Origin of the sequence: Lacrimispora sanguinis (assembly GCF_044987295.1) — a bacterium.
Classification (GTDB): domain Bacteria; phylum Bacillota; class Clostridia; order Lachnospirales; family Lachnospiraceae; genus Lacrimispora; species Lacrimispora celerecrescens_B.
The window spans coordinates 1,268,774-1,384,116 of sequence record NZ_CP173277.1; the positions used below are offsets into that span (position 1 = coordinate 1,268,774).

Consider the following 115,343-nt stretch of genomic DNA (forward strand, 5'->3'; position numbering starts at 1 on the left):
ATTTGGGAAGTGCTTGAATATATTACCGATTGTATCACTCATAGTAATGCACAGCGCTGGCAAAAGATCCATACCTCTCATAATCATGTATCTGAAAAAGCACTTCAGCCTGCCGGTCTTGTGGATACAATGAATGATGCGATCTGCTGCATAACTGGTGCCGTTCTTTCCATCCTTGTCTGGTGGTTTATTATTTAGCTTTATGCTTCTGAATATTATTTCTAAAAGTTCTCATAATAGTTATAAAACGAATTGAGGTGATTCTATATGCCAAACAGAAATATCATTCCGGAAGCAAGGGAGGCTCTTGACCGTTTTAAGTATGAAATCGCCGAAGAAACCGGCTTCCCTATAAAAAGTAATGATTATAGTAACATGACATCTTATCAATATGGTTATATGGTTAAAAAGATGATAGAGGAACAGGAAAAACAGATCATGGAAAGATCTTAATATCTAAGAGGTTTAAAGATGGGAAATTATACAAGCGGTGCGGAATTGCCGGTAGGGTTAGGTCTGGCACTTGAAGAATATAAAGCAATGGACTATTTTTTCTCCTTACCTACCCAAGCTCAGCAGCAGATTATCGATCATACGCAAACAGTACAATCCAAAGAAGAAATGCTTTCGTATGTGCAGTCTATCGTAGCAGCGAAATAAAAGAAACAAATCTCCAATAAAAAGCAGCAGCCACTCTTTAAAAAGGGCAAATACCCGATAAAAGAGTGACTGCTTTTTCTCTGACAGGAGGAGTATGTTATCGGAGTTCATCTCTCCAAAACGCGATTCTCTTCTCATTTATTTCCTTTATCTTATCAGACTCCACCTTAAAGTTTCTCCTGATATCCATTAGTCCATTGACTTCCTGCTGCACATCCGTGACCTGGGTGTAGCAATAGCCGCATACATAGGGGATCTCCTTAATGGCTGTCGTAATACTGTCAAACCTCTTTAAAAAGTCCTCTTTTGTATTGACCTTGTTCCCATACCCCCAGCCTTCTTTGTCACTGTCAAACGCGATTCCGCCAAATTCACTGATTATCACCGGCTGCCCCTTGTATGAAAATCCGTTGGCAAAGGCTGATTTAGAGGTGGAGTGATAAACCTCCGTCGTTAGTATCTCATTCTTGTATTCTGTATAACGTTTCTTTAGCACTTCCCCCTTCTCTTCATAATCGTGAAGGGTGATAATATCTGAAACCGTATGCTCCCAGCCGTCATTTACAATCACCGGCCGGTACTTGTCAATGCTTTTCGTCAGGTGATAAATCCCTTCCGTAAAATGCTGTTGGCTTCTGTTGGTCTCAACCTGAGGAACGCCCCAGGATTCATTGATCGGCGTCCATGTAATAATGGAAGGATGATTATAATTCTGCTTTACAATATCCAGCCATTCCCTTGTAAACAACTCCACCGCACGGTCGGAATAAACATAAGCAGCAGGTGCCTCACTCCATACCAGCATCCCCTTAACGTCACACCAGTAAAGGAATCTTTCATCCTCTGTCTTCTGGTGCTTCCTCAAACCGTTGTACCCAAGTGCATGAATTTTATCAATATCTTCGATCAATGCCTCCTCATCCGGCGGCGTCAAATGGGTTTCTTCCCAATATCCCTGGTCAAGGATCAACCTCTGATATAACGGTGCCCCATTCAAAAGAATGTTGGGACCATCGATCCGGATCTCCCGCATACCAAAGTATGAACCAACCTCATCACATACTTCTCCATCGTACCGGGTATGGAAGCTGATATCATATAGTTGGGGTTCCGCCGGGGTCCATGTACGGATCCCCCACGGATTTTCTGCCTCGGCTGCTTCCAGATCAATGAAAGCCTTTGTGGGATTTTTCCCTATGCCGTCCAGAGTCCTTGCCACAAGCCTGCCTTCAAAGCTTACAACCGCCTCTACCTCTAACCTTCTCCCATCCAGGGGTTTGGGACAGTCTACGGTATACTCCAGTTCAAGCCTGCCTTCCGGTAAATTGGGAGTCATTTTCACCGATTTTAAGCTGACCTCCGGTACATACTCCATCCATACGGTCTTCCAGATTCCTGTCGTCTGCACATACCAGCAACCAAAATTTTCAGAAACCCACCGCTGTTTCCCCCTTGGCTGCTGGGGATCCAAATGATCTTCTGCTTTTACAACTACAAGGTTCTCCCCATCCGTTACAAGGTTCGTGATATCAAAGGAAAAACGGGAATATCCGCCTTCATGCATACCGGCAAATTGCCCATTGATCCATACCTTTGTCAGGAAGTCACTTCCCTCGAAATGCAGAAACAGCTTATTTCCCGATAATTTCTCTTTTTCCGCCTGAAACCTGCGGCCATACCACACAAAATGGTGCACCCCTTCGTCATGGATATTACTTTTCTTTGTTTCGTAAGTAAAGGGCACACATATCTCTTTCTCCGTATGGAACCCCTCATACCAGCTTTGAACTTCACCCTGATTGTCATCATCAAAACTGAAGTCCCAAATACCGTTTAAATTGATCCATTCCCTACGGACAAACTGTGGTCTTGGATAGTCCTTTTGATAGCATAGCATGTAATAATTCTCCTTTCCTCTTTCCTGCCTGCCTTTTGGTACAAAGATATACCTGCTTTTGGCATTTAGGCATTCCTGTAAGGTATATATATTTATTATAATCATCCCTTAACGCCGGACATCGTGATTCCCTGCACGATCTGTTTTTCAAAGATAAGATAAATGATAATGGCAGGAATGGATGCGATCATATTAGCCGTCATCGGTTTCACATAATCCACGGTATAGGTTCCGGCAAAAATGGGAATGCCCACAGGCAATGTAAATTTACTGCTGTCCATGGCGCAGAGCAGAGGCCATAGATAATTATTCCAGCTTCCAATAAATGCGAAAATACTGATGGTAGAGATTACTGCCTTTGATAAGGGCATGATGATCCGGGCAAAAATCGTAATCTCTCCGGCTCCGTCGATTCTGGCAGCTTCTATAAGAGAATCCGGAAGCCCTTTAAAAAATGTCACCATGATTATTAGATTCATGGATACTGCCACGGACGGAAAAAGCAATCCTGCATATGTATCAATCAGCTTTAATCCATTGGCAGTAATAAACAGCGGCACAATGGTTGCTTCCCCCGGTACCATGAGTCCCAGCAAAAAGTAAAGATACAGCTTATTTCTCCCTAAAAATTTAATTTTTGCCAGAGCATAGGCCGCCATAGCGGAAAATAAGACTGTTAAAACTGTAACAAGAACTGCAACGATCACGGAATTCATCAGCCACTTGGCAACATCGGAACCGATGATCAGATCCAGATAATTCCGAAACGTGTAGGGGGGTGAAAACCAGCTGCCCACGCTTATGATCTGCTTCCCCTCATACTGCAGGGATACGAAAAAGGCCCAGATCACAGGTGCCAGAAAAATGAGGGCCAGCCCTGCGGACAAAAGAGTCAGCACAACGCTCCCTGCCTTTACTTTCTTACGCTTCATCTTCCCTTTCCCCCTTCCTCTGAACCGCCTTCTGAATAAACGTACATACCACCAGAATGGCAAACAGCACATAGGACATGGCCGCAGCATAGCCCATATTGTTCTTCGTAAATCCTGTCTCATAGATATACTGGATCAAAGGCTTTGTACTACCTGCCGGCCCTCCTGCCGTGATTAACTGGATCTGGCCGAACACCTTGAAGCTGGCGATAATCTGCAGCATGACGATTAAGTAGGTGGTGGGCTTTAATAAAGGCAGAACAATGGAAAACAGCTGCTGCCATTTCGCCGCTCCGTCAATTTCCGCTGCCTCGTATATCTCCGGAGAGATGTCCTGCAGCGCCGATAAATATAAAAGCATGGAAAATCCCACGGTCCACCATACGGTCATCATAGTAACGACCGCCCATGCATGATTTGTGTCAATCAGCCACTGGATTTCCGATCCTGGACCTAAAATCCCGATCAGATGGAGCATTCCGTTTACAAATCCCATATAGGGTGCAAACATGTATTTTGCAATAAAGGACGCAACAGAAACAGATATAATACTGGGAAGATAATATGCGATCCTTAACCCCCGCCTGATCTTCACCGGCCTATTGGCAAACAGCGCCAGTATCAAAGCCATGATCACCAGGAACGGTACGGAAAGGATGACAAAGATGATCGTATGTTTCAGTGCGTCAACAAACTTCTGATCCGACAAAAATTTAATATAATTATCCAGTCCTACAAATTTTACCTTACCCATTAAGGACCACTTATGCAGGCTCACATACAGCCCCTGAATCACCGGCCATATGGTAAAAACCGTATATAAGGCCAAAAAAGGAAGGCATAATCCCAGGCCTGTAGCCATATCTCTTACTTTTCTGCTTCTGCTCAAATTACTGTCCTCCCTAACCATGCAATCCTATTTACAAAGAGGGGAGAAAGATTCCCCCCTCTAGTTTCACTAAATGTTACGGAAGGTTTGACTCAAGCTCATCATATAAGGCATCAATTCCTGAAGCAGCATCTCCCTTTCCTGTCCAGATAGTATCCAGGCTGTCGATCATCCCTTTCTTCATTCCATTAAAGGTAGAAACCTTTGCCGGAAGGACTGCTTTCTCCACCTCAGACATGTAGCTGCTTCTATATGGAAGTGCCTTATAGGCGTCACTTGCAAGAACCTCCTTGCATGCTGGAATCTGGCCGGAGCCTGCCCAGGTCACGCCGCCATTCATGGATGCTGCTACCATGAATTCCACCGCTGCTTTGCTGTCGGCTTCATTCCTTGAATTCTTTGTAGGAAGAATGAAGGTATGGGAATCAGCCCAGCAGTTTTCGGTATCAAAAAGTTTTGGGAATGCCATAGGTACGAATTTTAAGTTATCCGTCTGCTCAAAAGCACCTACCGCCCAGGTTCCGCCGATGCAGATTCCTGCTTTTCCGGTCTGGAAGAACTTCTGGTGATCATCAATGCCTTCGGCAACGTAACCCTTGTCATACAGTCCCTTTACAAACTCCGCTGCTTTAACTGCCTTTTCCTTATCAAGGGTGACCTCCTTGCCGTCATCACTGACGATAGGGGTTCCTCCCATCTGGAAATAGGTTGCCCACCACAGACGGTATGGATCGTCTCCATTGTTGGTAATGGCGATGGTTGTGCCGTCTTCCGGGATCACGGCCTTGATCTTATCACAAACGGCATAGAAGTCATCCACGCTCTTAATATCAACTGCTCCGGCCGCATTTAAGGTCACTCCGGCCTTTTCCAATAACTCTTTGTTGAAATACATGATCTCTGCATGTGTGTCCAAAGGTATGGCATAGACTTCTCCGTCAAAAGTCACAGCATCAATGGAGGCCTGTGAATAATGCTGGCTCAAATCGACACCCAGCTCGTCAAGATATGTAGTGATCGGCTGTACCACACCGTCTTCCACCAGCTGAGGAAGAGAAGATGCATGGGAAATGCCGATATCAGGCCCTTTTCCGGCAGCAACAGCCGTCTGCAGCTTTGTATAATAATCCGCCCATACAAGCATGATAGACTGTACCTGTTTCGTCGGGTTCGTACTATTGTAGTCCTCGATCATCTTGGTCATGAAACCGCCGTCACCGCCGCTGAATAAGGACCACATGACCAGTTTGTTGGCATCCACTGCCACCTGCTCTGGATTGTTTACCGTTCCGTCGTCATTGACATTCTTTGTTTCTTCTGTAGCTGCTGCTGACGTTTCTCCTTTAGAAGTTTCCTTGTTCTCCTGGGTTCCCTGTGCTGCCTGGGTCCCCGCAGTTGTCTGCGTTGTTGCGCTGCTTCCGCATCCTGACAATGCCGCCATAACCAGTGCCGCTGCACCTAATGCAGCCATCCATTTTTTGCCTCTTCTCATAATTACCTCCTTGTTTTGTTTTGTTAACCTCGCAAACCATAAAACAGCCTGTCGTTTTTTGTCCAATAGAAGCTTGACTAACAACAGTATTACTGTTTCAATAAATCAACCATACACCTTTTTATTGTGTAAGTCAATATATTATTCTCTATTTTATATAATAATTTGTATAATATTCCCCTTTACAACAGTATTACTGTTTTATTATTTATTTCTATTATACAAAAAAATAGAATCCCTGTTATAATACAACGTTTCCACTTTCAAGCGCAAGGCAACGAAAAAACAACCGCCCGGAAAATATGCATATTCTCCAAATGGTTGTTTCCTCTTTCACCATATATCATCAATATTCGATTTCCATAATAATATCCTGGGCGTAATCGCCGAAGGTTTTGCCAAAAAGATTAAAGCCGCCCTCATATTCTGTATCCTTTTTATTTCCGATAGTCATGCTGATAAAGGCATTTTCTGATAACGCGAGGTCATTGATCCTGATTTTGGAGGCTCGCTCTCCGTTTATATAGCTTCCGTCTCCTTTGATCTCCCATTTTACCAAAAGACCGTATTGGGTAGAACCATTGGGCCATATGGAAGGAGTAAGTCTCCCTCTTCTGGACCCGAAGTCCCCCGGACAGCACCAGGTGGCACATTCCACACCGTTTATCCACATGGTAATGTCAGACTTCCAGTCCTCCGCATATCCGGGCGCTTCCGAGCATATCTCCATGGAAAAGGATAGCCTCACCGGCCGTTTCCCATTAGGAAGCAGATTGGGAAACCGGTATTCCACACGGCCTTTGGAGGTCCACAAGAGACCGGCATCCATCCGTTCCGGCAGATAAAAGCTGTATACCTTATCTTCCATTCCCACCACTCCTGAAGTGGTATATAACCCGCAGGTAGGAAAAATGCTGCAGTCCACAAATGCACCCACCGGCATTTCAATGCTTAATACCTCATTGATCTGGCTGCTTCTCGGCAAAAAGCAGAGATTGGCATAATCCTGTTTCCGGCTGCAGACCTTCATAGTTCCGTGACTCCCAGGCTGTTCCTCCATACGGATCAAATCCGCGGCTTCAAGAAGCTTCAAATGAAAAGCGGCGCTGGACTGTGGAAGATCAAGAGCTTCCGCGATCTGGCTTATTGAAAAATTGTCCTGGTATAACAGCTTGATGATCTCAAGCCGGACAGGTGATGAGATCGCCTTGCCAAACTCACAGATCTCTTTGATATTTTCCAGAGTATACTCCTTTATTTTTGCCATGAGCCTCTCTCCTTTTATTCTTTTTAGAACCTTAAGCGTTTAAAGACGTACCCATATTTGATACTAATCATACATTAATTCCGGCAATGCTGTCAATCCCGGCTTCGGGTCTTTATTACCGTCATTTTCCTCTTTTGGAAAATAATTATTTTAACGAAAAATAAACCTTAAATAAGAAAATTCTAGCTGTATTCTATTAAACTTTATGATAAAATAAAAAAAGTTTCCTCATCCATAAATAGGGCCATAATATTATCAAATCTGGTTGTATGGCATTTATTTTCTTTGATGATGAAAGAATAATATAAAGGAATCCTATGGATCATAGGACTGGTAAACTATGGAACCGAAATTAGAAAAGAAATATGGTCTTTTTACAGCCATTGCAATGGTTGTAGGTATCGTCATCGGAAGCGGTGTGTTTTTTAAGGCGGAAAAGATCCTTACGGCAACCGGAGGCAATTTAAAAGAGGGCATACTGGCGTGGGTGATCGGGGGTATCATAATGATTTCCTGCGCTTACACGTTTTCTGTCATGGCCACCAAATATCAGTATATCAATGGTGTGGTAGATTACGCAGAAGCAACAATGGGGAAAAAATATGCCTATTATGTCGGCTGGTTTATGGCAGCGATTTATTATCCCACAATAACCTCGGTACTTGCATGGGTCTCCGCCCGGTATACTTGCGTAATCTTTGGTTTTTCTATTACAGGCGGAGAATGTATGACCATCGCCTGCCTTTATCTGATTTCCAGCTTTACAATGAATGCTTTATCTCCTGTTTTGGCTGGAAAATTCCAGGTAAGCACTACGATTATTAAACTGATTCCCCTCTTCTTAATGGCAGTTGTCGGAACATTTGCAGGGCTTCGCAGCGGTATGACGATGTATAACTTCACCCACTACGTGTCCCAAAGCACTACCAACGGGTTGTTTAAGGCTGTTGTTGCAGCAAGCTTTGCCTATGAAGGCTGGATCATTGCAACCTGTATTAATGCAGAGTTAAAAAATGCAAAGAAAAATCTTCCTTTGGCTTTGATTGCTGGTACTTTTATTACCATGTCCATTTACATCCTGTATTATATTGGTTTGGCCGGAACGATTAAAAATGAGGTGATGATGGCTGGTGGTGAAGCCGGTGCCAAGCTGGCATTCCAAACAGTATTCACCTCAGCAGGCGGTTCCCTTTTGTTTGTATTCGTCATCATTTCATGCCTGGGTACCTTAAACGGGCTGATGCTTGGCTGTACACGGGGAATTTATTCAATCGCTGCAAGGGGTCTTGGCCCTAAGCCCAAGGTTTTCAGCCAGGTAGATCCGGCGACCAATATGCCTGTTAATTCCGCAATTATGGGGTTGTTTCTTTGCAGCCTCTGGTTATTTTATTTTTATGGAGCAAACCTAACTTCCAACTGGTTTGGATTCTTCAGCTTTGATTCTTCGGAATTGCCAATTATCACAATTTATGCCCTGTACATCCCTATTTTCATAATGTTCATGATAAAAGGGAAGGAGCTTAACTTTTTCAACCGGATCCTAATGCCTTGCATATCCCTTGCAGGCTGTATCTTTATGATTGCTGCCGCATGGTTTGCCCATGGAATTGCTGCGATCGCCTATCTGGTTGTGTTTTTTGTTATCATGGCTTTTGGCGCTGTGCTTTTGCATAAGACAAAACAACCAGTCAACGAGATTTAACATAAAAAGAAAATTAGTATAGAGATTCTGGCAGCCGCTTTTTGTAACAAAAGCGGCTTGCTATTTATCTAAATCATATAAGTATTTGGAAGGAGAAAATCTTAATGGATAATAAAAATCTTACCGTCAAAACCGTTACATTAGCATACTTCTCCGGAACAGGAGGCACAAAAGCCATTGTATCCTGCTTTGAAACCAAGTTTATAAAATCTGGAATCCATGTAAATGTGATTGATATATCTTGTCGCAATACATATCATGAGGAAAAAGCACCGGATCTTCTAATCATCTTCTCTCCTGTATACGCCTTTAGACTAGCCACTATCATGGAACAATGGGTAAAGAATCTGCCCAAAGCACAGAATATACCAGCCGCAGTTATCTCTGTTTCCGGCGGCGGAGAAGTCTCACCCAATACCGCATGCCGCGTTCACTGTAAGCGCTTGTTGGTTAAAAAGGGGTATCATCCGATCTATGAAAAAATGTTTGTGATGCCCTCTAATTATGGCTCTCAGGCAGAATTCCAATTAAATCTCCAATTGCTTAATGTCATTCCACTAAAAGTGACCCAGGCCATCACAGAGATTTTATCAGGTAAGATATCCCTTACAAAGCCTAGGGCTCTTGATCATTTTTTTGCATTCATAGGCAAATCAGAGCACTTTGGTGCAAAAATCTTCGGCTTATCTATCCATGCCTCAAAAGAATGTACCCAATGTGGTCTATGTGCTAGAAAATGTCCATCTAATAACATTAAGATCCAAAACGGCCTCCCAAAGTTTGGATCTAATTGTATGTGGTGTTTGAAATGCATCTATGATTGCCCACATCATGCCCTTTCTCCGGGAGTTTTTAAGTTTTCCGTTTTAAAAGACGGCTATAACTTAACAGAAATGAGTGAGAAGGCAAAGACCCAGTGCGACGCAGAATATCAGCCCTCTGGAAGTATGCTCTGGCAGGGAGCTATCGATTACTTAAAAAAATAAGTTTCTGAAAATGCCATAATAAGCGGGGTGCCGCTTCATAGCTGATCCACAGCTGCGAAGCGGCACCCTCTTTATTAAATATCGTCATGCTTATTTCCCGTTTTGTAATCGTCTCTAGCCCAGTTTGGAGCATTGATCGGACCGGCTTTGTCATTTCCATTTTTCGCAGCCCCCTGAATTTCTGGCACATGGGCCTGCTCATTTTTTGGTCGATGCATTTTCTCACGATTCTCCGTTCCATGATTGTTTGAATCATAAGGACTCGGTCTTCTCATACCTGCTTTTGCCATAATGATACCTCCTATCTGTCGATAGTTTTTGTATTTCCACGGAAACTATGCAGAGAATATCATTCTTTATCGCTTTAGATTATCCTATATCTTCGATCAATCGGTATCCCACTCCAATTTCCGTTAAAATGTATTGAGGATTCGCTGTATCTTTTTCGATTTTTCTCCTTAAGTTTGCTACATTTACCCGAAGGGCTTTGCTTTTGTTCACATAAGGCCCCCAAAGTTCACGGCATAGAAATTCATGAGTCAATACAGTACCTGCATTTAGAGAGAGAAGGACGATAATCCGATATTCAATTGGGGTTAAATGTACCGTTTCTCCGTCTACTGTAACGATTCTTTTATCATAATCTATATATAAATCCGCCGAGTTGAATGGCTGGTTCAATATGCTATTCTTTATTTTCGATATATGCCCTCTTCGCAAGGCCGTTCCGATTCTTGCCACTAGAATCGCATTGTTGAAAGGTTTTGTAATATAGTCATCTGCACCGCTGTCGAGAGCCGATACAATGCACTTATCCTCATTCCTTGCCGATATAATAATCACAGGAACCATACTCCAGCTTCTAATAGACTTAAGTACTTCCATACCATCCATATCCGGCAGTCCCAAATCCAACAAGATTAAATCCGGGCAATGGGATGAGGCAAAGGAAATGGCTTCTTGCCCATTGACGGCTTTCAACACCCGATATCCTTGTAATTCCAATTTAACAGAAATGAATTCGATGATTGCTTTTTCATCCTCTACGATCATAATAACATGTTTATTTTCCATATCAAAACCTTTCTATCATCTGCAGCCGCCATGCCACTGGCAATCTTTAAAGCTCATTATTGTCAAGCGGTAATGTGAACACAAATTGTGCTCCGCCTTCCGGCCGATTATTTGCATATATTTCTCCTCCATGCGCTCTGATTATGGTTTTACAAATGGAGAGCCCGATTCCTAAATTTCGCGTTGAATCTTTATATGGGTTCTCCGGTGTAACCGTAAAGTTAAATAGCATCGGAAGAATCTTTGGATCTATTCCAGGGCCTGTATCTGTTATGATAAAACTCACAAAATCATCCTCTTCTTTTACTTCGATTGTCACATCCGACCTCTGTCCCAAAGCATGTCTTTGTGAATTTTCCAAAATATTAGTAAGAACTTGAGTGATCAACATAATATCTATGGGAAGTAAAATCACATTGTCAGGCTGAATCACCGTGATCTTGGTATTCGGAAAGCGTTTGCGAAACGTTGTGACCGCTCCCTCAATCACCTCTTCCACAATTTCTTCTGATTTATCAATCACCATATCATTATTCTGGATCTTTGTAATGGACAATATGTTTTCAATCATATTTAAAAGCCATTGGGAATCATTTTGAATCCCCTCCACCAGTTTGGCCCGCATTTCAGAAGGAACCTTATCCCCCTCTTCCAGCAAAGTAGAACTGGCACCTATAATCCCGGTAAGCGGAGTTCTTAAGTCGTGAGATATACTTCTTAAAAAGCTGTTCTTTACTTTTTCCGTTTCCATCATCACCTTAGTTTCCTGCTTCTCTGCCATAAGATGATACATTCTAAGAGCCTGAGCCGTTTGATCCGCTATTAATTCCAAAAACATCTTTTGTTTATTGTCCAAATCCTTCTCTTTGAAAGAAAAAGTAAAGACTCCATAAGTGATGTTTTGAGTCGTTATGGGCAAAAAGTAGCCATAGTCTTTATCTTCCAGAGCTTCCTGCCTATCCGCAGAAAGCCTTACTAAGCTAAATACTTCCTCCTGCGTAAAAAATTCAAAACCCACATCATCATTTGCCTGCATAAAATAAGGGTTTAGCTTTCCGCTTGGTTTGATATCTTCAAAAAAGGCTACGGAATGCATTAACTCATCCTTTAAGTAATCCATAGAGTATCTAATAATCGTATGCAGATCCCTTGTGGAAAGAAGCTTTCTGTTAATGCTGTACAGCAATTCCGCATGCTGACACTTCTGCCTTGCTTGCTTTGCCTGCGTCTTAATGCTGGTAGTAATAATGCTGCTGGTGAAAACTACAAACAACAGTATAATAAGAGTTACCGGAAAGTTCACAGTAAAACTAAAACCAAATCTTGGAGAAGTTATCAAATAATCATAAGTAAATACGCCTATCACTGCTGATGTTACTCCATAGATATATCCTTCTGTAACAGCTGTAATAATAAATATTGCCATGGACATTACAATATTTATATTTTGATATCCCAAATTATTACGGTAAAGAACTTCGCAGATAAGTAATGTACCGCAAAGAATGCAGGAAGAGAAAATAATATTTTTAACCCTTTTCTTGTCCAAATCAACCACCCTACACTTTTTCATATGTTATTTAAGTAAATGCATGGAATCATTTTCATGCATGATGAAGCATTGTCTATCATGAATAGTATATCATTGTTTTAGCTGTCATAGCTATCATAAATTTATTATCCGAACAAGGAAATAAAAATTCCCGCTATAATTGCGGAACCTATGGTACTTGCAACAATCGGTCCCATTGCATGCATTAAAAGATGGTTTGTAGGATCGTATTCGTGACCTAATCTTTGTGATATTCTGGCAGCCATTGGCATCGCGGATACACCTGCATTTCCTATGAGGGGATTTACCTTTCCTCCTGTTAATTTGCATAATAGCTTTGCTACCAATACTCCCCCGGCGGTTCCCATGACAAATGCAAAAAGACCTAAGATAATAATAAAAAGTGTTTTAATATTCAATACCCTCTCAGCGGTTGCACTTCCTCCAATGGATAAGCCAATTAATAAGGTAAGAAGATTCAGCAAATCCCCCTCAAGCATTCTGACTAACCGTTCTGCCACGCCGCTCTCCCGGATAAGATTACCAAGCATCAGCATTGATATCAATGTTGCAGCGGAAGGAACGAAGATTAATACCAACAAAGTCATTGCAATAGGAAAAAGAATTCTCTTTCTCCTGGACACCTCTTTCGGAATAGGCATAATTACCATTCTTTCTTTTTGAGTGGTAAGTGCTCTCATGATCGGCGGCTGAATAAGAGGAACTAAAGCCATATAAGAATACGCTGCAATCGTAATGGTCGGAAGCAGATGACTTGCCAGCTGCTTTGTGATATAAATAGAAGTCGGACCATCTGAACTTCCTATTACTCCGATGGCTGCCGCTTCCTGCATGGTAAAGTTTACAAAGCCGGGGACAAAATAGGAAATTATATGTCCTAAACCTAATGCCCCAAACATGGCCGCAAAAATACCAACCTGACCTCCAAGACCAATTAGCGCTGTCTTAGGGGATGAAATTAAGGGACTGAAATCCGTCATTGCGCCAATGCAGATAAAAATCATGGGAGGATAAATCCCAAGCTCAATGCCCTTATACAGATAATAAATCAGTCCTCCTTCATCATAAGAGGACAGACCCGCATTTGATATATTAGCAATAAGCATTCCAAATGCCAATGGAAGAAGAAGCAAGGGCTCATATCTTTTTTCCACTGCCATATATGCAAGGGCAAGTGCCAAAAATATCATGATTATTTCTGATAGTGTTAAATTGCTTATTATGTTTGTAATAAAATTAATAACGATCATCTCCTAATTGTTTGTATTGTTACTCGATTATGCGGCCATTATTGATGAACAATTATACCTGGAATTTGGTTTTCTTTTCATATTTTATATCCAATGGTTTTGATCGATAAGAAATGATCATCTTTCTTTGTGAATTGATTGTAAAAGCGTAACTTTCTAACATACTTTTCTCCTTTTTTATCATAAATTTATTCATTTGTATTAATTATAAAAGAAATATGTATAAAGAAGATGTTAAGAAAATAACCCATTCACCATCATTTTGGCAAAAGAAAAAAGTCAGTACAATGCCATAGGCAAAATACTGACTTTTAAAATTAGAAGTTTAAACAAACCGGACAATTTCTTCCAGTGGTTTGCGGGTTTTCTTCCGCACCGTCTGATTTGCAGGGTATCCGGCTGCAATTAACCCACATATATGCTTTTCCAGCGGAATATCCAGCAGCTTAGCTACTTTTTCTCTATCAAACATTCCCAATATGCAAGTACCGATTCCCTGTGATTCGGCTTCCAGACAAAGATAAGCCGTTGCCGCTCCAATATCGCCTGGAGCAAAATACTGACTGTCTACAAGGCATTTAACATGAGGCATTAAATTTGCATGTTCTTCAACCACAACAAAAAATGCCCGTGCTTTAGAAGCAAATGCATTGGAACCACCTAACTGCTGTGCAGATTCCGCTATCTGTTCCATAAGTTCAGGATTTTCGACTACAACAAAGCTCCAGGGCTGACCATTACATCCGGAAGGCGCCAGGTGGGCCGCCTCAACACATTTAACCAGCTTTTCATGTTCTATCGGTTGATCGTTAAAATTTCTACAACTTTGCCTGCGAAGGCATAAATCCATAAAATCTTCCATTTTAATTGCTCCTTTCTATTAAAGCCTTATAAATAAAGGCTGAATAAATAATTTAATATTGCTTTAAAGGAATCACCATATTCCAGGTATTTTCCGCATCAAAAAAACTTTCCGTCCCATCGCTCGTTGCAAAGAACATATGAGTCGCCTTACCGTTTTCAAATAAGATAAAGGGACGATCTAGATTTCCCATCTGGCGTACCTTTCCATCATCCCATAACACATGACGGGAATAGGTCAGTTCTCCCATGTTAAGAGTCCACTCAAGACCATTCTCAGAATAGCCATGAACACCTCCATATTTTTCACCGCATATGTTTCCATGCATGTCTTTTGCAATCATCTGATAGTAAGGACCTTCTTTCCAAATAAACGGATCCTCAATCTCTATGGATTCATCTACAAACAACGGGGTTTCCTGCATCACATGATATGGCCCAAGAGCATCTTTAGCCATTGCTGCTCCGATTGTCATCCGTCCATATGTATCTCCTGTATATGGCATCGGTTTATATGATCTCGCTTTAAACAGCAGAACAACCGAACCATCTTCTCCTATGCATGGTGCCGGATTCGAGGTCAGGAAATTGTCAAAATGTCCTGGTCTGGTTGGAAGTATGGGACGATCAGAGCGTGTCCATGGTCCAAAAACACTTTTAGCGGTTGCGATTCCGACTCTTTTATTCGCACGGGCTACAATCGAACGATAGTCGTTGTGGACCAGCTGCTCTCCCTCCTTTAAATCCGGAAATGGATGGGTAGAACCTATATAATACAATACGTATGTGTCTCCCCATTTTGTAATTTGAGGATTATGTGTCATTCTCCCATCCCAATATTCCGCGCCTCTAGCTGGGAGCACTACCTCTTCAAACTGATATGGCCCCTCCGGCGTATCGGAACTGGCGCGAACAATTTCTGAAAGGGAAAGCCAGCCCGGATGCATCGGCTGTGATTTCGGCCAGCGCGATGCGAACATATGATACCGGTTATCTTCCCCTTTAATTACAGATCCGCACCAAACCCAATATCCTTCCATCCTAAATCCTCCGCCAACTGGAGCCGGAAGCATTCTTTCTTTTAAATCCATTAGATTTTCCATCTGCATTTTCCTCTGTTTCTAACAAATCATCCTTAGAGAAAAACTGTACTACGAGAAAATGAGTACAGTTTTTTCTAGTTGATCTATTTTATTATATCATCCTATGCTGCATTTATTAAGTAAAATTTCTATTATTTTACAACACCTTTTTGCAGCATGATATTGGCATACAAGGCCTGTTCTCCCGTAGCAATTACCGCATAGGCTTTCTTCGCCTCCCGGTAAAAATCAAAACGTTCCAGATACCCGGTTGCTTCCTCACCAAGTCCTTCTTTTTGCATTATAATCTTATTATAATCTTCCCAGATCAGAACTTCTACCTGATCACCTTCCACTACTTTCATTAAATGCACTGGTTTTTCTACATAGCGGTCAAGAGGAAATACTGACAGCACGGCTTCCAGAATATCCGGGACAGAATGCCCATCCATACGGATCACATTCCCATCTTTTCCAACAGACTCAGCGGGAAAATTGCCATCAGCGATCACAAGCACGTCCCCATGCCCCATCTCACATAAGACCTTCAGCAGTTCCGGCGACAAAACCGGAGGAATTCCTTTCAGCATACCTGCCTCCCCATTTATTTATTATATTTTTTGTAACCCGGATGTCTTCCTGTCACTCCGTAGCTTTCTCTCATAGAAATCAGTCGATCGATATTTTCTTCGGATATTTCCTTTGCCCCGCCTAACAAATGGGCATTCAGGCTGATTTTTGCAAACAGTTCCAGAGTTTCCATCCGGTAGTAAGCAGTGAGTAAGTCAGCTCCTACCACAAGGGCACCGTGATTTTGCAGCAACACGGCATCATGATGTTCCAGATACGGCGCAATCGCATCCGGGACTTCATATGTGGATGGTGTTCCGTAAGGGGTGACCGGTACGGAACCCAATGCAATTACGGTCTCAATCATGGAGTATTCGTCCAGGGATTTGCCGGCCACTGCATATCCTGTTGCAACTGGTGGGTGGGCATGTAAAACAGCCCCTACATCCTCCCTCTCTTTATAACAGCGCAGATGCATTTTTATCTCAGAAGACGGGCGGCTTCCATCAAGTCCTTCCAAAACATTTCCATTCTCATCAATTCGGAGCAGTTTTTCCGGCGTAATGAAGCTTTTGCTGATGCCGGTAGGCGTCACGAAAAAGCTCCCATCCTCCAGTTTTACTGACACATTTCCATCATTGGCTGCCACCCAGCCTAACTGCCACATCTTGTGGCAGATCTCACACATTTGTTCTTTTAATTCTTTATATTGGCTATCTATCATCGTTCTTCCTTTCTTAGAAATTTTCACGGTACCACTGATACGCCTCTTCCCACCGATCTGCATGCTTTGGTTCATATCGAATCGGCTCCACAGATTCCGCCAGAACCTTTCTTGCCTGCTGCAAATTCGAAAACTCATGATCCGCCATATACTGGACCATCACATTACCAAATGCAGTTGCTTCTATTGGACCGGCAACCACCGTACAGTTACAGGCGTCAGCAGTCATCTGGCAAAGCAGCCTGCTTTGAGCGCCTCCTCCCACAAGATAGATTGTGGAATACGTTTTTCCTGTACACTCTGCAATTTCATCCAGCGCTTTTCGATAGGCCATAGCCAGACTTTGGTTTATGCAGCAAATGATTTCTCCTTCTGTCTCTGGTACCGTTTGACCGGTTTTTCTGCAAAAGCTGCGGATCCGTTCCGGCACATCACCTGGCGGAACAAATTCTGGAGCATCCGGCATAATAAAACTTTTTAACAGTTCAGCCTCGGAAGCCAACTCCTCCAGCCTTGCAAAATCATAGTTCTTTCCTTCCCTGATCCACTGTCTCCGGCTTTCCTGTACCAGCCAAAGTCCAATGATATTTTTAAGAAAAGAATACTTTCCTTCTACACCAAGCTCATTTGTTATGTTATATTTCTGTGACTTTTCGTTGATTATCGGTGTATCCAGTTCTGTTCCCAGAATGGACCAAGTCCCACAGCTTAGGATGATATAGTCTTTCTCCTGGGTCGGAATAGCTGCCATAGCGCTCTGGGTATCATGGCCGGCGACTGCGATGACGTTTGCCGGCAATATTCCAAGTTCTTCACAGATCGAGTGACTTACTTTTCCGGTTGCGGTTCCCCAAGTGACCAGAGGTGTGAATAATTTTTCCGGCAGATTGAGCCGCTTTATCACTTCCCATGACCATTGCTTTTCCCTCATATCAAAAAGCTGAGTTGTTGATGCAATGGAGCATTCACTTTTTTTCTCTCCAGAAAGAAAATAGCGGAATAAATCGGGCATAAGTAAAAGGGAATCTGCCTGTTCCAGGAGTCCGGATGAATCCGCATGGAGAGCCAGAAGCTGAAACGCTGTGTTGATTTCCATGAACTGATTACCCGTGATTTCATAAAATCTATTTTTATCAATCATCTGTTCACTTTTTTTTAAGAAACCTGCTGTGCGGTTATCCCGGTAATGGACCGGATTGCCAAACAGCCTTCCATTGGAATCAAGCAGGCCAAAATCCACGCCCCATGTATCAATTCCGATACTGCCAAATCCGCCATAGCTTTTGGCCTTTAAAAGTCCCTGTTTTATCTCATAAAACAATCGGGGGAAATCCCAGTACATCGTATCTCCCATGGTAACCGGATCATTAGAAAAACGATGGATCGTTTCTAAAGAAATTCGTTTGCCATCATATTTCCCTGCCATGATCCGTCCGCTGGATGCGCCAATGTCCGTTGCTAATACTTGTTTTTGCATCATAATAGTTCCACCTATTTATAAAGGGGACCGTATGTCTGACACGCCCGGTAATCCTGCCCCTCTTTATCCATACCAAAAGCATTCCATGCGGCCGGCCTAAAGATCTTTTCTTCGGGAACATTATGCAGACTGACAGGGATTCTGAGTATGGAGCACAAGGTAATTAAGTCGGCCCCCACATGTCCATAACTGATTGCCCCGTGATTAGCGCCCCAGTTGTTCATCAGATCATAGGCACTTGCAAATGCACCCTGTCCTGTGATAATAGGGGTAAACCAGGTACAAGGCCATGTATAATCGGTTCTCTTCCAAAGAACATCCGACACTTCCTCCGGCAGATGAACGGTGTACCCTTCTGCAATCTGCAGGGATGGTCCAAGGCCTTTGACCAGGTTCAGACGGATCATAGTCACTGGCATCTCACAATCAGTGAGGAAACGGGAAGAAAATCCGCCGCCCCTAAAATATCCGAAATCAGCCTGATTCCATGTGGTGGCTTCCATGATCTGTTTCTGGTCTTCTTCCGTCACCTCAAACCAAGGCTTTATCATGCGGTTTCCGCTTTTATCCACAGCCTTTCCACTGGCATCCAAACAAGCGGCACCGGAATTTATTAAGTGCAGGAATCCGCCGGCTTCTTTTGACCGTCCCTCCAGGTTATAGTCTGTGACACGTTTTACGGCGGCTTCACTCCAGTAGGTACGAACATCTGCAAAAATCTGTGCCCGATTTGTAAGAAGTTTTAAGAATAGCATACCGATCCCGTTTAACACATCATTCTCCGTTGCCAATATGTATGGTTCCCTTGCGCCATTCCAATCAAAGGAACTATTAAGCATGGCCTCGGCAAAGTCGCCATTGGGATAGAAATCCGTCCACTGACGCTGTCCCTGGAAGCCTGCGGCAATTGCATTATGCCCTAAGGATTCTTCTTCAAAGCCTTTATCCAGATTCGGATTGCCATTCATCAGATCCTTGATAATGCACATCATTTTTACAACAAATTCCCAATCCTTCTCTGTTTCTTCCTGGCTCTTTTGCACTGCTTCCGGATTTTTGTCAAAGCCTATGACACAATTATTCTTTGTCCATGCCAGTGCCTTATCAAATTCTTCTTTATCGTAAATGCCTTCTGTCATCCTACGGATGATTTCCACTTCATCCACAGATTCAACTCTCATACCTAAGTATTCTTCTATGAAAGATGGATCAATGATGGATCCGCCGATTCCCATACAAATAGAACCAATCTGGAGATAGGATTTTCCTCTCATGGTAGCTACAGCTACGGCAGCACGACCGAAACGGAGCAGTTTTTCTTTCACATCTTCAGGTATCCCGGTCTCATCGGCATCCTGCACATCCTGACCATAAATCCCAAAAGCAGGAAGGCCTTTCTGAGCATGAGTTGCTAACACGGAAGCCAAATATACAGCTCCCGGACGTTCTGTTCCATTCAGTCCCCAAACTCCTTTGATGGTTTTTGTATCCATATCCATTGTCTCTGCCCCATAACACCAGCAGGGGGTTACCGTCAAGGTGATATCCACACCTGCCCTGCGGAATTTATCCGCACAAGCGGCTGCTTCGCCGACACCCCCAATGGTGGTATCTGCAATTACCACGTTTACAGGGTCACCGTTAGAATAACAAATGTTACTTTGGAACAATTCCGCCGCTGCCTTCGCCATATTCATGGTCTGGTCTTCCAGCGATTCCCTTACTTTCAAGTATCCTCTTCTTCCGTCAATCACGGGACGAATCCCTATCACCGGGTAACTTCCAATTAATCTGCTCACTGCCATATTCCTTCCTCCTTTTATTTGAATAGGAAAACGATTGCTTCTACCTGTAGTGTATCATATTGGATCCGATGATTCTTGTCTGATATTTGCAAAAAGTATAATAATATTCATATGTTTATCTGGAATATCATTGATTTTTTTATTCTGTTGGTATTATAATGTCAATAGATACTACTTCCGTTGCTTAATTGTAAAACCAAAGAGGTGAAAGCCATGCAATATCTTAAATATAAAGAAAACAAAAGCCACGGTACATCTGAATTTCCTGTTGGCTATTACTATGTGAATCATCTTCATCCGCAATATACCATGCCCTATCACTGGCATGAAGAGCTGGAATTTATTCATATTATAGAAGGGGAATTTGAGGTGACGATTGATGAAAACAGCCGGCTCGCCCGGCCTGGAGATATTCTCATTGTCAACAGCGGCTGCCTGCACGGAGGCGTCCCCCATGACTGCACTTACGAATGCATCGTTATCCCATGCAGCATCCTGTTGGGCAAATCCTTTGCTTCTCCTTTTTTGGACAAATTAAATAGATGTGAGCTGAGATTGGATGAATACTATCCATACGATCCAAACAAGATCTATTCCTTAATGGAAGAGTTCTTTCGGATTATAAGAGGTATAACGGTCAAGCAAGAGCTAATTGCCATCGGACTATTAAATCAGATCATAGGGTATATGTATTCTGAAAACCGCTATGTCATCCCTGACCAGGCGGAACGATCTAAGCATAAGAACATTTACCTTTTAAAAAATGTACTGGATTATATTGATCATAATTACTCTAACAAAATAGAACTGAATGATCTGGCAAGAATTACCGGAATGTCCCCCAAATATTTCTGCCGCTTTTTCTTCGAAATGACTTCCCGGACGCCCATCGATTATGTGAATTATTACCGCATTGAACGGGCCTGCTATCAGCTGATAACCACCAATGACTCCATAACAGAAATCTCACTTTCCTGTGGATTTAATGATATCAGTTATTTTATTAAGACTTTCAAAAAATACAAAGGGAAATCTCCCAGACAGTATATCAAGGAACTTATTCCATAACTGCAAAATGCGAACGGAATCTAAAAACGGTCATTATGCATTGGTTATATACCATACATAATGACCCTCAAACTCAAAAGTCAACACGCCATAGCGTTCGATTCTCTCTCGGTTTCTAATTTCTTTAATACACGCTTAAACTGGGTAGCAAACATGATGCCGGTTATTGTAACGGCAATCATATCAGCGATTGGCTCTGCTAAAAATACTGCATTTACCTTATTTTCTAGAAATAAAGGTAATATATAAATAAGTGGAATTAAAAGAATTATTTTGCGCAGAACAGCTAAGAATACAGATACTTTTGCTTTTCCTAATGCTATAAAAGTCTGCTGGCAACTGACTTGAATTCCAAATAGTAAAGAAGCTGCCATATAAATTCTCATTGCCTTAATAGTAATATCAATCAACTCTGCTTCTTTTGAAAAAATTCCAGCAAATACTTGGGGAAAGAACATTGCAATTGCCCATAATACGATTGAATAACTTAGTGATGCCTTTAGTAGTAATAAAAATGCTTCTTTCACTCTGGTGCCATTACCCGATCCGTAATTAAAGCTAATAATTGGTGTAGCTCCTTGAGTCAGCCCAACTAATGGAAGCATAGAAAACTGCATAACACTGGAAAGGATGGTCATGGCTCCAACGGATAGATCTCCACCATGTTTGAGTAAGGAGGTATTAAATGATACGGCTAAAATGCTTTCTGTTGATTGCATAATAAATGGTGCTAATCCAAGGGCAATACATGGTAATAATACTTTAAAATCTATTTTTAAATATTTTCTCTTGATTTTTAAGAAGGTTTTATCCCCATTAAGAAATTTAATAACCCATAAAGCAGAAACTCCCTGTGATATTATAGTTGCTAAAGCGGCACCTTTTACCCCCATATTAAACCCAAAGATAAAGATCGGATCTAAAATAATATTTAATATTGCTCCGACTAGTACTGTAAGCATGCTTGTTTTGGCAAAACCTTGTGCAGTAATAAATGCATTTAGACCTAAGGCCAGTTGGACAAACAAGGTTCCATAAGCATAGATCTTTAAATAATCCAATGCATACTTAAACGTATTCTGGCTGGCCCCAAATGCCATTAACATATTTTCTCCAAATAAAAGAACTACAACTGTTAATATTATTGAAATAAGCACCAATGCCGTTGTGCAGTTTCCCAGTATTTTTTCAGCAGTATCTTTATCACCTTTTCCCATCATAATCGAAGAGCGTGGTGCACCACCCATGCTAACTAATGCAGCAAATGCTGATATGACCATAATGATTGGCATTGTAACACCTACTCCAGTTAACGCTGTAGCACCTACATCAGGAATATGTCCAATATACATTCTATCCACCATATTGTACAGAAGGTTGATAATCTGCGCTGTAATTGCAGGAACAGCCATACTAAAAAGTAACTTTTTTATACTTTTAGTTCCTAATTCACTTTGTTGCTTATTTTTCATTTCTTCTATCTCCCCTTTATTCTTCAAGCTGATCAATGATGTTTTGATACATTTTATTTAATACTGTCTCCATTGCTTCATATTCTTTCCCAGTAATATTACATGTAAGAATAGAAAAAAACTCTTTTTGAGCCTCAAGTAATTTTTCCACAATTGGAATAGCCACTGGTTCGATTTTTAGATGAGTACATCTTTTGTCTATTTCATCTGTCTCATAGGATAAATAGCCTCTTCTATATAAGGAATCTACGGATTTTGATATCATAGACTTTGACATAGCACGATATCTGGCTATATCACGTGCGGTATTAAACGGAGCGTTGTTATACAAATACAAAAGTACATCGATTTCATTCTGGGTCAATTGCAATTCCTCAGTTAGTTGATAAAATACCTTTTCATACACCTTTTTTAACTTCCAGTTAAAGATTAAAAAAAGACTGTTTTTATTATTAACCGGTTCATTCTTCATTTATATTCACCTCGCTTTAATATAGTTCAACATTGAACTATATTATCATATATATTCCAAGTTTTCAATACACATCCCACTAGTAAAATATTATCATTAGCTGAAAACCCTTTGTTTTAGGCATAAAAAAGAGGCTAAGTCTTTAGTCTATCGTTGACCGAAACCTCACCTCTTTATTAACCACATTAATTTGATATCCCGTTGACGTCAGGGGGCATCTTCGAAAAGTATGCTCTTAATACTTTCATTGCAATCCCAAGATCGTCATCACCTCTTAGAAATCTCCCCATATAAATGGCAACAATATAATTGATGATCTCTGTTCTTGAGCACTTCGCTTCTACTTCTTTCAGTTCATCCGTATGAAGATCTACCAACACTTCAACCCAAGATTCTAGTTTTTCATTAATATGTTTCACAGGAAAATTAGCTTGCATATCACATTTGTTTACAGTACTTGAAGAATTATTACTGACAGCACCATGTATCTTTTGAAAACTCTTAAAAAACAGGCTGTAAGACTGTTCCACATGGTCGATAAAATCTATATTATCGCAATTAAGGATGCCTTCTTGATACATTGCTTTTTCCCAAAAATATCCTAACACTTCTCTTTGAAGCTGTTCTTTGTCTCCAAAATAATTATATAACGTTCCTACTGAAACTCCTGTTCGGCTGGCTAAGTCTCTCAAAGTCAAAGTCCTGACAGTTCCTGAAGTTAGCAGTTCCAACCCTATTTTTAAGATATCTTCTCTGCTCACATCAACTTTCTTCATTTCGTTACCTACTTCTTTCTTATTAAATAAACTTTATTTAACTAGCCTCTCATTCCCATAAACATACCAACAAAATATGGGATTAACCAAAATCCCCAAACAATCACACTAAACCTATGGAAATTCTCTTTCGCTTTTTCTGATCCTTTTATTAGTACATAAATTGCCCATAGGAAATGAACTAGCATAAGCATGATTGCTAAACCACCAGTAAATCTATGGATATAAAATGTGGTTAAATTAGAGATATCTTTCTTTCCAGCAATGATCGACATTAAAGTAGTCCCTGTCGTATCGAAGATCAGACCTAAACCAAAGTATACTGCGTGTATTTTCTTTAAAACTTTTTCTTTATGTTCACTCCAAACACCAATTGTATAAAATACCAAAGCCAGGGATATTGTAACAATTGCACTCACTAATAATCCGTTCATAAAATCACGCCCTTTCAAATTTAATATATCTAGCTACAAACCTAGTTCCACAGGAAAAAAGTGCAAATCCCAATCCTGAATAAAAAAATGCAATAAACCAATTAGGAACTAGATGATAATATCTAATTAAAATGCCTCCGCTCATCATGATAGCGATAATGACATACTGCTTTCTATCAAAAAACTTCCAAAAAGCCACTTTATCTTCCTCGTAACCTCTAATTCTTATCTCATGCCTTCGTACTAATTTTGAAAAAATCTTTAAATAAAAAAATAAAAATATGATAGAAGCACCTAAAAGAATAAGTCCTAATGAAGTAGACTTTTGTAAAAACGGATAGCCCGTTTTCATGACCATAAATCCTGCAAACATCCATACACAGCCTGCAATCAATAATAAACATTGTTTTTTTACTATAAATGGTTTCATATCCGACACCTCCTTTGAACGTCATTTAATTGAACATTGTTCAAATGAACTAAGTTCAATATACTCCTATGAGAAGGCTGTGTCAATATTTTTTTTCGAATCGCTCCCTGCAAAATACCATCCTTTGTCCGTAGCTGTTTATCTCACTGGAATATACAAATCCACCTCAGAGTCCGGATGATCGTATCCAAGGAAGCGTTCATCATAAAGCTCGAAGTCCTCCCGCCAGTCTAATTCTTCTTTCGTAGTGAGAAACCATGTTCCCCAGATGTAGTCAAAGGTCTGAGGCAGCATCCGCAAAGTACCTCGGTGTGTAAAAACCGCGTAGCGCCCCTCAGGGATTACCTTCTGCACAAAGGGCTCGGTTAGCCCCTCAAAAGACGATACTTCCGTTCCCGCCACTTCGGTAAAAAGGATATCCTCATTCATGGTGTACAGCGTGTTTTCTGCACATGCCTCGCAGATACCAAAGGATCTCCCGCCTGGGATTCGGTTGGGAATTTGACTATATAGGGAATTAGTCCTATCCCACAGTTCCCGCAGGCGGTTGTCCCGCAAGGTCGTTTCTCCCCGAATCCCCGCGACCCTGATCTCCGGCAGTTCAACGATCCGCGGATGGACCGTCACATTGCGGACCAGATGATCCAACAATCCTGTATCCAGGCGTTCTTTCCCGCCAATGAAGATGTCCAGGCGGTTTTGACGATAGCTTTGAGGACTGACCTTATAGATAGCTTTGAATGCACGGCTAAAAGCTTCCGGAGAATCAAAGCCGTATTCAATGGCTATATCTATTATTTTAAGGTCTGAATACAGAAGCTTCTTGGATGCGTCAGCTAGACGTCGCTTCTTGATGTAGCTGCCTATGCTTTCACCCAGGATCGCTGTGAATTGTCGATTTAGATGATAATAAGAATATCCGGCTGCCTTTGCCACATCCTCGACCTTAATATTGTATCCCAGATGGTTTTCAATATATATAACCGCCTGCTCCAATGATTTTCTATAATTCACAGCAATCCTCCTTCTGCTTTTAAGTTAACGGCTGCCAATCATAAGTGCCTGGTGCCGCTTTCTCTAAATTAATCTCCACCGTCTGCATACCATCTTCCAACGGTTGGGTAATATCATAGGTATGCCAGCCATTTTCGGACCGGCCGCCCCAGCAAAGGTCAATGATACCGTCTGATGGCGAAATTACCATGCTCTTGGTGGTTCCGAAATACTCCTCGAAGTAATGACAGCATAGGCCATCCGGATACTTAGCCAGCAGCATTTCCTTAAGCTGTGCCTGAGTTACTTCGTTTTGATTTGCAATCTGTTTTTTGATATATTCGAACCGTCTTGCGGAATGCGCCATTACCTTGGGTTCCATCGACTGAAGATCTGGAAAAAGCGCATGGTTCGTAGCATACAACTCCTGCTCTTTGGAATCCGGACCAATCTGCTTGACAGCGGTACGGCCATCCAACGTTTCTACCAGAGCGGCATTTCCAGCCTTATCCAGCAGAATCATATTTAAGTTATAAGCGATGGGCATCCCTTCCAGATATTTGAGCGATTCGGTTACGTCCTTGCAGTTTTCCAGAAGAGCACGGGTAACCGCCCAAAACTGGAGACCTTTGAGTTTCGGTGATCGCATATAGGGAAGAGCCCCTACCGGAAAGCCACAGGAACTCATCGTGACGGCAAGGCCGTGTTCGTTAAATCCATCATCCCGTCCGAAGTGGAGTACACTGGTCCCCATATGCGAGTATTTTCCTGTGACACTGGTTTTAATCAGACAGAAATCCTCAGCTTCGTGACTGAACTCATAGTTACGGGCAAGCAGGGGTTTCCTATCGGCAGTGCGGCTTGGCAGCAGTGCAATATGACTGCACCGGGGAAGCAGATAAGTCATTCCGTAAAAAAATACCTGCTCAGGTTTTACCTTCAGCGCATCGGCAAAACCGCAAAGTTCTTCTGTGAGACCGGGACACCAGCGGTCAAAAAGTTTTGCCGCTTCCTCAACCTGCTTTAGGCCAAAGCCCTCTATTTCGGCAGTATGGGTTGCTTGCAGCTGCGGGATTGCAGCGGTCATTTTTCCGAACTGATATCCAATTTCATAGCTTGTTCCGGCAAGCTCTGCGGTGTAGGTTTGTATTTTTAGCATAGTGTTGATTCCTCCTTGTATTCGTTTTCTTTAGTTTACCGAAACAATGGAGGGGCTGCATGATATTTTCTGCTAAACCATTATACCATAGTGGAGTTTGAAAACAAATAAAGGTACATCTTCATAATAGAAAATGTACCTTTATTATTTAACCTTTCTTTTTAACAGGAGAATTACCTGCGGGGCAGCGCATGAATCGCTCCGCCAATACAATCCTCAAGCGCTTCCCCTACTGATTCATTATAAGTAGGATGAGCCCGCATTGCTTTTAAAAGCTGCTCTGCAGTAAGTTTGTTGGTAATGGCAGTTCCCATCTCTCCAATCATATCCGTAGCTCTGGCGCACATCATTTGTGCTCCCAGCAATGCGCCTGTTTCCTTATCTGTTACAACTTTAACAAAGCCTCTCTCTTCCTTTGTTATAAATGATTTGCAGTTAGCGTGGGTTAAGGTTTTCCCGGTAATGGTCTCGATCCCTTTCCCTTTTGCTTCCTCTTCTGTTATTCCGACACATGCAATCTCTGGATCCGTATAAACACATGACGGAATTACCGACAGATCGATGGAGGGCCCTACCCCGTTCATAAGTTCCACCGCACAGATGCCCTGGGAGCTTGCAGCGTGGGCCAGCTGAATGCCTCCGATCACATCTCCGATCGCAAACACACCCGGCATACTTGTTTCAAAGTTCTCCTTCACCATAATCCTTCCCCGGTTCATTTCCAGTGAAGTCCCTTCTTCCAGCAGTCCATCCGTATTGGGAATACGTCCGGTGGCAGAAAGCAGGTACGGCGTCTTTATGACCTCGATCTTTTCTTTGTCTTTTGCCATCTCCCCATAGGTACAGGTGAAATCTTTGCCCTCTTTTTCAATTTTTCGGACAAATGCCTTGGTATGGATGTCAACGCCTCTCTTTTTCAATATCAGCTTTAAATTCTGTGAGATTTCTTTATCCAGACCAGGCAGAAGTCTCTCTTCCGCCTCCAGTAAGGTGACCTTGGAGCCAAAGGAAGCGAATACGGTGGCAAACTCCACACCGATAACTCCGCCGCCTATAATAATCAGGCTTTCCGGTACATGATCAAGCTGAAACAACTCATCGCTGGTCATGACTCCGGGAAGACGGATTCCTTCTATCGGCAAAATAGCTGGCTTTGATCCTGTTGCCAGCAGGATATGCTTCGCCTGAAGGAGTTCTTCCCCTTCCTCTGTCTTGACCCTGACCATTCCATCCTTGGTCAGCGTTCCCGTTCCGTGTATCCGATCAATTTTATTTCCCTTAAGAAGCTGTTCCACACCCAGTCTGAGACTTTCGGAAGTTTCATTTTTATAGGACATCACTTTTCCATAATCACAGCTCACCTCTTTTGAGATGATTCCGAATCTCTCTCCTGACAGAACCTCCTGATATAATTTAGCAGCGTGCAGCATGGCCTTGGCAGGAACGCAGCCTCGGTTTAAACAGGTACCGCCTACTTCCCGGTTTTCTATCACAGCCGTCTTCATTCCCAGCTTTGCAGCCTTTATGGCCGCTACATATCCTCCGGGACCTGCACCAATAACAAGCAGATCGTATCGTTCTTCCATCCTATCCCTCCCTGGTCTTTATAATTCTGCAGCAGCAAAAAACTCTTTTAAGTCTTTTATCATGGCCGACTGGGCCTGGGTTTCTGCAGGCACTTGATCCAGCTTATTGCAGATATCTTCATTCTCATATCTGCTACCCTTTATATACCTGGGGATCCGGTCCATAAGATCCGGTTCCATGGAATCTGAAAATAATTGCAGATCCTGTATGATCCCGCTGTTTACCTGAAATTGCCAGATCACATTTCCCCAAACAAAGCGTTTTGACAGTTCGTATTGAAAATCCATGTTACGTCCGTACAGCCAATCCCAGGAAGAAAACTTCTTTCTTCCCTCTGACAATGCTTCCTGGTCTAAATCCTCCTGCCTGCAGAAAACCGCCTTACATCCATAAGTTTCCTCAAATGCCTCCAGAAGCTTTTCCTTTAGCATATCAATGGTTAAGTCAGCCCGGTATTCAGAAAGATTGGTTACCCTTGATTTAACGGAGTCCACTCCTTTTAATGCCAGCTTATCCTTTGAAACCTGTAAGTATTTGGAAAGCTTCTCCATATCTGCATGAACCAGCAGGGTTCCATGATGATAACATTTTTCCCCTCTGGTATAAAAGGCATTGCCGGAAAATTTCCTGTCTGATACGGTAATATCATTTCGTCCTGATTTTTCTGCATGGATTCCCAGTTTTTTGACTCCGCTCAAAATAACCTCAAGCTGTTTATCCAGATCATAATGATTCTTGTTAACAAGAAACGTAAAGTTCAGGTTACCAAGATCATGGAATACGGCGCCGCCTCCTGAAAGCCTTCTCACCAGGTGACCGCCATCCTGCTCCAATTCCCGGATCCTGCATTCCTTCCATGGATTCTGGTTTTTACCGATTACAACAGTATTTTCATTCTGCCAAAGGTATAAGATACAGGTATCCCGACCTGCATTTTCTAATAAATACTCCTCAATAGCAAGATTCAGATACGGATCATAACTGCTTCCGTCTATATATTTAATTTCCTGTATCATCTTTTATCCGTTTCCTTATCTAAAATTCGTGCTTTAACTTTGGATTTCTGGCAGCCCTAACTTCATCAAGTCTGGTGACCGGTGTGTGGATGGGGGCCTGATGAAGAGTTTCCGGATTCGTCATTGCTGTTTCATGAAGACTGCGTAATACAGCAATCACTTTATCCAATGTTTCTTTTGATTCCGTTTCCGTAGGCTCCGCCATTAACGCTTCTGGCACGATCAGTGGAAAATACATGGTCGGTGGATGGATTCCATAGTCCAAAAGTCCTTTTGCTATGTCCATGGCTGATACACCGGTTTCTTTTTTAAGCCTTGCAAGGCTCATGACAAATTCATGCATGCAAGTTCCCTGGTAAGCCATATCATATACATCCTTTAATTGCGCCATCATGTAATTGGCGTTTAATACGGCATGCTTTGAGGCTTCCGGAACCCCTTCCTTTCCAAGCATAAATAAATACGTCATAGCTCTGACCACAATTAAAAAGTTACCGTAAAAGCTTTTCACCTGTCCGATGGTATGTGCCGGATGTTTAAATACGTATCCTTCCTCTTCCTCTACCATGCTGCCGGGTAAAAACTCAGCCAGGAGATCCTTGCAGCCAACTGGTCCGCTGCCCGGGCCACCGCCTCCGTGAGGGGTAGAAAACGTCTTATGAAGATTTAAATGGACCACATCAAATCCCATGTCACCTGGTCTGATCATGCCCATAACGGCGTTTAAATTTGCTCCGTCATAGTAATTCAGTCCTCCGGCTTCATGAACGATTTTTGTAATCTCCAGTATATTTCTATCAAAAAGACCTAATGTATTGGGATTGGTTAACATCAGTCCTGCTGTATCTTCCCCGACTGCTTTTTTTAATTCCTCCAAATCCACTCCGCCGTCTTCCGCAGATGGGATACTGATTACCGAATAGCCCACCATTGTCGCACTGGCAGGATTGGTTCCATGGGCGGAATCTGGTACGATGATCTTTGTTCTTTTATTGTCACCGCGGCTTTCGTGATATGCTTTTATCAGCAAAAGTCCGGTAAATTCACCGTGGGCTCCTGCTGCCGGCTGGAAAGTCATACGGTTCATTCCAGTGATCTCACATAAGTATTGCTCTGCTGTTTTTAATACTTCCATACAACCCTGCACCGTATGCTCCGGCTGCAGCGGATGAATCTGTTTAAAGCCAGGAAGAGCTGCTGTGTCTTCATTGATCTTGGGATTGTATTTCATGGTACAAGAGCCCAAAGGATAAAAGCCGTCATTGACACCATATGCCTTTTTCGCTATTTCTGTATAATGTCTGCTTATATCATTTTCAGACACTTGGGGAAGGTGCATGCTCTTTTTTCTCAAGCTGCCTTCTTCCGGCAGGCTTACCGGCACATCACATTCCGGCAGAATGGTCATCGTTCTTCCTTCCTGTCCCTTTTCAAATATCAGCATAACCTTACACCTCCTTTAGAATGCCAATGACACGGTCAATGTCATCCTTAGCATTCATTTCCGTGCAGCACCATAAGATCTGTCCGGCTCTTTCTCCGGTTAAGGGATAGCCGCCAAGAATTCCATGTTCTTCCAGTTTCCCCATCACCTGTTCAGCCGGGATTTTTGAAGTGGTCACAAATTCGTGGAAGAATTCCCCTTGGTTTACAACCGAATATCCGATTGCTTCCAATTGCTCCGCCATATAATGAGCTTTTGACATACATTGAATGGCTGTCTGCTTCAGTCCTTCTGCCCCCATCGCAGATAAATAGACGGACACTGCCAATGCACAAAGCGCCTGGTTTGAGCAGACGTTACTTAATGCTTTTTCTCTTCGGATATGCTGTTCCCTCGCCTGAAGGGTTAAGACGTAGCCTGTTTTTCCATTGGAATCAACGGTTTCCCCAACGATCCTTCCCGGAAGCTTTCTGATCAATTCTTTCGTACATGCCATAAAGCCGATATAAGGTCCTCCGAATGATAGCGGCAATCCAAGGGGCTGCCCCTCTCCCACTGCAATATCAGCACCATATTCTATAGGCGTCTTAATGATTCCCAAAGAAATAGGATTCACTCCCATGATATAGCGGGCATTGGCTTCCTTTGCTATGCTTCCGATCTCTTCTGCCGGTTCCAGAATGCCGTAATAATTTGGATTCTGAATGTAGACACATGCGGCCTGACTATCCAGATGTTCTTTTAGAAAATCCAGATCTGTTATACCGTCTTTTTCCGGAATAACCGTAAGTTCCATCCCGTTTCCAAAACAATAGGTCTTTATGGTTTCTATTACCTGAGGATGAACCGCTGCGGAAACAAATGCCCTGTTTTTCTTTCTGTCCCTGCACATAGCTACCGCTTCAGCCGCCGCAGACGCGCCGTCATATACGGAGGCATTGGCCACATCCATCCCTGTAATCTCACAGATCATTGTCTGGTATTCATATATGGATTGTAAGATTCCCTGGCTCATTTCCGCCTGATACGGGGTATAGGCGGTGTACAGGGTTTCTTTGGATATCACGCTTTTTACAATGGAAGGAATGTAATGCTTGTAAGCACCTGCTCCTCTGAATATAACTGGAAACACCGTATTTTTTGCTGCAATGCCTTCCATCTTTTTATTTACTTCCATTTCAGACATTCCGTTAGGAAGATTCAATCCATCCTTTAATAAAACCTCCTGAGGAAGCTGCCCAAAAAGGTCTTCTATGCTCTCAATTCCGATCGCTGACAGCATTTCTTTTCTGTCATGGTCGGTTGCCGGTACAAATGAACCCATATGCAGATCTCCTTTATTCCATTTCTTTTTTAACAAGTTCTTCGTATTCCTCAGGACTTAAGAATTCTTCTTTATCCGTTATATCGGTGATTTTCACAAACCAGGCTTCATAAGGAGCCTCATTGATCTTTTCCGGTGAGTCTAAAAGTTCTTCATTGATTTCTGATACAACTCCGGTTACCGGACAATATACATCGGAAACGGCCTTAACAGATTCCACATCAGCAAATACTTCACCGGCTGTCGTATCGTCACCTTCTTCCGGAAGATTAACAAAAACAAGTTCTCCCAATGACTGCTGCGCATGATCTGTAAGTCCGACCAAAGCCGTTGTTTCATCTTCAAATCTCACCCATTCATGTGTTTTGGTATAAACCAGATCCCCTAATACCTTCATAATTAATTCTCCTTTTCCTTGTAGGTTATTTTGATTTTCTATAAAATGGAAGGGTTACCACTTCCGCTTCTACTTCTCTTCCCCGGACGATTACCGTTACTTTCGTACCTGCTGCTGTATATTCTTTATCTAAAATAGCCATGGCTGCCGGATAGCCCAGATATGGGCAATGGGTTCCCGATGTTGTAAAGCCTGCCTTTTTCCCGTCTGCAAGTACCTCTTCGTGTTCCCTTATGATTCCACGCCCGGTTACCCTTAGGCCAACTCGTTTTCTTGTGAGGGAATCTTTATTTGGTAAATGGCTTTTTCCGATAAAATCATCCTTTTGCATCTTCACTGCAAACCCGAGACCGATTTCCACAGGATTAATCTCATCATTCATTTCATGCCCGTATAATGGCATGCCTGCCTCCAGCCTCAGAGTATCCCTGGCTCCCAGACCGCATGGGATCAGTCCATATTCACTGCCAGCCTCCATAAGTGTTTCCCACATGGTCTCAGCATATTGATTTTCTAAATACAGTTCAAAACCATCTTCCCCTGTATAACCGGTTCTGGATACCATACAAGGAATTCCGGCCACTTTTCCATCAAACACTGCATGATAGTATTTTTCAGGTATATCTGAGGTGAGTTTCATAAGTATTTCCTGTGATTTGGGACCTTGCAGGGCGATTTGAGCGATTTTATCAGAAATATCTTCAAACTCCACTTCTCCTAACTTATGTTCCAGCATCCACTGGTAATCCTTTTCTTTATTGGAAGCATTTACGACAATGAAGTACTCCTCTTCCTTTTTCTTATATACAATCAGATCATCCACCGTTCCACCGTGCTCATTGCACATGGGGCTGTATCTTGCCTGTCCGATCTCCATATCGGTAAAATCATTGGTCAGCAGACGATTAAGATTCTCAAGTGCATCTTTCCCCTTACAGATGATTTCTCCCATATGGGAAACATCAAAAAGCCCTGCCCTCGTTCTTACTGCCATATGCTCCTTTATGATGCCCTCTTCATATTGGATAGGCAGAAGATATCCGGCAAAAGGGACCATTTTACCATGATACTTCAGATGAATTTCATAAAGCGGTGTTTTAAGTTCCATGTTTAATCCTCCTTAAATAATTTATATGATAATATAGGAACATCATCCGTTATATGCACAAAAAAAGGCAGAAAGAAGTATCCGTATTGGATATTCCTGTCTGCCTCTGTCCTTTTACCTGAAAGATTAACTTCGTCGGTACATAAATGTTCTCCAGAGTTACGTCCGAATCCGATCCTTTTGCCTGAGAGTTTCTGCCTTCCCCTTCGGCGGCACAGATTTGTGCTCTCTCTCTGATTCATCATCCGTTATTTATTATTGATATTATCAGAGTATTTTGGCACTGTCAATCATTTTTTACACAACCTTTTAGAATAATTCTGACAACTTTTTAACTATCTTTTAAGGCGGCTCCTTACAGCCTGGCTGCGAGCAGTTCATCGTATGTCTTTAATCCGGGAAGGTTTGGAATTCTTATTATAGTACATAAAACTGTCAGCAGCGGCGATTGCAGCATCCACACTATCAAACATAGTAAAATCGACGATTCCATAACTAAAGGATAATGCAGAGCCAGTTCCCTCTAGAACCTTTGCTTTTAAGTCTTCTTGTATATTACATATTATAGCATCAGCATCCATAACACCGCATCCTAGCAGAACAAGGAATTCATCGCCACCCCACCGGCAAACCATATCATCCTTACGAATTCGCTTGGAAATGGCTCGGGCTACACTGTTAATTGCCTCATCGCCAGCAGCATGTCCGAAAATGTCATTAATGGACTTTAATCCATCTAAATCAATAAAGCATAAAGATACAGCAGGTTTCGTCATTTGAAGCGAACCATGCGTTTTTTGCAGGATCTTGATGCCCCATTCACGGTTAGATACGCCAGTCAGCGCATCCGTCGAAGCAAAATAGTGCAATTGTTCCTCGCACTTTTTCCGCAAGGTTATATCAATCGCCACCTCAAAATGAGCCAGAGTACCATCTACCCAGCGAATGACTGAATCTTTGACCCAGTACCAGTTGCCGTTTATTGTATTCTGATGCTCATATTCCAGAACCCCCTTATTAGGAGCAAAACCACTGCATTTCAGCTTGGGAATTGAACAAAAAGGACAAGGACCATCCATTCCCTTTTGCAGCACCTCCCAGCATTTTCTTCCCAACACTCCATCCGATTCAATTCCCAGTTGATCCGTAAGTGTCCGGTTTACAAATTTAAGTTCGAAGGTTTCCAAATCATTAACAAAGATGATAGAGTCAATGTTGTCGCTGATCGTTTGCAGTACCTCGTAGCTGCGGATAATCTCCGTTTCCTCGTTGCGCCTGATAATCAATGAGGATATGACACTGCCCACACCTTTTAAAAACATCAACTCTCTGTAGCTCCAACGCCGTGTTTTCATACAGTCGTCATAGCCAATAAATCCTATTAGCGTATCATGTTGGAATAACGGCAGGATAGCAAGTGCTTTAATTCCCTGTGGCTCCAGTATGGCCCGGTCCTTTTCCGTCAGCGTACTTACATCATCGGAAACATACAGGCCAGAGGGGTTCACAATGATATCGTAACTATAGTCATCTTTGCAGAGGTTTTGTAAATCCTGTATTGCAGGTTCCACGCCCGGTGCACACCACTCATATGTATTGCGCGTGTAACTATTAAAAAGATCCTCAAAGATATACACACGGCTGACATCGATGTATTCACCCACTCGGGACAGAATCATCTGCACAGCCTGGTTTATATCCGTAGAGTGGTAGGATGTATTTAAAACGTAGGCTAAAATATCATTATATTTATTCGATGAATCGCAGTCTGAGTCGTCATAAAAAACGTATATAATGATATATTTTGACTCGCCAAGGCATGCAATGTTTGCGGCAATTTTAACAGAAATAACTCTTTCTTCAGGTGATATCAGTTTTAATGGGTACTGGCTAAGAGAGCCGGCATGTTCCAGTGTCTGACGAATATGATCCTGTTCCCTTTCATTCTGAAAACGCATTAATTGGCGGAGAGGAACCTTCAGGGAGGAATCTGCATCGGGTTTCTCCAAAATGATTGACGGGTTAAGAAGCAGGTATGCTTCCCTGTTGGCAAAGGATACTATCATTTCATCTCCAGCCTCACATACTATAACGGGGATATTGGTATCTTTAAACATACTGTTAAAAATAAACTCGTTCAAATTGAACTCCATTCCGCCGCTATGCATGCGGCACCATTAATCTGGATTTAACTTGATGTGGAAACATATCCATATAGTATAAAATAATGAACGCCGACTTTGTATTGCCGTGTACTCAATTTGATTTTTTACGTGTTGAATTTGGAGGTGAGAAAATAGCTCTACCTTTTGTTCCTATCATCTGTTTCTACGATTTCTGCGTTTTATTATAAATTAATCGAAAAAAAGAATTTTAATACCCAGCGTCTAAAACCACTACGTGATACACCATACTTTTCTGCAATGGTATACTCTGAACCATTCCCGGATAAAAATTCTTTCACAGCCTTAATTTTTTCTTGTGGTGATATATTCCTATTTCCAGGCATGAAAATATGCTCCTCCTTGTATAAACAGTTTTATATTTAAACTGTCTACTACAAGGAGGAGCATATCATGTTGATAGTTAGTAGTTTTTTATACTTCAATAACTTAAACCTTGCCAATTTACCTTAATGCTTATTTTCTCTGTTGTCTTACAATGCAAACATTAAATATAAGATGAGCCAAGACTTTTTAATATCTCTGTTTGTCAATAAATACGCTGCTCCAAACATAAATCCTAATATTGCGCCAAGCACACCGTTTTCAATATCAAAAATACCCCTGCTAACTAAATGCACTATCCCCCAAGTCAATCCACAAATGATACCGCCCCAAGGCACATTCCGGTTTTTTGTCCATATTTCCATTGCCTTTTGCCCAAAGACAATAATCAACAAAAACATTGCGGTTTCAACCATGTAGTAGATGTATTGGAAAAAAAATTTTACCAAGCCTAAATTAGTAAATTCTTTTATAACCTTGAATCCATCCCAAGAAAAATAACTAATTGTCGCAGATAATATAATACCAAACAATACGGCAAGGAGTTGCCACAGTCTCATTTTTTCTCCTTTTGCCCATATGTCAAATTCCAATCTGTATTTTGCAGTGCGTATAAGCAAATAACCCGCAACAGCCCAGGTAAAATAGGTAATGACCCAATGTAAAACGGCTTGCCACGTTGCATATTCCTGAAAGGTTATTCCTCCATAAAGAATGGGTTCCCAACCAAAAGCATGTACAGCTTCTAATGAAATCCCCAAAAACGCTCCTATCGAAAGCAATAAATACTTCCAGCCTGCCTCTTTTTTAACGCTGCTATTCGTCAAAACTCTCTCCTCTTTTCACCACATTGCTGCATAAAATATTATAATCTACAGTTATAATTGTTAAATTGATATTTCCCCAATTGGCAAACTAGAATTTGACGTGGAGATAAAATCTCATGGATACTTTTGATAGAGTATCCTATTTACTTATTGACTTTCTATTTGATTATACCTACAATCTTTGCGTTCCCGCCATCTTTGAATACACCGGAACAATTATACTGCCAAACTCCTTTTTTCAAAGCTATCTCTTTAGTTATGTTAGCGGAGCCGATTGTAATGCGCTGTTCTTTACCATTCGGGTCAAATAAGAATAGATCTACCGACCCACCCTTAATATCCGAGGTAACATTTAAGGTTAATGTTTGATTATTTTCCGCTTCGAATGAGCCAGATTCAGCTATATTCATTTGGTTGGTATTATTGGTTAAATTCATAACGACATTCCCTTCGGATATGATGTCGCCATTAACTTCATGCGAACTGTTGTTACCGGGAATTAAATCAACCGTATTTTTTACGTCGTTATAATTAACTGTATATCCGAGCTTTTCAAGCAATTCATTTGCCGGGACATACAAAATTGCGATTTGCTCATTATCCATTGTAACCGAAATTAAGGATTTACTAAGTGGTAAAGAATCTCCGTTAAGCGTAACTTTCGTATTGCTCAAAATCACGGACTTAATACCCGTTGCCGCAAATACGGTCGTTATCCCCAGCGTTCCTATGATGACCCCCGCTACTAAACTTTTTACATCAAAATTTTTCATTTATATATCCCTCCAGTTTTAGGATTTAAAATGTTACGGGCCGACTACAACCGCCACAACCCAGCGGCGTGATTTTGCTCTTTGCCCCGGTAAAGCCCAGTAAATTCTGATTTTCTGGATTTACTACAATAAAAAACTACCAGCTTAATAACTGATAGTTAGTTTGCTTATTGTTCTATTTTTGGAGGAAAACACCTAAAAATTATCAAGTTATTATCGGGGTCTAAAAAGCTCATATTCTTTGCACCCCTCGGTCTTACGGTTGGGGGTTCTATAATCTGGATACCAAGTGCTTTTAATCTCTTAAACTCTACATCTACATCATCGACTGTAAAAGCAATACAGATGTTATGTAGGTTCGCTTCTCGCTCTATCCCGTCATTATAAACAGTCAGTGTTGTATCCTCCGATATGATAAATTGATGATTATTATCATCACTGCCATTATCGATATCAAATAATATTTTATAAAAATTTGATAATCGGATAACATCATTTGTCAATAAACATACTTCTCCCACTTTCATTTCGACTCCCCCAATATTTTTGAAATAAATATTTATGAGTAGAATAACACCAAAATTACTAACTATCAATATTAAATTTCCAATGTACATTAATACGTTAAATGCTAATTTAGCGTAGCAAGGGTTATGCTCATAACCAGCATCTACGCAAGTTGCTTATTTTTGCACTTTCGGCTTTGTAATGTACCTATCCTTTTGACTAAAAAAAGTGATATCAGCATAGCCAGCAAATATTTTTCCGGAGTGCTTCACATCTTTTTCAATAAAGTACCTATCGCCTTTAGTATAAATGTTTTTAACACCATTTATCGTTAGTTCAATCTTGCCTTCAAGCACAATACCCCATTGACTTTCATGCGAGTGTTCTGGAAAATCAACATCCTCATTAAATTGCATAAAAATAATTTGGTGTTCCTCTCCTTGAGAAAGATATGCTTGATAATTGGAAAAAGGCATTTCTGCTTCTGGAAGGCTGTTAATCGGCTCTGGAAATAAATTTGAATGTGTTATCTTCCTTATGTTTCGCATTATATAAATAATCGACACTTCAGCGCAAACTCATTATAGGGTAACAGGGCATATATCCATCCATCATTCTGCTGAATAATTACACACTTTCGCCCAATTACCTAATATAAATATAACTGTATCCAATAAGGAGCGGACATTGATGCTATGAATTGGACTTTTTCTGTTCCCAATATGTTCGGGTTCATGTCGAAGCAGTCCTTAAGGAATTGACCATGGCGCACAAAATCTGTCTTTTTTGCTAAAATGGACAACAACATCACAGGGTTGTCGCCAGAACGCATAATAGGACCCTGCACAATTTGATCCAGAACAGAATAACGGCGGTTCTGATTTTTTTAATTTCAGAACCGCCGACTTTTATGCGTCTACCTTATGCTTTTTATTTATCTCTGTTTTGTAATAAATGATTTTGTTCTGAAGATTATCAAGGTGTTCTTGCATAGCGGCGATTTCCTCTTTCAGAACAGTCCGGTGCTGTATCAGCATTTCCATCCGTTCTTCCAACGTACCGTCACCCTGTGCCCGGAGTTGGGCGTATTTTCGGATTTCCTTGATTGGCATACCCGTGTCTTTCAGTCGTTTTATAAACTGTATCCACGCAATATCACTGTCGGAATAATACCGCCTGCCGTTCTCCTTGCGTTCGGGTATGATCAGGTTTTCCTTCTCATAATACCGTAAGGTATAGATACTAATTCCTGTGATTGATGAAAATTCGCCTATAGCATAGCTCATAAAAAAAACCTCCCGAAACACTTGACCTGGAGTTAACTCTACATTATATACTTCATTGTATCAGAATAAAGGAGTGATCGAAATGGCAAACGAACGATATTTGGCAGGTACAAAGAAATTGCAGGAGGTGGACGGCCAGGCTGGCGATAACGTAATAAAGTCCCTTGATGGTTTAGCGCCGGATCTCGGAAGGTATATCATAGAATTTGCTTTTGGTGATATTTACTGCCGAGAGGGACTGACCTTACAGGAGAGAGAAATGATAACCATAACCAGCCTCCTGACAGCAGGCGGCTGTGAACCGCAGCTATCCGTGCATATAAACGGTGCTTTGAATGTTGGAATAGCCCCCGCTAAGATTATCGAAGTCTTTATCCAGTGCATTCCCTACATTGGCTTTCCAAGGGTATTAAACGCAGTGAATGTGGCAAAGAGCATTTTCTCGGAACGAAATATCAAGGTTGACTAAAAGGTCATTAAGTGCTCGCAATTTTTACTTGTATTCCTCACCCCACTGCCACATGGCATCGATGACAGACTTCAAGCTTAGCCCCACTTCAACGCAGTTCAAAACCGCCCGATAAATTGAAATTGACTTACTCCCAAGAAGTGCCCTTAATTTGCATTGGTGTCCCCTCTGTCATAAAGTCAAAGCCATGTTTTAAATAGAAATCAACATTTTTCTTTTCATCTGGAACTACATCAACATAACAAAATTCTTTGTAATCATCTAACAATCTTTTTAATAGTGTTGAAGCAATTCCAATGCCTTGATGCTCTGGATTGACTAATAAGCAATCAATCGTAGCTTGCCATATGCCATCATCTAATCCTCTAATAAGCCCAATCAGTTTTTCTCCATCCCATGCGGAAATCACTTTACTTGAATTATGCAACGCCATTTTCAATTTATTCGGGAATTTGCCGGAGGACCAACTGACAGATAGAAAGAGTTCTTCAATTTGCTTTTCATCAAAATCCTTTGTATATCGATATTCAATCATAATATTTCTCCCATTCTAATTCCGTTTTTCCAAAAACGGTAATTTGGGATAGATCACTCCACCAATGCAGCCACAATCGTCGATTTTTTCATTTCTTTTTCCACACGTGATCTAATGTAACTTTCTGGTATACTAATACCCTTGTGAATAAATATTATTTTTCTTTTTTAACTCCTCAATTTCCATTTTGACAAAGCGTGAAATCATTTCCCGGTATATCGCTTCTACCATGTCAGGGTTTGTGCCATACTCCTCTGCCTTTGCTCTAACCTTGGATATGACAGTCTCCACTCTAGCTGGAGCCTTTACGCCTTCTTCACTTTGTTTGAAAGAGGAAGCCTGTACAACATAAAAGCCTCGTTCTGCTATCAGCTTAATGATTTCATTATCAATTCTATCAATATGCTTTCGGACTTCTTCTAAATCGTTACATTTCATCTTTATTTCTCCCTATATCAAAACTATGTGTCTATTCTATTTAGCTCTTTTAGCGCCTTATTTTTATAATTCAAATCCCCTCTTGTGCAGAACCCTTTCTGTTCCCAAAATGTATTCCCAATCTCATTCCTTTCAAAAACCACAAGTGCAACTTTGTGAATACCTTTGTCTTTCAAGGCTTTTAAAGCGGCATCAACCAGCGCAGACCCAATCCCTCTATTCCGACTAGCAATTGAAACTGCCGTATGATAAATATAACCGCGACGGCCATCATGACCGGACAATATAACTCCCACGATTTTACCGTACATTACTGCAACAAAACAGGTATCAGGATTTTGTTTCAAATACTTTTCAATCCCTGCCTTCGAATCGTCTATATCATTCAGCCCCATTCCAGGAGTTGACATCCATAAATCATATATTTCCTCGTAATCATTAATGGTCAATTTTCTTATCTCCATATACTTCTCCTTGATAGATCGTCTTTTTTCTTTTTTCTCAAAACTTTCTAATATTTTCCATGCCCCCTCTCCTCCTAAGCATAGTTTTGCTTGCCACATATTCAAATTCACCTGTTTATTCGATTGTTAAATCAATAGTTTTCGTTTGAATCACAAAGGATTGATGTTCCAAAATAAACCCCATTTGAATTGTCATCATTGGTTTTAATAAAGGGTATTTCTAATGTTCGCCCATAAAACTCAATAAGTTCTTTAGCTTGCTCAGAAAAAATGTTTGTACAGTAGTATCCCGTTATCATCTTCTCACCTCCCTATAATCATTTTTCATCCAATCACAAAATATAAATAACCTAATCTTGGTTTCTTCTAACAGTATGAAACAAACGCGAAACTCAAAATACATGGTCTGTGCTCTTATAATCCTCGACAAATCGAAATTTAGCGTAGCAAGGGTTATGCTCATAACCAGCATCTACGCAAGTTGCTCATTTTTGCTCTTTCGGCTTTGTATTGTACCTATCTTTTTGATTAAAAAAAGTGATATCAGCATAGCCTGCAAATATTTTTCCGGAGTGCTTCACATCTTTTCCAATAAAGTACCTATCGCCTTTAGTATAAATGTTTTTAACGCCATTTATCGTTAATTCAATCTTGCCTTCAAGCACAATACCCCATTGACTTTCATGCGAGTGTTCTGGCAAATCAACATCCTCATTAAATTACATAAAAATAATTTGGTGTTTCTCTCCTTGAGAAAGATATGCTTGATAATTGGAAAAAGGCATTTCTGCTTCTGGAAGGCTGCTAACCGGCTCTGGAAATAAATTTGACATGTGTTATCCTCCTTGTGTTTCGCATTATATAAATATAACTGTATCCAATAAGGAACGGGGCATTGATGTTGTGAATTGAACTTTTTCTGCCCCCAATATGTTCGGTCTCATGCCGATCTCATGCCGAAGGTCTGCCCCTGCCCATAAAAGACCATAATCTGTCTTTTCAGCCGGTTTGATCGTCTAGCGCATGGAAAAAATGCTGCTTCTTATACGTATGTACAAGAAAACAGCATTTAAAATTTTCTTTTAGATTTTAATCTGCATATCTGTTCAACAAGTTTTTTTCAGTACAATAACCATTTATATGGTCAGAGTAGAGTTATATGATTCATAGTCCTGCCGCACAGACATCCGGCAACAAGAATTGAGATTATTTCATAGCTAGCGCCTTATCAATTGCGTCCTGAATTATTTGATGACAGCACTTCCCCAGTGGATTATTCTTCTGGCACTGTGCAACGTTCATCGCTCCAGTGAGTCTTAAAACCTCATCCATACTTTCAGCTCCATCTGTGAGAACAGCATTTATGATTTGATCTTCTGTAACTTCACTGCAGTAACATGCATATTTCGGATCAGCATCTTTCTTAAACCATATTGGTACCTTTACATGCTGTTTATTGAATACGATGTTTGATTCTTTGTTGTAATAAGTAATATCGCATTCCTCACTCATGCATAAAAAATAATCCTTATCACCGATTTGTTCCGTTAATTCGTCAAGTACCAAATGTTTTACTGTGATGTTTTTAACAAGGACGCCTTCTTTTTGGCATACCGGACACAAATTATTTGTTTCCAACTTACAAGCAGACTTTTCCGAGTGACAGCAGCTACAATTAATCAAATTTTTCTCTTCCATTATCTATGTTTCTCTCCTAATTCATTTTCTCATTCTCTATAATCTCACAAACGCAAATACGATTGTACTTTCTGGTCAATCCATTATATCAGGACATACCGGTTTTTACAATTAAGCATTCTAATAATACAAAAACTTGCCGTTGGTTAGAGCCGCAGCAGCATGGAGGTAAATCTATGCTGCTGCGGCTCGTTCTTTTATTAGATTCACATCTTTCTATATTGGTATTGAAACAATTGCAATTTTATATTACAATTTAATTTGAATATTGTACAATTTTGAAATCTCAGGGAGGTAAAGCCATGGATTCACCGATTAACTTGTGTGACGAATATTTCTGTTCAGAAGACCGTATCGTCCTGACACACCAGGAATTGAACATACCAGGTATACGGCTGTTTGCCACGCATAATATCCACAACGCGACCTTTCCTCTTTTACCCCACTATCATGAAAATGTGATTGAATTTACTTTTATATCCAAAGGAAGCATCTCCTTCTTTACAAAGGAATCCGAATATGAAGTCTCCGGTGGAAATGTTTTTATCTCTTTTCCTGACGAAGTTCACAGCACAAACGAAGTTCCCATTTCCTTGAGCGAGCAATACTGGCTCCAAGTCGATATCAGTGATCCGAAAAACTTATTATTTTTAAATGAGGAAACTGCAAAACAACTAATCCGTGATTTGAAAAGCATAAATAGGCATATTATATCCACGGATATCAAGGAAACCCGCCCTCTGATTGAAAAAGCCTTCGAGCTGGCCTTGTCCAATGGAAACCAACTGCTGATTGCCGGGTTTCTGATTATCTTCTTCCAGTTAATGATCGCGGCCTCCAAAGAGGACCGGTATTATCTGACCCATGATATCGAAGCAGCCGTCCGGTATATCGAGGAGCACGTCACGGAAGAATTATCACTGCATACCCTGGCTGGAATCTGTAATCTGTCCGTCTCGCAGTTTAAGCAGAAATTCAGGCGGATCGTAGGCATCTCACCGCGAAATTATATCAATAAGAAAAAAATCAACTGTTCAAAAGGAATGCTTCTCAAAAATATTCCTGTAACAGAGGTGGCCATGCAGTTGAAATTTAATACCAGCAGCTATTTCTCTACTGTTTTTAAAAAGTATACGATGCTGACTCCCAGCGAATACATTCAAGCAAAACTTATTGATAGGGAAAACCCTGATTAACCTAAGTTAATCAGGGCCGTTTTATTATCTGTTTCCATTATCTCATAGCTTACCCATCTGACTCATTACCATTTCATAATACCGACCATGCTCATTCATCAGGCTTTGGTGATTCCCGCTTTCCAATATCTGCCCGTCACCAATTACCATAATGTGGTCCGCATCGCGGATAGTTGAAAGACGGTGGGCGATCAAAAAGCTGGTCCGGTTCTGCATGAGACTGACCAAAGCCTTTTGTATCTCTTTCTCCGTCTTAGTATCAACACTGCTTGTTGCTTCATCAAGGATTAAAATCGGGCAGTCACAAAGAACTGCTCTTGCAATGGATATCAGCTGTCTCTGTCCCTGGCTTAAATTATCTGTGGCGGCGGAGACATTCGTGGCATAACCTTTGGGAAGTTTATCAATAAAGTCATGGGCATGGGCAATTCTCGCCGCTTGAATCACTTCTTCCTCCGTGGCATCGTTCTTAGAGTAACGGATATTATCCATGATCGTACCACTGAACAGGCTGGTATCCTGAAGCACAACGGAGAAGCATCTTCTTAAACTGTCCCGTTTGATATGAGTGATTGGTACCTGATCAATCATGATTTCACCGCTGTCCGCATCATAAAACCGTGTTAACAGATTGACAATTGTTGTTTTACCGGCACCGGTTTCTCCGACTAATGCAATGACCTCACCAGGATTTACATGAAAATTTACATCTTTTAGAATCGGCTTTGTTTTGTCATAAGAAAAACACACATTATGAAAGGAAACTTCTCCAACTGGATGCTGCATTTCCACTGCATCGATATGATCTTCGGTTTCTTCCTCATAATCCAATATTTCGAAAACCCGCTCGGCTCCAGCCAGTGCAGATTGTATCGTATTAAACATACCTGCCACCGAATTCAGCGGTTGTGCAAAATGCTTTGAATAACTCAAAAAGCTCACAACGGTACCTACCTTCAGGCCATAGCTTACTGATAGAATACCACCTAAGATCGCAACCACAGCAAATACAAAATTATTAATGACATTCATTAACGGCATCATATAACCTGACCAAACCTGGGCTTTGCTGCTGCTTTCACATAAGTGTTCGTTGATTTCTTTAAACTGCAAAATGACATCTTCTTGTCTGTCAAAGGCCTTTACCATTTTTAAACCAAGAATATTCTCTTCGATGACACCGTTTAGTGCTCCAAGGCTTCTCTGCTGTGCCAAAAAGTAAGCACGGCTTTTGGTTGCAATCGTTTTTGTTAATAAAGAAACCAGCGGCACGCACAGCAAAACCACAAAGGTAAGGGGCAGATTCAAACGAATCATGACAGCCAAAGAACCCACAAGCGTTAAGACGCTGGAGATCAGCTGTGTCGTTGTCTGTGCTATGGTAGAACTGATATTATCCACGTCATTTGTAATTCTGCTCATGGTATCTCCATGAGACCGTGTATCATAAAATCCAAGGGGAAGTTTCTGCATTTTCTCAAAAAATTCAGTACGAAGCGTGAAAACCAGCTTCTGGGAGACGCGCAGCATCATGACTCCGTTTAATAAATTAAGCAGCCAGTTGGACAGATAGAAGCTTAATATGATTGCAAGAAGTGAAACCAGCTTGCCGGAGTCCACACTCCGATTCGTGATATCAAAGGTATTGAATGCCTTACCCACATAATATGGAATCGATACTGATATCAAAGAAGAGATGACGGTCAAAAAGATTGCTGCAAATATGGTCTTCCCCCACCGCATATAGATTTTAACAATCCGAATCAACGTTCCTTTTGCATTTCGTGGTTTTGCAGTTGGGGCGAAACGATCTCTTCCGTGCCCAAACCGCTGCCCCATCGACGGTACTTTTGGCTGTTGCTGACTGTATTTTTCTGCCATACGTTATGCCTCCCTACCGCTTTCAATCTGCGTGTGATAGATATCCTGGTAGACTTCACAGGACTCCATTAATTCTTCATGTGTGCCAAATCCCACGTTCCTTCCATTCTCCATTACCAGAATCTTATCCGCCGACATAGCTGTTCCGCAGCGCTGTGTGATCATAATCAGAGTCTGATTAAACTCTTTATTCTTAAGACCTTCCCGTACCTTTGACTCCGTAACGGCATCAAGGGCACTGGTTGCGTCATCTAAAATCAGTATAGAAGCTTTTTTCAGTATCCCCCTGGCAATGGAAAGACGCTGCTTCTGTCCTCCGGATAAATTAACTCCATCGCTTCCAAGAATACTGTCGTAACCATCAGGCATCTGCATGATAAAATCCGCCTGTGCTTTTTCCGCTGCATGCCGCAGTTCATCAATGTCGGCGAGTTTATCACCCCATTTAAGATTATCTGCAACTGATCCCGAAAACAGCATTGGTTTCTGAGGAACCACCGCTACATTACTTCGGACTTCATCTGCGCCCAACATCGTTATATCGTAATTGTCCAGAATTATTTTTCCTCTGTCCACATCATAAAAACGAAGAAGCAGCCAGGTGATTGTTGATTTTCCGCTCCCGGTGGGGCCGATAATCGCAAGGCTTTCCCCGCTGTTTACGGAGAAGGAAAGATCTTTGATTGCCGGAACCCCACTGCCGTTTGAATAGGCAAAGGTAACATTTTCAAAGGTGATTTTCCCGCTTAGTTTTCTATTTTCATTGCTTCTTAAACAATCTTCTTCACAGTCAAACACTTCACCGATCCGAGCCGTAGAAGCTTTGGTGCGGACAAACATGGTAAACACATTGGTTATCATAATCAGAGAGGTAAGTATCTGTGCCATATAGATCGTAAATGCCGTAATATCTCCGGTATTCGCTAAGTTCATCGTAAACAGGCTGCTTCCAATATAAATCACAACAGCGGTTCCGATGCCCACAGCCAGTGTTAAAAGAGGTGAAATAACTGTTATAACCATCTGGGAAGCGATTCCCTTCTGCATTAAATTCTGATTGGCCTCATCAAATTTATCTGTTTCCTTCCCAAACGTACCGAACGCTTTAACGAGCCGGACACCGATCAAATATTCCTGTACCTTTGAATTCACCTGATCCATAGCCTTTTGCAGCTGATAGAATCGTGGATAGCTGATTTTCATACTAAAATAAATTAATATGGTAACGACAGCTACTACTCCATATATAATGAGACTGAGCCGGAGATTGAGCAGGCTTGCCAGTACCATGCTGCCGATACAGACAACAGGGGCTTTAAGAAAAATACGCATCATTCCATTTACAAATTGTATAATTTGAGAAGTATCATTTGTCATCCTGGTTATGAGTGAGCCGCTTTCAACCTTATCCGCACTTACTTCCGAGAAAGACATGATTTTTTCAAATAAGTCTGCTCGTAAATCCGCCCCCATTCTTTGAGAAACGTTGCTTGCCAATATATTTCGTGCAACGGCAAAGCAAGCACCGATCAGAGTTACAATGAGCATCAGTATGCCCCAGTAATAAACTTTTGTCAGAGAGCCCTTTTCAATTCCGCTGTTTACGATATGTGACATCAGCGTAGGTCCCAGCAAATCACAGACCGCTTCCAGCGTCACGCACAAAACGGCTATGAAAAACGGCTGTTTATATCTTCTGAAATATTTGCTATAAAGTTTCATCATTCTCCTCTGCTTCCAATATAATCTTATTCCTGAAATCATTGCCAAATGTGATAAAATATAGTATATCACGCAAGATGCCGAAAGTTAATAAGTTCAGAGTTTTTCTTTTGCAGTCTATTTATTTTTGAAATCCGCTCCGATATTTGATGAGGTTAAACAAAGTCTGACAACTTAATTTGCTGTCTGTCTCTGCATTTTTTATTTTCTAAATATTTCCATCATATTTTTTTAGATAATGCTCATAATAACATTGTGTTCAAAAACACATCATTATAGACGGAGGTGTCAAGCTATGGATGGCAATGCGGAAATAACAGTTTAGCTGTTAGCGATGTGTTGTTAACAGCTTAACCCTAAGTACGAAAAATGCCCCAAAATTAAATTTTGGGGCATTTTTCTTTTTATCTTATGATTCGTCTCGATAAAAACCTGTTTAATTGTATTTTTCCTATTTGCAAATGCTGTTTATATGCTCCGGAGTTATCTCACCATAATACTTCTCCATAATCTGATTATCTTTAATCCAGACGATGCAGGGAGCATTCTCAACAGCAAGCCTTTTTGCAATGCCATCTGATTTATAAATGTCGATACAGGATACACGGATGTCGCTATGATTCTGTTCAAACTCTTTGAAAATCGGAAGCAGTTCTCTTGCATGGGAATCGATAGCATTATAAATATATACCAGAGAAGATTTTCCTTCATTCATGATCTGCTTTTCGAATATTTCACTTTCCGATACATACTTTTCTGCACCGTATCCGGCAACGGCTCCGTCTCCCACAGCGGTTGCAACCTGCTTTAAGTATTTGTCACGAACATCTCCTACTGCAAATACTCCGGGGATATTTGATTCCATCCGTTCATTTGTTATCAGATAACCGCCTCGGTTCATGTCCAGAATGTCACGGAATATTTCTGTATTTGGCAGATAGCCGATAAACAGGAAGCAGCTGTCCACAGGTACAGGGATTTTTTCCTCTGTCTTCACATTTTTTAACACCACCGTGTTCAGTCTTTCGTCTCCTTCAAAACTGTCCACAACCGTATTCCAGATAAATTCCATTTTGGGATTTGACAGAGCCTGAGCCTTGGCAATCTCGTTGCAGTCCATTTTGCCTTCCTCATGCATGACAGATACCATGACTTTATCAGCAAATTTGGTTAAGAATATTCCTTCTTCAATGGCTGCATCTCCGCTTCCGATTACCATAACGGTCTTTCCGGTGTTAGCCGCTGCATCACAGGTGGCACAGAAAGAAATCCCTTTGTCGTAAAGATATAAGTCCTCATTTTTTGCACCGGTCAAACGTGGCTTGCCGCCGCTTCCGACAATTACAACCTTTGCCTGGTAAATGGTACGGAATGTTTCTACTTCCTTAATATCTCCTTCCAGAGATACGGATTTAACATCAGTTAATTTAAACTCCACGCCGAATTTTTTGGCTTGTTTATGAAATAATTCCATCAGTCCAAGGCCTGTCGCCCCTTCCGGAAAACCTGGATAGTTCTCTATTTCATTGGTATATGTGGCAAGTCCGCCTACCAGAGTCTTTTCTATGATCAATGTTTTCAGCTTGGCTCTGCCGCAATAGATTCCTGCAGTTAAGCCAGCTGCTCCGCCCCCTATAATTACAACGTCATATGATTCTGTTTTTTTAGTCATTGCAACCTGTTCCTCTCTGTATATTCTTATATTTATATAGGGGCAATCAGATTGATCGCCCCCTTATTACAATTACATAAAATATTTGGCTAATAATTTGCTACCCAGAAAAGCTCCTACAAGCAGAAATCCACCGAATACCCATCCGGATAAGGAAAAGGATGCAATTGCAGTAAATAACGCTCCAATATTACAGCCATTTGCAAGTCTTGCTCCATAACCCATTAACAAACCGCCAAGGATTGCCGCTATTACCTGACGAAAGGACTTGATCTTCTTGATCTTAAACTGTGATGCAAATAACGTTGCCGCTAAAGCTCCCAGTACAATGCCCAAGTTACGGATGGAAGCACCGTCTGCTAAAAAGCTGGTATTTAGTTCCTTCTGCATTTTTTCAGAGGCATAATATACCCAGCCGCTTGCGTCACCGCCAAGAGCCTTGTAAATCCAGGTGCCCCAGTTGGCAAATGCGCTTGTTACACCCCAGCCGCTGCCCAGAGCTGCAAAATGTGCAATTTGAAAAACTGCAAGCAAAACAGCACCGGCCACATATGTTAAGGGTTCTTTTAACAGCTTCTTGTAAATGGGATGATCACCAAGCTTAATAAAAAATTGTTTCAATTTATTCACCCGCTTTCACAGAAGTTATTTACTTCGTCTTTTCGATGACAATTTCCCATTCTCCATCATCTACTTCTTCAATTTCTACGTTATGTCCCTGTTTTCTTGCCCACTCAGGAATATTCTTCATTGCGCAGCTATGATCGATGGATACAACTAGAACATCTCCTACGGTTATCTCATTGATTTTTTTCTCAGTTTTCATAAGTGGAACTGGACAAGCCTCTCCCAGACAATCTAATGTAAATTCAGCCATTTTATTTTTCTCCTTTATTTTTAAATTATTTTAATCTGCACTACCCATTTTCTTTTCCTGCCATTTGACAGCTGCTATGTATAACAGCACAATGATCAATCCCTGTACAACGATTGCTCCAAACCAGCCAAACACGTCCGGTAAAAAGATCTTCGGCGCATTTGTATTGAATTTGCTCCAGAAGTTCATATCATGTGCACCCCAGAAGGAACCTGCAATGAAAAATACCAAGGACAGCATTTGCATGGTAAAGCCTTCTCCGACTCTCATCAAGGTTCCTGATGCGCAGCCGCCGGCAATTACCATTCCGATGCCAAATAAAACTGCACCGACTGCCAAGGGCAAACCGATCGGCGCTACGCCAACCATGTTGAGATTGGATTCCGCATTTGCCAATATACCGGCATACTTGATTGCCCAGAAACCAACGCTGGCAACTGCAACTGCAACCAGTACGGCTCTTGTTACGGATGTACTTCCTGTTATACACGGGTCACGGAATGCTGCTGTAAAGCAGAAACGTGAACGCTGCAGGATATACCCGAATGCAATACCGAATCCCCAATAAACAGGCAGCTTATTGCTTCCTCCTGCCAAATAAGATCCAAAAGCAATAATCAGGATTGTGACCAGAATTGCATATGGGATTTGACTCTTTTTGGGTTTTCTAGGCTTACGCACTCTTTCCCCACTAACTTTTGTGTTAACCTCTGACACGTAAATCCCCCTTTCTTAAAAATAGTATTTGTTAATATTATAACGAATTCACAATTCAAATTATACCACACTTATCAGAAACCAGTTAATCAAGAATCTGATATGTCATAAGATTTACTTATAACCCATTATTTTAACACACTAGCCACAGCGAATTATATTTGCTATAATAAAAGAACAAAAAAGAACTGTTAAGTTTTTAACAGTTCAATTAACTGGTTTGGGGTTAAATTCAGAAAGGCGGGGTAATATGAACATTCATAACCTGAAAATGTTTATAAAAATAGTGGAATCCGGCAGCATCTCAAAAACTGCCGAGCAGATGAATATCAGCCAGTCCGCATTAAGCCAGCAGCTGAGAGTCATGGAACAGGAATTCAGTGCGCGGCTTTTTGAGCGGAACTATCAAGGCGTGATTCCGACTCACATCGGTATGATTGTCTATAACCGTGCTCTTGAGATCTTATCGTCCTATGACAGACTGTTAGTTGATATCACCAACGCACAGAATCAAAATAAAACCGTACATATCCTTGCTTCCCCCTGTGTATATTCCTATGCCCTGCCATGTACGTTTTACCATGTAAAAAACAAGTATCCGGAATACACTCTTAATATGGAAATGATGTCCAGCCGAATCATAGAGGAGAAAATATCAAAAGGCGTTGCCGATATGGGAATCATCATTGGCAAGCCCAAAGATAAAAGTTTATCTGCCAAAAAGGTATTTACCGACCGTGTTTTTCTGGTAGCAGGAGAAAAAATGAAGGTTCCTTCCCAGTTAGACTGCCAGGATCTTTATCAGTATCCACTTCTGATGCTGGTAAAAGCTCAAAAGACAAGGCAGGTACTGGATAAAATGCTGAACAAAAACGGAGTCCGCATCAATCAGCTGCATATTCCTTATGCCCTAGAATCCACGGAATCCATTAAGCTGTCCGCAATTAATGGTTTCGGGCTTGCGTTTCTCCCTTACATGGCAATCAAGAAGGAACTATATAATAAACAGCTCCGCATTGTTGAATGTCCATGCCTGGAGTTTGACAATGAATATTACTCCATAAAAAATGGTGCCAGTGTTCCTCTCAACTATGAATCATCTAAACTCATTAAGTATATGGAGGCAATATTAAAGGAGACTATTTGTTAAGTGAAATAGTGACTTCCCATACTCCATTAATGACTTCTTCCGCTTTATATTTCAAATGATTGGCCTTACAAAAAGATTTAATATTAGTAATTGTACAGCTGTGATCCGTAACCAACATACATTCCTCACCGTTTTTTATGGAATCCATAACATTTTTTAATCTCAAAACAGGTACCGGACACATATCACCCAGGCAATCGATTTTAACCATAAGCGCTCCTTCTGCACATTCCTAAGCTTTCGCAGGCTGCTGTGCTTCATAACTGAAAAAAACAGGGTACAGACTCATTTTATCTGAAATCTTGCTGACTATCAATAAGAAACGTACAATTTACCCTACAATAAAAAAAGCTGCTGCTATATAGACTTCTCATCTATTTAGCAACAGTTTTTTTTCCTCCCCTCTCTCCCGACTCCCCAATGTTGTCAAAAAGCAGCATAACCATATGGGAATGCTACTCCATAAGTTATAATTGCCCCAAACGGTACAGCGCCAGTGCATAGATCTTTGCATTGGTCATCAGATCTTCCACACTCATCCACTCATTGGGATTGTGGCTAATCCCCTTCTGACCAGGAAAACTAGGGCCAAAGGGGACAATGCCAGGCATTGCCTTGGCATAAGTACCGCCTGTGGTGGTTACAGGAGTCCCATCCACCCCCGTGACCAGTTCATAGCTTTCCTGCATGGCCTTAACCATAGGTGTATTCTTTGGGAAAACTACCGGGTCAAAATTCTGTATAAGTTCAGCCTTAAGCGCCTCTTCCCCGGCCTTTCCGCCGATACGCTTCATGATTTCCTCTATGGTAACGCCTCCCGGATAGCTTAATGTCACATCAAATGCCGCCTGTCTCCCACCGCACAGACTGTCCGTAACTACGCTCAGCTTATATCCCCGCATCTCCATCATGCCATATTCTTCGTGGCAGAAGTCAATTCCCAACCGGTCGCCTGTATTCCTGGCTCCAATAAAATATTTGTTTACAAACTCAAAGAATGTCTCCAACTGCTCCATACTGCCTGTAATCCGCACCACGGCTCTGCCCCGCTCACTGTACACCACCGGATACTTGCAGTCCGGTGTGAATCCGTAAAGAGGCGGTCTCTCCTTGGAGAGATAATACTTCAGATCCTCAAATCCGGATTCTTCGTCGCATCCGAAGATGATGCGCACCGGATTCTTAAGAGCAAGTCCGGCCTCCTTAATGGCTGCCAAGCCATAGAGACATGCCATAATTGGTCCTTTATTGTCCAACACTCCCCTGCTGTAGATGACTCCGTTTTCCAGATAACCGCTGAAAGGCGGCTGCTTCCAGCCCTCTCCCACCGGAACCACATCCACATGACCGATGGCGCAGACATAGTCTTCTCCCATGCCATACTGGGCATATCCCATATAATGATCGAAGTTCATGGTGTCAAATCCCAGCTGCCCACTGATATCCAGGGCGCATTCCAATGCGCGCTTTACACCAGTGCCAAAGGGAGCCCCATCACAGGCCTCCCTTTCCACACTGTCAATGCGCACCAGCTCCAGAACACTGCTGATGAACCGGTCCTTTAATCGGTCCATGCAGTCCAGTATCTTCTTATCTGATTCATTTTCAATCGTTCCATATCCCATATCTTATTCCTCTATGGGCGCCATGCGCGTCTTCATATAATTTTCCATCCATTCCTCTGAGGCTTTCTCATAAGTGCAGTGACCGTTCTCCCCACGGGTTACTAAGTAAACCGTTGGCTCCAGTTCCTCCGTGACCACTGCGAAAGAAAATCCCTCGATATTTGTAGCGACACCCCACTCTCCTTTCGGATTCATGGCAATGAGGGATATGTCACCGGCTTCGCCCCGACGTTCCCGAAGTTCCTGATCCAGTCGGTTCACCGCTGTCTCACAGGCTTCTTTCGGATGCATTCCCTCCCCCATAAGCCGGACGATTTCATAAGAAATACAGCCTTTCATCAGATCCTCTCCCAGGCCGGTGGCGCAGGCGGCTCCTTTCTTGCTGTCGGCATAGAAGCCGGAACCGGATATAGGAGAGTCACCTACCCTGCCCTTTTTCTTCATAAATAGTCCGCTGGTTGAGGTGGCTGCCGTCATCTTGCCACTTCCATCCAGGCAGGCCATACCCACGGTGTCATGGCCGGAATAAGGTTTAAGCTCCTTAGCTGCTGCCTCGGCAGACATCTCCTTTACCCGCTTCCTGTAATGTGCCTTAGCTCTGTCTGTCAACATATTTTTGCGCTCAAAGCCTTCCTTGTGGGCGAATTTCTCAGCCCCCTCGGCCACCAGCATGCTATTGACTTTTTCCCGGCTTAAGCGTCTGGCAATAGACACTGGATTGGCAAAGTCCCTGATGGCGGCCACAGCCCCTATATCCAGTGTATCGCCGTCCATATAGGCAGCGTCCATTTCCACTTCCATTTCCTCATTAGGCAGTCCGCCGTAGCCCACGGATTTATAGTAAGGGAAGTCCTCCACCTGACAAATGGCAAGCTCGATGGCATCCCCTGCGTCGCCGCTTTCTTTTAACATCTCAGCTCCCTTGGTAATCCCTTCTACGGCCATACGCCAGGTTGCTATCATACCCCACATAGCAAAGGCCTCCTTTTATTTATAACAGAATTCATGAATCAACTTTGTAGTGTCTGTACTATCAGCCAGAGCCCTGGCCAGAGTACACATGTTTCTTAAGGCATCATTAAGACCCAAACCACCCTTTTTCGGTGTCTCCACAATCGCCACTTTATCCTTATAAGCTGCAATGGTATCTGCATTCTCCACAGACATGGCTGCAAATGCTTTTGCTTTGGTGGTGGCATTGATATCGCAGGCCACTTTGGCGCACATCTGTGCGTAATCTGCAAAGTTAAAGGCTGGCCCGCACATTACCACATCCGGCTGCAGCTTGTTCACCATGGCACAAAGCTTGCGGCTGACCTCCTCCGGATCGGCAAGGTATGTACCGTTGCCGCAGCACAGGCAGGCTATTACGTGTCCGTCCACCTGTTTTAAGAAAGGCTCCATCATAATTGCTGGTCCGATGGGCTCCTTTTTCCCTGTAAGGGGAACCATGGTGTCGTCCTTGGTTCCAAGTCCTGACTGAATCTGGTCGTATATCATAATAAGCTTCATACCGTACACCTCATTTTATAAATCATCATTTTATAGATCATCAAAGGAAAGATCGTTAAGATCAATATCGTCGTCATCGGGTTTCTCAGCTGCTCTAGTCTCGTCTTCCATATATTGTTTATCCATCATCTTAATGAACGGCATATAGATGAATACGCCCAAAGCAAGAAGAAACAGCTGAAGTACAGCTCCCCGCCAGCCGGTTGCCAGGAACCCGGATAGAATCACAGGCATGGTCCACGGAATGGCTACACCAGAGCAAAGAGGAACCAGGCCGACGCTCATACAGAAGTAGGAAATCACAATGTTGATGGTTGGTACCAGCATGAACGGAATAAGAATCATTGGGTTCAGTAAAATGGGAAGTCCGAACACAATGGGTTCATTGATACCGAACAAACCAGGGATAAATGCCAGTTTTCCTAACTCTTTGATACGCTTGGAGCGGCAGAAAAACAGCATTGCAATCAGCAGCGACAAGGTAGAACCGCAGCCGCCGAATGTGGCGAACAGATCCTGGAACTGCTGGGAAATAATATTGGGCAGCGGCTGGCCTGCTTGAAGTGCAGCCAGGTTCTCCGCAGACAAGGTCTGAAGGATGGGATTGAATACCGCACCCACTACGGAACCGCCGTTTACTCCGAAGAACCAGAAGAGATGGAGGAAGATATAAGCGATTACCATAGCCGGAAGGGTGTTGCCCAGTTTAAGGAGAGGAGTCTGCAGGATCGTGAATATAAAATTAAATGCGTTATCATATGGTGTCATGGCAAAAATAATATTTATGACAAAGAACACCAACACGGAAATTCCGGCAGGAATCAGTGCAGAGAAAGACTTTGCCACTGTTGGCGGAACACCGTCAGGCATCTTGATGATCCACCCTTTTTTATTAACCCACGCATAGATATGTACGGATAGGAACGCTACTATAATTCCTACGAAGATTCCCTTGGAACCTACCCAGCCCAGTGGAATGCCGGACACAGCAGTATCATTAACCATGATCTTATAAGGCATGATTAAGAACCAGCATACCAGTGATACGGCAGCGCCGAACAGCTTATCTACCTTCATCTGCTCGGAAAAGGAATAGCCGATTCCAACGACAGCCAGCATTGCCATGATTGAGAACGTAGCATCGGTTGGTTTGGCGAAATAGGCATCCCAGTTCTCCCCAAAGAACCTTGCCCAGAAATTCGTCCACCCAGGAATCGGGAAGTTGGCAATAAGCAGGAAAAAGGAACCCACGATTAACAGCGGCATGGATAGCAGGAAGCCGTCACGAATTGCAATAAGATACTTGTTCTTTCCGATTTTCTCAGCCAGAGGCATGAGTATTGACTCTAATTTACTTAACATATTGTTATTCCCCCGTTTTTCTTTGTTTTTGCTACTATGAAAGTTCTGCTTTTATCGCCTTATTTGGAAGCTTTTAAAAGTTTGATTGCCGATTTAAGAACCTTCTCTCCGTTCATCATACCGTAATCGGTCTGGTCAATGACCTGGATCGGAATTCCTTTGCTTCCAAACTTTTCCACAATCTCACCGTAACGGTATTTAACCTGTGGCCCCAAAAGAATCACATCCGGATGCTTTTCATCGATGATCTGTCCGATCTTGCCATCCGGAAATGCTTCCACTTCAATGGGAAGATTATGCTCATTGGCTACGCTCTGCATCTTGCTTGCCAACATACTGGTTGACATTCCTGCACTGCAGAATAAATACACTCGTTTCATTGTAAAATCCTCCTTGCTATATGCATTTTTTTATTTCCATCATTAACTCCCTGCCTTTGCCTCCAGCTCTGCGATCCTTTTATAGCTGGCAATCATCTCTTCTGCAATGATTTTGAATCCTTCCGCACTCATAAGCTGGTCTTCCGCATGGATCAGAATCAGGGAACTGCCCACCGACTCGCCCTGGGCCTCTTTCTGGATCAGTTCAAAGTGGGCCTCATGTCCCGCTAAGAACATTTCCTGACCGGCTTTCATACATTCCCCTGCGCCGCCGAAGTCCCCATGCTTTGCTTTCTGGATCGCCTCAATATAGCTGGACCTTGCACCGCCTACATTGGATATGATTTTAAAGCAAATCGTCTCTAATCCCTCTAACATATTGCTGCCTCCTGAATGTGTTGATGATATGAAAAATGCAGCAAAACCATTTGTTTGCTGCATCTTATCTTAAGCTGCCTTAATTAATTATAATTATAGGGCTTTTATTCACTTTTTTCCTTAAAGGCATTTCCTAGCTCTTAGGAAATTCACTCCGTAATCCGGTCGATGAATTCCTCATATCCGCAGGGAGCCGCCAATTTTGCCAGCTCCTCAGGCTGATTCACGATATTGGAGATCCAGTCAAAGAAGATCTTAATCATCCTGGCGTCCCCTATATTGATGGCAAACAGCATCACCAGCCGCACCTCAAAGACACCCCATTTCACCGGATTCTTAAGCTGGGCCACCGCAATGGTGGAATTCCTGGCAAAGGCACCGAACGCATGGGGAATTGCAAATGTATTCACAAAGGATGTCGGGGACATCTGCTCCCTCTTTAATACCACATCTGTAAATTCCGGATCCACAACCCCCTCCTGTACCAGGCCGGAACACAGCATACGGATGATTTCCTCCGGGTTTGTACAATTCACCTCTGTGTGATAGTGTTCCTTGCGGATTAAGCTGCCGATATGAGAGGAGAATTCCAGCCGGAATCCTTTCTTATCCAGCCGGTTGATGGCCTGGAGAATCCTTGACTCCGTCTCGGAATCCACGAATAAGTTAATGGAGACGGTCTCCACGTTCAACCCATGTTCCAGGGGAAATGTACTGAGCAGTAGATCAGGATCCAGAGAAGACACTACCTCCTCTTCAAAATAACCAAAGACCTTTACCACTTCCATCCTCTCACGAAACATATCGGAAATTTTCTTCACGCACATATCAGAAAAAGACTGGTTATGAGGCAGAATCATTACGGCATGATACTTTCTTTCTGTTTTCATGCGCTCACTGGCAGCTCCCAGATGAAGGGCGATGTAGCAGCTCTCTGCATCGGATACGGGAGTCTTTAGCCTTTCTTCCAGAAATTCCACCACATAAATGCCCATCTCAAAGACCAGAGGGTATTTGCGTTTGATCTCTTCCACAAATACATCCTCCATCCGGACCTGATTCCTGACGCGTTCCACCAGTCCGTGAATATGCATCTTAAGACCGGCGATAAGGTCCCCATCCTGCCGGAAATCCAGCCCAAACAACGTGTATATCTGCTCCAGGGCCTCGCCTACCAGTTTCCTGGTACTCAACCACCTTCCGCCGAAATTTACGTAATCGTCGGTATAATTGGAGGCCTTTCTGCCCATGACAACCAGGGCAAACATCCCCACTTCTCCATCGTGGATCTTTATGTGCAGGCGTTTGGAAATGCGGTCAAAGAAGTCCTTTGATATCTGGTACTCGATGGTATCCTCTAACCCCTGCATCCCCTCTTCCATGCTGATGTAGTTGGCGCAGTTCATCCTCTCAATGCTGGTACCGGCGTGCAGGATCAGCATGGGAAACATGGATTCATGGATGGAATAATCATATTCCTTTAAGACATCCACGAATATATCCTTTACCTCAATTAAGTTGAAGCTTTTATATAGATTGGCCAGCATATTTAAGTTTAGGAAATTTTCCTGCACCTCAGCCATCAGTAAATCCCTGTAAAACCGCCGTTTTCCAGCCTCATCCCCCTTTAAGGATATGCATTCCTTATTGCGGACCAGCTTTAAACCAGGATAAGGTTCCAGCATCTTTCGTATACGCTTTAAGTCATTGTCAATGGAGGCACCGCTTACATAGATCTGGCTCTGGAGAAGGGTAAGGTTCAGTTCCTTCACCTCGAATAACAGCTTTTGAATCATGTATGCGCAGCGGGCACCTGGAGTCTGTGGAATATCCGTCCCCCTGGATTCTTTTGGCGGCAAAGGCGATAGACTGGCCTTTTCACAAATGCGGTAGCCCCGCCTCACATTAGACTCTATGGGAGGCGGGGTCATGTGTCTGTTGATGAATTCTACATCGGAGCGTATGGTACGATCCGACACCTGCAGAAGAACAGCCAGGCGACGGCTGGTTATCCAGTCTCCCAGTTCTGATAATATGGCAAGCAGCTGTTCCTGTCTTTGATTCTGCATGTCTAAATACTCCCTTTCTTGCTGTCTTCTTCCGTAAAATCCTCTGTTTAGAGGATGCAGAATGCGAACACCGTCCATGGTTCTGCGTAATCCAGCAGAACGTGTTCATGCTCAGGAATATGACCGATCACATTCTTGCGGCCATCATTTGGCATGTCTTTGGTGACGATTTGAAGTTCTCCCTTATATTTGGGATAACCGTCATTTAAGATGACCACATCACCTGGCTTTAAATCTCTGGTATTGGCAGCCGGGATAGACCGGTCCGCAAACGTGACTCTGGGGCCGGAGGAACGGATCATATAGTCGTTTAAATCACCCCTTACTACATGACGGAGTTCATAATCCAGGATCTGGCTCTCGGTCTGAGTCAGTTCTTTCTCCAGATGGATACCAAAGGTCAGGATGCTGGTATTGATGGCGGCGCAAGCCTCCAGTTCCTCATCAGTCGCATAAGCATTGGCGATAAGCACATCATCAACCATACCGGTGGCAAGCAGATGGCGCACCTGGAAATCAATGGGAAGACCACGGTGCATCTCCAGAGTACACAGCCCCTCGTTTACAGGCCATGGACCGTATGCTCCGGGCGCGTTGCTGGACACAAAAGCCGCAACCTTAAGCCCAAGTGATTTCATCTTATCATTACAGGTATGAAATTGTTTCAGGCTTAATCCCGTATACTTCTGCGGATAAAAATTGTGGCAGGTAATCAGCTTGTCACGATCCGGGTGGTGGTCTATGACATTCTCCACATACGCCAGCCTGGTGCTGGCATTGAGCTCTATCTTAAGCCCCTGAGGATTGTAAGTCATAAGGCTTTCTTTCATGCCGTCAAAGCCTTCGTCCAGACGGATGCCATCCACATGCATTTCCTGAAATACGGATAAGTCCTCGTAGGAGATTCCCATCCGGGAAAATACGGCAGGGCTCACATCCGGTATGATTTCCATACCGCAAGCGTGGGCTTCATCCGCCAGCCTCCGAAAACGGCAGATTACCTCTTCCCTGCTCTCCTCCACACTTAAGAGACAGGTAAAGATTCTCTTATACCCCAAGCTCCCTGCCTTTCTGATATACTCTATGTCCCTTTCTTCCGTAGAATGTTCCGGATAAACGGAAATACCCAATTTTGCCATATGATTAACCCCTCTCTTATATTTAACCATCCGGTACTTACGTACCGGATGGTCCTTTGACATTAACTATAGTCCGTCAAGAAAGAGTTTGGAGGTAAATCGGTTTCCTAATTGCTAGGAAATATCTTGTTTCTGCTATAAATTGGCCGGAAGAAACTCCTTAAGGAATTCGATTGCACTGTTTTCATCCTGCCCATCTACAAGAAACTCCAGACATTCACCATAACGTGCTCCCAGACCTATGAGTGAAAGTACATTCTTACAGTCCGCTGTGCCTTTTCTGCTTTTTAAGGTTATACGGCTCTCATATTTCGATGCCGCCTTGCTCAGCCTCAAGGAATTGATGGCGTGAAGCCCCTGTTTGTCCGATACTATGTATTCATAACTAATCATCTCATCATCACCCTTTACGATTCATGCGAAAACGACAAGCCAATGTTAGTATGGCATAACACTGGCAGTTGCAGTGGGTTGGCTCCCGCTATTTATAGCAGGAGGAATTCCTCTCCATATTTTATCATAGAATCCATAATTATCCACGGTGAAATTATACAGATTTTTTCACCGTGGCTTCATTATACGAAGTGAGTAATTGCGGAGCCGTATAATAACAAAAAGCGTATAGCCCATTCTTAGACTTTACGCTTTATATATGATACAATTCAATTGTTTATGATTTTTATAACCATTACTAATGCGTAATCACTATGCTTGTTTTGGTAAAATGTTTTTTATTTCCAAAACTGTAATTAACGTTTCTATTTGATCGTTAATCTTTGCAAACTCTTTTTTGCCATGATACTCTAAACTAGTGACACGATACGTAAGATCTTCTATTTTGTGAGATGTAATATCTTGCTTGATTTCCAGTACTTCTATTTTATCTGACAACTTATTTATATCAGACTTTATGCCATTGATATCAGACTTTATATTATTGATTTCTGACCTCATACCATTGATATCAGACTTTATATCATTGATTTCTGACCTCATACCATTGATATCAGACTTTATATCTCGTATATCAGTCGTTAGCGGATTAATTTTTTCGTCCATTAATGCTGCTATGGCTTGTAAATCTTCATTGGTCAATGCCATGATATCACGCTCCTTATAATGTGCTAATTATATCTCTTCCAGTAATAATGCTATCTTTATTATATCATATTTGGTTTCATAAAGTCTATTTAATTATCAATAAATCATAAAGGAATCATGGTCGTCTATCTCTTAAGGAAAGCAGTCGCACTTACATGTTACCTTTGTCGTATATCTCCCTTAATAACCACGAACGCCTTTATGTTTATATTCGCGGAGCAGTAGTCCGAGAGACCTCTCTGTCGGCTCGTAGTGATACTCGTAAATTTCTTTATACACGCAGATTAGCTTCTTCAGGCGGAAATTCATATCGTCTATGTCAAAAGCAGTAAGGTCAAGCGTAATTGTACCAAGCATTGCACAGAAATCGTTATATTTTTTGCCTTTGCCCTTTTTATTCCATAAGTTTTGCGTAGAAGCGATAAACATAGTGTTTTGCCATAACGTTGCCCTCCTTGCTTTTTCTCAATTCTATTAAACGTTGTACTTATCCAATATGCAGCCTTCTCAGTCTTGCACAAGAAAGTTATAATAGCTTTCTCAAATTTTCCTTTTCTTTTCGTTTCTACTCCCTCAAAAACAATTCTCTTATCTTGGTGATGACTCACTTTTCAATAGTCAATAAGACCCCTGCATCAATTTCAGTTATCTGCTCCATACTATCCGGATCATACACCATGAACACAGCAGTTGCGGTATGCTCCCCGACTTCTGGTACTTGTTCCAGATCCACATAAGCATTTCGCTCACCCGGCTTCAGTATTTCTGAACAAAACAATTCTTCTCCCGTGTCATTAAGAGTTAATTTCACCTTTACATACTGTTCATTCTCTGCCGGATTTCCAATCATCAGATTGCAGCGTTTTCCCCCCCTTGATACCGTTGGACTAGCATTCACCTGGATCATAAAATAAGAAGGCTCCTTTTGATCACCATTCTGCCCTGGAACATGGGTTGGGAGTACATATTCTCCATCCTTTGCCTCCTCTGCGAACTGATAAGCCCTCTCCTTGCCGCCACTCTGTGAGCAGCCGCCGGAAAGCAATAAAACAAGTGCTATCAACGTTCCAGCTATTATGACTTTCATATTTTTACTCACTGATTTTATCAACAATTTCAACGCTCTCAATCACCACGTCTTTCTTCGGCTTTCGTTCTTCGGCCGATACCTTTACCTGGGTAATTGCTTCTGCTACATTCAGTCCCTTAACAATCTGACCAAATACCGTATGACTATAATCCAGTCCCCATGCACCTCCGACCTGGCTGTATCGCACTCCGACAGGTTCATACTTTGCCTCATATTCACTCGGTACGCCATCGGTTGCTATGGCCTGAATTTCTTTATTTAAATCATCTTCAAATTTTTGAATTTCCTCTTGACTCAGTTCTTTTTCCTTACCAAGCTCTTCTAAATCTTTCAGGCGCAGGTTCATCAGATCGTTCATATAGCAGTTATCCGGGATAATCCTGTCATCATCCGGAACTTCCGCTCTTACGAGAAGATAAAACTGACTCAAATTACTGTCGCGGGTATTGCCTCCGTCTCCGGCCATTGCGACTGCACCCTTAAAATGATACAGTCCATTATCCACCTCATCTTCAAACGGGTCTCCCCAAAGACTTCTCTCCTCTGCTTCCGGATCTCCAGGTTTCCCGCCCTGGGTCAGTTCCTCACGCTTTGCGTAATAGAACAGACTGCCGTTATAGTAACCTTCTTTTGCTAAACCGATAAAATTCTCCACTGCTTTAGGAGCTTGTTCCGGATACAGCAGAATGGTAACATCTCCAGCCGTCGTATGGAGAATTGCGTAAGGTCCATCAGACTCCACTAATTGCGGATTCGCTGCCGGTTCTGCCTGAATAGGAAAGCTGTCCGCAATATCCGGAGACACCGCTACATAGGTCTGTTTCTTTGCGCAGCCAGCAGTCAGCATAGCAGTCAGACCCGCCAAACATACAAGCCGAATTATCTTATTCTTATTTTTCATTCTGTACTTCCTCCATATCCCTTAAAACTCCATATACTGCATATCTGGCATTGTTATATTCATAGGAACAGGTACAAAGTGCCAGTATTCGTTCATGTTCCTCTACCACGACTGAGCTTTTAAATGTTGAAGAAACCAAAAGCTTTTTTAACCATTTCTCCCGCGCATCTGTACTTTCAAACATGAATGGAAAGGTTCCATTCTGGCCATCCAGTATCTCTCCTGCAAATATCTCTACCCGGTAATTCTTTTCCGGAGTATACAAATACATGATGGGATGCTCTTCATAATAATTTTGATTCTTATAACCAGAAAGAGAGGAGAACATCCGCCCTCCCCTGATGTGATGACCATACAGAACAGTCACATCATCCTGAAACTTTTTCCGGTTTTGACTCTCCATGAAAATGGAGCCTATGATGCTTCTTGCGCCATCAGCAGTATGATTCAGATAATAATCATTATCCGTTCCCTGTACAACCGGATAATCAATATCGGTTCCCGGCGACCAGAACCAGCCTGCAATATCCGGATTCCATTGAGACAATGTATTAAAATCCGGCTCTTTCCATGTATCTGTAACCACGGCGGCATGATCCTCAACCGTCACGTCAGCCGACTCCCGGAATGTCCGCTCTCTAAGCTGGGCATAGACCCGCTCTGCCTGTACCCTGGGTTTCATCTCCTGATAAAAATTCCAGCCGCAGATAACGGCTCCTGCCATGCATAAAAAAGACAGCCCCAAAAGTAATAATCGTTTCCTCTTCATCCTGATATCCTAATTAAGTACACTAACCTGAATCTTTACCTGAACCTGACCGATATCATCCAAAGACTCCGGATCGGTAGCAATGACCTGGGCGGTACAAGCGTAGTCTCCAGCCGGAAGATTTTTCTTTAACTTTATCTTATCAATATACTGTCCCGGCTTTAACCCCTGGCTCTCATACAACACTTCATTCGTATCATCTCTGCGAATCACTACTCGGCAGTAATAACGGTTCTGGGGAATATTCTCCAATCCAATGGAACCTTCACTTTTTGCATCATTGAAAACGGCTTTGGCATTCATGGATACATTAAACATTCCTTCTTCCACAACAGAATTAATAATCTCCTGTACTTCGGCAGGTGTTTTTCCCTGTAAAGAACCATCTTTAGCCAGCTTGTCAAACCAATATTTGGTTGTGGCATCCATCACCTGATTATGTGTATACCACCAGTATCCGCTACCTGCACCGGCAACAATAAATAATAACAGGAGTAGAAGAAGGGCTTTCTTTCTGCCCTTCTCCTTTTCCTTTCTACTGTTTTTTTTACCGGCTCCCAGTGGTCTATTCGTTGTTTTCTCTTGAATAAATTGTGTTTCATTAAATCCTTCCAACGCTTAAACCTCTCTTTCAACTGTGTTAAGGAGTCCTTCTGGACGGATCAATCTCTACCTTATATTTTAACAGATATTTTGCTTTGGCCTTAATTGGGCCACCATTACTTCCGTCCATGTATTCTTGTACTTGGGTCTTAGTAGATCCTTCAACCACTAAGTCAGGATCTATATACTTCTCCACAAACCCACTGCCTACCGCTCCGATAAAGGTAAATTTACCGGACATTTCCTTCTTCAAGGTTCCCAAAGCAACCGGCGCTGCAGCAACCGGTGATTCTGCGTAAGGTTGTAACGAGGTCTCAGCGATACCGAAGCCTGAGCCGCTTGTGACATCATCTAAGCCTTTTACTGCCAGATATAAATCATTAGCAGTCGCTGCTGCGGCCGCACTGGCTGTCAGGTTCATCGGATCAGCTGTAATACCAGCCTCTGTCGTCTTATTCTCAAACCCGGAAATTAAAACCTTCGCATCATAGCTGCCCTTGTTTTTAATCGTATACTCCGGTGCTGTAAACAGATCCGTACCTGCTGATGGATCGCTGATAACACCCATTAACTTATTCGTAATGTCATAAGAACCATTCCGGCATACGACAAGATAAATATCGGCCGGTACTTCCACTTTCAGAACTTCCCAATCCTGTAATTCAAGAACATCCGGGTCGTTCTCAGCTTCTACCAGGAACAACTCCTCCGGTACCGTGTGTCCTAAATGGAAATGATCCTGTTCTGCATCTGCATTGGGATTATAAGCTAAATTATTGGTAAAGCGAACCACATCTCTGCCTGCTACCGCCCTTTCCGGATACATATCAATATCAAAGCTATACCATCCGGTATTGCTACCGCCGTCTGAATCACATGGTCATCTCCCCAGACCGGCTGTTCTGGCGTTCCGGTATTCTCAGTGGTCAAATAAAATGCCTTAGGATTGTCAGCCAGATTTTCCGGAGCACTCTTAATCGCAAAGGTTCCGTCCTGATATGCCACAGACCCTTTCGCTGCCACGTTATTCTTAAATAAAGCACCGTCAACAATCGTTGTGCCACTGTTGGAGATCGCGCCGCCATGCTGGCCACTGGAATCACCATCCGCATAGGTATTGTTATTATCAAAAAGCGCAACATCTGACAGAAGATTCAAAGTTCCGCCTTTTTCAACTGTGATCAGCGGTGCCTTTGCTTTATTATCCTCTCCAGTTACAATTGCCTCAACCGGAAGATCGACACCATCCTTCGATTCACTGTGCCCGTCAAAGTATACATTCGTACTGAACTGTGCAGCTGCATTCTCCTTTACATTCAGCAATACGCCGGTAAAGTCGGGTACATCATATTCCGCGTCAGCTCCAGCACTCGGATCAGCAGTTGCAAAATCCGGCTGTATATATCGGACAATATTAATCTTATTGGTGCTTCCCAGCATGATGGTTCCGTCTGTTCCAACATAGGACTGTCCCGTCACCTGGATATTACGGTCTACCTGAATGGTACCGACTACATAAATCGTATTTCCGCCCCTGGTCTTTAATAACTCAAAAGCTCTTCTCAACGTTCTTACAGGATGCTTCGGAGTCGAACCGGCAACCCGGTCCCCCTGGTCATCAACACCGTTTGTTCCGCTCACATAGACGGCGGTCGGCACCTGCAGCTCCAGAATATTCTTTGCTATGCTGCGGTTTGACAGGCGGAAGAAATCTTTAACCCGCTCTTCTAACAGGAAATAAGCGGCATCTGCATCACTTGGCTCAATTGAAGCCGGATAATGAACCACACCTCTGCCCATATACGGATCTCTCATCATTAATTGAAATTTATCCATTAGCGGAACTCCAGCTGATGTTACGGTCAAATAGCGGCTGGTATCATGACTTGCAGCGTTGTCTTTGGTTCCAAAGCCCTCCAGGAACACGCTTCCTCCAAAGTTCGTCATATAGCGGAAAGATAAGAATCCATTGCTATATACAGCCGTACCGCCGGAAACCACATGATCGCCTAATGCAAGATTGACAAATTCCGTATATTCAAGATAACAGGTCCCTCCATCTAACAACTCTATACCAGCGCCGCTGCCTTCCATAATATCAGAACCATTCAGCTGCCCAACCACTTTGTTCTTACTGTTTTCATTGATATTATTGACAAACATCGTTTTGGTTGAAATCCCACCAGGCATATCTTCCCCTCCTGCCTGAGAACATTTCAGAATACCTGTATTTTTTACAGAAACCAGCGGGGACTGAGCTGCTACGCCCGGCGCCGTTAATGTTGGCTGAATGCTGTCACTGCTGACAGAATGACCATCCAGATAAATACCGCTTAAAATCAACTGGCCGCTATCACCGACACGGAACAGGCTGTCAAGTAATGTTTCCTTGCCATATCCATCATAAACGGGATTTTCTGCATCATAATCTTTTGGCTGGGAATACCGTTTGAAATATACCTGTCCCCGGATATTCACCCTGTTTGCCGTATCATCATCATAGTATCCTTCATAGTGGTAGGCACCTCCAGTGGAAACCTTAGTATTCATCAACTGAATCTTAGATGGTCCACCGGTTCCCTCAGCGATATCCAAGGTATCTACAACATAGACAAGGACACCCTTCGTATCTTCCTCCTCTCCTATCGCCTCAAAGGTCTTTTTTAATGACTTAAATGCCTTCTCAGGAGTCGTTCCATCATGACTGGGATCATCGGATCCATTCTGACCATCCAGATAAATTACCTTTCTCTGCTTCAATTCCAGCATGGAAGGCTCGGAATTTCTATTCACAATATCATACAATGCATTGATTGCATCATCAAACGAATAATATTTCAGTTCTGTCTCACCCGGCGTTATGCCATTCGGGTATTTAATCAATGGCCGGCCACTATAGTCATTATGGACAGATACCTGCAAAGCCGATAAAGGTACATAGCTGGCATCTGGCTGTATATAGGCCGCTGTTACATTGGAGAAACCATTTAGATATACGTTACCGGATATAACCGGTGATCCGGTCAGATACATCTGTCCGAACAATGATGGATCCGTTTCACTTGCATGAAGATAAACTGCACTTCCATAAGTTGCACTATTGCCTTTAATCTCACCTCCATTAACCGCCAGGCTTCCGCCTTCGGCTACCTGGAAAGCACCGCCTTTTGAACTTAAGTTATCCCTAAGTCCATCTTCGTGATTAATATAGTTGCCATTGTTGTAGTTGTTCGAAAAGACTGCGCCGCTTTCTACTGTTACCTTGACCCCAGAAGGAATATTCACCAGACTGTCACCATTGCTTCCCGTACCGTCTATGTTTCTTCGTCCCTGTATAGAGATATCTTTAAATGTCAGGTCTCCATCCGGCTCAATCAGATAACCGTAATATGCCCGATTAAGCTCCTGTGTTTCAATACCAGTGCTTTCATAAACTGGGAATCCGGTATAACGGCACATATAGGCAGTTTCCGGTAATGTCCACACACTTTCGTTTGTATTAATTGCCTTACCGCATACATAAATCACATAATGTTCAGAGGTTCCGTGAGTCGTTAATACTCCCACACTCTTGGCTTTGGTAAAGCTTTTTACAGCCTGGCTCGGCTTTAATCCGGAGTTCGTATCTTTCCCGTTGACCGAATCGAGATAAACTGCCTTCATCAGAATTAAGCACTGTTCTTCCTTTACACCCGCCATATTACCAGCAAGGTTACTGGTTCTTCCCTGATCCAGAACATACGGGTTTGACCGCACATCGAAATATGGAAGATAGGAAGTAACGGTTGTTACTTTATTGCCATCCGGCTCTACGACTACACTGCCCTTTATAAAGGAGCCGCTTCCCTGATTTAAGTAAATGCGGTAGGAACGTCCGGTCTGGTATATTTGATCACTAACTTTAACAGCACTTAAGGGTTTGGATAAATAAATGCTGTCCCTGATGTCCGCACCACCGCCGCGCAGCTCAAAGCCCTTCTCCATAACATAAATCGGCGAATATCCATTCGTCGGCTCTGCTCCTGTGCTTGGCTTATTTTCGATGATCTGCCCGCCGGAGAAAATCAGTTTGGAAAAAGCGCTAACACCCCGATAGAAAATGGCACTTCCATAGCCGCCTTCATTTCCACGGATAATTCCACCACTGATTGTTACGCTGCCGTCATTGTTTACTATCGCACCTGCCCCTGCCAGAGACGCAGACCTTGAAATAACCTTGTTATTTTCAATCAGGCCGCCGCTCATCTCAATGTTGCCACCGCCGGTTACATAAACCGTTCCGATACGGGAATTGGTAGTACCTATCTGAGGGGCATTTAGTTTATTATTTATTATCTGCCCCGATTTCATGACCAGCTTAGCCTCATAATTACCGGCCCCCGCAACATACACTGCCGAAGCAAATCCATAACTAGAAGAATTAGAACTTGTTTCTCTTACTATATTCTGAATAGTCCCGCCATTTATCTCAAGGGTACCGCCAGTAACGTTTACACCCAATACGGAGTTTGAGTTAGCACTGCTTGATACTGCCTTATTGTTCTGCAATACAGCGCCTTCACCAAGAATAGCGGTTCTATCTTTGCCGACTGTCATCAGCTGATCATTCTGGTACGATGTCAAAGTTATGTCATCCTCTGAGCCGCCGTCAATTGTGATATTTTTAAACGCGACAGTAGAGGCATAATTTACTGTGTTGCTGATGCCATCATATAGCGTAATAAGAACACCGCCATACCCTTTATAACGGGCTACCAGAGGCTGCCAGCTTTGTCCGGTCAGTGAATTAGTTACGAATCCGCCAGGATCAAATGACCAGTCCTCATCCCCTCCCAATACACTAACGGTTGCCCCGCAGATCATGATGTTCGCCCCTGTGGTATAGTAACCGCCGACCTGCAGCAGTTCTCTGGCACGTTTAAAGGTTCTGACCGGTGTAGACGGACTGTTGCCGGTGTTGGCATCATTCCCGTCACCTGACAGATAAACATTATTTCCTCCTTGCAGCACGAGGTTTGGTGATATCTCGACGATTATCTTGTCGGCTGCCATTCCGTCGGCGCTGACCTTGTTAAAATATGCCAGCTGACTTCCTTCACTGCCTGAGCTTGTAAGATCCGTAATACCTGCCAGATCTGGCCGAACTACTGTTTTACCGGCAAAACCTTCAATCAGATGCAAATCATACCTTGTTACCGGATCGGTTACAGCATGAGTCATTGTAATCGGCCTGGTACTATCATTCATATAGATTAGTCCATCAACTGTACTTCTTCCATCTAACTCAATGTATCCGTAATTATTAATTACTCTGGCCTTATAAGCACTTGATTCATAAGGGCTGTCACTGATCTTAACCAGTGCCTCCCCCTTAAGCTTTAAGGTTGTGTCAATCCCTAAGAAGACCGCATCTGTATTTCCCTGAATAGACGGTGTACAGACACTTCCATCATTTTTAATTCCATTTAATTCAATGATGGCTTCATTGTGATAGCTTGTTGTGGAACTGCCAACCGTTGCTGCATAAACACCGCCGCCTCTGTTATCACAAATGGAAGCAGAATCATTCAAGATAATTCTTGATGTTCCGGTCCGATAATAGGCGGTAGTTGTTGAACGTGTCAGGAAAATTCCCGAGCTTGTTATATTGCCATTACCATTATTCACATTAGTGCCATTTCCGGATATTTTTGAATTGTCATTCATTGTCACCTGAATTGGACCATTGGCATATATTCCAGCTCCTTGATTTCCGGAATCAGCTTCTGTGCTGCTGTAATAATTATTGCTTCCAATCATTGCATTGTCATTTAATATGATTTTTTGGTATTTCCCCTCTTCTGACCAGCCGGGAAACGAAGAAGTTAATTGAATTCCAGAATTGGAGTTACCGGATATCCTGGTGTTATCGGACATCTCTATATTCAGCCGCCACGGCCCGCCGCCACTAGCAGATCCGGTCCCATTCAAATCGGAGATTCCCCGAATATTTTGTTCAATCGCTGCATGATCTTTCAGTATGATGTTAATTGGTCCACTGACACTACTATGTAGATAAATACCATACTCTGTATTGTATATCTTGCTATAATCTTTCAATAAAATATTAGTTTCTGAGGTCAGACTGCTGAGGCCCGTCATATATATTCCGGTACCACGGTTGTCACCACTGGTCAGAGCTCCTCTAATCAGAGCCTTCTTTCCCATTGAAACAGATGTGTTTGTTGACGATTCTAATGAAATACCATAAGTCATATCTAAAATTGAGACTGAGTCTTCATCCGACCCATCATTTTCCATATTTAGTAATATACTTGCATTTTGGGAACTGTTTACGTAAATACCAGTGTTATAATTCTGAATATTCCTACTTCCAGTAATCTTCGCGTTGTTTAACAATTCAACCTTCGGTGATGACCCACTGGCTACACATATTCCATAAAACTGGCCGTATCCGAACGTGGCTGCTGTATCCGTAAGAATAATCGCTGAATCTCCCTGCATTTTTACCGATGACGTTGTCGTACTTGTAAGGTTCAGATATACACCGTAGGTTGTGGTATTGAATGCCCCTCCATAAGTAATACTAGCTTGGTCTGACATCACTAGAGTATTATTGGCGCCCATATTAATGCCCTTTTCCCAATATGCACTCTCCAACGCTTCAATACTGGCATTCTTTGACATATTAATCTTTGATCCGTTACCAGAACTATACACAGCGCCGGCCGCAGCACTACCAATTTCTAATCTGGCACTATCCTTCATTTCAACGGTGGTATTTGCATAAGTGGAATTAATCAGATAACCATTCAACAGCGCGGAACCTGGCCCCTGCATAATAGCACTGTTATCTTGCATAGATACTGAGACATTCGTTCCCCAAATCTGTATACCATAGCTGAGAAAGCTAGCAACCTTCTCAACTGTATTATCTGTTATAATTTTAGCATCGTCTAACATTGACATTTTGGCTGATCCATACAACTGGACCGTATACTGTGACTGGTTATTATATATCTGCTTATTCTCGTTACCATTCTCACTGTTAAGTATCAGTTCACCGAAAATGTCTAATGCACTGTAGTAATTATTTGTGATCATTGAATCTCCGGTCAGAGTCACACGAGTACCTGCAGAACCGTAAATAACAGGGCTGCTTCCAACCTGATCAGCAAGAACAACCGAATTTGCCATACCATCAATAATCAGTCTTCCAGTAGTAAATGACACTGTATTGCTGCCATTCCCAACTTTAATCATTGGCTGTTTCACAAAAGATGCAAAACGGCGTACCTGGGCTTCATATACCAGGTCCCCATTCCGTTCTTCCGCAATTGCATAATACTTATTATTAACTTTATACAATAACTCTTTATAATTAAGCTCCCAGTAATCATTGGTGTTAATATTAACCTGGCCACAAATATAGATAAACGGCGCAAATCCTTCCCTCTCATCCTCCGGCTGGCTGCTCTCACTATTAGCAGTTGTGTTAATCTTCTGTTCTAAAATACTTTTTGCTTTATCAAAAGTTTTAACCGCAGTCTCAGGGGAAGAACCATCCTTGCTGTTATCTCCATTGGTTCCATCTAAATACACTCCCTGGCCAACAAGAATGACATTCGTTCTGGTGGGATTACTTGCATCTTTATATCCACCCAATTCAGTTCTTCTTGGCAGCTTACCGCTGCGAAAGCAATCTAGATTTTTCGTCGCATCCAGAACATTACTGTATGACTTGTCATTTGTTACAGAAGCGGATAGATTCGCATTTGGGTACGGTGCTGGCAGTGAAACAGTTCCCGCTGCTTTCAGTACTACACTTCCAGATTTAAACACCTTTTTATTTAAATCAATCGGAAAAGCGCCAGAAGCAGTACCATCCGGCGGCACACCAACCACCGTCAGAAAAGAACTTCCTGAATTCAAAAAGATAACATCAGGATTAGCCCCTGCTTTCTTCTCAGCGGTCACCTTACTGAAATCAAAATATTTATTATAGTTAGTAGTTGATGTATCGTCAATATAAATACTGTACACACCTTCCACCTGTTTCGATAACTCCGGCTGCATAAAATGACCATTTAAAAATTCCAATTGTCCATATCCATTTAAATAAAAGTTGCTCCCCTGTTCAGCCGCGCTGTTCTGAATTGGACCAGCAATATCCATCGCAAATATGCTGACCAACCCCACCGCAATCCCGCCGCCATATCTGGCATGATTACCCATTATTTTAAATTTTCCGGACTGCGTTTCTGACAGATACAAGCTAGGATTGGCAATCAGATAAATGCCACCGCCTCTATTAGTTGCGGTATTATTTATAATGGAAGAGTCTTGTACATAATAAAGTCCGCTGCTAATTGCCATTGCAGCTCCATCCGCTGCCCGATTGTCAGAGATCATCATGTTCCTGAAATAAGAGTAAGAGGATGAGTTGGCGGAATAGATTCCTCCGCCCTGTGTAACCGCTTCATTGTTACTGATCCGTACATTCTCAGCATGCCAGCTGCCACCGTTATGAGTGACACCGCCGCCATAAGTACCGTAGCTTCCCGTATTGGTGATTTTATTGCCGCTGATTTCAATTGCTCCCAGTGTGGTTGCCATCATATAAACATGGGCAGACGTAGTGGAAGCACCACCTATGTAAAGTCCGCCGGTACTCACTGTTGCAGAGTTATTGATAATCTTGGTTCCATCTTCCAGAGTAAGAGTTCCATATCCATAGAAGTAAATACCTCCGGAATCACCATAGCTGCTAGTATTATATGATATCGCTTTATTTTCCTTTATAATGGTTTCTTTTAAGGTTAAAGCAATATTCTTTCCGGAGCTTCCGGATGCATAGATTCCTCCACCGCGTCCGGCTCTGTTATTAGAAACTGTTGTATCTGTTATCGTAAGGGTATTGCCGCCGGCAAGAAATATACCGCCGCCCTGGTTATAATTGTACACATCAGAGTTAGTATAGTACTCAAATCCCGTTTGATTCGCAGTTACTGTACTTCCGGTGATTGTATGGCTGTTTGTGCCGGCATCAATATAGATACCTACACCTCTAACGTAGCCATATGTCGTAAACGCACCATGGTTCCCATTCACTAACCCGGCATTCATCGCAAGCTTACCGTCAGCCCCTACATAAATTCCGACTCCTAAATTAACATTCGCATTACTTTTGTATACTCCGCCAGCTTCATTATCAGATATGGCCGCATGATCAATATTCAGGCTGCCATTCGAGTAAATACCGGTACCATAAGCAAAATATGCTTTATTGTTACTGATTACCGTATCTTCCTGTTGACCGTTCCCATCACCGATGTTTACGATTGTACCTGTATCCGCAAATATACCGACTCCTTTTGAAAACAGTACGCTGGTATTTGTGCTTGAAATTTGATAAGCCAGAGTACTGTTACCTGTGATCTTTCCCTTATTCATAATAAAGGTTGTTCCTGCACCCACAAGATAAACACCGGCGCCATATTGATAGGTCTGGTTTCCGGTAATTGCACCGCCGTTCATGGTAAACTGAGCGCCATCACTTAAAACCACACCGCCTCCGGCCTTATGAGTGGTTATTCCGGCAGTATAATAATCTGCACGGTAAGAATTATTTTTCTGAATAAAACCATTGTTCATCTCAACTGTGGTACCGCTTCCGGCAGCAACCACACCCTGCTCCCGGTTCTCAATCGAACCAGTCCAGCCCGCTTCCATAACAAAGCGGCTGCCTCCGGTAACCGTTATGTGGTTACCAAGAGTAAGATCTTTTTGATTAAAACCGGTACTCTTAAGACGTGTTCCGTTCAGAGTAGTCTCTCCCCTTAAATTCAGAGTTCCGCCTGCATCTACCTTAATCGTAACACTGTCAGTATCATCCACCATATTACGGATAAAAACGTCACGTATGCTTAAAACACCGCTTCCTGTTACTATGATCAAAGTCTTTGGAGCTTCGTGACGCGGCACATTGGGGCTTCCCACTCCCTGATTTGCAATTTTGTCAATATGAGATACGACTTCTGTCTTAACATCAGTACCTCTCGCGTAGTCATAACGGGTTTCCAGCTCCCATTCTGGTTCGCCAGCAGAGTCTACGGTCACAGTATTACAGATATAAATTACCTCCGGCATCGGATAGTCGGCTTCAATTTTATCTAGTGTCATACCAGCTGCATCTTGTCTGGCCTGCAGACTTTTGGTCATTTCATCCTGCCAGATCTCTCTTGCCCTTTTCCAGCTCTTTACCGGATATTCACACGATGATCCATAATTTCCATCATCTCCATCTACCCCATCAATATAAATAGCATCGAAGTAATAGATTGCATAAAGTTCAATATTCTGAGCGTTTACAATACTGTCATCCTCGGCTGTATCCTGTCGCAGTGACCAGTCAATATTTGATACTCCACCATTTGCCACAGACTTGTTGGAATTATGCAGCTTTACCCGGTCCAGCAGCGCCTGGCCTACGCGATCCGCCTGCTCTGCCCGTTCCTGCTCATCCGCAATATCATTTATTGAATCGGACAAAACTCCTCCTGGTATCACGACATCTGTAAAACGGTATTCTATGTTCGTATTAATCCCGCTGAAGAATATTTTTAAGTCCCCGTCATCTTCCGAATCCACACTGCGTACTTCAATCGGGTGGCCCGCCAAACCCGGGAACGCGTTTACCTGGATATATCCCTTTTCTTCTGTTCCGACATTCTTTTCAATGATAAGAGCTCCTTCATTGACCAGAATCGTCGGAGCATCGGCCTCATTCCCTCCTTCACTATACATTCCGCCAAGGGAAAGGTCTTCTATAACCAAGGTCTTATTTCCTGGTACGATGATTGCCGGTTGTGGATTAACATTCCATGTGCAAAGAGTTGTGAGCAGTGATGGATCTTCTGATGCCAGATAAAATTTCCCACCAGAAAGCCCCAAATATTCACCGGCGTCTGCATCTCCCAAATTCAGGGACTGCATAGCTACAACAACTCCACCGCCTGCCTTTTTAGCTTCTGCAGCTGCCTTACTCCAGGTTTTAAACGGATAAATCGGGGTTAATCCATCATGCGAACCATCATCATTGCCTGCCTGGTATGTAAACCCGCCAATGGTCATAGCCCCTCCCGGATTCCAGTAAATAGCAGTTACTCCATCTAAAGAACGGCTTGCAATCAGGGTCTTACGGGTAAGGGTCTCTTCCTCAAAGAGAGTGGACAGAGGTTGGATTTCATATTCTGATCCTGTATTCCTTAACTGGGCATCTGCCTTTATCTCTACCTGCAGATTCCAGTTATCAGATTCTGCCAGAGTAAAATAGCTTAAAAAGTCTTCTGCACTTGCATCATCCGCATAAAGGGTTGTTACCAGTTCACGTGATCCTGCCTTGCCATCATCCTTTATATCCAGAAGATATTCACTGCTGCTGCCGTCAAAGCCTTCTATCAACTCAATAACCGGCTCTCTCCAGGTGCTGGCGGACACCTTGTCTTTCACCAGTTCCACCTTCTCTTCGTCGCTATCTATCGCGTAATTATCAATATTAAAAGACGCTTCTCCTGCCGCTCTTTCTTTTCTGGCGGCTGAAAACAGCGATTTTATCGGAAGTGCTTTCTCAATTCGATTATTTTCCCCTGCTGCCGTATCATCTTTTTCCACGGCATTGAAAGGGGTTGCAGTATCATTCTTCCACTCCATATCTTCCTGCTTACTGCGGTAATCCATTATAACACGGCCATTTATATTGACATTCTGTCCCATTTGAAGGACTCCGCCACGAACGTAAACCAACTCTGTCTCATTTGGTTCATAAGCCGGATCTTCTGCTTCAAGCAAAACATTCATCAAGGTTAACTGTCCACCATTTACATAAAACAGCGCATCACTTTCATAAGGACGTCCTGGCCAGGATGCAATGCGGATATTTCCTGCATTTAATGCATATAGTTCTCCGTCTGCTACCTCCATCGGATTCATCGCATAAATAGTAATGTCCGAAGAATCCAGTCCTTCTTTCTCCATCAGCTTTTCAGCACGCTCAATTGCCTTTGCAAGGGTTTTTACAGGTCTCGCCGGACTCAGGCCACTGGCAGTATCCCTCCCCGCTTTTGCCTTGGTTAAGGTTGCATCGGATGCGGTTGCTGTGGCATCCGATGGAGTTGCCAGTTCTACAGGAAGCTGACCGCCAGGATTCCAATAAATTGCATAGCCATCATCCTCCAAAGGTTCTAATGACAAAGTTTTATTAATACGTTCTACTCCGCTGTTCCCACCCTTAATTGGTTCTAATGGCAGAGTTTCTTTTATACGATCCGTTTCATCTTCCATTGGATTTAATGGCAGAGTTTCCTTTACACGATCTGTTTCATCTTCCATTGATTCTAATGGCAGAGTTTCCTTTACACGGTCTGTCTCATCTTCCATTGGTTCTAAAGGCAGAGTTTCCTTTATGCGGTCAGCTTCATCTTCCATTGGTTCTAATGGCAGAGTTCCCTTTATGCGGTCTTCTCCGTCTTCCGTTGGTTCTGACTGCTGAGCCTCGTCCATGAGGTCTGTTCCATCTTCTATTGGTTCTGCTGAAATCATTTCCTCTGCCTGCACATGATCCATTGACATGGTTACTGCCAGAATCGTAAGTTCCTGAGTGGGAAAGATCATAAGTAAGCACAAAAGGAACGCTATAAGTCTTTTAAATTGTGTCATCTGAATCTCTCCTTTTCTCTTTACTCTCATTATCCAGCTTTGACAATTTCCGGATTGCGCCTCCTGCCAGGAGGAAGAATACAAAACCAAATGCCCAGTAAGGATAAGTTCCTTCCACACCGGTCTTCGGAATTCCACTGGTTCCGATTCCTACTGCGTTATTTAGTGAAGGGGGCGTATCAGTAGGGGGGGTATTCACAGGAGTAACTCCTGGAGATCTTCCCCCCGATGAACTTCCTCCCGAACTGGGTTTATTGGGCTTTGTTTCTTTCTGATATAATTTTACGATAATCGTCTCCGGAACCTTATCTCCCTTTACCAGGTAACTTCCTTCGTATGGGTAGGGAAGCCATTCGGCTTTATAAACCCGGTACTGAATGTTATTATCGTTTAGATACACGAGCGTACCTTGAAATGTATAGTCTTCGCTATTGTTCTTAATGAACTGGTCGCTATCCGCTATAGAAGAGTTCATGTTATATGCCACATCCAGCTCATATATACCGTTACTGTCCGTTAAACCAAACAAAACATAACGGTTCAGACTTGGGATATAGATTTCCACTGATGCATCTGCAATCGGTTTATTGAGGTCTCTGTCTAAAACCAGAAAACGCAGTTTTCCCATATAATCAACGACCACACCAGCCATAATATCAGTCTGCCCATCTCTCTTTGGCACGGCTCCCTCGCCCAGACTATTACCATCAGCCCAGACAGGAAAACAGGCAAACAGAAACAACAGACAGCATATTAACCATGATAAAAGGATTTTCTTTCTGCCCATATATCCACCTCCGTTCTGTTGTAATAATTATGGGTAAGGTAGATCGAACTTAAATAACATAATTAGGTAACTTATTTTTCTTTTGATTTTTTATTAGCAGACTTTATAATTACAACTACCTTCAAGGCTGTCTCGCCTGCATATTCTTCATCTTTTGTATAATAGCTCCAGACCGCGGTACAAGGATAAAACCCTTGCTTAAGACCGCCGTTCAAGTGAATTTCTTCTATGTAATATCCAGGATCAATCAAGCCGGATTCATAAATCACTTCTCCGGTTGCATCCCGTACAATCCTTACCGTACAGCTAAATTTATTTTTTATTCCATTTGCAATCCTGGCTTCTCCAGGTGCATCAGAATGATCAAAATAAATCTGGCGCTCCAAAGATACATATTTCATATTAGTGACCAATTCCTGATTTCTCAAATCTCTTACAATTGCACCATCTTCACCTTCGGCCAGTTCCTGCTTCCATTCCAGTTCTGACTTGGCATATTCTTTACGGGTATTCTGATTACTGAATATTTTCTGTAAGCCCATACCGGAAAAAAACGAACCGGTAAGCAGACAGATAACCGCTATGAACATTAAGCAATAACGAAATTTGTTGTTATTTAACTTCATTTATAGAAAAGTCCATCCATCACATGAAGTACAATTTTTACATTTACTTCTGAGATCTTATCCTCCGTTTCATCCAGAGAATATGTAGTGAAGTGTGCAGTCGCCTGATAATCTCCTGCCTGAAGCGTTTTATTTAACTCGATATATTCAATATAAAATCCTGGGTCAATCAGTCCTGACTGATAAATGATCTCTCCATTATCATCTAGCATGATTTCTGCCTGGAAAGAATAATGGTTTGCTGCAATATTCTCAATCGCAATCCGCCCTTTCTTTCCTCCGTATTCAAATACCGGACCGGATGCGATACCTATATCCACCATACCCTCTGCCACCTTGGCATTTAATATATCTGAGATTTCCTGATCGGTCTTACCCGGAAGCATACCGCCCAAAGCCAGCTCATCTCTTGTTAAGCGGCTTAAATTACTTTCTTTGGTCATCTGATAGTAGATTCCCGCTCCAACTCCAATCAGGAGCAACAGAAGAAATATAATAATCCATAACAACTTACTTTTTTTCTTTTCTTTTTGTACTGCCATTTTTCCTGTCCTTTACTTTCTTTCTATTTACCGACTGCTTACGGAGTTACTTCCGGAAGTTCTCCCGGTATTACCTTCCAAAAAATCGCACCGACTTTTAACGACTCTTCGACCCGCGAATATTCGTCCTGCCTTCCGCCTACTTTGACATCTACTGTGACATATTTTTCTGAAGGTATAAGAGCTGTTCCCGCTGCAGTATATCCATGAGCCTGCACATCTTCCGGTGCGTTCAAGGCAATTGTACCGTCATACCAAAGTACACTCTTAAGCTCCGTATTCCCATCTTCATAACTTATTGTCACTTCTCCCGGGTCAGAAAACGCAACATCGTCAATCAGCATTTGACACTCTTTAAAACGAGTCTGCGACGATGTTCCATCCCATGTCGGATCATCTTTTACCACCTTCCAGTAATGCGTTTTCCCTTCATCATTGTCATAGCCGGCAATAAAAGGCTTTAACTCAATTGGTAACCCCTCTCTCGGTGGATACTCCTCTTCCATATGTTCTTCTCTTACATCGGTTGAGTAGTTCCGGATCGGGATTGCATGTTCTGATATGGTCTGCAATTCAAACTCTGCCTTTGTTCCTGAACCGGGATCGGAAGGTATACTGACATGAACTTTTACATTTGGCACAATTAAGTTTCCGCCTTCTACTGACACCGGATTTGTATCATTGCTGTCAACACTTCCTCGCACGACAAATCCATATGCCAAAGGTACCGTTACCGATACCCTTGCTTCTGATGGTATCTGTGTTACACTCAACCATACATTGGACGACGAGCCTTCGCTTGCTAACGCAGAAAAGCATAGGCATCCCGTACATATAAGTCCAGCTGCCATAAGTCTGACTTTATATTTCTTCCATCGTCTCATAGGGCTCATTTATCTTCCTCTTTTCCATTTTTCCATGATGGCTGGTTTCGGAAATCTCTTGCAAGTAAACCGCCTTTCCCTCTGCGGTTTATTTGCAACAAATCTCCGAAGAATCTCCTTTCGGAGATTCTTCTGGGATTTTTATTAATCACTATTGGGGTTATGTACTTTCTTGAAATTAATTATGGCTGAAGGTAATCCTCATTAGGTGCGGTATCAACATCATCCTCTATCGTTGCACTGATTGTCCATACAATCGTACCAATCTTTGCAGACTCTTCTACCTGGCTGTACTGATCTTTTTGTCCGCCTACACTTACATCAAATGCGGCATAGTGAGTCTCACCTACGATTGCATAATCATCATTACCTACGTTAGCTGCTGAACCGGCTGCACCGCCCAGATCTGCATCAGGAGCATCCAGTGTAATGCCCGCTGCCATCTGAAGTCCGCCGTTTGACGCTGTATTAAACTCGTTGCCATCAATGCTTACATTGTAGTTCTTAAAATTTGTTGTAGCAGCACCGGTGTTGCCGCTGGTTGTATGCGTCCAGTATTTTCTGGATTCTGGGGTCCCTTCATTCTTGATATTTCCGTTAATTTTGACCTCCAGTCCTTTTCTGGTTCCAGCGTCATCGTAGGTAGAATAGTTCGTAAGCGGTAACTTTCCTGCCTCGATGAGATTTCCTTCAGTCTGCAGGTCATAAACTGCGCCTGCCCCACTTACTGATGGAGTGGTCACATCTACCTTTACGTTTGGAAGATAAATGTTTCCATCCGCACCTTTGCCCACAGGAGTGGCATCAGTTGATACAGCTCCTTTTACTACGAATGCAAACAGAGTAGGCACTTCTACTTTTATTTTTGCATCCATCTCTTCAATAATAATACCTGCCCATACCTCCGTGCCACTTGATGAAGGAACAGCTCCTCCCGGACTAGGATCTGCCATTGCCGGCATCGCCATGCTTGCTGCCATTGCACCTGCTAATAATGCGGTTGTAAGTCTCTTCTTCATTCTTCTTTCTCTCCTTTTTATAAATTTTGTTATAATAAAAAGAATATCTCTTTCTATTCAATAGTGACCATCGGAAAGTCTACCTGATTCTCAGGCCTTTCCTGGCTGTTTACGGACCTGCGGTCATCAGCCTGCCAGTAAACCTGACTCCTGACCGGAAAATCAGGCGGTATACAAAGAAATACCTTTACCTGAGCGTTTAATTCTTTTTCTTCTCCTGGAAGAATACTCTTCAACATCCAGGTAATATACTGCTGCCCATCGGCAACACCATAGATTCCTTCGTCTCCTCCTGAAACAAAACTGGTACGCTCCGGAAGATAATAGCGGATACGAACATCCTTAATCTCTTCTTCACTGTCGTTATGAAGCATCATTCTATAAGTAAGTATCTCATTCGGAAGTACCCGGGACTGAGTTCCATGACTGGCAGTAACTTCTGAACCAAAGAAAATGTTAATATCCAATACACCATTTGAATTTCCGGCATCTCCTGTGGATCGCTTATTTTGTAAATCCTGTTGCTGGAACTGAGGTTCTTCTGGTTCTTCTGACAGTAGATCTGTTGCTAACTCAGCCTCTGTTATGCTTTCCGGTATCGTTACCGGAATTGCAGTTGTTTCTTTTACAAAAGTAGTTGTTTCTCTATATGAACTCGAATTTCCCCCTGAGTCATAATCATTTGAAGGATTAAGCGTACCCGGCAGTGTTTCCTCTGTGGTTGTCTCTGCTTCTGTTATATCCTGCGGACCGCTTTCCTCCGTAGCTAATTCTGCTTCTGTTGTCTCCTGCAGGCTGCTTTCCTCCGTGGACGATTCTGACTCTGTCGTCTCCTGCAGGCTGCTTTCCTCCGTGGACGATTCTGACTCTGTCGTCTCCTGCGGACTGCTTTCCTCCGTAGCTGATTCTGCTTCTGTTGTCTCCTGCGGACTGCTTTCCTCCGCCGATGTCCCTGCTTCTGTTGTCTCCTGCGGACTGCTTTCCTCCGGCGACGTCTCCGTATCTGTCGTCTCCTGCGGCTTACTTTCTTCCGCCGTCGGTTCTTTTGTTTCTGCCGTATTCTCATTCTTTGGCAGAAGCACTGCCGGAATTGGATCTTCGTATCCCGGTAAATCAAATACAATGCAGGTCGGTTCGTCTACCGAAACAAAACTGCAATCATACCAGTATGTAATCGTAATACTCGAATAATTCTTTACCGCTTCTTTAAACTCGGTATAAAGTAAGACATTCCCATCCTCAGTGTAACAGAGCATTACATCTCCGGCGTGGACTCCACCGCTTAGAACCAACTCCTCCCAGTATTCACTGTCCAGGGAAAGTCCTTCTATCCGTCCCAGATTCCACATAACACTGTCTCCGTCGCCTAATCCATAAGCATATGGATATATCGTGACCTTTAACTGATGTTTGACAACAGAATCTGGCTTGATCCATTGATTTCTGTTTAAGGTAATATTCCAATTATCACTGTCAGCAATCGCAATTCCATTCAGTGAAACCTGGAACCATGTTGGTATAATTGCATCTTCATTGACTGCTTCCTGTTCCAGAAGCTCCTGCAGACTCAAACGGCCCGGATGAGTTGCAGATAACGGCACCGTTAATGATTCTGGTGCCATGGAAGACGTTGCCGGTGCTCTGATTCTTTTTCCCTCGGCTTTGACACCGAACGCACTTTTAACGTGTCCCATCTCTGCAAAGGAGGCTAATGAAACACTTCCGGCTATCAGGGCTATTATCAAAGGAATACTTACAAGCCCCCCGATTCTTTTCCGGTTCTTTTCCATATCTTCACCTCTGTTTTACACGTTTATAACTGAGCTATTACTACACCCTTTCTGCCTTCTTCATTCATAACGTCACCTAATCCATCCAAATCTTTGACTTTTCGGTTACTGCTTGTAATGATGAATATTACAGCCGGAATGCTGCACAGTAAGATAAACAATTCAATAATATTATTAATTGTTATAAGCCCTCACCTTCTCTTCAACCTTTTGGTGCTTTCTCTTTTATACCAGTTCAAAACCAAACTATTGTACCAAAGGACTGCTGCCGTACATACCCAGACACCTCCAATCGATGATGATAATATATAATCCATCTGATTGATACCAGGCTTCTCAGACTTTTCTTCCTGAATGGAATCCGTATCTGGAGAAGACGATTCAATTCTGATCGTCCTCACTTCAGCCCGATGGCAGACCAGACACTCTCTCCGCTCAATCCTTGTCCTTGATTCCGGCCTTTCTTCTATCGTTTTCCAGTCGTCATATTTATGACCGGTTGCCGGCAGATATTCGATATAAGTATATCCGCACAATGTACAGACATTTTCAACTTGACCTTCTGACTCTTCTGAGTTTAATGCCAATATATGGCTTTCAAATTCATGCTGCGGGCCGCCGGTACAAGCAGGATGCGTATCCGCATATCCGACTGTGCAACATAGGATTGTAATCAACAGCGTACCCAGCAAAGTAAGAAGTTTTTTTCTTAATTGCAATTACCTGCCCCCTATCCTGCCTTTTAAAATAACCAGATAGTTGTAAACACTTTATCTATATGTAGACCTTGGTTATTTCCCTTGTTTTGATGAACAAGTACTCTCGGCATTACTTTACTTCATTTTTCTCATCTTGTATTAATTAATGGATAAACAGCAGTTTCTTTGCTCCAAACTACACTACTGTTCCTGCTTCCGTGTATGCGTCTATTTCCCGTTTCAAGTCTGCGTAATAGTATCTCCCTACCGGCAGCACAACTCCCGTATCCAATGTTATTTCTTTAAATGAAATATTTCTGATATGAGATATTGCCGCCACATAAGATTTATGGACTCTTACAAAACCATAATCCTTTAATCTTAATTCAATTTTTCCTATAGTCGAATAAAAGTGAAACTGGTCATTATCGTAGTAAACGGTCACAATGCGTTTTACAACTTCAAAGTAATGAATCTTTTTAATCTCAATCTTTCGGAATTCACCGGCGCCTGTACACATAATGTATTCCGCTTGTTTTTCTTGCACTGATTTTACTGCCCGTATGAAAATATCTTCGAATTTTTTTACTGTTGTTTCTCCTTTTACTACATAATGCAACGCTCTTACATCAAACGCTGTTGTATAAAAATCTTTCGAAACAGTAAAAAAAACGATTTCACTGTTATATCCCTGGCCTCTCAGCTTTCCGGCGACCTCATCCCCCTGAATCCCGTTCATTCTCATATCCAGATAAATAATGTCCGGATAATTCTTGGGATCCTGCAGGTGGAATAACAGTTCTTCACCTTTGTGATATAAAGAAAGCACCACATCGACTTGATGAATTGACGCTAACTGTTCCAACTGCTTTTTACAATGTTCCAGTTCCTGTTCATTATCATCACATATTGCAATAATCACGTTTTAACCCCTCTTTCAGTCAAGTATCATTTTATAAATACTTGCAATCCATTGTTCTGGAATATGCCTATATCCGTTCTTAGCCTGGCCATATTTAGATATGGAAACAGATATTCTATATGGCTTTGGTTCGGCCCTGCTGAATAGCAATTCAACATTCTGAATTATTCTCACTTAGTATATTAAAAATGGATTCTACTGGAATTATATTGTTCTCAAATTGCGTTTTGTTGTTCTTAATTGCATTTGCCTATATTATCCGATAGCGGACATTGTTAATTGCAATCCGAGCTTCCCGTTTTGTAATCGAGTTTCACATTTTGAAATCAACCTTCCCTATTACAGAATCCATCTGGGTCACTGCTGTATCTGGATGCTGCTCCAGATACACCTCATAATCATGATAGTTTCTCCCCACACGGCAGCCTCTGTCTACCTTCAGTTCTGGCTTTTTATAACGCGGACGATACTTTACTTTCCGTGGGAGATCAAATTTGTACCCATCTTTCTCTTTCAAATGGGAAAGATATTTTACAATTGAAGTTTGAAATACTCTCTTTTTCTAAAAAAAGAGAACGGTTACTAAGCCGTTCTCCATTTTTACATTATCTGTGATAAAGTAAGATATTCATACTATAAAAGATTACAAATCAATGGATCAAGATCTATGCAGCAGGTTCAAACTGGCTGTTGTAAAGTTCCGCATAGAAGCCTCCCTTTTCTAACAGTTCCTTATGATTACCACTTTCGATAATGTCCCCATCTTTCATGACCAGAATCAGGTCTGCATTTTTGATGGTGGACAGGCGGTGTGCGATGACAAAGGATGTGCGTCCTACCGTCAGCTTATCCATAGCTTCCTGAATCAAGATTTCGGTGCGTGTGTCCACAGAACTTGTTGCTTCGTCCAGAATCAGCATGGGAGCGTTTTGGATCATCGCTCTGGCAATCGTAACAAGCTGTTTCTGTCCCTGTGAAAGACTTGCCCTGTCATTTAACAATGTGTCATACCCTTGCGGCAAAGTTCTAATAAAATGATGAAGGCCTACTGCCTTGCAAGCAGCAACTACCTGTTCATCAGTCACCCCCGGCTTGCTATAGATTATATTTTCCTTGATGGTGCCTTCAAAAAGCCATGTATCCTGTAATACCATACAAAATTGCTCATGGACATTCTCTCTTGGCACCTGGCTGATTGGAATGCCATCAAGCAATATTTCTCCACCGTCCAGTTCATAAAAACGCATCAGCAGATTGACCATTGTTGTTTTTCCTGCACCGGTCGGTCCCACAATGGCTATCTTCTGACCGGCTTTAATTTGAGTTGAAAAGTCATTGATAATCGTTTTTTCTTGGGTATATCCAAACTTCACATGACGGAATTCCACATCACCTTTCACATTGGTGAGCTTCTTTACTTTTTGACTCTCGTCAGACAGCTCTTCCTCATCAAAGAACTCAAACACGCGCTCACTGGCAGCAGCGGTTCTTTGCAGGTTCTGGAATGCCTGAGCAATTTGTGACAGCGGCTGGGTAAACAAGCGGATATACAACATAAAGGCTACGATCACACCGAAGCTTATGGTACCGTTCATAGCCAGCGCCGCACCTACCACACAGACTGCCACATATCCGAAGTTACCGATAAATGTCATAAGCGGCATCATCAATCCGGACATAAACTGGCTCTTCCAGCCACTGTTATACAGGCTCTCGTTTACATTCTCAAAAAAACATCTGGCCTCTTTTCCACCGTTATAAGCCTTTACCACATTATGTCCGGAATAAACTTCTTCAATATGACCATTAGCGACACCCAGATCTTCTTGCTGCTGAACGAAATATTTCTGCGATTTTGACATGATAACACCCATGATAACAAACCCCAAAATACTCGATCCTACGGCAGTTAACGCCATAATCCAGTTATTGTAGAACATCATAATTGCTGTACCCACAAGCATGGTAACGGATGTAACCAGATTTCCGATGCTTTGGTTCATGGTCTGACCGATGGTATCCACATCATTGGTCACCCTGCTGAGAATATCACCATAGCTTACCCGGTCAAAATATTTCAAAGGCAGCTTATTGATTTTTTGTGATATACCGGTACGCATATTTTTGCTTATTTTTTGTGTTACAGTTGCCATCATAAAACTTTGAATAAAGTTGAGGAGCGCTGAACCTGTGTATAATGCCACCAACAGTAATGCAATGCTTTTTACTATACCAAAATCAATCGCACCAGCAACCGGAACGCCATTGATCAACGAAGGTAATCCTTTCATAATCTCGTTGGTCATATCTTTCAGTTTATCCGGGCCGATGATTTGCAGCACCGTTCCGATTGCCGCCATAACAAGAGCGGCAATTACTGCAGGCATATAATTTTTACAATAGGCAATCAGTTTTCCCCATGTCTTTTTAAAATCTTTTGGCTTTTCGACAGCCCCCTGTCCCATAGGACCTCCAGCCATCGGCTTTCTGTTCGTTCTTTGTTCACTCATGATACAAGCTCCTCCTCACTTAACTGACTCATGGCAATTTGCCTGTATACCTCACAGTCCTGCAGCAGATCCTTGTGTTTTCCTTTGCCCACAACTCTGCCTTCGTCCAGTACGATTATCTGATCAGCATCCATAATCGTGCCGATACGCTGTGCCACAATCATACTGGTCACACCTGCTGTTTCTTTTTTCAGTACGTTACGCAAAATCCGATCCGTCTTATAATCCAATGCGGAAAAGGAATCATCAAATATATAGATTTCCGGCTTTCGACAGACCGCGCGGGCAATGGCAAGCCGCTGTTTCTGCCCGCCAGACACATTGGTACCGCCCTGGGCAATGTCTGCTTCATAACCACCCTCCATACGCTCAACAAAATCCGTTCCCTGTGCAATTGCAACAGCTTTCTTGATTTCGTGCTCAGAAAATCCATTGTCACCGTTATCTCCGTATGCCACATTAGACGAAACCGACCCCTTGAATAGAACCGCTTTCTGCGGCACGTAACCAATCTTATTGTGGAGTGCCTCCTGTGTATACTCCTTAATATTCACACCGTCAATCAGGATTTCTCCCTCTGTTGCATCAAAAAAGCGCGGTACAAGGTTTATCAGCGTTGATTTACCACTACCTGTGGAGCCGATAAATGCAATCGTTTCTCCCTGTTTCACCGTAAAGTTCACATCCTCCAGCACATAATCCGCCGCATCCGGATATTTGAAGCCCACATGTTGAAACGTAACCTCACCTTTCAATCCAGGGAGTCCATTTGTATGGCTGCCATCAAGGATTGTAGGCTCGGTGTCCAGCACTTCATTGATTCGCTTGGCGGAAACGCTGGCACGGGGAAGCATGATGAAAATCATGACTAACATCAAAAATGACATAACAACCTGCATCGCATAGCTGGAGAACACCACCATGTTAGAAAACAACGTCAGTTTATCCGTCATCTGGGCCGCATTAATTAAATAGGCACCGATCCAATAGATGGAAAGGGACAGACCACTCATAATCATATTCATGACCGGCATCATAATTGCCGTAGCACGGCTTGTATATAACTGGGTACCGGTCAATTCTTCATTCGCTTCTTCAAACTTCTTTTCTTGATAATTCTCGGCATTATAAGCTCTTACTACACGAAGTCCTGTCAGATTTTCACGGGTAACCCGGTTCATGTTATCTGTTAAAGATTGCATTTTCTTAAATTTCGGTATCACAAAAATCATGATGATACCAATCATTACAACCAGAATTGCAACCGCCGCGCCTGTGGCGAGTGACCATTCAAAACCCTTTCCCGCGATTTTGGTAATTGCCCATACAGCCATAATCGGAGCTTTTATAATCAGCATTAATCCCATGGTAATCAAAGTCTGAATCTGTGTAATATCGTTTGTTGAACGGGTGATTAAGCTATCCGTGGAAAAGCGGTTGATTTCCTCCATGGAAAAGGATTCCACTTTATTAAAAAGCAGACTGCGCAGACGTTTAGAAAATGCGGCGGCAATCCGTGCCGCAAAATAACCAACAATAACAGCACTTGCCAAACTGCCGAGTGTGCAGAGAAGCATTTTACCCCCAGCAAGCCAAATATCGCTCATCGCACTACCGGGCGTTTGCACTAACATGGTTATTTCTGACATGTAATCCGGTGATTTTAAATCCAGCCATACCTGGACCATCACAAATATCAAGCTAAATAAAGCCATCAGCCATTCTTTGGGCTTGAGATATTTAAATATTCTAATCATAGAAAAAGCCTCCTTGTTATTAGTGTTCATATTGAACGCTGTTAGTTATGTGGTCCTAAAATGCAGACCTCGTTTGGTCTGCATTTTTATCTCACTATCTTTATTCCCCGGTTTCGATTATTCTATTCAAAAGGATCTGGCATCGTGCGCTGGGCGATCTCAAAAAACCGCGTGGAGAGACGTACAAATTCTCTTGCGTCTTTTTCACCCATCACAGTTAATACTTGAATCAAATGATTTTGCATTCGCTGCATGTTTACCCGAATCCGTTCACGACCTTCTTCCGTAATCGTAACCAATATAAAGCGTCTGTTCGTGGTGTCGATTTCACGGTGAATCTGCCCTTTCTTTTCGAGGGTACGGAGTGCCGCAGAGATTCTGGCCGTACTGCTGTTCAGCGCCTCACTCAATTCAGATGGCGATGCAGGTGATTCTTTCGTATATAGATATCTTAAAATGAAAATTTCGCCTTTACCAGAACGATTAAATTCATCCATGACTTTTCCACGGGACATCAGCTCACCCAATGAATCGACCAATTCTTCTATACTACTCAATCTATTCACCTCCACCTTTCAAACAGGTATTAGCATTCATAACTAACACTGTTAATAGTGTATACTATTGCGCAAGCATTGTCAAGAAAATTTTTTACATCAAAAATTCCCACTAGAAAGCCACCGCACTTCTCTTATTTCATATTGCGCATTTTCCTTCTTTACCCAACTTCCAATTTTTTTGCAGAACTATGATAAATCTCCTAATGGATTACGCCTATATCCTGTTATTCTTAACATAAAGCTCGACAACAAAAAATCAACAGGAGGATATTTATTATGACTTTCGGCAATGTCTTTTTTTTAATCACCGTATTGGTTGATGCCGTTCTCTTGAATCAATTGATTCAGCACCGAAAGGGCGCCCGCAGAGAAGCTGCGCTACAGCGCACCAAAGAAATCGAAAAAGCACATTGGCGGCATGTGCTTCGAAATTATGATTTTGTTTTTGCTGATGACATGGAAGATAACACAAGTATCTGACATTAGTTAATAGACAACATTATGATAACGTATCTAAAAGGCACATCCTCACAGTGATATGCCTTTCATTATTTATCCTTACTTTTTATCAAGTGTTCCGTTCCTGTAAGTTAGAATTATAGCCGTGAAATTCGCCTGCCCATTCAAAACCCTTCTTCGCTGTAATGACAGCGATAACCTCATTGATTACCGCTGCGGCCGCAATCGTGCCTTGAATGATTTTTGCGCACTCAGGCGCGGGAGCCGCTAAAACAGAAACAACGATTCCTGTAAATACCAGCGATACACCGGAATGAGGTAAAAGCGTAAAACCAAGATATTTCTGCACGGTATCAGGAAGACCGGTTGCTTTCGCACCGAGCCGTGCCCCGTAATACTTTCCAAGTGCGCGGGAGACAATATAGATAAAAGTAAACAGTCCTGCACCGAGAATCGCATGATAATCCAGCGGTGCACCGAGATTCAAAATCACAATAACCATGGAAACACCAAGTAACGGATTGAAGTCATTAACAATCTGCTCCAGACGTTCTTCCGTTACCAGATTAGAAAAGGCTGCTGAAAATGCCATTCCCATCAGCATAAAGTTGAGTAACGGCGACTTCATCAGATAGGTATTGCAGATAAAGCCAATGAACGCAGTTACGAGAATCATCCCTACGAGGATAAAAAGTGTCATCGGTTTGGAGCGTTCCTTTTTTAACAGAAATCCCGCGGGCACACCGGTGACAGCCCCAATCAAAAGCGGCAGGAAAATCATTACCGGAATCATGTAGATTGGCATATCGCCGCCAGTAACTTTTCTTGCAACAATAGCAATCGTGGTAAAAAACACGATCACCCCCACCATGTCGTCCAGTGCTGCCATGGGGATCAGCGTTTTGGTAACAGGACCATTGGTCTGAAATTCCCGCACGATGGAAAGTGCCGGTGCAGGTGCTGTGGCCAATGCGATGCCGCCAAAAATAAACGCCAGATAAATCGGAATGCCGCTGACGGCAAAGACGATTGCGAAAACGGCAGACACTAATACGAACGTGCCAAGGGACTGAGTCAGTGTGGTAATAATCAAGGCTTTCCCATATTTTTTCATACGGCTCCAGACAAGCTCTGTACCAATCATCAAGCCTACGGCGCATTCCAGCACATGAACGATCGCTTGATATCCTGCGCCATCCATAAGGTTTTGCGGCATCAGCTTCAGTGCATGAGGGCCTAAAATCATTCCGGCGACAAGCCAGCCTAGAATAGATGGGAGCTTTAATTTGGAAACCAGTTTGCCTATAAAAAAGGCAAGAACAATGGCGGCAACCCACCGGAGTAAAAGCAACATCATTCTTCATCCCCTCTTTCTACAATGCCATAAAGCATAAAATCAAGCAGTTTCGTAAGATTTGTTTCGTGTGAGTTCATGCGGTCTGAAAAAGACATATCACGGCAGGCTGGGCTGCTGAAATAGCCGTTAAACATATCCTGCATCATGGAAAAATAGGTCATTGCCTCCTCATGGGTAACGCCCTGCCGCAACTTGAATGAATCTAATATTTTTTGATATAATCCAGAATTCAGTTGGTCGAATTCCTGCCGCAAATCCGCGATCTGATCACGCAGTGCCTCCGGCGGCTGAAAGATCGTTTCAAAAAATAGCCTGGTTTCCTGCTCATGTTCCTGAAAGAACCGCAGGCGGGCATCCATATACTTCTGAAAGTCATTTCCGATGTCGGAAGCTTTTAGATATTCTGTCAACGTGGAAAAGCACTGGCCTACGCAGGCAAGATAGATGGCATCCTTATTCTTAAAATTGTGATAAAGCAAACCCTTGGGAATCCCTGCGCTGCAAATATTGTTCAGAGATGCGCCTGCATAGCCGTTTGCACCGAATTCTTCCATCGCTGCTGTTAATATTTTTTGTTTGGTACGTTCAGTTTTTTCTTCTTTTTTCATGGAAGCCTCCTTTATATATTATTGACCATGTGGTCTATTATATACTAAATAGACCGAGTAGTCAATAATATTGATAAAAGAAAACTTCATATCACTGCCAGGTATTTCATCGTAACCATAAATAGGAAGATATTTATAGAAACAGCCAACTTTCTATTACATTTGAAAGTTGGCTGTTAGCGGCATATTGGGGAATTGACGTAACAAATTCCCACCCTTAGGTAAAAATAATTATCCGTCAGCCCTTGAAAATAGACTGCATATTCTTTTTTACGGCTTTCAGCAGTTCTTTAGGAAGCTTCTCAACTTGTTCTCCTAAAATTATACCGTGAGGCTCCTTGTAGCCGTCATTCCATACAAAATTAAATGCGCTTTCGCTGGCTGTACTGTTCTTTCCGATTTGAAAAGCGTAAAGAGCAACATCTTTCGATAAAAGCTCTTGGACAGCGTTCTTAGCCAGGCCAGGAAAACTAGAGGCTCCGTCAGTAATTTCAAAAACTATTTTTATATGCTTTCCCTTTTTCATCTGCCTTTCTTCTGCGGGAGTGATGCTTCCAGATATTTCTTTCAAGCAGCTTGCATCGTCTGTAGCGCCATCGTTGGAATTAAGCCTTACGATGGAACGGATTATATCCGCCGATTCTTTCTCTCCGGAGGTTTTGTCGTTAAATTCTTTCATATGATAATATTGACTTCCGAAAAACCATGTTTCGCTTAAGACTTCTATTTTCTGGTTTAATTGTTCAGCATTTCGCTTAAGATATCTGTTCAAATCATCAATTGACAGCAACGTTACGGCCAGCGCTTCTCTTGCTGATTCAATCTTTGCAGCATTCATGGAGCCAGAATTATCTATAACAAAAGAAATTTCGATTCGTTCCGGTAATTTATCTGCCTGGGTTTCCAGCAAATATCTGCTGAATACGGGAAGATTTTTATATTTACCTTTTTTCTCCGCTTCTACAAAATCAGGATAGGCGGCAATAAAGCTGCTGACGTCCAGCTTGCCTTTTATTTGCCCGTCTTTTTTTACGTTGATTTCTTTTTTGGCATCTCCAATAAGTTTACTCCAGAATTGACGCATCTGCTCTCTTTCCGGCTTCATTTTATTTGAATAATACTGAAAAAGCTGCTGATCATTCTGGCTGATGCCGTAAGATGTTAAGTCGACCTTTCCAGTCATTATATTAACTATTTCATTGTTTTTCTCCTGCTGGTCCAGCATCTCTTCAAGGATCGTTTTTACTTCTTCATCAGTGGATTCCAATGTATCACTTTTTTCTTTTTTCGATTGTTCAAAAGGGCTTTTCCTTTCACTTACCTGTTCCTGAGATGCGCCATGGGATTTAAAAAAGTCCATTGCATCTATTTCTTCTTTCCATAATTGCTCAAATACAGGATAAATAAAAGAACGAATCAGGGAATCTCTTTCTAAAACACCTTCTTCGCTGTTTATCTGTCTTACTAATTGAGAATGAATGAAATCCAAAAAAGGCTGATTCAATATTCTTTTGCTGAATGGATTCTCACCGCATCCTTTCATCTCAGGCGTTGTTTTATAAATTTCCTTAAGGATAAAACTATTGATAAATGCCCTGTGTTTCGGCATTTCATCAATAGCCTTCCTTTTAATGCTTGTCTGCTCCATATATGCAGTTATCTTTTTAAAATTAGCTACATCTCTGTAAACAGGGCACATTTGCAGTACCCTTAAAAAGGAAGTCAGCTTATCCAGCCTGTGCAAAGCATCAAGTATTTCCTTTTCAACATATCCGGTTATAATATCCGGCTGATATGCGCGATCTCCTCCAAGGCCTTCTTTCTCAATGCGATGAAGGATATATCCTGTCATTCTGTCTTTTTCTTTTTTCCACGATTTACCTCTGTACAGATAGGCTTTCGTTTGTTTTTTCCAATCGGGATACATGGCAAGCTCATAATAGATATGCCATAAAATCTGATTATCGTCTAAATTCCTGTCCAAAAAAGCCGCCAGCGGAAGATATAATATGCCCTTGGACGGATTTAATAAAAATCTTTCAAGCTTTGGATCGGGCATATACATCAGGCTGGAATCCCCTGTAAACGTAGCTAACGTACGCTGCTCTCTCTGCAAAAAGGACTCCACATGTTTTGTTGACTCTTCGATCAGCTTCTGTTCATCATAATTAGGCAAGCCCCTTCCCCTCCTACTGATATAACGGCAAATCCCACAAAGCTTCTGGGGTATCGATTCTGTTAATATTTAGTGTGCATAATTCGCCTTCTACCCCCATCAGCAAATACTTTGATGGATAAAGCTTCAGCACATCGGTAAAAAAGGCTCCTTCCATAATTGAATCCTTATTGATATGCCATTTTCCGAAATTTTCTTCCAGCAAATATATAATTCCGTCTTCGCTTAATATTACGGCTGTTCCTTTTGAAGACTCTGCATCAAAAAGATTTCCTTTAAGAAAATTTCCTTCATCAAGAATGTTTATATACGCCCCGTCAAGAGAAATGATATGAAGCTTACCATTATTCCCTATGGACAAAAGAGTATCCTTCTTCCCCTTTTCATTTTCAAGACTATGGATTTTGCGTATTTCGCAATCTGGAATTTTAATTTTATTTACTATAGAAAGATTATTATAGTTCCGTTTTATAAAATATATTTCTCCTGATTCGGTGCCGACAGCAAAATCATCAGCCCCTGTTTTCTCCATTCCGATTATGTTTGAAATAGGAAGAGAAGCGTCTTTATGGAGAATCAGGCGGTATTTTTCTTTTTCTTTAACTACTTCCAGCAAGACCAGCTCTTCCTGCTCTCTTTCCGCGGCAATCAAATTATCGCTTACGGACAGGCATTGACCAAACCAACTCATTCCTGTTCCTGTCTCTATCTTTTTTATATGCATCTCCCCGCTTCCATTGGGGATTTGTTTAAAATTGCTGCACGATAATAAATAGCCGCCGCCTTTGCTTCCAAAAAGCAGAATTTCATTCTTATTAAGCCTGTGAAAGGCCGAGATTTTTTCTTTCATATCATTAAAAGGCGGACTCCATTCCTCCTGAATCCTTTCCTTGCCGGAAGGTTCCGTACTTTTGCTTATCTGAAAAAACCGCAATGCACAATCTGTGCTTCCAGTAATAAACATATCCTCGGAAATCCTTAAAACACTTTGTAAAAATCCTTCAAAGCCACAGGCTCCCAGTCTTGTTATAAATTCTGTATTTATGACGTCTTTTGAATTTCCTGTATATGCTCTGTAATGGGGAATCATCTCCGTAAGAAGCTTTTCCTCCTTCGCTGAAAGCACTTCAAGACATTTTTCAAAATCATCTTCTAAAATGCCTGTTTCCCGAGTTTTATTTAGTTTTTGCCTTAGGTCTTTTACCTGATTTTTAAATTCTTCCTCATCTACCGATAAATTCAGCTTCATTTTAGCCTCCCTTGTTCTCCAGATGCTCAAGGAGAGCTTTTGAATGTTCTAAATGGGATAATTTCTGATCTAGCAGCTGATATTTTTTTGCATCAATCCTCAGCGTATCTTCCAGGTCCGATTGAAAAATATTCTTTAATTCTTCCGGTATACTTTTTCTTTGGGTCCCCTTTCCAAAAAGCATATGAACTACATCCAAATGGCTCAAGGTCTGGGTTTTGGAGCGAACATAGCGATAAGGGCGGGTTCTGATTTCGTCGTAAGTGGTGGTTGATTCTCCCATGCCTTTGGTTTCAATCTTCCAACCTTCCTCTGCCGGAAAAAAGCCAAAGCGCACCGCCTGAGAAAGAATATAATTCTGATCGTCGGAATAAGTGATAGAGCTTATAAATCCGTCCCACAGGGCCTTGCTTAAATCCTTTTCTTCTCCTTGATTCCAATTGTCCAAAACTTGCAGAATATTTCTTATAGACAATACGGATTCTCTAAGCTCCAGCTCCCCGCCGGAAAAATCCTTCTGTTCTTCATCCTTCCATTTGCCCATAAATACATTTTGGGTAACACGGCAAAGCTGAGAAAACCGAAACAGCTCTTCAATGGTCCGTTTGGGATTGGGAATTTGAATTGTTCCGTTGGCATTCGAAAGCCTTGCAATAATAACTCTGAAAAGTTCATTTTTTTCCGGGTCTGCCTGTTCTTCCATAGAGCCTTTGGTATTCTGGGAAACATAATTATATTCTATAGTTACAAACCGGGATTTAAACGCAGGGTTAAGCTCGTTTGTGCCTTCGTAATTAACCATCTGGGTAGACAGATTTCCTGTTCCTATAAAAGCAAACCCCGGCTTAATCAATACAGGGCCTACCCCTGTAATATAAGCCGTATGCCCTGCATGGTGCTGCAGTATATCGTTTAATCCAATGAGATTCTGCATTGCGATGGTGTTAATCTCGTCAATAATTACAGGCCGGCCTTCTTTTACCGCGATTAATATTTCCTTCTCAATTTTCTTGATTTCCGTACCGAAGGCACTGTTGCTTGCAACCAATAAATCGGAGAAGCTGTTCCAGATCTGTATTTTAAGCTGAAGCTTTTCTTCTTCCGTCATCTGCTGAAGCTTATCTTCGTTTTCATGCAGCCACTGATAAAAATCTCCGATGATCATATCCAGATAATCAATATAGGATTTTTGAGAAAAGCTATGTTTGAGCGTAAGTGTCTTCTCCACAAACATATCTTCATAGGTCAGATTGTGAGAACCGGATATAAAGAGCGGCTGCAAAGATTCAATTTCTTCTTGCGTTCCATTTGTCAATATTTCCTTATAATACTGCTTTCGCTGTGTATATATCTCCTTGAATTTTTCAATAGCCTCTTTTTCCCCGGCCTTTGGATTGGCACAATACCATTTCTCTAATTGATCTTCAAGTTCTGCCTGAATTTTATTCTGTATTGAAAAGTCCATGGCGGCTTCCGTGGCAAGCTGGGTCTTTCCGCTTCCTAAATGCCCTACAATATAAACCGGCATTCCAAGATTTAAAGAATCTATTACCTTTTCCTTTGCTTCCATTACATAAGGAACCGTTACTAAACGCTGCTGATGCTGGGTTTTTATATCACTCAGCAATTGACGGGTATGATAAAATTCCCACGCTTCGGCAGAGCTTTCCAAAAGCTTTTCTATCTCTTTTTTTAGACGCTCTATACGGTCAACCCTGTATCTCGTAGCGGAATTGCTTCTGTGTTGGGAATAATGATTGCTCTCATAGCTAACCCGCCTTTCCCATTTAAGAAAAAAAGTCTCGTACTCAATAAGAGTTTCAATTTCCTCTATTTTCAGACCCTGATTTGCTGTTTCCTTTTCAACATAGGCCCTGTATTTTTCAAAATATTCAATATCTGTATTTTCATCTGCCACAGAGCTTTCGATTATCTGTTCAAATCTTCTAAAGGCCTTGAAAAAGCTTTCTTGCCCGTCTGTAAATTTATTGTGCTCATCCTCTAATAACTTTGAAGCTTCCTTTCGCAGCTGGTTTTCATACTGCTCCTGGATGGCTTCAATTGAGGGAATACAGCGCGGTTCAATGTCGTGTTTGTCCTTCATGGAAAATTCCCCTTTGCACGATTAGGTCCGTTTTGACTGGCTATAAATTAAAATCCCGGCTTTAAAAAACCGGGATTTTAACATTTTTATCTAATTTCATAACTTCGGTTAATTTATAAAATCCCACAATCCTTCAGCATTACCTCAATGTCCGTTCCTGCTAATTGCTTCATAATCTTGCTCTTTTTAATAGGAGGCAAGTCTAATTCCAGTTTTTCTCCGTCAAGCAGACATACGCCTGCGCTGAGAAGATAACGAATATCGTAACGGGAAGCAAATACTTCGGGAACACCCTTTTCCACTCCGGTTAAAACATATACGGCTTCCATAGCTGTACGTCCGGAATATTCAATGGTAAATACTGTATCGCGGCCGGGATCATCCAATGTTTCAGCGAACTGTCCAAGGAAAGCAAAGTTTACTGCATTCTTAGGCACTACATAAGGACGGTCACCAGATTCACGGGGCATAAATTGAGAAGTTATGAACGGCATCATTACTGGGATAGCTGTACATGTATTGGCTAACTCCTCTATTTCATCAACAGGCACTCCTATATGATACAACCATTCTTTTGTGATTTCCTTACCGGTACAGTCTCTCATAGGCTTTTTAATATAGTCTCCCGGAACATCGGAGAATAACCCGTATACCCAAACTACAACGTCTTTTTCAGGCTGTCCGTAGTACTGTTCCTGACGGTTTATTGTCCAGCTCATAAGCCATGAAGAATCCAATGCGGTAACTATACCGCCTGTTACTGTACGGCCTGTATAAGGTGAGCGTTTTGTAATCTTTTCAATATATTGGGGTACGCGTTCGTCATGGCATGTAACAGTACAGGATTCCCAATTGGATTTTTCAGGCTCTCCGCAGAATTTATCCGGTCTTCCGAATTCATCGCATTGATCAGCGATATTTTTCCAAAGCGTCCAGCATCCGCCAAGCTCTTTATTGAAAGGAGCAGGCGTATTGTCATCACCATATCCGGAGCCTTCTGTCATGGAACCGTTTGTAATAAATACTAAATCATTTTCCGACAAGTCTATGGAAATGTCTGTTCCTTCTTTATCTACTGCAACAATCTTTGTAGCAACCTTCTTTTCTTGAGAAATTGCAAACTCGACATTGTTTACGTTAACTCCATATCTGAATGTTGCTCCATTTTCCTTCAAATATTTAACCATAGGCATTACGAAGGAAGTATACTGGTCATGGCGTGAAAACTGCAAAGCTGAAAGGTTAGGCAAACCGCCCACATGATGTATGAAACGGTTCATGTAAAGCTTCATTTCAAGTGCACTGTGCCAGTTTTCAAAGGCAAACATCGTTCTCCAATATGTCCAGAAATCACTGTCAAGAAGCTCGTCGGAGAATACGTCTTCTATGGTTTTGTTTTCAAGCACTTCATCGGCAGTTGCTACAAACATAGCAAGTTCTTTTGCAAGCTCCTGGCCTAAATTGAATTTACCGTTGTCATAGCGAACGCCGCGTTCTTTTGTAATACGGCAATTGCTGTAGTTGGGGTCTTCAAGGTTTGTATAATACAGGTGATCCAATACAGTCATATTCGGATCCTCTGTGGATGGTAAAGAGCTGAACAAGTTCCAAAGGACCTCGAAGCACTGGCCCATTTCACGGCCGCCGCGTGCTACATAACCTGCGTTTTGCATAACTGCACCGTCTAAAGAACCACCGGGAATGTCAAGCTGCTCTAAAAAAACAATTTTGCTGCCGTCCATATGGGCGTCCCGAATCAAAAAGCAGCCTGCAGCCAAGGCACCGATGCCTGTACCGATTAAGTAAGCTTTCTTATCTTCGATTCCTTTCGGCTTTCTAGCATGAACCAAAGCATGATATGTGCCGTTTGTAAGAGTAAGTCTTTCATCATGTGTTTTAATTTTCATTCTTAGCCCCTCTTTCAAAATTTTTAGTTTAAATGTTAACTGAAGTAATGTATATCAAAATAAATCATATATCTTATTTCACAACTTTTCATTAGACAAATAAGCCCCAGTGTTCGATTTTTGAACACTGGGGCTTATTTGTCTAGCATTTAGACCTTATAATCTTATTATCCATTTGATTTTTTTATATTTAAAAATTAAATTTTCCGCTCCTTTTAAGAGACAGTGTAATATGACCGTCAAAAAGCTCGCCTATGCGTCTGATGATTATATTTGGATCCTCTTTCATTCCTGAGCCTATCCAGCGCAGCACCATTTCAGTAAGAGCGCATTGATAGAAAGAGGCTATGAGTTTTTTATCTTTGGTGGAGGCTTGAATCCCCTCGCTTTCTCTTTCAACATAACGGTACATAACATTTCCGGAGACGCTGTAAATATAGTTTTCCAATTCCTCTCTCTGCATGGAATTATATACATGATAAACGGCTCTTCTGTTTTCCATTGCAAATTTAGTCGCAACAAGAAAGCCTTCCTCCCATGAAAGAGTATCGTTATATTCATCAATGGCATTTTGAAGCTCCGACTGGAAAATTTCTGATAGAATTGCATATATATCCGGGTAATGGTAATAAAAAGTATTTCTGTTAATATTACAGGCTGTAACAATATCTTTTACTGTAATTTTATTCAAGGGGCGCTCATTCAGCATTTCAATGCACATATCCCGAATCATTTTTTTTGTATATTGCTGTGCCAAATTACACCTCCAATACCCTTTTTTTAATATTATAACATAAAAGCCAATATATGCAAATATCTTAAGCCTCCCTCTTCTATCCGAAACCGGTCATAGGAAGTGTATCTCTTGATCAGCAAAAACTCTCCGGTTTATTGGTTCAGTCCATTCCTATTACATATGAATCACACGAGTAAACCTCCCAATATTCGTCTCAGCCGATCCTTCCACATCTATCCTCATTCCCCCTGCCTGCCAGGTGAATTCAACATTTTTTACTAAACAGGAACCTCTGCTGCTTGAAATCACATGAGCAAAAACTGCTTCCGTTCCATATGTCCGCTCTATCTGGTAGTTGATTTCTGTAACAGAAGGATTATCCGGTCCCTTTCCAAAGTAAAATTCCTTTCCCCCACTCCAGGAAAATACCGAAGTCTGCACTCCGCCGTCATCATAGACGGATACCACACTCTCAGCCGGAGTATGCTTAAAATCAGCCTTCTTCATGGAATTAAGATGACGATATGGTTTTTTATCGGAGAAATTCTCGATTGACGTACTTTCCGGAATGGAAACAAGATCCCCTGAAAAATGCATAACCCAATCAACCGGCAAATCCCCTTCTACTCCTTTAACCAGGAATACCTCTGCAAAGTAGTCTTCTGTCCACGCGATTTTCCTCACCATCTTTACCGTGCGGTAATGTTCTTCCTTCCATTGTCTAATTGTAAAACTGTCAGGCATCTCATAGGGCAAAGTCCAGTCTGCTTCTGCCTCTACGTAAATGATTCCATCTATTTCTTCATACCTGGCCAGCTTTCCCAGTACCGGGGATTGATTTTCTTCTCCGATATTTACGGTATTGTGTGAACCTGTATTCTTGTAATAATCATAATGTAAAACTGCACCATATCCTGTTGTTCCAAGATCTGGGGATATTCGCTTTCCATAAGCCAGATAGCTGATATCCAGCCTGTCATAATGGTCATGCTCACCGCCGTAACGGTCGTGCTTAAGCAGAAGATATCTTCCATTTTTCCCTCGCAAGACCGTACAGCCTGGCTGCCCTGTTTCCACATGGTAATTGTCAAAATCAACCGTACATTGGGGAAGCACATCGGCCCCATATACGAAAGCTTCCAGATTATCTCTTGATTCCCGTTCATAAAGCTGATTCAGTACATAAAGAAGCTTATCACCACCAAACTCCCGGTAGGCAAATTCATATAAGTAATAGCTGGTGGATGTATGGCCATAGTTGGTATCATTCAGCATTGGAATCCTAAATTCCGGTTCCAGATAATCAAGCAAACGTTCCATCATTACCTTATAGTTGGGGTGGTTGATCTGGCTATGGGGTGTATGCAGTGCAAACTTCTCATATGCAAAAAAACTGGCAAGCGCATAGAAATGGTATCCAAATGCCCCTTCAAACCACATGTGATCCGGACTCGTTCCTTTTTCCAGCTGGTACAAAAGACCATAAGGCTCATAAACTGAAAATTGAATGTATCGGTCAATTCCAAATATCAGGCCAATAATTGCAACGGCGGAATTGATGACCACCTCATGGTTGTGAAGCTGACTGTGCCTGTTCTCCATAAGAAATTCTGCACCGGGAAGCAGCATTTCATATTTCACCAGCTCCCTCTGCTCCTTTGTCATACAGTCTGACAGCAGATCATAAGTCATGGCAAAGCTGCGCAGAAAATTAGCCTCATCAAGCGTCTGGGCTCCGGCCTTTCCCGGACCATTGTAAGGAATATCGCCATGAACCTGATAATTCCTGTAATATCTAGCATACTCCGTCATCATATGAATGGCTTTTTGGGCGTAATCTTCTTCTCCCGTAATCAGATATATAAATCCCATATGTAACGCAGCTGTATAGTTTTTGCTGTTTGCAATTCCCCACCAGGAGCTGTCATAGGGTTCTCCTGTATACAGCCGCCCGCAGGAAGGGCACTGATGATGATGATCGTCATTCCAGTTAAAATTTAAACGTACGGAGCAGTTGGGGCAGTAATAATAAAGAGACCAGTTGGCAATTCCCTGCTTGGGCACCTTTGCAGACTGAACCATCATTTCTTTTACTTCTTCTTTTATCTTTGCAATGATCTGAGGATGCTTTCTTCCTTTTTCTCTCAGATTTATTAATTCCTGTTGAGTAAATTGAATCATTTTCTATTACCCTCTTTCACTTTTCTTCCCAGGATCCATTTGCTGTGTCATGAAAAGTCGAAGCTGTAGCGCTGACCTTCATTTGCTGTAAAGGTGATAGATCCGTCCTTAATACAATCTGCTTTGTACTCATCACCTAAAAAGATCCTGCAGATTCCATTGGATTTTGCCAAAACTTCGAGGGTCTTTACACGCCGCTCCTGCCATGTAACGGAAATTTCAAAATTCCCTCTAGCCGTAAGACCTGAATAAACACCATTACTCCATTCATCGGGTAGGGCCGGAAGAATGTGAATACAGTCCTCATGACTTTGGAGCAGCATTTCTGCAATACCGGCCGTTGCCCCGAAGTTTCCGTCAATCTGAAAAGGTGGATGGGTGTCCCATAAATTATTTAAGGTACATTTAGAGAGGATCATTTTTAATAAGTCATATGCCCGATTGCCTTTTTTAAGTCTTGCCCATGTATTTAACTTATGAGCAGTTGACCAACCAGTGGACTCATCGCCTCTTTGGTTCAGACTGAATTCAGCCGCTTTCATCCATTGGGGGGTATTGCAGTTGATCACCGTACCCGGATAAAGGCCAATCAGATGAGAAATGTGACGGTGGTGGTGGTCACCGATATCACCATAATGGGATTCCTCCCTGTACTCCTTGATTTGTCCGGATTCTCCCACCAGCACCGGATCCAGTTTCTTAATATCCTCCCTGAGTTTTTCAATATAAGGATCCTGGCAGCCCAGAATATCTGCTGCCTTTAGTGTGTCATAATAGTTTTCATATATCATCTGCTGGTCGAACGCACAGCCAGTGGTGTGGTAATGAACTCCATTCTGCCTTTGTTCCGGCGAGGCCGAATACTTTGCCAGCAGTTTATCATCTTGTAAGATAAGCACCTTTTGGTAAAAACGGGATAAGGATAATATTGCCGGGTATACAGTATCCTTTAAATGATTCTCATCCATTGTAAAAGCATAATAATCCCAGAAAAGCTTTGAGGTAAGTTCCCCTGTTCCCGGACCGGAATGTCCTGTAAACGGTTCACTCATGCCTGATATCTTATAAAGCCATCCGCCGGTGCCGATAATCCAGCCATTTTCTCCTGCTTTATCTGAAAAATTTTCAGGAAAATGATGTTTGATATAATCGGAGGCCAATTCTTCGGCCAGGGGACGATAAGCCTTAAAGTAGTCGATGTACGGCTCAAACATCTCAAGGAGATTGGTATTAAAAGCAGGCCAATAATTCATCTGGACATTGATGTTATGCCAATAGCCGGCAGACCAGGGGGATTTCTCATAGCAGTTCCAGGTTCCCTGGAGATTTGCCGGATAGGTTCCTGGACGCGAGGAAGAAATGAGTAAGTATCTGCCATATTGAAAATATAATTCCTCCAAATATCTGCTGCGGCTGCCCATCCGGTATTCCTCCAAAAGCACGTCTGTAGGAACGTTTTCTTTATCACCGCCTAAATCTATGCTTGCCCTTTGAATCAGAGGACAATAATCCTGTTTATGTCTTTCTAATAATTCTTCATAGCTGTAGTTTTTCGCCTCATTGATTATGCTTGTAACAGCGTCATGGGGATGAGGATACGGGGCCAGTTTGTTTTGGTGTTCTTTCTCTAAGAATACACGGCTTTCCATTTTATAGTTAGTGCCCACAGCCATTAAAATCACTGCACTGTCAGCCTGTGTGACTTCAATCGTTGTTTCCTTTGTCACAATTTTTCCGGAAGAAATGGCTACATGAATTTGTCCTTCGTATTGTATTCCATAATACTCCATGATGCCTGACAATGTGATGCGGTTATCCTTGGTTTCTATCTTACCGGTCTTCCCCATACCGTCCCCTTCTTCGTTTAAATAAGGCTTAACATAGGGAATGCCCGGACGAATTGTAAAGGACAAACCGCCTTTGGCGCTGCTGGAGAGTTTAGTGACAAAAACTTTGTCTGGATAGCTGGTAAAGTGCTGCCGGGTATAATCCACCCCATTCTCCCGATAGGTTGTATATGCAGTCCCATCGTTCAACCGGAGTCCCCGCTTATAATTTTCAACATGCTCATGACCGAAATCAAGATACAGCTCGCAAAAGTTATTCAGACCCCCTTTCTTAAGAACGTAGGGATTGGATAAGCTATTTTCTGTTATCTGCAGCCGTTCGGTATTCACACGCCCAAAAACATTTACGCCCATATAACCATTACCAAGGGGAAGGGACCAGTTCTCCCAGCCTTCGTCCGGAATGTTTTCCGGTTCGAAACAGGCAATATTTTCATACCCAAACGGGGCTTCTTTTTCATACCATAACTCATAATTCTTCATCCTAAATAAATCTCCTTTTCCTTTTTCGTTTTATTTTTAACCTTATCTGACCGCCTGCCCCTGCCTATTTTTTTCTGCATTGACTTGGACTTACGCCATAAAACCGCTTATAAGCCTTACGAAATGCATTGGTATTGCTGTAGCCAACTATTTCTGACACCGTTTCAATCGTATCATCCGATTCTGTAATCAGCTGATATGCATAGGCCATCCTTTTTTTCTCCACATAGACGGAAAAATTCTCCCCAATGATCTCCTTAAAGACCTGCGAAAAATAAGTTTCACTAAAATTACAATATTCTGCGACAGAATATAATCCGAAACCGCACTCTGAAAAATGCTTATCAATATATCCGATAATTTTCTTCTGCAGATTCTCTTCACGGCTGTGAATTCCAGCCATGTAATGACCACACATGTCTATTGCTACCCGAAGAATATAGGAAAACCTCCATGCATCGGTCTGAATCTTGTCAATATGCTCAAAAACTTCTGTCATATTCACGCTCATTCGTCTGTCATATGCCCCCAGAAGGGTCAGCTTCAGCTTGGAAATCAGAAGCTGTTCCATAATTGCACTGATATGCCGATTTAAATAATTTTCCTCCAGGATCTGCCGGAAGCTTTCTTTCACCATTTCCTGCTGCCCTGATTTTATCCATAATACGATCTGGTCCTTTAGCTGATCTGTAAAATAAAATGCGAATTCTTTTCCGACCTCCTCCTCGCTGCACCAGACGATTCCTCTGGACTCCATATAACTTCCCCACAGATTCATCTGATTGCTGCACATGGAATAGGCACTGTAAATATCCCTTAAATCCTTAAATACAGTACTGCATACGAAAAGTTCCGTAGGGTTCTGGCGGTTCAGTTCTTCCATCTTTTCTGTCACATAATTCCTGTAGTCTTCACACAGTTCCTCCTCTAATGGGAATAATAGAACGATCTGGTCTCCCCCACTGCTTCCAACATAATTAACCAGTGTATGATCCTGGCTGATCTCCTCCAAAACTCTGTTTCTCTTCTGCTGGAGAAGGTTCCAATACTCCGCTTCTACTTCATTTTCGCTGCCAAACCCAATTAGCAGCAAGCAATATCCGGCTGCATCCCAGGGAATTCCGGCGCTTTCCGCCAGATGCTTCAGCTCTTCATCAGACATGGAGTTAATCGTTAAAACACGGGTCCAGAATACGGACTTAATAAGCTTTTTCTGCTCTCCCAAGGCATTTTTAAGGGAGACATTCGCATCCACCATACTGCTGACGGAATTATAAAGGGCGGAAAAAACATTCTTTGAGCCGGTTGCATCATGATCCATCAATTCCAGCGCATTGTAAAGAATCCGTCCTCTCCTTTGGGCCATGGACAAGGATAAAATCAAACACATGATCAAAGTCGTTCCATTCAATATCCAAATAAAGCTTCTTAAGCTTCCCGTACGCATAAGGAGATTTCTCTCTGGGATCACAGTCACGATCTGGAGTCCTGTGGAAAGGCCGGCCGCCATGGCGAAATTATCTTTTCCAAAATACTTTTCAGGGAGGCGCCGTATTTCTTCTGAACCAGGTTCTGTCGGAAAAACTACCTGATTTAATTCTGCGTTCCCTATTTGATACAGAACCCGTCCTCCCGCATCCATTATGTAAGTCATCCCATTCCAAATATTGGAATCTCCAAGGATATTCTGGAGGTTTTCTTCATTAAAAAATATAATAGCCGTAGCCCCTGTGTTTTTACCGGCATAAGGAGTCAAAACTGTTTTATAAAATATCCCGTTTCGCTTCACTTCACCGCTGTTATAGCTGGAATAAGGGTAAAAAATCAAACGTTTTCCCGCATGCCCATATTCCTTCAGTTCTTCCATAGGAACCTGATCAAATCCATAAGCCTTACGATAAAATTCATCCAGATCCAGGCAAAAGGCATTCTCAGTCACAAAAATATTGCTTCCATTGCATAATACGCTGATGGAATAAGCATCATTGGCAGTCACCATATTACGGAAAAACTTCTGGACATTCCGTAAGGTTTCATAATCCATCAGCGTCAAGGGTTTCTGTAAACTGGACATCTTCTGAATATTATAGTCGCTTCCAATTTTTCTTACTGCCGATAAACTATCTGTAATGTTCTGGTTCAAAAGAAACTGTGCATGAAATAACCGGGTTTCTGCCGCATTTTTTATGGTACTTTCCATATCGTGCAGTATGTAAGAGATAGCGATGTTTAACAGTATGACCGGTATCAGAATAAATAATATAAATGACCGCCATATCTGAAACACAAAGCCCTTTTTGGCTATTATTCTCACGTAATCTATCCCTCCGATTTCATTCCGATTTACATGCAAAAACCTGAGACACAGTTGCCCCCATGCCTCAGTATTTCTGCTTTATGTGATTTTACTTGCTGCCATATTGTCTGTCATAGGCCGTCTGATAAATCTCCAGCATACGATTCAATCCCAATGTGGAGAACTCCTTAATATAGGAATCCCATTCTTTATCCATATCTCTGGTTCCAAGACAGAACACTGCCTGATTTTCTTCCACATAATCATTGATCATGGTTCTGATGTTGGAAATCTCCGCGGATTCTTCTCTGGTTAACATGAGCGGAGGAACTACATGCTCCGGCTTCGCATATGGGACCAGACTGTTCTTGGTTGCAAAATACAGAATGGGCTCCGTAGAAAACTTCTGTGCCAGGTCACCTTCTAAGTACACTTCACTTTCCCTCATCTTAGCGGTGTTATTACCAAACTTATTGGTAACGCGGATGGTTTGATCCGCACCTTCGACAGGTAGTCTCTGATATAAAGCCTTTTCCCCATTCATGGCTACAGATCCTTCCGGAGGCTGAATCCAACCCTTTCCTTCCTGTCCGTACCATGCCATAAAGCTTGCTTCTTCTGAAAACCAGCCGTCCGCCCAGCGGAACGCAGCTTCGGGATTCTGGCAGGAGCTTGTTATGATAAAATTCCCTAAGAGTACGCTCGCATATAAGTTAGAGGGCTGATACTGAAAGCCTTCCGGCCCTATTAACGGTTCCAAAACAGAATACTGTGCCACCCGGTGGTCCGGAGTGCTGTTGTATTCTAACAGATAAGTGTTAATAAGATCCGCTCTTATGACTCCCACCTTTGCACTTCCCTCATTCATTAAAATCTGCTTAAACTGAGTTTCATCCTGGGTAAAAGAAGTACTGTCAATCAAACCTTTTTTAATCAGGCTCTTAATCCATAAAAGTCCTTCTTTGTATTCATCCTTTTCAGGTGAGAATTGAACCTTTCTATCGTCATCTAAATACAGATAAGAGGTTGACGACGGGTCGTTGGAATCCATGTCATGCATATAGATAAATGCATTCATCAGGTAATTAACGATTCCGTTCTTCTTAGAGCTATTGCCAAGCATTGGAATCTCATCAGCAATACCGTTTCCATTAGGGTCCTTGTCTTTAAAGGCCTGCAATACCGCCTCAAATTCTTCTGTTGTTTTCGGCATCTCCATTCCTACTGCCTTCAGCCAGTCCTGATTGATCCAGCCGCGTGTACGGTATTGATTATGAAGAGCTTCGTTTATGTATGGCAACGCATATATATGGCCATCTGGAGAAGTGATCATATCTTTCAGCTGATCATGTTCCTCCATGATCTTTTTAGTTTCCACTCCATATTTCTCAATGTAGTCATCAAGCCCAAGAAACGTTCCGTCTTCTCCATAAGAAGAAACATCACCGGAAGAAACCGACATACCCAGAATAACATCCGGGAGATTTCCAGTGGTAAGCATGAGATTCAGTTTCTCCTTATATCCATCACTGGGTAATTCCGTCCATTCAATTTTAATTCCCGTCTTTTCCTCATACCATTTGCAGAAATCCACATCTTTTAGCGGTCCCACATAAGTCGCATCAATCGTTGCTACTTTTAAGGTAATCGGTTCTTTTACAATGGGAAACTCTCCTGCCGGTGTTACAGCCTCCGCTTGTGCTGCTTCTGACTGCTTCACGTTTGCAGGCGCTCCTGCGGACTTCTCGGAACCAGAAGTTCCACAGCCCGTAACTAACAGCGCCGCGGCCATAGCTGACGCTGCAAGTTTCAAAACTTTTTCTTTTTTCATATTTTCTTCCTCTCTTCCGTTTGGCTTCCCAAACTAACTTACAATATAAATGACCCTTATTTCACCCCTTCACGGAGCCAATCATAACACCCTTCACAAAATACTTCTGAATAAATGGATATAAAATCAACATTGGTAAGCTGGATACTACAATGGTAGAATATTTCAATAAATCTGCCATGCCCTGTGCCTGCTCTGCTGCTGAAAAATCCAGCATCATTTCATCTGCAACCTGACTCATAATAAGGATCTGGCGCAGCACCACCTGCAGCGGATACTTCACCTTGTCTTCCAAATAAATCATCTCATTAAAATAGGAGTTCCAATGGCCCACCGCATAATACAGAACCAGAACCGCCAGCACTGGTTTTGACAGCGGAAGAACAATTCTTATAAGAAATCCAAAATCATCACAGCCATCAAGGGAAGCTGATTCATACAGTTCTTCTGGAATACTGGACTCAAAATAGGTCCGGCATATGATGACATTCGTGATTCCCACGCAGCCCGGAACCATAACCGCCCAAAAGGTATTGTACATATGCAGATGATTGATTAATAAAAAGGTAGGTACCAGTCCGCCTCCGAAAAACATGGTTATCATCATAAACATGGTGAAAGCTTTTCTCCCGTAAAACTTTTTTCTGGATATGGGATAAGCCATCATTACTGTCATCAAAATATTAATTCCGGTTCCCACCGCGGTTATGTAAAGAGAATTTAGAAAGCCTCTGATGATGCTGCTGTCTTTAAAAATTGCCTCATATCCTTTTATCGTAAAGTCCACCGGAAGCAGCCAGACTCTTCCGGATATCACAGCCTGCGGACTGCTGAAAGACGCACTTACCAGATAAATCAGAGGAAACGCAATAATAATCAGTACAAAAGTCAGTAAAACATATACCATAAAAGAAAAAGCCATATCCTCTCGTTTCATCGCCAATCGTCTCCTTACCATAAACTTGTTTCACTGACCCGCTTGGCAATCTTATTAACCGAAACCAATAGGATACAATTAATTACACCGTTAAACAATCCAACCGCAGTTGAAAAGCTGTATTGGGCATTCTGCAGACCGATCCTGTACACATACGTGGAAATAACATCAGACGTTGACATATTCACCGAATTCTGAAGAAGCAGAATCTTTTCATATCCGACAGACATAATATGTCCACAGTTCATAATCAGCATGATGATAATGGTAGAAGCAATTCCAGGAAGATCTATATTCCATATTCTCTGCCACCTGCCGGCTCCGTCCACCACTGCAGCTTCGTGAAGAGTCGGGTCTATGGATGCCAGGGCGGATATGTAAATAATAGAATTAAAGCCCATATTCTGCCATACCCCAGACCATACATAAATGTGCCTGAAGTATCCTGCATTCGCCATGAAGTCAATCCTTTCTCCTCCAAAAGCCTGTATAATATTATTGACAACACCCGAATAGGGAGATAAAACCATAATAACAATACCTGCCATAACTACGGTAGAGATAAAATGCGGCGCATAAGTTATCATCTGAACCGTCTTCTTATACCATTTGCTTTTGCATTCATTAATTGCCACTGCCAAAATAATAGCCGCCGGAAAACCTGCCGCTAAAGAATACAGGCTGACTAATAACGTATTTTTGATCAACCTTCCAAATTGATAAGAAGTAACAAATGTCTGAAAATGCTTCATTCCAACCCACTTACTGCCTGCAAATCCCCTGGTCGGTACAAAATCTTTAAAAGCAATCTGAAGACCGTACATCGGCCCGTAGCTGAATATCAGAAGAACCATCACGGGCAGTGCAATGATCGCATACAGCTGCCAGCTTTTTTTCATCCTTCCTATAACTTGCGCAATTTCCTCCTTTCGCCGCCCTGCTGCCAGAGCACTGGCTGTTTTCCCTGCTGTTTTCAATATCTGTTCTCCTTTTCCGAAATTAGAATTTAGACCTTAGACCGGATAATGCCGGAAACAATCTGCCTGCCCATCTGAGACCTTACTGTAAATATAGCTACCTCCCTGTAGTTTTGCAACTCGCTATTCTTTGAAAACCACGCACTGTTATTTATTTAATGAAATCGAACCAAAATACCCTAAGCCGTAAGTTCTGCGTGGTTTCCCTGATCCAGCGAAACATAACATAATAAGAGGTACATCCTCTTTATTGAAGATGTACCTCTTATTATCTATACTTATTTTTAGTAAGTGTCCTGGATTGAGACACCTTGCATCTGCGGCGTTTACTGCAGCACACTTAAACCATTGGATGCAATTACTTCTTTGTACCAATAAAAGCTGTCCTTTTTCATTCGTCTCAATGAACCGCAGCCAAGATCATCCCGGTCCACGTAAATGTAACCATAGCGCTTGCTCATCTCTCCGGTAGTTGCGCTGACTAAGTCAATGGGGCCCCAGGTAATATAGCCAAATAGATCTACCCCATCTAAATCAACTGCATCCATAGCTGCTTTGATATGCGCTTTCAGGTAATCGATGCGGTACTGGTCATGGATCTTCCCATCCGGCGAGATCTCATCCTTTGCGCCAAACCCGTTTTCAACAATCAGCAGCGGCTTTTGGTAACGGTCATACAGTTCATTAAGGGTAATTCTTAAACCGATGGGATCAATGCCCCACCCCCACTGACTGCATTCCAGATAAGGATTTTTAACATCACCGTCCACATTGCTCAAGGTTTTCAAATCCGGCATATCCGCTTTGGCGCAATGGCTTTGATAATAGGAGAAGGAGACAAAATCTACGGGATTTTCACGCAGGATTACCTCATCCTCAGGAGCCATATGTAAAGTTACGCCTTCGCGCTCCAGGCGTTTTATGGAATATTCCGGATAATAACCTCTGGCCTGCACGTCCGTAAAGAAGTAAGACTCCTGCGACCTCTGCTGGGCGCAAAGCACATCTTCTGGTCGGCAGCTGTAAGGGTATACGCTGCCCGATGCCAGCATACAGCCGATTTTCATATCAGGGTTTATTTCATGGGCGATTTTGGTGACCAGAGCGCTTGCCACCAATTCGTGGTGCGCGGCCTGATACTTTACCTGTATTTCCTGATCACCTTCCTGGAAAACCAGACCGGCACCTAAAAACGGAAGATGGAGGATCATATTAATCTCATTGAAGGTGAGCCAGTACCTTACCATCCCATGAAACCGCTTAAACAGACACTTAGCATATTTGGCAAACAAAGGTATTATTTCACGGCTGCGCCAGCCGCCGTACTTACGGATAAGATGGATCGGACAGTCGAAATGGTTAATGGTGACCACCGGCTCCATCCCATACTTTTTGCATTCAAGAAATACGTTTTCGTAGTAACGAAGCCCTGCTTCGTTTGGCGCTTCCTCTTCACCAGTGGGGAAAATGCGGCTCCATGCAATGCTGATGCGGAGGCATTTGAAACCCATTTCGGATAAAAGCCGTATATCGTCAGGATAGCTGTGATAGAAATCGATTGCCTGATGCGTGGGATAAAAATGCTGCTCATCAGGACTAAGCATTTTCATCTTACCGGAAGCAACCGCGTATCGATCTTTCCCATGAGGAAGTACATCTACATTGGCAAGGCCTCTTCCGTCTGCTTCATAAGCACCTTCACACTGGTTGGCTGCAATTGCACCGCCCCATAAAAAATCCTTTTTAAGCATTGCTATTCTCCGTTTCATCATCTAAGAACACTGCCATGTTTTCATTCTTTACGCCAAGCAAGCAGGTAAAGAAGGCAGCGCCAGTAACTGCAGTCGCGTATCCAAGCAAATAGGCCAGAGGCTTGGTGTTGACCAGTGCGCCCAAAAGTCCGGACACCATCATTGTTTCTGCGCCTTGGGTCTTAAATAAGCCTAATACAAAGCCGCCGCAGGCACCTCCTAAGTTGGCAGCCAGGAACGGTTTCCACAGCGGCAGAGAAATACCATAAATCATAGGTTCCGAGATACCGAGCAGCTGGGTCAGAATGTTGCCGAAAACAGCAGAACGCAGCTTGCCGTACTTTTTCTTGTCGCGGTAACGGATCAGTAAGCCAACTGCAACACCTGCCAGGCCTGCACCTGCCAAAGAGGTAAAGCCCTGAAGGCACGTATAGCCAACTTCCTGAAGCAGCAAGGTGTTGATCGGCGTAACAATGTGATGAATCCCCATAGCGACCAGGAAAAGGAAGGTACCGGAAATAATAGCGCCGCCAAGCGCACCGGCATTATAAACCAGCCACAGGATAGCAGTGCTGAGGGCGTCACTTACAATACCGCAAATGGGCTGGATGATAAACAACAACGCCAAACCGGTGATCACAACAGAAAATAAAGCGGGGAAATGGATCTGAAGTGAATTCGGAAGTTTCTTTCTTGCGCTTTTTTCAATTTTAGCAGCCAACATACCGCCAATCAGTGCGGCAAATGTTCCGCCCAGGCCGCTTTTGAATTGCAGATTCATGATGCCCATGGAAATACCGTTTAAGGCTCCAACATTTGTAACGATTGCGCCGACAGCAAGGCCTACAAACAAATTTCCGCCGCGAACCTTGGCGGCCTGACCTGCAACTGCAATGTTCATGATGGAGAAGAAAGAACCGGCGATCACACTGAGCGCTGCCATAAAAACAGAACCTCCATCTGCAATTCCCGCAGGATTAAACAGCTGGACACCAAAGTAGATGTAAATATACTGCAGCAGCTTCATAATACCGTATAAAAGGCCCGTACCGGCAAAGGCAGGAATCAGTGGGGTAAAGATCTGAGAGATGATGGTAAAGATCTCGTTTCTGCCCTTTTTCTTTTGATTAAATTCCTCTACATGATCTACGGAGGCCTGTGATTCGCCTCCCTGTATCTTACGGATCTCCTGGCAGGCTGCGTCAGCTTTACCTGGTCCCAGGATTACCTGGAGATTGCTCTCATCTCCCGCCAGCCCCATGACACCCTGGACCGCCTGCAGTTTCTTCCTGTCTACCAATGCCGCATCATGAACGGTCACCCGCAAACGAGTCATGCAGTTCCCTGCTTTTGCAATATTATCGATGCCGCCCAGGCCCTCGATAATTGCCGTAATGTCGATCGTCTTGCTCATAATTTTCTCTCTCCTTTATTTTTTCTCCATTGAATATAGCTTCGCAAGCTTCCTGTCATATCATGTAAGCAGTCAGGGTTGCTCTTTAGCGTGCTAGATACCGTAAATTGAGGAGCCATAACGATTTCGTCTATCCCTTGATAAATACTCCGGCACAAATCCGGGTGGTAATCAGCAATTGTAAGAAGGGCACGAACCAGATGACTCACATATTGGAATCGATAATCCTGCATATGGCCGATAAATTTATCAAAATGCACCCTGTCGTTTATAAAGGTTTCATTTTGCTGCATCATACGCAGAAGCGGTTCACTTGCCTTGGCATTGTGAAGCCTTCCCAATGCGTAAACGGCACTGATCCCTCTTAGGGAATTGTACGATTTACTGGTTTGTGGCAGATAGCAGTCTCTTCGCTGTGCCGTATCGTTCAGGATCGAAAAGCCTGAATCATCCTCGTACAAAGCCAATACCAATGCGCTGTTTACCTGCAAATTAATATTGTCTTCGTTCAGCCAGCTTTTTAATGCCTCTGTGATCCGCATCTTCCATGCAGCCAGCATTGCAAAACCTGGACTATCGGATAACATGCCCTTGCGGATCTGTTCCGTTGTTAAATCAAAATGGGAGATCCGTTCACGTCCAGGCG

104 protein-coding genes and 1 riboswitch (2 of these 105 running past the window's edge) are annotated in these 115,343 nt (G+C 42.4%); of the genes, 10 read left to right on the forward strand and 94 right to left on the reverse strand.

Annotation, left to right across the window (positions count from 1 at the left end; translation table 11 throughout):
• The 3 genes from ACHZES_RS05965 to ACHZES_RS05975 form a co-directional block, all read left to right on the forward strand.
• Positions 1 to 198, forward strand: the 3' portion of a protein-coding gene (locus tag ACHZES_RS05965) for a hypothetical protein (RefSeq protein ID WP_166429765.1). Its footprint begins 186 nt before the window's first position; the window shows 198 of its 384 coding nt (coding positions 187-384); the start codon falls outside the window, past its left edge; the stop codon is at positions 196 to 198.
• Between the two features lie 69 nt (positions 199 to 267).
• Entirely contained in the window at positions 268 to 453 is a 186-nt protein-coding gene (locus ACHZES_RS05970; protein ID WP_038284125.1) for an alpha/beta-type small acid-soluble spore protein, read from the forward strand.
• An 18-nt stretch (positions 454 to 471) separates the two neighbouring features.
• Positions 472 to 660: a hypothetical protein gene (locus ACHZES_RS05975; RefSeq protein ID WP_038284127.1), complete on the forward strand. Its 189-nt coding sequence runs from the start codon at positions 472 to 474 to the stop codon at positions 658 to 660.
• 97 nt (positions 661 to 757) lie between these two features.
• On the opposite strand, the gene ACHZES_RS05980 is transcribed toward ACHZES_RS05975, so the two are convergent.
• The 5 genes from ACHZES_RS05980 to ACHZES_RS06000 form a co-directional block, all read right to left on the reverse strand.
• On the reverse strand, positions 758 to 2,557 hold the full coding sequence (locus tag ACHZES_RS05980) for a glycoside hydrolase family 2 protein (protein WP_154525638.1): 1,800 nt from the start codon (positions 2,555 to 2,557) through the stop codon (positions 758 to 760).
• Positions 2,558 to 2,658: 101 nt separating this feature from the next.
• The gene (locus ACHZES_RS05985; protein WP_154525640.1) at positions 2,659 to 3,489 is read right to left on the reverse strand and encodes a carbohydrate ABC transporter permease; all 831 of its coding nucleotides are present in this window, start codon (positions 3,487 to 3,489) and stop codon (positions 2,659 to 2,661) included.
• Entirely contained in the window at positions 3,479 to 4,378 is a 900-nt protein-coding gene (locus tag ACHZES_RS05990) for a carbohydrate ABC transporter permease (protein ID WP_242843184.1), read from the reverse strand. Before ACHZES_RS05990 ends, ACHZES_RS05985 begins: the two co-directional genes overlap by 11 nt.
• A gap of 76 nt (positions 4,379 to 4,454) precedes the next feature.
• Positions 4,455 to 5,870 (reverse strand): extracellular solute-binding protein, encoded by a 1,416-nt coding sequence (locus tag ACHZES_RS05995; protein ID WP_038284130.1) that lies wholly within the window; start codon positions 5,868 to 5,870, stop codon positions 4,455 to 4,457.
• 346 nt (positions 5,871 to 6,216) lie between these two features.
• On the reverse strand, positions 6,217 to 7,137 hold the full coding sequence (locus tag ACHZES_RS06000; protein WP_395548795.1) for an ArsR/SmtB family transcription factor: 921 nt from the start codon (positions 7,135 to 7,137) through the stop codon (positions 6,217 to 6,219).
• 340 nt (positions 7,138 to 7,477) lie between these two features.
• On the opposite strand from ACHZES_RS06000, the gene ACHZES_RS06005 reads away from it, so the two are divergent.
• Positions 7,478 to 8,839, forward strand: a complete 1,362-nt coding sequence (locus tag ACHZES_RS06005) for an APC family permease (protein WP_395548794.1) — start codon at positions 7,478 to 7,480, stop codon at positions 8,837 to 8,839.
• 104 nt (positions 8,840 to 8,943) lie between these two features.
• On the forward strand, positions 8,944 to 9,825 hold the full coding sequence (locus tag ACHZES_RS06010) for an EFR1 family ferrodoxin (protein WP_395548793.1): 882 nt from the start codon (positions 8,944 to 8,946) through the stop codon (positions 9,823 to 9,825).
• Positions 9,826 to 9,899: 74 nt separating this feature from the next.
• Here the strand turns inward: ACHZES_RS06010 and ACHZES_RS06015 are convergent, their stop codons facing one another.
• From ACHZES_RS06015 to ACHZES_RS06060, 10 genes are all read right to left on the reverse strand, one after another.
• Positions 9,900 to 10,115 (reverse strand): hypothetical protein, encoded by a 216-nt coding sequence (locus tag ACHZES_RS06015; protein ID WP_038284136.1) that lies wholly within the window; start codon positions 10,113 to 10,115, stop codon positions 9,900 to 9,902.
• 79 nt (positions 10,116 to 10,194) lie between these two features.
• The gene (locus ACHZES_RS06020; protein ID WP_038284137.1) at positions 10,195 to 10,899 is read right to left on the reverse strand and encodes a response regulator; all 705 of its coding nucleotides are present in this window, start codon (positions 10,897 to 10,899) and stop codon (positions 10,195 to 10,197) included.
• A gap of 46 nt (positions 10,900 to 10,945) precedes the next feature.
• On the reverse strand, positions 10,946 to 12,472 hold the full coding sequence (locus tag ACHZES_RS06025; protein WP_395548792.1) for an ATP-binding protein: 1,527 nt from the start codon (positions 12,470 to 12,472) through the stop codon (positions 10,946 to 10,948).
• Between the two features lie 104 nt (positions 12,473 to 12,576).
• On the reverse strand, positions 12,577 to 13,662 hold the full coding sequence (locus tag ACHZES_RS06030; RefSeq protein ID WP_395548791.1) for a sodium ion-translocating decarboxylase subunit beta: 1,086 nt from the start codon (positions 13,660 to 13,662) through the stop codon (positions 12,577 to 12,579).
• 385 nt (positions 13,663 to 14,047) lie between these two features.
• Positions 14,048 to 14,584, reverse strand: a complete 537-nt coding sequence (locus ACHZES_RS06035; RefSeq protein ID WP_038284141.1) for a nitroreductase family protein — start codon at positions 14,582 to 14,584, stop codon at positions 14,048 to 14,050.
• A gap of 52 nt (positions 14,585 to 14,636) precedes the next feature.
• The gene (locus ACHZES_RS06040) at positions 14,637 to 15,686 is read right to left on the reverse strand and encodes a glycoside hydrolase family protein (RefSeq protein WP_395548790.1); all 1,050 of its coding nucleotides are present in this window, start codon (positions 15,684 to 15,686) and stop codon (positions 14,637 to 14,639) included.
• 131 nt (positions 15,687 to 15,817) lie between these two features.
• The gene (locus ACHZES_RS06045) at positions 15,818 to 16,255 is read right to left on the reverse strand and encodes an RbsD/FucU family protein (protein WP_154525656.1); all 438 of its coding nucleotides are present in this window, start codon (positions 16,253 to 16,255) and stop codon (positions 15,818 to 15,820) included.
• A 14-nt stretch (positions 16,256 to 16,269) separates the two neighbouring features.
• A complete protein-coding gene (locus ACHZES_RS06050) occupies positions 16,270 to 16,959 on the reverse strand; it encodes a class II aldolase/adducin family protein (protein ID WP_038284143.1) in 690 nt (229 codons plus the stop codon).
• A 13-nt stretch (positions 16,960 to 16,972) separates the two neighbouring features.
• Entirely contained in the window at positions 16,973 to 18,439 is a 1,467-nt protein-coding gene (locus tag ACHZES_RS06055; protein ID WP_395548789.1) for a rhamnulokinase family protein, read from the reverse strand.
• Positions 18,440 to 18,450: 11 nt separating this feature from the next.
• Complete coding sequence (locus ACHZES_RS06060; protein WP_395548788.1) at positions 18,451 to 20,244, reverse strand: L-fucose isomerase; 1,794 nt, start codon at positions 20,242 to 20,244, stop codon at positions 18,451 to 18,453.
• 213 nt (positions 20,245 to 20,457) lie between these two features.
• Between ACHZES_RS06060 and ACHZES_RS06065 the strand changes: the two genes are divergently transcribed.
• Complete coding sequence (locus ACHZES_RS06065) at positions 20,458 to 21,312, forward strand: AraC family transcriptional regulator (protein ID WP_038284900.1); 855 nt, start codon at positions 20,458 to 20,460, stop codon at positions 21,310 to 21,312.
• Positions 21,313 to 21,392: 80 nt separating this feature from the next.
• Here the strand turns inward: ACHZES_RS06065 and ACHZES_RS06070 are convergent, their stop codons facing one another.
• The 20 genes from ACHZES_RS06070 to ACHZES_RS06165 all read right to left on the reverse strand — a co-directional run bounded on the left by ACHZES_RS06070 (position 21,393) and on the right by ACHZES_RS06165 (position 39,824).
• Positions 21,393 to 22,784 (reverse strand): MATE family efflux transporter, encoded by a 1,392-nt coding sequence (locus ACHZES_RS06070; RefSeq protein WP_395548787.1) that lies wholly within the window; start codon positions 22,782 to 22,784, stop codon positions 21,393 to 21,395.
• Between the two features lie 16 nt (positions 22,785 to 22,800).
• The gene (locus ACHZES_RS06075; RefSeq protein WP_051835382.1) at positions 22,801 to 23,256 is read right to left on the reverse strand and encodes a MarR family winged helix-turn-helix transcriptional regulator; all 456 of its coding nucleotides are present in this window, start codon (positions 23,254 to 23,256) and stop codon (positions 22,801 to 22,803) included.
• A gap of 185 nt (positions 23,257 to 23,441) precedes the next feature.
• Positions 23,442 to 24,032 carry a TetR/AcrR family transcriptional regulator gene (locus ACHZES_RS06080; protein ID WP_038284895.1) on the reverse strand — a complete coding sequence of 197 codons (591 nt, stop codon included), beginning with the start codon at positions 24,030 to 24,032 and terminating at the stop codon, positions 23,442 to 23,444.
• Between the two features lie 41 nt (positions 24,033 to 24,073).
• On the reverse strand, positions 24,074 to 24,466 hold the full coding sequence (locus ACHZES_RS06085) for an HsmA family protein (protein WP_038284893.1): 393 nt from the start codon (positions 24,464 to 24,466) through the stop codon (positions 24,074 to 24,076).
• 4 nt (positions 24,467 to 24,470) lie between these two features.
• Positions 24,471 to 24,896, reverse strand: a complete 426-nt coding sequence (locus ACHZES_RS06090; protein ID WP_154525668.1) for a hypothetical protein — start codon at positions 24,894 to 24,896, stop codon at positions 24,471 to 24,473.
• 138 nt (positions 24,897 to 25,034) lie between these two features.
• On the reverse strand, positions 25,035 to 25,910 hold the full coding sequence (locus ACHZES_RS06095) for an effector binding domain-containing protein (RefSeq protein WP_395548786.1): 876 nt from the start codon (positions 25,908 to 25,910) through the stop codon (positions 25,035 to 25,037).
• Between the two features lie 19 nt (positions 25,911 to 25,929).
• Positions 25,930 to 27,048: a C45 family autoproteolytic acyltransferase/hydolase gene (locus ACHZES_RS06100; protein ID WP_395548785.1), complete on the reverse strand. Its 1,119-nt coding sequence runs from the start codon at positions 27,046 to 27,048 to the stop codon at positions 25,930 to 25,932.
• A gap of 173 nt (positions 27,049 to 27,221) precedes the next feature.
• On the reverse strand, positions 27,222 to 28,634 hold the full coding sequence (gene lpdA / locus ACHZES_RS06105; protein ID WP_395548784.1) for a dihydrolipoyl dehydrogenase: 1,413 nt from the start codon (positions 28,632 to 28,634) through the stop codon (positions 27,222 to 27,224).
• Between the two features lie 18 nt (positions 28,635 to 28,652).
• Positions 28,653 to 29,651: a lipoate--protein ligase gene (locus tag ACHZES_RS06110; protein ID WP_395548783.1), complete on the reverse strand. Its 999-nt coding sequence runs from the start codon at positions 29,649 to 29,651 to the stop codon at positions 28,653 to 28,655.
• A 19-nt stretch (positions 29,652 to 29,670) separates the two neighbouring features.
• Positions 29,671 to 31,095, reverse strand: coding sequence for an aminomethyl-transferring glycine dehydrogenase subunit GcvPB (gene gcvPB / locus ACHZES_RS06115; RefSeq protein WP_395548782.1), 1,425 nt, complete (start codon positions 31,093 to 31,095; stop codon positions 29,671 to 29,673).
• A gap of 4 nt (positions 31,096 to 31,099) precedes the next feature.
• Positions 31,100 to 32,419 (reverse strand): aminomethyl-transferring glycine dehydrogenase subunit GcvPA, encoded by a 1,320-nt coding sequence (gene gcvPA, locus ACHZES_RS06120; protein ID WP_395548781.1) that lies wholly within the window; start codon positions 32,417 to 32,419, stop codon positions 31,100 to 31,102.
• Between the two features lie 13 nt (positions 32,420 to 32,432).
• Positions 32,433 to 32,816 (reverse strand): glycine cleavage system protein GcvH, encoded by a 384-nt coding sequence (gene gcvH / locus ACHZES_RS06125; RefSeq protein ID WP_089988290.1) that lies wholly within the window; start codon positions 32,814 to 32,816, stop codon positions 32,433 to 32,435.
• 25 nt (positions 32,817 to 32,841) lie between these two features.
• Positions 32,842 to 33,924 (reverse strand): glycine cleavage system aminomethyltransferase GcvT, encoded by a 1,083-nt coding sequence (gcvT, locus tag ACHZES_RS06130; RefSeq protein WP_395548780.1) that lies wholly within the window; start codon positions 33,922 to 33,924, stop codon positions 32,842 to 32,844.
• Between the two features lie 162 nt (positions 33,925 to 34,086).
• A riboswitch (glycine riboswitch) is annotated at positions 34,087 to 34,169 on the reverse strand.
• A 132-nt stretch (positions 34,170 to 34,301) separates the two neighbouring features.
• The gene (locus tag ACHZES_RS06135; protein WP_404820337.1) at positions 34,302 to 36,077 is read right to left on the reverse strand and encodes a diguanylate cyclase; all 1,776 of its coding nucleotides are present in this window, start codon (positions 36,075 to 36,077) and stop codon (positions 34,302 to 34,304) included.
• A 194-nt stretch (positions 36,078 to 36,271) separates the two neighbouring features.
• Entirely contained in the window at positions 36,272 to 36,433 is a 162-nt protein-coding gene (locus ACHZES_RS06140; protein WP_395548777.1) for a transposase, read from the reverse strand.
• A 147-nt stretch (positions 36,434 to 36,580) separates the two neighbouring features.
• Positions 36,581 to 37,258, reverse strand: a complete 678-nt coding sequence (locus tag ACHZES_RS06145; protein WP_395548776.1) for a hypothetical protein — start codon at positions 37,256 to 37,258, stop codon at positions 36,581 to 36,583.
• A gap of 158 nt (positions 37,259 to 37,416) precedes the next feature.
• Positions 37,417 to 38,031, reverse strand: a complete 615-nt coding sequence (locus tag ACHZES_RS06150) for a hypothetical protein (protein WP_395548775.1) — start codon at positions 38,029 to 38,031, stop codon at positions 37,417 to 37,419.
• A gap of 167 nt (positions 38,032 to 38,198) precedes the next feature.
• The gene (locus ACHZES_RS06155) at positions 38,199 to 38,558 is read right to left on the reverse strand and encodes a VOC family protein (RefSeq protein WP_395548774.1); all 360 of its coding nucleotides are present in this window, start codon (positions 38,556 to 38,558) and stop codon (positions 38,199 to 38,201) included.
• A gap of 156 nt (positions 38,559 to 38,714) precedes the next feature.
• Complete coding sequence (locus tag ACHZES_RS06160) at positions 38,715 to 39,086, reverse strand: cupin domain-containing protein (RefSeq protein WP_404820338.1); 372 nt, start codon at positions 39,084 to 39,086, stop codon at positions 38,715 to 38,717.
• 360 nt (positions 39,087 to 39,446) lie between these two features.
• Complete coding sequence (locus ACHZES_RS06165) at positions 39,447 to 39,824, reverse strand: MerR family transcriptional regulator (RefSeq protein ID WP_395548772.1); 378 nt, start codon at positions 39,822 to 39,824, stop codon at positions 39,447 to 39,449.
• A gap of 82 nt (positions 39,825 to 39,906) precedes the next feature.
• Here ACHZES_RS06165 and ACHZES_RS06170 point away from each other — a divergent pair, with 82 nt between their 5' ends.
• Complete coding sequence (locus tag ACHZES_RS06170; protein WP_395548771.1) at positions 39,907 to 40,293, forward strand: carboxymuconolactone decarboxylase family protein; 387 nt, start codon at positions 39,907 to 39,909, stop codon at positions 40,291 to 40,293.
• Between the two features lie 127 nt (positions 40,294 to 40,420).
• Here the strand turns inward: ACHZES_RS06170 and ACHZES_RS06175 are convergent, their stop codons facing one another.
• The 6 genes from ACHZES_RS06175 to ACHZES_RS06200 form a co-directional block, all read right to left on the reverse strand.
• Positions 40,421 to 40,828: a GNAT family N-acetyltransferase gene (locus tag ACHZES_RS06175; protein WP_395548770.1), complete on the reverse strand. Its 408-nt coding sequence runs from the start codon at positions 40,826 to 40,828 to the stop codon at positions 40,421 to 40,423.
• Between the two features lie 132 nt (positions 40,829 to 40,960).
• Positions 40,961 to 41,266 (reverse strand): chorismate mutase, encoded by a 306-nt coding sequence (locus ACHZES_RS06180; RefSeq protein ID WP_154525690.1) that lies wholly within the window; start codon positions 41,264 to 41,266, stop codon positions 40,961 to 40,963.
• A 23-nt stretch (positions 41,267 to 41,289) separates the two neighbouring features.
• On the reverse strand, positions 41,290 to 41,829 hold the full coding sequence (locus ACHZES_RS06185; RefSeq protein WP_395548769.1) for a GNAT family N-acetyltransferase: 540 nt from the start codon (positions 41,827 to 41,829) through the stop codon (positions 41,290 to 41,292).
• A 32-nt stretch (positions 41,830 to 41,861) separates the two neighbouring features.
• Positions 41,862 to 42,029 (reverse strand): hypothetical protein, encoded by a 168-nt coding sequence (locus ACHZES_RS06190; RefSeq protein ID WP_286173544.1) that lies wholly within the window; start codon positions 42,027 to 42,029, stop codon positions 41,862 to 41,864.
• 186 nt (positions 42,030 to 42,215) lie between these two features.
• On the reverse strand, positions 42,216 to 42,431 hold the full coding sequence (locus tag ACHZES_RS06195) for a cupin domain-containing protein (protein ID WP_395548768.1): 216 nt from the start codon (positions 42,429 to 42,431) through the stop codon (positions 42,216 to 42,218).
• Between the two features lie 505 nt (positions 42,432 to 42,936).
• Positions 42,937 to 43,428 carry a Csac_0668 family 2Fe-2S cluster-binding (seleno)protein gene (locus tag ACHZES_RS06200; protein WP_395548767.1) on the reverse strand — a complete coding sequence of 164 codons (492 nt, stop codon included), beginning with the start codon at positions 43,426 to 43,428 and terminating at the stop codon, positions 42,937 to 42,939.
• A gap of 302 nt (positions 43,429 to 43,730) precedes the next feature.
• Between ACHZES_RS06200 and ACHZES_RS06205 the strand changes: the two genes are divergently transcribed.
• Positions 43,731 to 44,624, forward strand: a complete 894-nt coding sequence (locus ACHZES_RS06205; protein WP_395548766.1) for an AraC family transcriptional regulator — start codon at positions 43,731 to 43,733, stop codon at positions 44,622 to 44,624.
• 42 nt (positions 44,625 to 44,666) lie between these two features.
• On the opposite strand, the gene ACHZES_RS06210 is transcribed toward ACHZES_RS06205, so the two are convergent.
• The 6 genes from ACHZES_RS06210 to ACHZES_RS06235 all read right to left on the reverse strand — a co-directional run bounded on the left by ACHZES_RS06210 (position 44,667) and on the right by ACHZES_RS06235 (position 51,493).
• Positions 44,667 to 46,505, reverse strand: coding sequence for an ABC transporter ATP-binding protein (locus tag ACHZES_RS06210; RefSeq protein WP_395548765.1), 1,839 nt, complete (start codon positions 46,503 to 46,505; stop codon positions 44,667 to 44,669).
• Between the two features lie 3 nt (positions 46,506 to 46,508).
• Positions 46,509 to 48,230, reverse strand: a complete 1,722-nt coding sequence (locus ACHZES_RS06215) for an ABC transporter ATP-binding protein (RefSeq protein WP_395548764.1) — start codon at positions 48,228 to 48,230, stop codon at positions 46,509 to 46,511.
• 448 nt (positions 48,231 to 48,678) lie between these two features.
• Positions 48,679 to 49,899, reverse strand: a complete 1,221-nt coding sequence (locus ACHZES_RS06220; protein WP_395548763.1) for an FAD-dependent oxidoreductase — start codon at positions 49,897 to 49,899, stop codon at positions 48,679 to 48,681.
• Positions 49,900 to 49,971: 72 nt separating this feature from the next.
• On the reverse strand, positions 49,972 to 50,520 hold the full coding sequence (locus ACHZES_RS06225; protein WP_404820339.1) for a YeeE/YedE thiosulfate transporter family protein: 549 nt from the start codon (positions 50,518 to 50,520) through the stop codon (positions 49,972 to 49,974).
• A gap of 28 nt (positions 50,521 to 50,548) precedes the next feature.
• The gene (locus ACHZES_RS06230) at positions 50,549 to 50,776 is read right to left on the reverse strand and encodes a sulfurtransferase TusA family protein (RefSeq protein WP_038284845.1); all 228 of its coding nucleotides are present in this window, start codon (positions 50,774 to 50,776) and stop codon (positions 50,549 to 50,551) included.
• 30 nt (positions 50,777 to 50,806) lie between these two features.
• Positions 50,807 to 51,493 (reverse strand): YeeE/YedE thiosulfate transporter family protein, encoded by a 687-nt coding sequence (locus tag ACHZES_RS06235; protein ID WP_038284843.1) that lies wholly within the window; start codon positions 51,491 to 51,493, stop codon positions 50,807 to 50,809.
• A 250-nt stretch (positions 51,494 to 51,743) separates the two neighbouring features.
• Between ACHZES_RS06235 and ACHZES_RS06240 the strand changes: the two genes are divergently transcribed.
• On the forward strand, positions 51,744 to 52,643 hold the full coding sequence (locus ACHZES_RS06240) for a LysR family transcriptional regulator (RefSeq protein ID WP_038284841.1): 900 nt from the start codon (positions 51,744 to 51,746) through the stop codon (positions 52,641 to 52,643).
• Here the strand turns inward: ACHZES_RS06240 and ACHZES_RS06245 are convergent.
• The 31 genes from ACHZES_RS06245 to ACHZES_RS06395 form a co-directional block, all read right to left on the reverse strand.
• Complete coding sequence (locus ACHZES_RS06245) at positions 52,633 to 52,854, reverse strand: sulfurtransferase TusA family protein (RefSeq protein ID WP_038284840.1); 222 nt, start codon at positions 52,852 to 52,854, stop codon at positions 52,633 to 52,635. The two genes, ACHZES_RS06240 and ACHZES_RS06245, sit on opposite strands and share 11 nt — an antisense overlap.
• Before the next feature lie 256 nt (positions 52,855 to 53,110).
• Positions 53,111 to 54,268 (reverse strand): Sapep family Mn(2+)-dependent dipeptidase, encoded by a 1,158-nt coding sequence (locus ACHZES_RS06250; protein ID WP_395548761.1) that lies wholly within the window; start codon positions 54,266 to 54,268, stop codon positions 53,111 to 53,113.
• Positions 54,269 to 54,271: 3 nt separating this feature from the next.
• A complete protein-coding gene (locus tag ACHZES_RS06255) occupies positions 54,272 to 55,240 on the reverse strand; it encodes a N(4)-(beta-N-acetylglucosaminyl)-L-asparaginase (protein WP_038284836.1) in 969 nt (322 codons plus the stop codon).
• 15 nt (positions 55,241 to 55,255) lie between these two features.
• Positions 55,256 to 55,780, reverse strand: a complete 525-nt coding sequence (locus tag ACHZES_RS06260) for a GrdB-related putative oxidoreductase (protein ID WP_038284833.1) — start codon at positions 55,778 to 55,780, stop codon at positions 55,256 to 55,258.
• A gap of 30 nt (positions 55,781 to 55,810) precedes the next feature.
• Positions 55,811 to 57,142, reverse strand: a complete 1,332-nt coding sequence (celB, locus tag ACHZES_RS06265) for a PTS cellobiose transporter subunit IIC (protein ID WP_154525710.1) — start codon at positions 57,140 to 57,142, stop codon at positions 55,811 to 55,813.
• A gap of 59 nt (positions 57,143 to 57,201) precedes the next feature.
• The gene (locus ACHZES_RS06270; RefSeq protein ID WP_025232347.1) at positions 57,202 to 57,522 is read right to left on the reverse strand and encodes a PTS sugar transporter subunit IIB; all 321 of its coding nucleotides are present in this window, start codon (positions 57,520 to 57,522) and stop codon (positions 57,202 to 57,204) included.
• 42 nt (positions 57,523 to 57,564) lie between these two features.
• Positions 57,565 to 57,900 (reverse strand): PTS lactose/cellobiose transporter subunit IIA, encoded by a 336-nt coding sequence (locus tag ACHZES_RS06275; protein WP_154525712.1) that lies wholly within the window; start codon positions 57,898 to 57,900, stop codon positions 57,565 to 57,567.
• A gap of 149 nt (positions 57,901 to 58,049) precedes the next feature.
• Positions 58,050 to 59,969 carry a BglG family transcription antiterminator gene (locus ACHZES_RS06280; RefSeq protein WP_395548759.1) on the reverse strand — a complete coding sequence of 640 codons (1,920 nt, stop codon included), beginning with the start codon at positions 59,967 to 59,969 and terminating at the stop codon, positions 58,050 to 58,052.
• A 47-nt stretch (positions 59,970 to 60,016) separates the two neighbouring features.
• Positions 60,017 to 61,108 (reverse strand): DUF871 domain-containing protein, encoded by a 1,092-nt coding sequence (locus ACHZES_RS06285; RefSeq protein WP_038284826.1) that lies wholly within the window; start codon positions 61,106 to 61,108, stop codon positions 60,017 to 60,019.
• A gap of 135 nt (positions 61,109 to 61,243) precedes the next feature.
• Entirely contained in the window at positions 61,244 to 61,501 is a 258-nt protein-coding gene (locus ACHZES_RS06290) for an HPr family phosphocarrier protein (protein WP_038284902.1), read from the reverse strand.
• A 312-nt stretch (positions 61,502 to 61,813) separates the two neighbouring features.
• A complete protein-coding gene (locus ACHZES_RS06295; RefSeq protein ID WP_395548758.1) occupies positions 61,814 to 62,209 on the reverse strand; it encodes a hypothetical protein in 396 nt (131 codons plus the stop codon).
• A gap of 180 nt (positions 62,210 to 62,389) precedes the next feature.
• Positions 62,390 to 62,638, reverse strand: a complete 249-nt coding sequence (locus tag ACHZES_RS06300; protein WP_395548757.1) for a hypothetical protein — start codon at positions 62,636 to 62,638, stop codon at positions 62,390 to 62,392.
• Between the two features lie 175 nt (positions 62,639 to 62,813).
• On the reverse strand, positions 62,814 to 63,296 hold the full coding sequence (locus tag ACHZES_RS06305) for a hypothetical protein (RefSeq protein ID WP_395548756.1): 483 nt from the start codon (positions 63,294 to 63,296) through the stop codon (positions 62,814 to 62,816).
• A gap of 4 nt (positions 63,297 to 63,300) precedes the next feature.
• Positions 63,301 to 64,200 (reverse strand): peptidylprolyl isomerase, encoded by a 900-nt coding sequence (locus tag ACHZES_RS06310; RefSeq protein ID WP_395548755.1) that lies wholly within the window; start codon positions 64,198 to 64,200, stop codon positions 63,301 to 63,303.
• Positions 64,190 to 64,969: a class B sortase gene (gene srtB, locus ACHZES_RS06315; protein WP_395548754.1), complete on the reverse strand. Its 780-nt coding sequence runs from the start codon at positions 64,967 to 64,969 to the stop codon at positions 64,190 to 64,192. The genes ACHZES_RS06310 and srtB overlap by 11 nt, the downstream gene beginning before the upstream one ends.
• A gap of 9 nt (positions 64,970 to 64,978) precedes the next feature.
• Positions 64,979 to 65,584 (reverse strand): hypothetical protein, encoded by a 606-nt coding sequence (locus tag ACHZES_RS06320; RefSeq protein WP_395548753.1) that lies wholly within the window; start codon positions 65,582 to 65,584, stop codon positions 64,979 to 64,981.
• Positions 65,585 to 65,609: 25 nt separating this feature from the next.
• Positions 65,610 to 66,398 (reverse strand): hypothetical protein, encoded by a 789-nt coding sequence (locus ACHZES_RS06325; RefSeq protein ID WP_395548751.1) that lies wholly within the window; start codon positions 66,396 to 66,398, stop codon positions 65,610 to 65,612.
• Complete coding sequence (locus ACHZES_RS06330) at positions 66,377 to 78,289, reverse strand: hypothetical protein (protein ID WP_395548750.1); 11,913 nt, start codon at positions 78,287 to 78,289, stop codon at positions 66,377 to 66,379. The genes ACHZES_RS06325 and ACHZES_RS06330 overlap by 22 nt, the downstream gene beginning before the upstream one ends.
• Complete coding sequence (locus tag ACHZES_RS06335; RefSeq protein WP_395548749.1) at positions 78,276 to 79,076, reverse strand: hypothetical protein; 801 nt, start codon at positions 79,074 to 79,076, stop codon at positions 78,276 to 78,278. Before ACHZES_RS06335 ends, ACHZES_RS06330 begins: the two co-directional genes overlap by 14 nt.
• Positions 79,077 to 79,147: 71 nt before the next feature.
• The gene (locus ACHZES_RS06340; RefSeq protein WP_404820340.1) at positions 79,148 to 79,702 is read right to left on the reverse strand and encodes a hypothetical protein; all 555 of its coding nucleotides are present in this window, start codon (positions 79,700 to 79,702) and stop codon (positions 79,148 to 79,150) included.
• The gene (locus tag ACHZES_RS06345) at positions 79,699 to 80,244 is read right to left on the reverse strand and encodes a hypothetical protein (RefSeq protein ID WP_395548747.1); all 546 of its coding nucleotides are present in this window, start codon (positions 80,242 to 80,244) and stop codon (positions 79,699 to 79,701) included. Before ACHZES_RS06345 ends, ACHZES_RS06340 begins: the two co-directional genes overlap by 4 nt.
• Before the next feature lie 38 nt (positions 80,245 to 80,282).
• Entirely contained in the window at positions 80,283 to 81,128 is an 846-nt protein-coding gene (locus tag ACHZES_RS06350; RefSeq protein ID WP_404820341.1) for a hypothetical protein, read from the reverse strand.
• Positions 81,129 to 81,133: 5 nt separating this feature from the next.
• On the reverse strand, positions 81,134 to 81,280 hold the full coding sequence (locus ACHZES_RS06355; RefSeq protein WP_404820342.1) for a hypothetical protein: 147 nt from the start codon (positions 81,278 to 81,280) through the stop codon (positions 81,134 to 81,136).
• A 30-nt stretch (positions 81,281 to 81,310) separates the two neighbouring features.
• On the reverse strand, positions 81,311 to 82,147 hold the full coding sequence (locus ACHZES_RS06360; RefSeq protein WP_395548745.1) for a hypothetical protein: 837 nt from the start codon (positions 82,145 to 82,147) through the stop codon (positions 81,311 to 81,313).
• A 53-nt stretch (positions 82,148 to 82,200) separates the two neighbouring features.
• Complete coding sequence (locus tag ACHZES_RS06365) at positions 82,201 to 83,937, reverse strand: hypothetical protein (RefSeq protein ID WP_395548744.1); 1,737 nt, start codon at positions 83,935 to 83,937, stop codon at positions 82,201 to 82,203.
• A gap of 191 nt (positions 83,938 to 84,128) precedes the next feature.
• Positions 84,129 to 84,656 (reverse strand): hypothetical protein, encoded by a 528-nt coding sequence (locus ACHZES_RS06370; RefSeq protein WP_395548743.1) that lies wholly within the window; start codon positions 84,654 to 84,656, stop codon positions 84,129 to 84,131.
• Between the two features lie 175 nt (positions 84,657 to 84,831).
• The gene (locus ACHZES_RS06375; protein ID WP_395548742.1) at positions 84,832 to 85,557 is read right to left on the reverse strand and encodes a LytR/AlgR family response regulator transcription factor; all 726 of its coding nucleotides are present in this window, start codon (positions 85,555 to 85,557) and stop codon (positions 84,832 to 84,834) included.
• Positions 85,558 to 85,870: 313 nt separating this feature from the next.
• Positions 85,871 to 86,074, reverse strand: coding sequence for a hypothetical protein (locus tag ACHZES_RS06380; RefSeq protein ID WP_395548741.1), 204 nt, complete (start codon positions 86,072 to 86,074; stop codon positions 85,871 to 85,873).
• 148 nt (positions 86,075 to 86,222) lie between these two features.
• Positions 86,223 to 88,067, reverse strand: a complete 1,845-nt coding sequence (locus tag ACHZES_RS06385; RefSeq protein ID WP_395548740.1) for an ABC transporter ATP-binding protein — start codon at positions 88,065 to 88,067, stop codon at positions 86,223 to 86,225.
• On the reverse strand, positions 88,064 to 89,824 hold the full coding sequence (locus tag ACHZES_RS06390; protein ID WP_395548739.1) for an ABC transporter ATP-binding protein: 1,761 nt from the start codon (positions 89,822 to 89,824) through the stop codon (positions 88,064 to 88,066). The genes ACHZES_RS06385 and ACHZES_RS06390 overlap by 4 nt, the downstream gene beginning before the upstream one ends.
• A 122-nt stretch (positions 89,825 to 89,946) precedes the next feature.
• A complete protein-coding gene (locus tag ACHZES_RS06395) occupies positions 89,947 to 90,381 on the reverse strand; it encodes a MarR family winged helix-turn-helix transcriptional regulator (RefSeq protein ID WP_286173552.1) in 435 nt (144 codons plus the stop codon).
• A gap of 279 nt (positions 90,382 to 90,660) precedes the next feature.
• On the opposite strand from ACHZES_RS06395, the gene ACHZES_RS06400 reads away from it, so the two are divergent.
• Complete coding sequence (locus ACHZES_RS06400; protein ID WP_395548738.1) at positions 90,661 to 90,864, forward strand: hypothetical protein; 204 nt, start codon at positions 90,661 to 90,663, stop codon at positions 90,862 to 90,864.
• An 88-nt stretch (positions 90,865 to 90,952) separates the two neighbouring features.
• Here the strand turns inward: ACHZES_RS06400 and ACHZES_RS06405 are convergent, their stop codons facing one another.
• The 16 genes from ACHZES_RS06405 to ACHZES_RS06480 all read right to left on the reverse strand — a co-directional run.
• Positions 90,953 to 92,197, reverse strand: a complete 1,245-nt coding sequence (locus tag ACHZES_RS06405; RefSeq protein ID WP_395548894.1) for a cation:proton antiporter — start codon at positions 92,195 to 92,197, stop codon at positions 90,953 to 90,955.
• On the reverse strand, positions 92,197 to 92,808 hold the full coding sequence (locus ACHZES_RS06410; protein ID WP_154525752.1) for a TetR/AcrR family transcriptional regulator: 612 nt from the start codon (positions 92,806 to 92,808) through the stop codon (positions 92,197 to 92,199). The genes ACHZES_RS06405 and ACHZES_RS06410 overlap by 1 nt, the downstream gene beginning before the upstream one ends.
• A 238-nt stretch (positions 92,809 to 93,046) precedes the next feature.
• Positions 93,047 to 94,984, reverse strand: coding sequence for a vWA domain-containing protein (locus ACHZES_RS06415; RefSeq protein WP_395548737.1), 1,938 nt, complete (start codon positions 94,982 to 94,984; stop codon positions 93,047 to 93,049).
• A gap of 13 nt (positions 94,985 to 94,997) precedes the next feature.
• Positions 94,998 to 96,233 (reverse strand): hypothetical protein, encoded by a 1,236-nt coding sequence (locus ACHZES_RS06420; protein WP_395548736.1) that lies wholly within the window; start codon positions 96,231 to 96,233, stop codon positions 94,998 to 95,000.
• Position 96,234: 1 nt separating this feature from the next.
• Positions 96,235 to 98,337 (reverse strand): hypothetical protein, encoded by a 2,103-nt coding sequence (locus ACHZES_RS06425; RefSeq protein ID WP_395548735.1) that lies wholly within the window; start codon positions 98,335 to 98,337, stop codon positions 96,235 to 96,237.
• 113 nt (positions 98,338 to 98,450) lie between these two features.
• The gene (locus ACHZES_RS06430) at positions 98,451 to 100,244 is read right to left on the reverse strand and encodes an oleate hydratase (protein WP_038284174.1); all 1,794 of its coding nucleotides are present in this window, start codon (positions 100,242 to 100,244) and stop codon (positions 98,451 to 98,453) included.
• A 190-nt stretch (positions 100,245 to 100,434) separates the two neighbouring features.
• The gene (locus tag ACHZES_RS06435) at positions 100,435 to 101,001 is read right to left on the reverse strand and encodes a TetR-like C-terminal domain-containing protein (protein ID WP_395548734.1); all 567 of its coding nucleotides are present in this window, start codon (positions 100,999 to 101,001) and stop codon (positions 100,435 to 100,437) included.
• Positions 101,002 to 101,154: 153 nt separating this feature from the next.
• Positions 101,155 to 103,161, reverse strand: a complete 2,007-nt coding sequence (locus ACHZES_RS06440) for a heparinase II/III family protein (RefSeq protein WP_395548733.1) — start codon at positions 103,159 to 103,161, stop codon at positions 101,155 to 101,157.
• A 47-nt stretch (positions 103,162 to 103,208) separates the two neighbouring features.
• Entirely contained in the window at positions 103,209 to 105,491 is a 2,283-nt protein-coding gene (locus tag ACHZES_RS06445) for a glycosyl hydrolase family 95 catalytic domain-containing protein (protein WP_395548732.1), read from the reverse strand.
• A gap of 64 nt (positions 105,492 to 105,555) precedes the next feature.
• A complete protein-coding gene (locus ACHZES_RS06450; protein WP_395548731.1) occupies positions 105,556 to 107,805 on the reverse strand; it encodes a helix-turn-helix domain-containing protein in 2,250 nt (749 codons plus the stop codon).
• 91 nt (positions 107,806 to 107,896) lie between these two features.
• A complete protein-coding gene (locus ACHZES_RS06455; RefSeq protein ID WP_395548730.1) occupies positions 107,897 to 109,618 on the reverse strand; it encodes an extracellular solute-binding protein in 1,722 nt (573 codons plus the stop codon).
• Between the two features lie 61 nt (positions 109,619 to 109,679).
• Positions 109,680 to 110,555: a carbohydrate ABC transporter permease gene (locus ACHZES_RS06460; RefSeq protein ID WP_286173553.1), complete on the reverse strand. Its 876-nt coding sequence runs from the start codon at positions 110,553 to 110,555 to the stop codon at positions 109,680 to 109,682.
• Positions 110,556 to 110,569: 14 nt separating this feature from the next.
• On the reverse strand, positions 110,570 to 111,532 hold the full coding sequence (locus ACHZES_RS06465; RefSeq protein WP_395548729.1) for an ABC transporter permease: 963 nt from the start codon (positions 111,530 to 111,532) through the stop codon (positions 110,570 to 110,572).
• Positions 111,533 to 111,858: 326 nt separating this feature from the next.
• Positions 111,859 to 113,304 carry a 6-phospho-beta-glucosidase gene (locus tag ACHZES_RS06470; protein ID WP_395548728.1) on the reverse strand — a complete coding sequence of 482 codons (1,446 nt, stop codon included), beginning with the start codon at positions 113,302 to 113,304 and terminating at the stop codon, positions 111,859 to 111,861.
• Positions 113,276 to 114,697, reverse strand: coding sequence for a PTS transporter subunit EIIC (locus ACHZES_RS06475; protein ID WP_395548727.1), 1,422 nt, complete (start codon positions 114,695 to 114,697; stop codon positions 113,276 to 113,278). Before ACHZES_RS06475 ends, ACHZES_RS06470 begins: the two co-directional genes overlap by 29 nt.
• Positions 114,694 to 115,343, reverse strand: the final stretch of a protein-coding gene (locus tag ACHZES_RS06480; protein ID WP_395548726.1) for an FAD-dependent oxidoreductase. The gene runs 1,213 nt beyond the window's last position; the window shows 650 of its 1,863 coding nt (coding positions 1,214-1,863); its start codon lies beyond the right edge, outside the window; the stop codon is at positions 114,694 to 114,696. Before ACHZES_RS06480 ends, ACHZES_RS06475 begins: the two co-directional genes overlap by 4 nt.

Excerpts from the sequence above, each read along its gene's own strand:
- ACHZES_RS06110 (WP_395548783.1), bottom strand. The coding sequence starts at position 29,651 with ATGATACAGGAAATTAAATATATAGACGGAAGCAGTTATGATCCGTAT.
- ACHZES_RS05980 (WP_154525638.1), bottom strand. The coding sequence starts at position 2,557 with ATGCTATGCTATCAAAAGGACTATCCAAGACCACAGTTTGTCCGTAGG.
- ACHZES_RS06070 (WP_395548787.1), bottom strand. The coding sequence starts at position 22,784 with ATGAAAAATAAGCAACAAAGTGAATTAGGAACTAAAAGTATAAAAAAG.
- ACHZES_RS06175 (WP_395548770.1), bottom strand. The coding sequence starts at position 40,828 with ATGATTGAATATCGATATACAAAGGATTTTGATGAAAAGCAAATTGAA.
- ACHZES_RS06300 (WP_395548757.1), bottom strand. The coding sequence starts at position 62,638 with ATGTTTATCGCTTCTACGCAAAACTTATGGAATAAAAAGGGCAAAGGC.
- ACHZES_RS06060 (WP_395548788.1), bottom strand. The coding sequence starts at position 20,244 with ATGGCAGTGAGCAGATTAATTGGAAGTTACCCGGTGATAGGGATTCGT.
- ACHZES_RS06360 (WP_395548745.1), bottom strand. The coding sequence starts at position 82,147 with ATGAAGAAGAGACTTACAACCGCATTATTAGCAGGTGCAATGGCAGCA.
- ACHZES_RS06255 (WP_038284836.1), bottom strand. The coding sequence starts at position 55,240 with ATGTGGGGTATGATAGCAACCTGGCGTATGGCCGTAGAAGGGATTACC.
- ACHZES_RS06425 (WP_395548735.1), bottom strand. The coding sequence starts at position 98,337 with ATGAAGGACAAACACGACATTGAACCGCGCTGTATTCCCTCAATTGAA.
- ACHZES_RS06310 (WP_395548755.1), bottom strand. The coding sequence starts at position 64,200 with ATGAAAAATAAGAATAAGATAATTCGGCTTGTATGTTTGGCGGGTCTG.
- ACHZES_RS06075 (WP_051835382.1), bottom strand. The coding sequence starts at position 23,256 with ATGAAGAATGAACCGGTTAATAATAAAAACAGTCTTTTTTTAATCTTT.
- ACHZES_RS06350 (WP_404820341.1), bottom strand. The coding sequence starts at position 81,128 with ATGAGACGATGGAAGAAATATAAAGTCAGACTTATGGCAGCTGGACTT.
- ACHZES_RS06040 (WP_395548790.1), bottom strand. The coding sequence starts at position 15,686 with ATGGAAAATCTAATGGATTTAAAAGAAAGAATGCTTCCGGCTCCAGTT.
- ACHZES_RS06365 (WP_395548744.1), bottom strand. The coding sequence starts at position 83,937 with ATGGAAAAGAACCGGAAAAGAATCGGGGGGCTTGTAAGTATTCCTTTG.
- ACHZES_RS05995 (WP_038284130.1), bottom strand. The coding sequence starts at position 5,870 with ATGAGAAGAGGCAAAAAATGGATGGCTGCATTAGGTGCAGCGGCACTG.
- ACHZES_RS06305 (WP_395548756.1), bottom strand. The coding sequence starts at position 63,296 with ATGAAAGTCATAATAGCTGGAACGTTGATAGCACTTGTTTTATTGCTT.
- ACHZES_RS06390 (WP_395548739.1), bottom strand. The coding sequence starts at position 89,824 with ATGATTAGAATATTTAAATATCTCAAGCCCAAAGAATGGCTGATGGCT.
- ACHZES_RS05975 (WP_038284127.1), top strand. The coding sequence starts at position 472 with ATGGGAAATTATACAAGCGGTGCGGAATTGCCGGTAGGGTTAGGTCTG.
- ACHZES_RS06140 (WP_395548777.1), bottom strand. The coding sequence starts at position 36,433 with ATGCCTGGAAATAGGAATATATCACCACAAGAAAAAATTAAGGCTGTG.
- ACHZES_RS06200 (WP_395548767.1), bottom strand. The coding sequence starts at position 43,428 with ATGGAAGAGAAAAATTTGATTAATTGTAGCTGCTGTCACTCGGAAAAG.
- ACHZES_RS06335 (WP_395548749.1), bottom strand. The coding sequence starts at position 79,076 with ATGGGCAGAAAGAAAATCCTTTTATCATGGTTAATATGCTGTCTGTTG.
- ACHZES_RS06045 (WP_154525656.1), bottom strand. The coding sequence starts at position 16,255 with ATGCTGAAAGGAATTCCTCCGGTTTTGTCGCCGGAACTGCTGAAGGTC.
- ACHZES_RS06210 (WP_395548765.1), bottom strand. The coding sequence starts at position 46,505 with ATGGCAGAAAAATACAGTCAGCAACAGCCAAAAGTACCGTCGATGGGG.
- ACHZES_RS06445 (WP_395548732.1), bottom strand. The coding sequence starts at position 105,491 with ATGAAGAATTATGAGTTATGGTATGAAAAAGAAGCCCCGTTTGGGTAT.
- ACHZES_RS06290 (WP_038284902.1), bottom strand. The coding sequence starts at position 61,501 with ATGATTAGTTATGAATACATAGTATCGGACAAACAGGGGCTTCACGCC.
- gcvH (WP_089988290.1), bottom strand. The coding sequence starts at position 32,816 with ATGAAGGTATTAGGGGATCTGGTTTATACCAAAACACATGAATGGGTG.
- ACHZES_RS06400 (WP_395548738.1), top strand. The coding sequence starts at position 90,661 with ATGACTTTCGGCAATGTCTTTTTTTTAATCACCGTATTGGTTGATGCC.
- lpdA (WP_395548784.1), bottom strand. The coding sequence starts at position 28,634 with ATGGAAGAACGATACGATCTGCTTGTTATTGGTGCAGGTCCCGGAGGA.
- ACHZES_RS06165 (WP_395548772.1), bottom strand. The coding sequence starts at position 39,824 with ATGAGCTATGCTATAGGCGAATTTTCATCAATCACAGGAATTAGTATC.
- ACHZES_RS06185 (WP_395548769.1), bottom strand. The coding sequence starts at position 41,829 with ATGTGGCAAGCAAAACTATGCTTAGGAGGAGAGGGGGCATGGAAAATA.
- ACHZES_RS06180 (WP_154525690.1), bottom strand. The coding sequence starts at position 41,266 with ATGAAATGTAACGATTTAGAAGAAGTCCGAAAGCATATTGATAGAATT.
- ACHZES_RS06440 (WP_395548733.1), bottom strand. The coding sequence starts at position 103,161 with ATGATTCAATTTACTCAACAGGAATTAATAAATCTGAGAGAAAAAGGA.
- ACHZES_RS06170 (WP_395548771.1), top strand. The coding sequence starts at position 39,907 with ATGGCAAACGAACGATATTTGGCAGGTACAAAGAAATTGCAGGAGGTG.
- ACHZES_RS06005 (WP_395548794.1), top strand. The coding sequence starts at position 7,478 with ATGGAACCGAAATTAGAAAAGAAATATGGTCTTTTTACAGCCATTGCA.
- ACHZES_RS06295 (WP_395548758.1), bottom strand. The coding sequence starts at position 62,209 with ATGGCATTGACCAATGAAGATTTACAAGCCATAGCAGCATTAATGGAC.
- ACHZES_RS06100 (WP_395548785.1), bottom strand. The coding sequence starts at position 27,048 with ATGCTAAAAATACAAACCTACACCGCAGAGCTTGCCGGAACAAGCTAT.
- ACHZES_RS06050 (WP_038284143.1), bottom strand. The coding sequence starts at position 16,959 with ATGATAGATAGCCAATATAAAGAATTAAAAGAACAAATGTGTGAGATC.
- ACHZES_RS06280 (WP_395548759.1), bottom strand. The coding sequence starts at position 59,969 with ATGCAGAATCAAAGACAGGAACAGCTGCTTGCCATATTATCAGAACTG.
- gcvPA (WP_395548781.1), bottom strand. The coding sequence starts at position 32,419 with ATGGGTTCATTTGTACCGGCAACCGACCATGACAGAAAAGAAATGCTG.
- ACHZES_RS06470 (WP_395548728.1), bottom strand. The coding sequence starts at position 113,304 with ATGATGAAACGGAGAATAGCAATGCTTAAAAAGGATTTTTTATGGGGC.
- ACHZES_RS06260 (WP_038284833.1), bottom strand. The coding sequence starts at position 55,780 with ATGAAGCTTATTATGATATACGACCAGATTCAGTCAGGACTTGGAACC.
- ACHZES_RS06460 (WP_286173553.1), bottom strand. The coding sequence starts at position 110,555 with ATGAAACGAGAGGATATGGCTTTTTCTTTTATGGTATATGTTTTACTG.
- ACHZES_RS05970 (WP_038284125.1), top strand. The coding sequence starts at position 268 with ATGCCAAACAGAAATATCATTCCGGAAGCAAGGGAGGCTCTTGACCGT.
- gcvT (WP_395548780.1), bottom strand. The coding sequence starts at position 33,924 with ATGGAACTTAAAACACCGCTTTATGAAATTCATCTGAAGTATCATGGT.
- ACHZES_RS06065 (WP_038284900.1), top strand. The coding sequence starts at position 20,458 with ATGCAATATCTTAAATATAAAGAAAACAAAAGCCACGGTACATCTGAA.
- ACHZES_RS06285 (WP_038284826.1), bottom strand. The coding sequence starts at position 61,108 with ATGGCAAAATTGGGTATTTCCGTTTATCCGGAACATTCTACGGAAGAA.
- ACHZES_RS06155 (WP_395548774.1), bottom strand. The coding sequence starts at position 38,558 with ATGAAAGTGGGAGAAGTATGTTTATTGACAAATGATGTTATCCGATTA.
- ACHZES_RS06245 (WP_038284840.1), bottom strand. The coding sequence starts at position 52,854 with ATGGTTAAAATCGATTGCCTGGGTGATATGTGTCCGGTACCTGTTTTG.
- ACHZES_RS06000 (WP_395548795.1), bottom strand. The coding sequence starts at position 7,137 with ATGGCAAAAATAAAGGAGTATACTCTGGAAAATATCAAAGAGATCTGT.
- ACHZES_RS06160 (WP_404820338.1), bottom strand. The coding sequence starts at position 39,086 with ATGCGAAACATAAGGAAGATAACACATTCAAATTTATTTCCAGAGCCG.
- ACHZES_RS06330 (WP_395548750.1), bottom strand. The coding sequence starts at position 78,289 with ATGACACAATTTAAAAGACTTATAGCGTTCCTTTTGTGCTTACTTATG.
- ACHZES_RS06030 (WP_395548791.1), bottom strand. The coding sequence starts at position 13,662 with ATGATATTTTTGGCACTTGCCCTTGCATATATGGCAGTGGAAAAAAGA.
- srtB (WP_395548754.1), bottom strand. The coding sequence starts at position 64,969 with ATGAAGAGGAAACGATTATTACTTTTGGGGCTGTCTTTTTTATGCATG.
- ACHZES_RS06215 (WP_395548764.1), bottom strand. The coding sequence starts at position 48,230 with ATGATGAAACTTTATAGCAAATATTTCAGAAGATATAAACAGCCGTTT.
- ACHZES_RS06455 (WP_395548730.1), bottom strand. The coding sequence starts at position 109,618 with ATGAAAAAAGAAAAAGTTTTGAAACTTGCAGCGTCAGCTATGGCCGCG.
- ACHZES_RS06055 (WP_395548789.1), bottom strand. The coding sequence starts at position 18,439 with ATGATGCAAAAACAAGTATTAGCAACGGACATTGGCGCATCCAGCGGA.
- ACHZES_RS06080 (WP_038284895.1), bottom strand. The coding sequence starts at position 24,032 with ATGAAGAAAGTTGATGTGAGCAGAGAAGATATCTTAAAAATAGGGTTG.
- ACHZES_RS06340 (WP_404820340.1), bottom strand. The coding sequence starts at position 79,702 with ATGAAGTTAAATAACAACAAATTTCGTTATTGCTTAATGTTCATAGCG.
- ACHZES_RS06475 (WP_395548727.1), bottom strand. The coding sequence starts at position 114,697 with ATGAGCAAGACGATCGACATTACGGCAATTATCGAGGGCCTGGGCGGC.
- ACHZES_RS05985 (WP_154525640.1), bottom strand. The coding sequence starts at position 3,489 with ATGAAGCGTAAGAAAGTAAAGGCAGGGAGCGTTGTGCTGACTCTTTTG.
- ACHZES_RS06230 (WP_038284845.1), bottom strand. The coding sequence starts at position 50,776 with ATGGCTGAATTTACATTAGATTGTCTGGGAGAGGCTTGTCCAGTTCCA.
- ACHZES_RS06345 (WP_395548747.1), bottom strand. The coding sequence starts at position 80,244 with ATGGCAGTACAAAAAGAAAAGAAAAAAAGTAAGTTGTTATGGATTATT.
- ACHZES_RS06325 (WP_395548751.1), bottom strand. The coding sequence starts at position 66,398 with ATGTATCCGGAAAGGGCGGTAGCAGGCAGAGATGTGGTTCGCTTTACC.
- ACHZES_RS06270 (WP_025232347.1), bottom strand. The coding sequence starts at position 57,522 with ATGAAACGAGTGTATTTATTCTGCAGTGCAGGAATGTCAACCAGTATG.
- ACHZES_RS06190 (WP_286173544.1), bottom strand. The coding sequence starts at position 42,029 with ATGATAACGGGATACTACTGTACAAACATTTTTTCTGAGCAAGCTAAA.
- ACHZES_RS06405 (WP_395548894.1), bottom strand. The coding sequence starts at position 92,197 with ATGTTGCTTTTACTCCGGTGGGTTGCCGCCATTGTTCTTGCCTTTTTT.
- ACHZES_RS06240 (WP_038284841.1), top strand. The coding sequence starts at position 51,744 with ATGAACATTCATAACCTGAAAATGTTTATAAAAATAGTGGAATCCGGC.
- celB (WP_154525710.1), bottom strand. The coding sequence starts at position 57,142 with ATGTTAAGTAAATTAGAGTCAATACTCATGCCTCTGGCTGAGAAAATC.
- gcvPB (WP_395548782.1), bottom strand. The coding sequence starts at position 31,095 with ATGCTGATATTTGAAAAGGGACAGGAAGGAAGAACGATGACCATTCTG.
- ACHZES_RS06035 (WP_038284141.1), bottom strand. The coding sequence starts at position 14,584 with ATGGAAGATTTTATGGATTTATGCCTTCGCAGGCAAAGTTGTAGAAAT.
- ACHZES_RS06420 (WP_395548736.1), bottom strand. The coding sequence starts at position 96,233 with ATGAAGCTGAATTTATCGGTAGATGAGGAAGAATTTAAAAATCAGGTA.
- ACHZES_RS06020 (WP_038284137.1), bottom strand. The coding sequence starts at position 10,899 with ATGGAAAATAAACATGTTATTATGATCGTAGAGGATGAAAAAGCAATC.
- ACHZES_RS06430 (WP_038284174.1), bottom strand. The coding sequence starts at position 100,244 with ATGAAAATTAAAACACATGATGAAAGACTTACTCTTACAAACGGCACA.
- ACHZES_RS06135 (WP_404820337.1), bottom strand. The coding sequence starts at position 36,077 with ATGGAGTTCAATTTGAACGAGTTTATTTTTAACAGTATGTTTAAAGAT.
- ACHZES_RS06250 (WP_395548761.1), bottom strand. The coding sequence starts at position 54,268 with ATGGGATATGGAACGATTGAAAATGAATCAGATAAGAAGATACTGGAC.
- ACHZES_RS06025 (WP_395548792.1), bottom strand. The coding sequence starts at position 12,472 with ATGAAAAAGTGTAGGGTGGTTGATTTGGACAAGAAAAGGGTTAAAAAT.
- ACHZES_RS06010 (WP_395548793.1), top strand. The coding sequence starts at position 8,944 with ATGGATAATAAAAATCTTACCGTCAAAACCGTTACATTAGCATACTTC.
- ACHZES_RS06220 (WP_395548763.1), bottom strand. The coding sequence starts at position 49,899 with ATGACTAAAAAAACAGAATCATATGACGTTGTAATTATAGGGGGCGGA.
- ACHZES_RS06015 (WP_038284136.1), bottom strand. The coding sequence starts at position 10,115 with ATGGCAAAAGCAGGTATGAGAAGACCGAGTCCTTATGATTCAAACAAT.
- ACHZES_RS06150 (WP_395548775.1), bottom strand. The coding sequence starts at position 38,031 with ATGAAAAATTTTGATGTAAAAAGTTTAGTAGCGGGGGTCATCATAGGA.
- ACHZES_RS06275 (WP_154525712.1), bottom strand. The coding sequence starts at position 57,900 with ATGTTAGAGGGATTAGAGACGATTTGCTTTAAAATCATATCCAATGTA.
- ACHZES_RS06205 (WP_395548766.1), top strand. The coding sequence starts at position 43,731 with ATGGATTCACCGATTAACTTGTGTGACGAATATTTCTGTTCAGAAGAC.
- ACHZES_RS06085 (WP_038284893.1), bottom strand. The coding sequence starts at position 24,466 with ATGAACGGATTATTAGTGAGTGCAATTGTTACAATATCCCTGGCTTTG.
- ACHZES_RS06410 (WP_154525752.1), bottom strand. The coding sequence starts at position 92,808 with ATGAAAAAAGAAGAAAAAACTGAACGTACCAAACAAAAAATATTAACA.
- ACHZES_RS06090 (WP_154525668.1), bottom strand. The coding sequence starts at position 24,896 with ATGAAACCATTTATAGTAAAAAAACAATGTTTATTATTGATTGCAGGC.
- ACHZES_RS06385 (WP_395548740.1), bottom strand. The coding sequence starts at position 88,067 with ATGAGTGAACAAAGAACGAACAGAAAGCCGATGGCTGGAGGTCCTATG.